The sequence below is a fragment of the Fictibacillus sp. EA-CB0309 genome (assembly GCF_055814265.1).
Map to the genome: position 1 here is coordinate 1,737,167 of NZ_CP169271.1, position 115,343 is coordinate 1,852,509.

Consider the following 115,343-nt stretch of genomic DNA (forward strand, 5'->3'; position numbering starts at 1 on the left):
TAATAGAAAATCGAAACCTCATAGAGGTCTCGGTTTTTTCTTTTTGGTAAAGAAAGTAAAAAAAATAGAAGTCAAGATATTAATTTTTTTACTAAAAAGGAGGATTTTGCGAAAATCACGAGTTTTAAAGCTTTATGTAACTTCCAATTAATACAAATCTTATATTAAGCCAAATTTTTAATGAAATCATAAAAAATAGTGTTCAATCATCAAATTTCTGAATTATACTCATGATTTCAAGTTTGACAATTTTTTTCTTTGACATGTGGTTTACGTATATATAGTATAAGGGTAGAACTTATACATACAAGATATAGATTTTCATCGTGTGTATTTTGAAAAAGGAGGAGAAATATGGACATAGTTGCAACTGTTAAAAAGGGTATTGATATTGACGCTCTCAACAGTGATATAGCTCAATTTCCACAAGTGCACCCCGTAACTTCTACCATGAAAACGACTCATAAAGGTGTTTCGCGATTGGTGATGCTTGATCGATACAGTTTTAAAGACACAGAAAAGAAAACACTCAAACCGGGTGATTTTGTTGTTTTAACCGTAAAAGAGGATCCAAAGTTTCCGGCAAGAGGGCTAGGATTCATCCAATCGGTCAACTGGGATGACAAAAATGCCGTCGTACTCGTTGAAGATGAATTTAAAGCGGTGCTAGAAAAGCCGGAAGAAGCCGAAACAGGATTGATTACACGTTCACTTGATGTGATGGACAAGCCGTTAGAAGTTTACTACGAGCAGATCGCACTAAGAAATGCGACAGGCTTAGCATCTGTAGAAACGACTGAAGAGAAGCGCCAAGAATTATTCCAAAAGTTTTATAAAGAACTTTCAGAAATGAATTTTGTTCCTGCAGGACGCGTTTTATATGGTGCTGGTGCAGAAACAGATGTAACGTATTTCAACTGTTACGTTATGCCGTATGTAAAAGATTCTCGTGAAGGCATATCAGATCACCGTAAGCAAGTGATGGAAATCATGAGCAGAGGCGGCGGTGTTGGAACGAACGGTTCTACACTTCGCCCGAAGAATGCTTTAGCAAGAGGCGTAAATGGAAAATCATCAGGCTCTGTATCATGGCTGGATGATATCGCGAAGTTGACGCATTTGGTTGAGCAAGGTGGAAGTCGTAGAGGGGCCCAAATGATCATGCTGGCGGACTGGCATCCTGACATCATTGATTTCATTATTTCTAAAATGCAGAATCCTCGTATTTTGCGTTACTTGATTGAAAATACGAACGACGAGAAGATAAAGCAAGTCGCTCAAGATAAATTGAAGTTCACACCGCTGACACCAGCTCAGAAAGCGATGTATGAAGGCATTCTTCGCTATAAAGACATTCCGGGAACAGGCGGATTTGATTCTGATGTTTTACGCGATGCTGAGACGATGCTTCGCGACGGAGGAACATACAGCGTTCATAATTCTGAGTTCTTAACAGGTGCGAATATCTCAGTTACGATTACAAAAGAATTCATGGAAGCCGTAGAAAATGACACTGAGTATCTATTACGTTTTCCGAGTGTCGAGGCCTACACGCCTGAAGAAATGGAAGCATACAACAACGAGTGGCATGAGGTTGGAGATGTTCGTGTTTGGGAAGAGAAAGGTTATGGTATTCGCGTATACAAACGAATCCAAGCGCGTGAACTTTGGAACTTGATCAACATTTGCGCAACATACTCAGCTGAGCCAGGAATTTTCTTTATTGATAACGCCAATGACATGACAAACGCTACAGCATATGGACAAAAGGTTGTAGCAACAAACCCATGTGGAGAACAACCACTTGCACCATACAGTGTCTGCAACCTTGCAGCAGTAAACCTTGGCAACATGGCTGACAAAGAAAATAAAACAGTCGATTTTGAAAAACTGAAACAAACCGTTGAAGTTGGCGTACGCATGCAAGACAACGTTATTGATGCGACACCATACTTCTTAGAGCCAAATCGCGTTCAAGCATTAGGTGAGCGTCGTGTAGGACTTGGAGTAATGGGACTTCATGACCTACTGATCTATTGTGAGACAGTATATGGATCAGAAGAAGGAAACAAGCTTGTTGACCAAATCTTTGAGACAATTGCTGTTACGGCTTACCGTACTTCCATCGAGCTTGCAAAAGAAAAGGGTAGCTTCCCGTTCTTAGAAGGTGAATCAGAAACGGAAACTGCTACATTAAGAAATAGATTTATTGAAACGGGCTACATGAAAAAGCTTCCTCAAGATGTTCGTGAAGACATCTTACAATATGGGATTAGAAACTCTCACTTGTTAACAGTGGCTCCTACGGGTAAACAACTTGCCCCCAGTGTTTGCAAAAACGCTGCGTAAACTTGGCTATATGCGGGAAACTCTGAGTATCCTTTTGTACCAGTACCTTGCCAGTACGAAAGTTGGTAAAAATCAAAAGGTGCAGACAATCCGCAGGGAAGTCGTGGCTGACCCCTCAACGACTACATGCCGAGCACCAGAAACTTCATGCTTTTACACCTTGGAACAAAAATAAAAAGGTGATAGCATATGGAGAAAAATTGTTTGAATTGTGATCAACATATAAAGGTTAAACCCAGTCAATTTGATAGGAAAAAATACTGTTCACGAAAATGCAAAGGTGAATACCAAACAAAGAATCCAATAAATCAACATTTGTTAAAAAGAAGAAATGTTGAATGTGACTTTTGCAAAAAATCATTGCTTCGCAAACCGTCTATTATATTTACAACTAATTTTTGTAATCACACTTGTAAGGCTAACTATCAGAGGTTAAACAAGATTAAATTTAGCCATTTAATAAAAAGAGTGAAATTACAATGTAGAGAATGTAAAAAAGAATTTTTTCTTACACCTTACAGGGCCAAAACAGCAAAATATTGTAGTAATAATTGCTCATACAAAGCTATATCTCGAAATGCAAAAAAAACTTTACTAGAAAACGTAAAGTTAGTTGTACACTTTGTTCAAAACACTTTTATAAAAAGCAAAGTGTTATCAAAAACAATAATTTTTGTAGTGAACAATGTATGGGTATTTATTATTCTGAGTCTGGAATCTTTTCTGGACCTAATAGTGGAACCTGGCAGGGTGGAGATATTAATTATTACGGTCCTAATTGGAGAAAAAAAGACGGGAAGCTAGAAAACGTGATAAGTATACTTGTCAAGACTGTGGGACTACTGAAAAAGAACTTGGTCATGAACTTTCTGTACACCATATAATCCCCTTTCGAGAGTTCAAGGGGGATTGGAAAGAAGCAAATAGACTTTCGAATCTAATGAGTCTTTGTGAACACCCTTGCCACAGAAAGAAACATTCAAACAATTAACTGGTTGATGATATAGTCTGATCCTTATGGCGACATAGGGAGTGGGTACTAATAATCCCACCCTCTGATTGAAATCAGAGAGTAACAAAAATGAGTACAGGAACCATGGTTGGAGTCTCCACAGGATTAGAGCCTTACTTCTCATTCTCATACTTCCGAAGCGGTCGTTTAGGGAAATTTATTGAAGTAAAAGCTGATATCGTAAAAGAATATTTAGACAGCAATCCAGAAGCGAACGAAAACGAGCTTCCTGAATGGTTTGTTGCCGCGATGGAGCTTGCTCCAGAAGCGCATGCCGATACACAATGCGTTATCCAGCGCTGGGTAGACAGCTCGATCTCTAAAACGGTTAACGCGCCAAAAGGATATACGGTTGACCAGGTTCAAAAAGTTTACGAGCGTCTTTATAAAGGTGGAGCGAAGGGCGGAACGGTTTACGTTGATGGAAGCCGTGACTCACAAGTTCTTACACTTAAAGCTGAAGAAACGTTTGAACAGACTGAGATCGATCTTGGTATGGAAGAAGAAAAAGCAAAGTCGTTATTTTAGATACAATTACGGACCTTCGTTCTACGGATGTAACAATCGGGAACGAAGTAGGAAATACTTGTCCAGTTTGCCGAAAAGGAAAAGTAAAAGAAATCGGCGGCTGCAATACATGTACAAACTGTAATGCACAATTAAAATGTGGACTATAAGTTAAGCGGGGAAGGAACTGGAAATGTTCCTTCCTTTTTCTTTTTCACCAAATAGCACATACTAACTCCATCATTTGTGAAAAAAATTGTGGGGTGTTTTGTTATGGCAGGTGCCAATAAACCTTTTATGCCGCAGTTGATCTATTTTGAACCGCGTGCACTTGAATATCCGTTAGGAAAAGAATTGTTCGATCGATTCAGCAAGTTGGAAGTTGAGATTAGAGAAACGACTTCACATAATCAAATACGTGATCTGCCAGGAGATAACGATTTTCAAAAATACAGAACGGCTAAATCAACGCTTGTGGTCGGAATCAGAAAGACCTTGAAGTTTGATTCGTCTAAGCCGTCTGCTGAATACGCTATTCCTCTTGCAACGGGATGCATGGGTCATTGTCACTATTGTTACTTACAGACGACACTTGGCAGCAAGCCGTATTTAAGGACCTATGTAAATACGGATGAAATTTTTGCTCAAGCTGAAAAGTATATGCAAGAGCGAGCACCGGAAGTTACCAGGTTTGAGGCATCGTGTACATCTGATATCGTTGGGATCGATCACCTTACACATAACTTAAAAAGAGCGATTGAATTTTTGGTGCAACAGATTTAGGCAGACTTCGTTTCACAACAAAGTATCATCACGTTGATCATTTACTGGATGCCAAACATCAAGGAAGAACCCGTTTTCGTTTTAGTGTGAATTCTCAATATGTGATCAAAAATTTTGAACTCGGAACAAGTCCGTTGGAAGAGCGTATTAATGCGGCTATACGAGTTGCGGAAGCTGGGTACCCGTTAGGATTTATCGTAGCTCCCCTATATCTTCATAAAGATTGGGAAGAAGGATATAAAGAACTTTTTGACATATTAGAAGCGAAAATTCCGAAACATTTAACAAACGACCTAACGTTTGAACTCATTCAACACCGTTTTACGAAACCAGCAAAAAAGTTATTGAAAAAACTATCCAAAATCTAAGCTTGAAATGAACGAAGAAGAGCGTAAATATAAATGGGGACGTTATGGAATCGGTAAATATGTGTATCAAGATGATCAAGCGACAAGATTACGGGAAACGGTTGAAAATTACATTCATACAATGTTTCCAACAGCAAAGATCGAGTATTTTACGTGATGGAGTGATTAGGGCCTTCCCTTGTCACGCTTACCATTCTATAGTATCCTTTTTATAGAGACCAAGCTGGTTTAGTATATAGGGAGGGAACATTTTGCCGCCAACCCCAAGTATGGAAGACTATATAGAACGCATTTACGCCCTTATCGAAGAGAAAGGCTATGCCAGGGTATCAGATCTTGCTGAGAACCTAGAAGTGCATCCCTCTTCTGTAACCAAAATGATTCAGAAACTCGACAAAGGCAAGTATGTCGTTTATGAAAAATACAGAGGATTCGTTTTAACGCCGAATGGCAAAAAGCTCGGTAAACGTTTAGTTTACAGACATGAATTACTTGAAGAATTTTTGAAGGTTATTGGGGTAGACCAAGAAAACATCTATCAAGATGTTGAGGGAATCGAGCATCACTTAAGCTGGAACGCTATAGATCGAATTGGAGATCTCGTGCAGTTCTTTGAAGAAGATGAGAACCGATTGAAGCTATTAAGGGAAGTACAAGCGAAGAATGAAGAACAAGAACAATCATAAATTTATGGTTGTTTTTTTATTTTGGGTGAATGGTCTTATCAATGCTGTAGGTGCAAGTGGACAGTATTTTGTGAGAAGTGGACAGTAAAATCTAAAAAGTGGACAGTAAATTTAATCTTCATCATGAAGGACTTTTTAAATAAAAAAGCTTGTGACAAAAGACTTTATTTTTCTTGAATCGGTTATAAAGGACATCTTCTGCTGATTAGGATAGTAGTGGAGGAGATGTTTATGCGGATTGATGGTGTTTTTTCTGGAGGAGGCATCAAGGCACTTTCTTTGATCGGAGCTGTTGAAGCAGCTGAAAATCGAGGGCTTACTTTTGAGAGGGTAGCAGGAACGAGTGCAGGTGCGTTGATGGCAGCTTTAATTAAGGCTGGCTATTCGGCAGGAGAAATGAAAGAAATAATTGATAAATTGGACTTTCGAAAATTTCTTGATACGAGTAAAACGATTGTGCCAATTCCCTTTATGAACTGGATAAAGTTATATTGGAAACTAGGATTGTTTAAAGGAGATTACTTGGAAAACTGGGTGGCGTCACTGTTAGCTGCAAGGGGGATCGTGACTTTTGCAGATATCCCTTATGGCAGCTTGAAGATTATTGCTTCTGATATTACAAGAGGCAGGTTGATTGTCTTGCCAGACGATTTAGAAGAATATGGGTTGCTGCCTGAACGATTTCCGATTGCGCGTGCAGTAAGAATGAGCTGTAGTCTACCATATTTTTTTACCCGATCAAGTTATTTAATCGTGTCGGACAGAAAAGCTATATTGTTGATGGAGGGGTATTGAGCAACTTTCCGATGTGGCTGTACCAAAGGAAAGATCGTGTTCCGATCCGCCCGGTATTAGGGTTTCAGTTAAGTTCATATATTAATGATCACATTCCAACACATAATGTAAAGAATGCTGTACAACTGTTTAAAGCATTATTCGAAACGATGATGCAAGCACATGATAACCGCTATATTGACTCGCACGATGCGAGAGATATTATATTTATGCCGGTTAAACATGTTTCGGTAATTGATTTTCAACTCTCGTCCGAAGCGAAAAATGAATTATATACATTTGGTCATGATCGAGCAGAGCACTTTTTGCAAAATTGGATTGCAGGGAAGAGGCATCCGCATCCAGCATATAACCCAGCATACAAAAATCGAGCCTAATCCTAAAAGGAGGCTCGATTTTTTTTCTTGTTCTTTTTACCTTCGATCACGGTTAAATGATGTTCACGTGTTCTCTTTTTCTGAGCGGAACTTTTTGCAGTCTTTTTGTTTGGAAACAGCGGAGATGCTTTCGGCGGTTTTTGATTGGAGCCATACCGCTTTTGCGACTGTTTGACTGCTTTTCTATATTTGCCGTTTACACCCGATGAGGTTCTCCGAAAGATAAAGTAAAACACGGCGACCACTGCTGCTCCGATCAGAATGGTTGTAAACAAATCGCGAGGTGAAGTGACTAGTTGATAAAGAATACCGACAATAGCCAGTGATATAACAAACCAAATGATAGGATGCAATTTTCTGTTATTCTGTTGCAACAGGTTCACCTCCTTATGATTTAAACGATTTGACTAGCGTTTTTTTCACTTTCATAGGATGCGTCACGACGTAACATTTCATTAAAAGAAAGTATGGAAACTTCTATTTGTTTTTCATCAGGTTCTTTTGTTGTTAATAGTTGAAGCCATAGTCCCGGGTATCCAAGGTAACGGAGAACGGGAACGTCTCTTAATTTATTCGTTAACTGTAATACTTCAAAAGATACCCCTAAAACGACAGGAATAAGCGCAAGTCTGCATAAAATTCTTAGCCAAAGCGGATCAGATGGGAAGAAATAATAGATAAACATTCCCACGATGACTGTAAATAAGATAAAACTGCTGCCGCATCGGTAATGAAGTCTAGAGTGGCGTTTCACGTTCTCGATCGTTAGTTCATCACCAGCTTCGAAAGTATTGATGACTTTGTGTTCTGCACCATGATACATAAATACCCGTTTAATCGCTGGTGTTAACGAAACGAAATAAATGTAGCTTAATAAAAAGATAAACTTGAACAATCCTTCTAGAAGATTTTGACCTAAGTGCCCTGGTACGACAAAGCGAAATGCTTCTGCTAAAAATACAGGTACGAGTGTGAACACAAACTTTCCAAATAGAAAAGATAATACACCGATAATGGCTAAAGAAAAGAAAAAGCAAACTTAGATGGTTTTTCTTCTTCTGCTTGTTCTTCTTCTCCAGGCTCTACTCCAAACCGTTCAGCTGAAAAGTTTAAATGCTGAGTGCCGTTCATGCTCGCTTCGATAATCGCTATAAATCCTCGTAAAAAAGGAATCTTCTTTAATTTAGATAAAATAGGAGAAGGTTTCTTTTTTAGTTCAAAATACTCGATGGAATCATCATTTCTCCGTATTGCCGTAACGTATGTGTGTTTACCGGCAAACATAACCCCTTCAAGTACGGCTTGACCGCCGTAAGCGGGCTTTTTCTCTTTTGTCATGTTGAACCCCCAGCCTAAAGTTTTGTAGGTACTTTCTATTCTACAGTAAAGCCGGATAATCCTCCACAAGGGATGATTGTATTTTTCCCATTTTATACATGTTTTACACGGATTATGATTGATCAATGTCTATAAGTTTGGGCAGTGGTTTTGTGGACATACTAGAAATGTTGGAGGTGATCGTATATGAGCGATTCAAAATTAGAACAAGATAAACAAGAGTCTCAATCCTCGTTCATGAGCAGAGTGATAGGGGTTGGTTTTTTTGGAGGTCTAATATGGGCTTCATTTGGTTTTATTGCATACTACTTTAATTTTTCAAAAGTAGGTCCTGCTCTCGTTTTAGCACCATGGGCACTCGGAAAATGGAAGTCTCTGTGGCTCGGGCAACTGATCAGTATCCTAATCGTCGCTTTACTATCCATTCTTGTAGCGATCGCGTATCGTTATGCCTTTGCTAAGATTAAGTCGATGTGGGCGGGAATTTTATTTGGAGTGGCGTTGTGGGCGATTGTGTTCTATTTGCTTCACCCTATATTTCCTGGTTTAGAGCCTATGAATACGATTGGTAAAAACACGATTACAACGACGCTTTGTATTTATATTTTATATGGGGTTTTTGTAGGGTACTCCATATCCTTTGAATACAGTGAACGTTATGGCCAGGCACATGGGAATAAGGAATCAACACAAAGTTCGTAACTATTCAAATGTTTAGCTGCTATGATAGAATGTTTTATGAACATTCTATTTTTTTATGCAAAGGCTAGGTGTTTCCGATGGACAACAGAAATTTTCTTATCATTAATGGACCGAATTTAAACAGATTGGGAAAACGGGAGCCTGGCATATATGGTGCAAAAACATTGGACGATCTAGAAAACGAACTAGAAGCGTTATCTGCAAAACTTCTAATGGCAGTTTCCTTTAAACAAAGCAATAGTGAAGGGGATATCATTGATTTAATTCACAGTGCTGCAGGACAATTCCAGGGTATCGTCTTAAACGCAGGGGCTTATACTCATTATAGTTATGCGATTAGAGACGCAATCGCCAGTGTGGATGTCCCTGTAATAGAAGTCCATTTGTCAAATGTTCATGCTCGGGAGGAATTTCGACGTGAATCTGTTATTGCCCCAGTTACGATCGGACAGATTTCAGGATTTGGTTTTGATAGTTATAAATTAGCGCTTCATGCTTTTAACAATCAATTAAAGGGGGATACAATATGAGACGTGTAGAAAAAGCGAGAGAGTTATTTGAAACGTTTGATATTGATGCATTGCTAGTTACTTCTTCTTCAAATCGCTTCTATTTAAGTGGATTTAAAGGTAGTTCAGGTGTGCTTTTGATTACAAAGGAAGAGGCTATATTGGTTACGGACTTCCGCTATAAGACACAGGCAGCTGAACAGGCAGAGGGTTACCGAGTTGTCATGCATACCGCACCGATTCCAGAAGAAGTGGCAAAGTTAACGAAAGAACTTTCCATTCAGAAACTTGGTTTTGAACAAGATCATGTTACATATTCTTCTTACCGTACATATGAGAAACAATTAGAATCACATGAGACCGGACTAGTACCTGTAACGGGGCTGGTGGAAAAGTTGCGCTTGATAAAGGATGAATCAGAGATTAAGATAGTAAAGGATGCTGCACACATTGCCGATGCCGCTTTTTCACATATCATAGAGTATATTCGTCCAGGCCTTACGGAACGTGAAGTTTCAAATGAGTTAGAGTTCTTTATGAGAAAAAATGGAGCAACTTCTTCATCATTTGATATTATTGTGGCTTCAGGCTATCGTTCAGCCCTTCCACACGGTGTTGCTTCAGATAAAAAGATTGAGACTGGTGAATTAGTAACCTTGGATTTTGGTGCATACTACAAAGGTTATTGTTCTGATATTACTCGTACGGTTGCGATCGGTAATGTTTCAGATGAGCTTAAAGAGATCTATCAAGTTGTCTATGAAGCCCAGATGCTAGGAATGAAAGGCATCAAGCCGGGAATGACGGGCAAGGAAGCAGATGCGTTAACACGGGATTATATAGCTTCAAAAGGATTTGGAGACTATTTTGGACATTCAACAGGCCATGGAATAGGCTTAGATGTTCATGAAGGACCTGCTTTATCCATGAAGTCTGATACAATTCTTGAGCCGGGGATGCTTGTTACTGTAGAACCTGGAATTTATGTTTCAGGCATAGGTGGAGTTCGTATTGAAGACGATACACTTATCACGAAAGACGGTAACGAATTACTTACTCATTCAACAAAAACTCTTTTAACGATTAGTTAAACGATTCAGGAGGATAAAAACATGATTTCAGTAAACGATTTTAAAACAGGATTAACGATTGAAGTAGATGGAGGAATTTGGCAAGTTCTTGAATTCCAACATGTTAAACCAGGAAAAGGAGCGGCATTCGTTCGCTCTAAACTTCGTAACCTTCGTACTGGCGGTATCCAGGAAAAAACATTCCGTGGCGGAGAGAAAGTTGCAAAAGCTCATATCGAAAACCGTAAAATGCAATATCTATATGCATCAGGAGATACGCATACGTTTATGGATAACGAATCTTATGAGCAAATTGAACTTCAAGCTTCTCAAATTGAATATGAGCTAAAGTACTTGCTTGAGAACATGACTGTTCACATCATGACGTATCAAGGTGAAACGATTGGTGTTGAACTTCCGAACACAGTAGAATTAGTAGTCGCTGAGACTGAGCCTGGAATCAAAGGTGATACAGCTTCTGGTGGAACAAAGCCTGCTACACTTGAAACAGGATTGATCGTACAAGTTCCTTTCTTTGTTAACCAAGGAGACAAGCTTATCATCGATACAAGAAATGCTGCTTACGTATCACGTGCATAGTTAAATAGTTAGAAAAGCCTCATCCTGATTCTTTTATTGGGAGGAGGCTTTTTTAAACTCTGTTATTATTGGAAGTGGTTGAATTCCACTCCATGCTGCTCGGTTTCTACGGTACGGGGCGTGTGGTGAGTAACAGTTCTATGCAGTTCTTACGTTACTACTCTATAGTTAGCGTTTTTATCAATTTTAGGGTACGTGTTCTTTTATTTGTTACACGTTCGCTCAAACTGGGCGGTGTTTCGCTCCAAACAACTCCCATTTCGCCCCGTGGATCCCTATTTTCACTCCAACTAGCCATAGTTTCGCTCAGTGCGTTCCACTTTTCGCTCCGACAGTTGAAAATACTCCCTCTAGGCACTTTCTAACATAAAAAAAGAATGATTTTCATTCATTTAAAAGATCAACTCATTTTAAATAATGATTGCTTCTATTTCTGCGTAATTTTATATCATTCTCTCTACCAAATTATAATTGTGTGCGCTAAAAATGAAATTTACTAGATCTAATATAATCAAAATCTGGTAAAATCGCCTAGCATTTGAATTTTCAGCTCCTACCTGATTAATCAAGGTGTAATAAAGCTTAATTTACTTTCCTCTCTAAAACATCTCCCTTAAACTCACTTCATTTTTCTCAACAGTTCTACTAAACCTCCCTTTATTGGCATAAAGCGTAGGGATAAGCCATACGTTTATAGTACTAGCCTTTTAAAGGAGAACGGGTTATGGAAACCATTTTTAGACTTTTTCCGGATGAAATTCAGCATACATTAAGAAATATGCCAGCATCTGTCCTTCAATCAGTTGAGGAAATTAGAGTTAGGATCGGGCAGCCGTTAGAAATTTTATGTTCGGGTAAGCCAATCTATCCGTCAGAAAAACCGATTTCTGCAGAAGAATCCCAAGTATTGCTCAATCGTTTAAGTCAGCATTCTTTATATGCGCTAGAAGAAGAGCTGAAGCGGGGTTATATTACGATTTCTGGAGGTCATCGTGTAGGACTAGCAGGTAAAGTGATCACTGAACATGGTTTTGTTAAAGCTATCAAAGATATCAGTTCATTTAATGTAAGGATTGCGAGGGAAAAAATAGGAATCGCAGAACCGCTGCTTCCCTACCTATTTCAGGAAAATTGGCTGAATACATTGCTGATCGGTCCTCCGCAAACCGGGAAAACCACCCTTTTAAGAGATATTGCAAGGCTAGTCAGTTGTGGCGTAAACCAAAAAAAATTCCGTCTTTTAAAGTGGGAATCGTTGATGAGCGTTCTGAAATAGCGGGTTCTATTAAAGGAATTCCCCAACATTCCCTTGGAAAAAGAGTGGATGTACTGGATGCCTGCCCAAAAGCGGAAGGTATGATGATGCTTATACGTTCAATGAGTCCGCAAGTTTTAATCGTGGATGAAATCGGGAGAAAAGAAGACGGTGAGGCTATTCTGGAGGCTATGCATGCAGGTGTACAGATGATTTTCACTGCGCATGGAAGCAGTTTGGAAGATGCGCTCAAAAGGCCTGTAATGAAACCATTATCCGGTCTTTCATTGTTTCAAAGATATGTCATTTTAAGCAGGGATAAAGGTCCAGGTACAATACAACGGATTTATAACAGGGATTTCAAAGAGATCTATCGGTCGTCAGGTGGTGCAGCATGATGAGTTGGCTTGGTGCGATCGCTATTCTTTCTGCAACGACGATATTTGGATTTGAATGGGCAAAACGTGTAAGAGAAAGACCTAAGAAATTAAGAGAACTAAAAGTCACGCTTCAAGCACTAGAGGCAGAGATCATGTACGGATCAACACCTCTTCATGAAGCGTTTCAGCATATAGGAAAACCATTAAAAGAGCCATTATCTTCGTTTTTTCTTACTATTTCTGATTTATTGGTCGAAGGGGAACTCTCCGTTCAAGAAGCATGGGACAGCCAACTGGCTGTATTAGCAAAGGAAACGTCTTTTAAGGTTGGAGAAATAGAAGTGCTTCGCCAGTTTGGATCAACGCTTGGCAGACATGACAAAGAGCATCAGCAAAAACAGATACAGTTAACACTTGCCCACCTTAATCGTGAGGAAAAAGAAGCAAGGGACATACAAGAACGCTATGAAAAAATGTGCAAAAGTCTTGGGGTGTTAATGGGACTTTTAATCGTTATTCTCTTAATGTAACAGGAGGTCTCACATATGGGATTGGATGTAAATGCAGTGTTTCAGATTGCAGGACTAGGAATAATTGTCGCGATGCTTCATACCGTTTTAAAAATGATTGGAAAAGAGGATTACGCGCACTGGGTAACGTTATTAGGATTTGTTGTTGCCCTTTTTATGGTCATCACACTTTTAGATGACTTGTTTCAAAAGGTAAAAGGAGTCTTTTTGTTTCAGAATTAAGGAGGGGGCCAGATTGGAAATTATCCAAATTGTTGGTTTTGGGCTGGTCGCTGCTTTCTTAGCCTTAGTCCTTAAAGAACAAAAAGCGAATTTCGCCTTTTTGGTTACACTCATGGTCGGAGCAGGAATTTTTTGTTTCTGATCGATAAAATTGGACAAATATTAACCATGCTCCAGCGACTTGCAATTAATGCAAACGTGAATATGGTTTATGTAGAAACGTTATTAAAGATTATTGGAATCGCTTATATTGCAGAATTTGGAGCACAGATTACACGGGATGCAGGTCAGGGAGCCATTGCTTCTAAGATTGAACTTGGAGGTAAGATCCTGATCCTTGTGATGGCTATACCTATATTGACGGTTATTATTGAAACCGTGCTGACGCTTATTCCCAAATAAGAAAGCAGGTTGTAAAGATGCAGACAAAGTTGATGCGGACAAGTCTAACTATGCTAGTATTCTTCTCTTATATGCTATTTGGCTACTCAGAATCTGCATCTGCGAGCTCAATCACTTCGAAAATGGTAGAACAACAAGTCTCATCCATGCAGCTTGATGAAATTAAACAATATTGGGATAGTATCTCTAGTGAATATGGTGGTTTTTTGCCAGAAAGTCAAAAAGGAACGTTTCTTGAATTTGTAAAAGGAGAGAAGGATTTCTCCCTAAAAGGGTATATGTTGGGCCTTTTGAAATTTATGTTTCATGAGCTTGCCGTTCACGGAAAGCTGTTAGGAACTTTAATATTGTTAACCGTATTCAGTATGCTCCTGCAATCTATCCAGAATGCTTTTGATCGTTCAGCCATATCAAAAGTAGCATATGGCATCATCTACATGGTTTTGATCATTTTAGCATTAAATAGTTTTCACGTTGCGATCTCTTACGCAACAGAAGCGATTGATAATATGCTCAGCTTTATGATTGCACTCATTCCACTTCTTCTTGCGTTAATGGCAACAGTAGGAAGCATCGCTTCAGTGGCGTTCTTTCATCCAGTCATATTATTTTTAGTAAACACAAGCGGACTATTGATTAAAAACTTCGTGTTGCCTCTGATTTTTTTATCAGCCTTATTAAGTATCGTTTCCACCATGTCCGAACATCACAAAGTGACGCAACTCGCAAAATTGTTAAGAAATATCAGCATGGGTGCTCTGGCCTTTTTTTCACAGTCTTTCTCGGTGTGATGAGTGTTCAAGGAGCCACTGCAGCTGTAGCTGATGGAATTACGATTAAGACAGCAAAATTTATTACAGGCAATTTTATTCCGGTCGTAGGACGCATGTTTACAGATGCAACTGACACAGTTATGAGTGCATCTATTTTACTTAAAAATTCTGTTGGTATTATTGGAGCTCTTTTATTACTTTTATTAGCCATCTTCCCAGCAATTAAAGTACTTATTCTCGCATTTATATACAGTATGGCAGCAGCGCTACTACAGCCGTTAGGGGCGGCCCAATCGTAGAATCGTTAGGTATCATCGGTAAAAGTGTCATGTTCATTTTTGCGGCGCTTATGACTGTCTCTATCATGTTTTTTCTTGCAATCACAATTATTATTGCAGCCGGTAATGTCACACTGATGGTTCGATAGGAGGTGGAATCGTGGCCTTTTTAACGGAGTGGATCACAAACATTATTATTCTTGTCTTATTAGCGGGAGTCATTGAACTTTTATTGCCCGGTAACCAGTTTCAAAGCTATATCAAGATGGTCGTAGGGTTACTTATACTTCTTGCTATGCTTTCACCTTTATTTAAACTTATAAACTCTGATCTAGATCAAGTGTTTCTGGCTATGGATCTGCCAGCCGCTGCAAAGGAAAATGAAATAAAAAATTCAATAGAAGAGAATAAAAGTGAAATACAATCCGCACAACGTGCATATATATTAGAGCAAATGGCTGTCCCAATGAAAAAACAAGTTCAGGAGGAGCTGAAAAAGACGTATGAATTAGAAATTGTCGATCTTCAAATCCAAACGGAAATGGGTACGGAGCCGTTAAAGCCTGAAGATATTACTGGTGCAAAAGTGGTACTGGCCAAACATCATGAACAAGCAGGGATTTCAGAAGTTTCAGAAGTGGATGTTAGAATCGCTGATCCACAAAAAAAGAAGCCCATGAATACCATGTTCCTAATGAAATTGTGCATTTCTTGGCCAGCCAGTGGCAGCTAGATTCACAGCAAGTTGAGGTGCAATTGGAAGGGGAGAGGAGTTATCCCAATGAAACATTCATTTTGGGAACAGATGAAAAAACGGCTGCAGCTTAGTGATAAAGCAGGGAATAAACAAAAGTACTTACTTGCATTACTTCTATTGGGAATTTCTCTTATGTTTATTAGCAAAATGATAGACTCCCCTGCTCAAAAAAGCGCATTAAATGGAATAGGCATGGAGACAGAACAAAAATCTCAAGCAGTTTTTAAACAAGCCAAGGAAGTTACAGATAAGAATATTAAGACGTATGAAGATCGTTATTCCAACGAGCTAAAAGATTTATTAGAACAGATGCAAGGTGTAGGAAAAGTATCCGTCTGGGTTGAGCTTTCCACAACAGAGAAAAAAGAGTTTGTTACAGATGACAGCACCCAAAGTCAAACAACATCAGAAAATGATAAAAATGGCGGCACAAGAACGATAGAAGATCAAAAGATAGATGAAAAAGTCGTTATCATTTCAAACGATGGTAGAGAAGAGCCGATTATCGTGACAACAGAAAAGCCTAAGATAAAAGGAGTGGCTGTTTTAGCACAAGGTGCCGAGAGCATTCAGACAAAGGCAATGATTATCGAGCTTGTTAAGAAAATCTTTGATATTGGAAGTGACCAGATTTTTGTAGGACCAAAAAATCCTGAGGGGGAATAAACAAATGTTATTGAAAAAACAAACGGTTTGGCTTTTAACGATGCTTAGTTTAATTATTGTATTATCGGTCTATTATATTACAGCTCCGGGTGGAACAGATGACTTAGCCTATCTTGAAGCAGGCAAGAAATCAGGTAAAGATGCGACCGTTTCAGGAGTAGCGAATGATGATCTGTTTACAGCACTTCGTTTAGAGCGAGATGAAGTTCGCGATGAGATGAGTGCAGATTATGTAGCGGTTGCAGGTTCAGAGGATGCATCAGCAGAAGTTCAAGCGGATGCTTGGGCAAAAATGACAGAGCTTCAGTCACTCACGATGCAAGAATCAACAGTAGAGACATTGATCAAGTCGATGGGCTTTGATGATGCACTTGTTAGCACGATGAACAATCAGATCAAAGTAATTGTAAAAGCTGATAAATTATCCAAAAAGAAGTTGTAGAGATTATGAACGTAGCTAATGAACACCTGGGCAGCAGCAAGACTGTAGCCGTTGAATACCACGCATCTAAATAAAAACTCTGCTGTAGCAAGTTTTGTTTCTTGATGAGCTGAGATATGAGAGCTGGCTCCCTGTGCTGTGGGAGTCAGCTTCTTTGATTTTTCCGATGAATGTGAGAACGCTGTATTGTTCATTCGTATTATGGATTTAAATAAAGAAAAAAGGGTAGAGTTTTTTATTTTTACAGAGTTTCATGATATATTTTATAGAAACTTAAAAGTTTAACTGGTTTGCACTTGTATGTGACAGGTAATGATAGAATAACAGAGAATACATGTCGTAAACGCTTACAATATAGCTAAGATTCGTGTACTATTAACTTGTACTTGATTCTAATGTATCCATGAAATGAGAAATATGGTATATTACATGTGTTAAGACCTAGTCACAATAGAAGGTACTAACTAAAAATCTAAACTGGATAGGATTGTTAAAAGGAGTAGAGATCTGATGCTAAAAATACAAGAAATCCGTGAACTGATTAAGCTAATTGACAAATCAAGCATTAACGAATTTAAATACGAAAACGACGGATCTAAAATCGTCCTAAAAAAGAACGATGGAACAGCAGTTTCTTATCATGCAGAGGAAGTGCAGTCTCAGCCTGTAGTAACTAAAGCACCGCCAGTAAGAGAACAAGTTCCAGCGGCAGAACCAGTAAAAGAGAACACTGAAGTAAAGCAAGAAACAAAGCCGGCAGAAGATGATGCTAACTTACATAAAGTAGTTTCACCTATGGTTGGAACGTTTTATGCTGCGTCTTCCCCAGATGAAGAAGCTTTTGTTAAACCGGGAGATCAAGTTTCAAAAGACAGCATCGTTTGTATTATCGAAGCGATGAAACTATTTAACGAAATCGAATCAGAAGTGAATGGTGAGATTGTTAAAGTATTAGTTGAAAACGGACAATTAGTAGAATACGGACAACCTCTGTTCCTTGTGAAAGCAGAATAGGAGGTTATGTCTATGATTAAAAAGCTATTAGTAGCAAACCGTGGTGAAATTGCAGTACGGATTATTCGAGCGTGCAAAGAACTTGGTGTTGAAACAGTAGCCGTTTATTCAGAAGCTGATAAAGATGCCTTGCACGTCCGTTTGGCAGATGAGGCTTATTGTATCGGACCGACTGCTTCAAAAGACAGTTACTTAAACTTCACAAACATTATGAGCGTTGCGACACTAACTGGTTCAGAGGCCATTCATCCTGGGTATGGATTCTTGGCTGAGAATGCTGATTTTGCAGAACTATGCAGGGAATGCAATGTTACATTTGTAGGTCCGAGTGCTGAAGCGATCAACAAAATGGGTATTAAAGATGTTGCCAGAGCAACGATGGCAGACGCAGGAGTTCCTATCGTACCGGGTTCTGACGGGATTATCAGGGACAAGGAAGAAGCCATTGAACTCAGTAATAAAATTGGGTATCCTGTAATTATTAAAGCAACAGCAGGCGGTGGGGGTAAAGGGATCCGCGTAGCAAAGAATGAAACGGAGCTTTTAAAAGGCATTGCGATTACTCAGCAAGAAGCGGCAACTGCTTTTGGCAACCCGGGTGTTTATATTGAAAAGTACATTGAAGACTTTAGGCATGTAGAAATACAGGTGCTTGCAGATAACTATGGAAATGTTATTCACTTAGGAGAAAGAGATTGCAGCATCCAAAGACGTCTTCAAAAGCTTCTTGAGGAGACGCCTTCTCCAGCTATTTCTCCGTCGAAACGCCAAGAGATGGGAGACGCTGCTGTAAAAGCGGCTGAAGCTGTCCAATACTCTGGCGCAGGTACGGTTGAATTCATTTTTGACCACAATACGGGTGAGTTCTATTTCATGGAGATGAACACACGCATCCAAGTAGAGCATCCTGTAACAGAGATGGTTACTGGTATTGATCTCATAAAAGAGCAGATTAAAGTGGCTTCTGGTGAAAAATTAAGATACAAACAGGAAGACATTGAATTTAATGGCTGGTCGATCGAGTGCAGAATTAATGCAGAGAATCCTGAAAAGAACTTTATGCCATCTGCTGGAAAGATTGAAATGTATCTACCTCCAGGCGGCCTAGGCGTTCGAATCGATTCTGCTGTATATCCTGGCTATACAATCCCGCCATTTTACGATTCTATGATCGCGAAAGTAATCACATATGGAAATACGAGACAAGAAGCGATAGACCGTATGAAACGTGCATTAAGTGAATTTGTCATTGAAGGAGTTCATACGACCATTCCGTTCCACCTGCGTCTGTTAAACCATGAGACTTTTGTGAATGGTGACTTTAATACAAAGTTTTTAGAAAATCATGATTTAACTTCAAAAAGCGAATAAGTGCGGAGGTGTTTAAAAGATGAATGAACTATCATTTGAAATGGAAAGTTACTCATCAGAACTAGGGAAAGTTGAGATCTCACCTGAAGTCATCGAAGTAATCGCAAGTATTGCTGCTTCAGACGTTGAAGGTGTAGCATCCATGAGAGGAAGCTTTGCAAGCGGAGTTGTAGAACGCCTTGGAAAGAAAACACACGGCAAAGGTGTAAAAGTTGAACTTTCTGAAACAGGTATTTCAATTGATGTTTACGTATCCATGAAATACGGCGTTGCTATTCCAGACGTTGCTCAAAAAATTCAAGACTACATCAGACAAGCTCTTTTAGATATGACAGCTCTAGAAGCAACGGATATTAATGTATTCGTAGTCGGTGTGCAATTCGATTCAAAAGAAAAACAGAATGAAGCACCAGAAGTAGATTATTAAAAAGATCAAAGGGTGAGGTGAGTAACCTTCCCTTTGATCTTTTTTCTTGTTGTTTATTAAGAGTAGTTAAGGCAAGGGTATAAGGGGTGCAGAAAAAAATCGAGTGATGTCGACTCGCCGGTATATAGGCAAATCTCGCCGGATTATAGTTTAAACTCGCCGGATTAAGTCATAAATTTCTAGAATTATCTCGTGAATTTACTGAATTAACAGCAAATATACCCCACCTCGTATAGAGTGAAAGCAATTTGGAGAGTAAGAAATCCATATCCTGTAGAGACCCTACAAAAGATAAAAAGGTAAAATACTTTTTCATTTATCATGTAAACCTTGATAGATAGTAAAAAAACTGAATGTTCGGAAGGGTTTGTAAGTCCATTGTTCGGATTGTAACCACTCCTCACAATATGGTATTATGCTAGATAGAAATTGTTCGCAAATAGAAAGGAAGTCGGATTATGAAACGCAGACTTGCCAGAGAAAAAGCATTTCAATCGCTTTTTCAAATTGAAGTAAGTGACACATCAGCTAATGAAGCTATGGAGCATGTTTTAGAAGGAGAGCCATCTGATGAATTTTTAACAAAAATGGTTCATGGTACGGTAGAAAATAAAGAGGAGATCGAGCGTTTTCTGACGCCGTATCTTGAAAAATGGAGTTTTTCAAGACTGGCAAATGTGGAGCGAGTTGTTCTGCAAATGGCAGCGTACGAATGGCTCTATATGGAAGAAGTCCCTAAGAACGTAACGTTGAACGAAGCGATTGAAACGGCTAAAATCTTTGGCGGTGAAGAAGCAGGACGTTTCGTAAACGGTGTCCTAGGAAAAATAATCAAAGACATTAACAATAAATAAATAATTAACAACAACTTTTGAGGGGATTTAGAATGGCTGTGTTAGATGGAAAACAAATTGCGAGAGAGATTAGAGAACAACTTGCAAAAGAGATCCAAGACCTAAAACAAGAAGGAACTGTTCCTGGTTTAGCTGTTATTCTAGTAGGCGATCACCCAGCGTCTCGTTCATATGTTCTTGCAAAAGAAAGAACGTGTAAAGAGCTCGGAATGCACTCTGTATTATCTGAACTTCCTGAATCTATTTCTGAAGAAGAATTATTGGAATACATTCAAACGTTTAACAATGATGAACAAATTGATGGGATCCTTGTACAACTCCCCTGCCTTCACATATTAGTGAATCAAAAGTAATAGAAACAATCCTGCCTGAAAAAGACGTGGACGGTTTTCATCCAATTAACATTGGTCGAATGCATGCCGGTGACGAACACGCTTTTATTCCTTGTACACCACTAGGTATTTTAGAGATGGTAAAACAGACAGGTGAAGAAATTTCTGGTAAGCATGTTGTCGTTGTAGGGAGAAGCAACCTTGTTGGAAAACCTGCTGGGCAACTGTTTTTACAAGAAAATGCGACTGTAACGTTCTGTCATTCGAGAACAAAAAATCTAACAGAACAAACCTTGCAAGCCGATATTCTAATAGCAGCAGTAGGAAAACCGAACCTTATTACAGAAGATATGGTTAAACCTGGTGCAGTTGTTATTGATGTGGGTGTAAACCGTATGGAAAACGGCAAATTGTGTGGAGATGTAGACTTTCAAGCAATCAAACCAAAAGCAAAACATATCACTCCAGTTCCTGGTGGAGTAGGTCCAATGACGATCACGATGCTGATGAATAACACGGTGCTTGCTTCAAAATGGAGAAAGAAGCTAAAGGAAGTTCTTTAATGCAAAACAACAATCGGTATGTCCCAATATCGGCTGTAACCCGGTATATTAAGCGATTATTTGAAAATGACGGCAATTTGCAGGATGTTTGGGTAAAAGGTGAATTATCTAATGTGAAGCTGCATAGCAGAGGACATTTGTATTTCACCCTGAAAGATGCAAACAGCAGAGTTTCAGCGGTTATGTTTGCAGGGAATAACAGATACTTGAATTTCAAACCTGAGGAAGGTATGAATGTTTTGATTCAAGGATCTTTCTCTGTGTATGAACCACAAGGGCAATATCAGCTCTATGTGAAAACGATGCAGCAAGACGGAGTTGGCAACTTGTTTCAAGCTTATGAGAACCTAAAGTATAAGCTAGAACAAGAAGGGCTTTTTGATTCATCACAAAAAAGCCGCTGCCAAAGTTTCCAACAGAGATCGGTGTGATCACTTCTCCGACAGGGGCTGCTGTCAGAGATATCGTCACAACAATCAAACGCCGTTTTCCTTTAGCGGCTATCACTTTATATCCTGTTCTTGTCCAAGGGCCTGGTGCAGCACCAGCCATTGTCCGTGCGATAGAACAAGCAAACGATGTAAGTAAGGCAGATGTGCTGATCGTCGGACGCGGCGGGGGATCGATCGAAGAATTATGGGCGTTTAACGAAGAGATCGTTGCTCGAGCAATCTTTTCTTCAGAGTTGCCTGTCATTTCCGCGGTAGGGCATGAAACAGATTTTACAATATCTGATTTTGTTGCAGATCTAAGAGCACCGACACCAACAGCAGCAGCCGAGATGGCCGTACCTCACCTAGATGAACTGGGTGATAGGCTCTTCCAAAGAAGTGTAAGGCTTAAGAGAGTTATGAATGAATATTTGGCAGGGCATCAACAGCATTTGTCCCGCCTGCAAAAATCGTATGCATTCAAATATCCTACTCAACTAGTAAAACAAAAAGAGCAGGAACTTGATAGAAACTTGGATAAATTAAAAAGAACTGTTGAAAGTTTTGTAGGTCAGCACCAGAACCAGCTGACACAAATGAAGCGTCAACTATCATTGTTTTCACCTGCAGGACAGCTTAACAAAGCGAACGAACGAGTTGTTTCTTTACATAAATTATTGGTAAAAGAAACTAACCGCCATGTAAGGCAGCACCAAAAGGAATTCTCTAATAAGATTTCAAGGCTATCTTCTCTAAATCCACTTGCCATTATGGAGAGGGATATAGCTTAACGTATAAACAAGGAAAGAAAGAACTCGTTAAATCTGTTAAACAAGTAAAAGCAGGAGATGCGTTAACGATAAAGTTAAAAGATGGACAGGTTGATTGTCACATCACGGGAACGGAGGCGTCTTTAACGAATGAGTGAAAAAGCGGGCAAACTTACATTTGAAGAAGCGATGGTACAGCTTGAAGAAATCGTAGAAAAGCTTGAGCAGGGTGATGTACCGTTAGAGGAAAGCATTGATTTGTATCAACAAGGCATGAAGCTTTCAAAGTTATGTCATACAAAACTAAAAAATGTTGAGAAGAAAATGGATACAATCATGCATGAAGATGGAAGAGAAGAACCTTTTGTGATTCAGGAGGAAGATCATTGATAGCGTTCGAACAATATCTTCGTGATAAAAGAAATTGGTTGAGGATCAGATGGTTGTATACTTGAATCAGCTTAAAGCTCCTGCAACGCTAAAGAATTCGATGTTGTATTCCATTTCAGCTGGCGGCAAGAGAATCAGACCTATTCTTGCACTAGCTGTCATGGAATCCTTTGAAAAGGACCCTCTGCAAATTTTAGATGCTGTATGCTCTATAGAATTTGTACACACGTATTCATTGATACACGATGATCTCCCGTCGATGGACAATGATGATTACAGAAGAGGAAAACTCACTAGCCATAAAGTGTTTGGAGAAGCTCAAGCGATTCTAGCGGGAGATGCTCTTTTAACGGAAAGCTTCACCCTAATTACAAACAACCTATTACTGACTCCTGAACAAAAAGTTAAGATGATCGCAGTTCTTTCAAAGGCTGCTGGAGCAACCGGAATGGTTGGAGGTCAAGTCGAGGACCTTGAGGGAGAAGACAGAGATCTTACTTTACATGAGTTGGAAAGCATCCATGAAAAAAAGACGGGGAAAATGCTAGAGTGTTCCGTGTTATTTGGCGGGATTGCTGCTGATGCTTCAGAAGATGACCTTTTGCACTTGCAAAGTTATGCACGCCATATTGGAATCGCATTTCAAATTCAGGATGACATCCTTGATGTAACCGGAAATCAAGATGATTTAGGAAAACCCGTCGGAAGTGATGAAGCCAATTTAAAAACGACATATCCTAAAATACTAGGTCTGGATGGAGCAAAGAAAGAAATGGAAAATCATATACATATTTCTTTGGAACATTTAGACAGAATCAACGGAAATACAGGCATATTAGCGTCCATTGCTGACTACATTATAAAAGAAACCACTAATAGATTGTTGAGCAATTGGAAGTATGATATGATATTATTTGCTTTGGAGTGGTGCAGTATTCTAGTCAGCCCCCGTTCCTGAAGGCGGGCCTAAAAATCCGCCAAAGGGCACATCGATGAAGTTCCTTGTATTGGCTTGAGGCGCCCAGCCTTGGGTCAACGCTGGGAGTTAAGGTTGAAGGGCGATCCACAATGGCATGTGGGCGATGACCCTTCTTCCGCGGAGGCCCCATATTTGCGGTTTGTGTTCAAAAGACCTTACTGCGAAATGGGGTTTGAACCTGCTTTGCCGCTTTTCTTGATTTCAGGAAAAGAGAAGGCGAGCAGCGTAGCCTGCCTTGAGTGGAGCTTGAGGGGATTATGGTGTGAAAAGCCTGTATCGGTTGGCCGCTGATTTTGAGCTTTATACCATATGAAATCTTCTCTGCAAAAGAGGCTAGGGAATGTGCGCGAGGCTGTTGAGGAAAACTCCTAGACTGTTCTAAATTTGACACCTTTTAGGGATTATAGTGCGGACTAAGTGGTAATCTAGTCTAACGTTTGGTGACAGCGTTAAGAAGAGAGTAAAGGGAAACCGCGAATATGGCGACATTTCGTACTCTTCTGGGAAAACCTACTGGACCTAAGCCGCAGTCTTTACTTAATAAGGTGACCACTCCCTTATTACATAAAGTGACCAAAAAAGAAGGAGTTATGCATGAAGCATTCCTTTTCTAAAACACTCAAATGGAGTACAAGCATTGCCGTTATCACTCTTGTGTTAGCGGCTATTTTTACAGTTGTGTCCTCCTTTTTATTAAACGGAGTTTCTTGGGCTATTGGTATGGGAATCGTCTTTTTAATCGTTCTAACAGGCGTATTCTTTGATATTGTAGGTGTTGCTTCAACAGCTGCGAAAGAAGTTCCATTTCATGCGATGGCATCAGAGAGGGTTCCTGGTGCAAGACATGCTATAATCATTACAAGAAACGCGGATCGTGTAGCGAATTTTTGTAATGATGTAATAGGGGACATTTCCGGTATTGTGAGCGGAACAGCATCTGCTGCAGTAGTAGTGGAACTTACACTCTCTATGGGGAATAATTCTGGATCAAACTCAGAGTATTTGATCTCGATCATCTTCACGAGTGTAGTAGCTGCTCTTACTGTCGGAGGCAAAGCCCTTGGAAAATCATACGCGATCAACCACTCAACCTTTATTATTTTTCAGGTTGGGCGTTTATTATATTTTTTAGAGGAAAAATTAAGAATTAAACTGCTATCGCCTGCTAAAAGAGAGAAGAAAAGGCGTTAATGGAAAGAGAGGCATATTCCATGAACCTGGAAGATATTCAAGATCCTCATTTTTTGAAAACTTATGAGACCGAACAATTAAATGAATTAGCTGGTGAGATCCGTTCTTTTCTAATTGAAAAACTTTCAGTTAGAGGAGGCCATTTAGGCCCTAATTTAGGTGTAGTAGAACTGACGCTTGCTATGCATAAAGTGTTCGATAGCCCAAAGGATAAATTTATTTGGGATGTAGGCCACCAGGCATATGTTCATAAAATCCTTACAGGAAGAGCTTCTCAGTTCGATACACTTCGTCAATACAAAGGATTATGCGGATTTCCAAAAGGATTGAAAGTGAGCATGATGTTTGGGAAACAGGTCATAGCTCTACGTCACTTTCAGCTGCAATGGGAATGGCAATAGCACGTGACTTGAAAAAACGGATGATAAAGTGATTGCTGTCATTGGCGATGGTGCTCTAACAGGCGGAATGGCCTTAGAAGCGCTAAATCATATCGGTCACGAAAAGAAAGATCTAATTGTTATCCTAAACGATAACGAGATGTCTATCGCACCAAATGTAGGAGCTCTTCATAACGTTCTTGGACGCATGAGAACAGCTAGAAAATACAATAAAGCAAAAGATGAGTTAGAGTCACTTATACGCAAAATCCCAGCATTTGGCGGGAAGTTAGCTGCGACGGCAGAACGTGTAAAAGACAGCTTGAAGTATTTATTAGTGTCTGGCATGTTTTTTGAAGAACTAGGATATACCTACTTAGGCCCTGTTGACGGTCATGATGTGGAAGATTTAATTGAAAATCTAAGCTACGCTAAAAAGACAAAAGGTCCTGTCATCGTTCATGTCCTTACGAAAAAGGTAAAGGCTACGAACCCGCAGAAACTGATAAAAAAGACAGCTGGCACGGTGTAGGCCCGTATAAGATTGAATCAGGCGAACAAATTAAACCACAGCAACAAGGGCCATCATACAGCGGTGTTGTGAGCAAGACGTTGGAGAAATTATCACATAAAGATGAAAGAATCGCAGTGATAACTCCTGCAATGACGATTGGATCGAAGCTTGTGGATTATGGAAAAGCTTTTCCTGATCGCTTGTTCGATGTTGGAATTGCCGAACAGCATGCAACAACGATGGCAGCAGGACTATCGACACAAAACATGAAGCCGGTGCTTTCCATTTATTCTACATTCTTACAGCGAGGCTACGACCAAGTGGTACATGACGTTGCCAGACAGAACCTGAATGTGGTATTTACGATTGACCGATCTGGTTTGGTTGGTGCAGACGGTGAAACACACCAAGGTGTGTTTGATATCGCCTTCTTGCGTCATATCCCGAACATGGTGTTAATGATGGGTAAGGATGAAAACGAGCTGCAACATATGGTACACTCTGCTCTTCAATATGATGACGGTCCTATTGCGATCAGGTTTCCAAGAGGAAACGGTTCCGGTGTTCCGATGGATGAAGAGTTTGAAAGTATCCCAATTGGATCTTGGGAAGTTCTAAAAGAAGGAGACGATGTTGCGATTCTCACTTTTGGAACAACGATTCCTATGGCACTTGAAGCTTGGGAAATACTCGCAAAATCCGGAGTATCTGCCCGAGTTATTAACGCGCGCTTTATTAAACCTTTAGATTCAAAAATGCTCAATGAGCTTTACGCACAAAACATGCCAATACTTACATTAGAAGAGGCTGTCCTTCAAGGCGGATTTGGAAGTGCTGTTTTAGAACATGCAGCGGATAACCATGCGAATGTAATCGTGGATCGAATGGGGATACCTGATTGTTTTATTGAGCATGGAAGTGTTACAAAGCTTTTAGAAGAAATCGGAATTACAACACCTGATCTAGTCAACCGTGTTAAAGCGCTTGTTAAGAGAAAGGCAGAAAAGGGTCTTCTTACATGAAAAAAGAACGTGTAGATGTTTTGCTTGTCAACCGGGGGCTTTGTGAAACAAGAGAAAAAGCAAAAAGATCTGTTATGGCAGGGCTTGTATATTCAGGAACGAACCGGATGGATAAGCCTGGAGAAAAAATTGAACAGGATGCCCCTTTACAAGTTAAAGGTGATGTAATCCCATATGTCGGAAGAGGCGGTCTGAAGCTCGAAAAAGCACTTAACGTTTTTTCTTTTGACGTGAAAGATAAAATTGGGATGGATATTGGAGCATCTACAGGCGGTTTTACAGATTGCGCTCTTCAAAACGGCGCATCCTATATATATGCAATCGATGTAGGCTATAATCAGCTGGCTTGGAAGCTTAGAAATGATCCTAGGGTAGCTGTAATGGAAAGAACAAACTTTCGTTATGTGACCCCTGACCAGCTAAAACAGGGCGTCCCGGATTTTGCAACGATCGACGTTTCGTTTATCTCATTGCGTATCATACTTCCTGTTCTGGCTCAGTTGATGCCTGAGGGCGAATTAATCGCATTAATTAAGCCTCAGTTTGAAGCGGGCCGAGAAGAAGTGGGTAAGAAGGGAATCGTTAGAGATTCGAAAGTTCATGCAAGAGTGATCGAAGAGATCATTGATTTTGCTCGTAAAACAGGCATAAATCCAGTGGGATTATCATTTTCACCTATAACTGGGGGAGATGGAAACATTGAATTTTTGATGCATGGAAAAGTGAATAACGAGGATTCCTTAACAATCACTTCTGAAAAAATAAATGAGGTTGTTAAGGAAGCTCATGACACATTAAAGAAAGAGCGGGAATAAATTCTCCGCTCTTTTATTATTTTCATTCATGAAAAATTTACATCTTATGCACAATAGTATAAGATAAAGTCAGAATGTGACAGTGTAAATTGAGGTGGAATTGCGAGTGAATAAAGGACAACGACATATTAAAATACGTGAAATGATTAGCAATTATGATATTGAAACACAAGATGACTTAGTTGAACTGTTAAAAAATGCAAACTTTAATGTGACACAAGCAACGGTTTCTCGTGATATTAAAGAATTGCATCTTGTCAAAGTTCCTATGAATGACGGACGCTACAAATACAGTCTTCCGGCTGATCAGAGGTTCAATCCTCTTCAAAAGTTAAAAAGAACACTTACAGACAGCTTTATTAGCATTGATTATGCAGACCATTTAATTATTATGAAGACCCTGCCTGGTAACGCAAATGCAATTGGAGCGTTAATCGACAAGTTAGATTGGGAAGATTTAATGGGAACGATCTGTGGGGATGATACCATCCTGATCATTTGTCGTTCAAAAGATGTTAGTGCAGATGTATCGCAGCGCTTTTTAGATATGCTGTAATTTTTAAAATAAGGTGTGATGTAGTTGCTAGCAGAATTAAGTATCCGTAATTTTGCTATAATTGATTCCTTAACTGTCTCTTTTAAAAAAGGATTAACTGTGTTAACTGGTGAAACAGGGGCAGGTAAGTCAATCATTATTGATGCGATCGGCCTGTTAATCGGCGGGAGAGGCTCTACTGAGTTTGTTCGTTACGGTACTCATAAAGCCGAGATCGAAGGATTGTTTCATATTCATCCTGGACATCGCGTTTACGAAAAATGCGAAGAAGTCGGAATTTCGATTTCAGAAGAAGATGAAATGGTTGTTCTAAAAAGAGATATTACGGAAAACGGCAAAAGCATTTGCAGAGTAAACGGAAAGCTTGTTACACTCTCTGTTCTTAAAGAGATCGGACAGGCTTTAGTAGACATTCATGGACAGCATGAGACCCAATATTTGATGCAGCCTGACAAACATCTCTTTTTACTCGATAGCTTTGGTGATAAGGGTTTCAAGAAAGAAATCATTACTTATGAAGCAGCGTTTAAAGAGTATAAAGAAATCGGCAAACAGCTTTCTGAACTATCCAGAAACGAACAAGAAATCGCTCAGCGAATTGATTTATTGGAATATCAATTCGAAGAGATATCTGGTGCCAATTTAATTCCAGATGAGGATATTAAACTTGAAGAAGAAAAGAATATGTTATCGAACTTCGAGAAAATTCACGGGTCTCTTCAAGATGCCTATCACAATTTATACGGAGAAGGAAAAGCGCTTGAGTTGATTTCAAGTGCCCTGGCTGATTTTTCTCAAGTAGCAGCACTAGATGAGTCGTTAAAAGCTGATGAAGAACAATTTGGCAGCAGTTTTTATGTTTTAGAAGAGCTCACATATAAAATTCGGGATATGTTTGATTCATTAGAATATAACCCCGAAAGACTCAACAGTATAGAATCACGGCTTGATGAAATAAGTAAACTTAAACGTAAGTACGGAACTTCAGTTAAAGAAATAATTAGTTATGGGGAAAAAATCAAAAAAGAGCTTGAACTGATTCAAAATAAAGATAACCACATAGAAGTATTAAAAAAGAAACAAGACCATATTATTTCAAAACTTGAGACCTCTGGTAAAAAGCTTACTAAGAAACGAACAGAAACTGCAAAAATTTTGAAAAACGCTATACAGCAGCAGCTAAAAGAGCTGTATATGGAAAAAACAAAGTTTGAGGTGGTTATGGGCCGAATAGAAGAAAGCCAGTTCTTAAAAACGGGAATGGATTCTGTGGAGTTTTATATATCTCCGAATCCTGGTGAGCCGCTTAAACCGCTATCTAAAGTTGCTTCAGGCGGGGAATTATCCAGGATCATATTAGCTTTAAAGACTATTTTCTCTGAAAACCAGGGAATCACTGCCATTATTTTTGATGAAGTAGATACAGGTGTTTCAGGGCGAGTCGCACAAGCCATAGCTGAAAAAATCTACCGTGTTTCTGTAGGTTCACAAGTACTTTGTATAAGCCATCTTCCACAAGTTGCTGCGATGTCTGATACACATCTACACATCTCAAAAGATACCTTGCAAGGAAGAACAGTTACAAAGGTTCTTACATTAAAAACGGATGAAAAAGTAAATGAAATAGGCAGAATGATCTCTGGGGTTGAGATTACAGATCTCACAAAACAACACGCTAAAGAATTACTGGAGCTTGCAGAGTCCATTAAAAAGTCATCATAAACTTTATTCATGAAAAAGCTATCCATTTAAGGAATAGCTTTTTCTTTTTTCTCGGTTATAAACTCATGGTCCATAGGCTAAATTAAAGGTACAGCCATGGTGAGGGTGTGAGCTAGGAGCGAGGAGAGTGTAAGATGTATAAGGATTTACTTCGGCGAATGATCGGCGTTATTCTCCTTGGAAGTTTAGTGGGAATCGGTTTTTTGTCTCCTGTGCGTGAATATGTATCAATGCCTAAATCGATTACCTTTTTTGAAGGACAACATGCATTACAATCCCTTCCTGCGGGGACAACCATTCAACAGGAAGAAACAAATATTTATACAACTGCAATGGAAAGCCAAAGAATCGTTTCGATTCAAGCCAAAACAAACGGTGATAGCATGGCAACTCTTGAAGCAGCAAGTTTTCCCATAAAGAAGATGAATGTAAAAGTTTTGTCTGATTTAAAGGTTGTACCAGGCGGACAATCCATAGGTGTGAAACTAAATACACTAGGGGTCCTAATAGTTGGGCATCATCTTGTTAATACGACTGCAGGAAAACAATCTCCCGGTGAAATTGCCGATATTCAGGTAGGAGATATTATTACCAAAATTAACGGAAAAAATATTAAGAAGATGGGTGATGTCAGCCCATTCGTTAAACAATCTGGGGAGTCTCGAAATCCGTTAGATGTAACGATAATAAGAGACGGCAAAACACTTCATAAAACACTTAATCCTCTGCAGGACAAAAACGATCAGTCTTATCGAATTGGACTATATATTCGTGATTCAGCAGCAGGGGTTGGAACGTTGACTTTCTATGATCCGGCATCATTTAAGTATGGTGCGTTAGGTCATGTTATTTCTGATATGGATACGAAGAAGCCGATTAAGGTTAATAACGGTGAAATTCTAGGATCGACCGTAACCTCTATTGAAAAAGGTTCAAACGGACATCCTGGAGAAAAATTAGCACGTTTCTCGAATGACCAAAGGATTTTGGGAAATATATCCAAAAACAGTCCTTTTGGGATATTTGGCAAATTAAATGACAAATTATCAAACGGTGATTGGAACAAGCCATTGCCAATTGCTCTTTCTGATCAAGTAAAAGAAGGTCCTGCTAAAATCCTAACTGTAGTGGATGGATCGAAAGTACGGGAATTTAACGTAGATGTTGTAAGTTCTGTTCCGCAAAAGTTCCCTGCTACAAAAGGTATGGTTATTAAGATCACGGATCCTGAGCTGTTAAAAATAACTGGGGGAATCGTTCAGGGGATGAGCGGAAGCCCTATTATTCAAAATGGCAGAATCATCGGTGCCGTTACACATGTTTTTGTAAATGATCCAACATCAGGTTATGGCGTTCATATTGAATGGATGCTTGATGAAGCAGGGATCAATATCTATAAAGAAACAAAACAGGCGAGTTAATTCACTTGCCTGTTTTTTTGGGATTTTTTTATAAGGTGTTTTTACATTGTTGCTTTTGAATTTGGTCGATTTCCGTTCCAGGTTGCTCGCTTTCCGCGGGGCAGGCGGTGAGCCACATTCGAACGTTTCACTCTTAAGTGTCTCACCTGACCGCTTGTCCCGCAGGAGTCTCGCACCTTGCACTTCAATCAACTTGCAAATGAAGAGAAAAACCTTAAAGCAAATCCTTATGAATATAGCTTTAAAAAAGGGAAACAACACCTGAAGAGGAAATATTAATTGCTCCAACAGAAACGGTATAAGCGAAAACAGACTTTTTTTATAATTTAGACAATCGCAAGAAAATTTTGTATAATGAATGGTGTAAAGAAAATTCGACAAAAGAATATGATTACATACCAATAACTGTCGAAATTCAAAGTAAATTGAAGAAAATGGCTTTATCTGCTACTAAAACAAAATAATTTTAAAAAATTTAAAACAAAATAAAGGGATTTAACATTTATTGTTGAAATTGTACATTGGGAAAAACAAGAAATTGTTGGATGGGGAGGAAATAATGGTGCAAAAAATTAAAGTTTGTCTAGCTGATGATAATCGTGAGTTAATTAGTCTTTTGAGGGAATATCTTTCAAGTCAAGATGATATGGAGGTAATTGGGGTTGCATATAACGGTCAAGAATGTTTGTCCGTTTTAGAAAATAAGAATCCTGATGTATTAGTTCTTGATATAATTATGCCGCATCTAGACGGATTAGCTGTACTTGAAAAGATCAGATCAAGTGATGATCTGCCTCAACCGAATGTTATCATGTTAACGGCATTTGGCCAGGAAGATGTAACGAAGAAGGCAGTAGACTTAGGAGCGTCATACTTTATCTTGAAACCATTTGATATGGACAATCTGGCTAGTCAAATCCGTCAAATCTGCGGATCTGAGAAATCAACTGTTCAACGCGCATCCAGCAACATTCGAAACAATTTCCAATCAACGATCAACAAACCGCGCAACCTTGATGCAAGCATTACAAGCATTATTCATGAAATTGGCGTTCCTGCTCATATTAAAGGGTATATGTACTTAAGAGAAGCAATTTCAATGGTATACAACGATATTGAACTGTTAGGATCCATTACAAAAGTTCTTTATCCGGATATCGCAAAGAAATTTAATACAACATCAAGCCGTGTTGAACGTGCCATCCGCCATGCGATCGAAGTTGCATGGAGCCGTGGAAATATCGACAGCATCTCATCCCTATTCGGCTATACGGTTTCTATGTCAAAAGCGAAGCCAACGAATTCAGAATTCATCGCAATGGTCGCTGATAAGCTAAGAATTGAACATAAGGTAATGGCATAAATACTTACCCACTCATTCTGTAATTAATGAAAGCCAATAAACATGATTTTAAGCCAATAAATTTTTTAACGGAAGTCCAATGAATTTTTATAATTCGTTGGGCTTTTTGCGTTTGAAAAGAGGAGTGAAATTATGAAGCTGTCTGAAACTGAATGGTACTTAAACGACTTTTTAATTTTCTGCCAAAGCAAAAATTTATCGAAAAAAACTCTTTCATCATATGAACAAACATTAAAACTTTTTCTATTGTGGCTGAAGAATGAGCAAGAATTGGAAGAGATCAATCGTGTTAAAACAGGACATATTAGACAATACATTGCTTATGTGCAGGAACGTGGCAAATACACCGTAGTTAATCGAAAAGAATCAATCAACATAAATCACCCACACAACAGAAAAGATTTCAGTAAGACCGTTAGCAACGTCACAATCAACAATTATATTCGGAATATTAAAGTATTCTTCAATTGGCTGCATGACGAAGGAGAAATTAGAAAGAATCCAGTTGATGGGATAACAGCAATAAAAACGGAGCGAAAACAGAAAAGTGGGATTACGAAGCAAGAATTTCAAAAGTTGTTAGACGCTTTCGATTACACCAAATATCATGGTTACCGAAATAAAGTTCTCGTTATGTTGCTTCAAGACACAGGGACAAGAATAGGTGAAACCTTAGCTATTGAGAATGATGATATTGATTTTAAACATCGTATGATATTGATGAAACATACAAAAGCCAGACAAGAACGTTATGTGTATTTCTCACAGCAACTGGCTCGTGAATTAAAACATTACATTCAGTTTAAAGACAGGTATACGGATTCATTGTTACTATTCCCAACGACACGTGGCACACAAATGTCCGTACCATCATTTGAGAAGCAATTGAAACAAACTGGAGATAGGGCTGGTGTTTCAGTACACCCGCATCAGTTGAGAAACAATTTTGCACGACAATATTTATTGAATGGTGGCGATATATTTACGCTTTCAAAAATATTGGGACATTCTTCAGTTCAAGTAACGGAACAAGCGTACATGGATTTAACTCGTGAAGAGATCGCAAGGAAGTATCATGAACATTCGCCATTAGCGAAGTGGAGAGTCAGATAAAATAAAAAACGAACAGGTCATAGGGCGGCAACCCTGCTGTTCGTTTAACACACACAACCCAAAAGGATTGGTATGTTTATTTTAGCATGTTTTCCTTTTGGCGACAAAAGAGGAGAGTTATACATGGATATTAAAACTGAAATCAATCACCTTCAGAAACAAATGCTATCACGTCTACAGGTTAAAAAAGGTTCGACTATGTTTATCATTATCGAGGCGATTTCTCGTCAAGCTGTGAAATCTGGTGCATTTAGGGTATCACAGAAAAATTCTACACTTGCAACAAAAGCAGGAGTGAACCCTTCCACCATTTCTAGAGCGTTGAGAAAATTAAAAGATAAATGTAGCGATATTATTTCTATCTATCAGAATCGCAACTGTAAGGAAAATTTTGCGGCTCTTGTTTTTGAATTTTCACCTCAAGAAATTGACCTACTTAGTAATAAGGAGGTAGAACGTCAAACGGAAACGTCAAACGGTGAACAAACGGAGCCAGTCAATACTGACAACGACAGTACACAGGTGGCTGAAGTTCCTTCTAATTTATCTTCTAAGATTTATAATTTGGTATTCATTAAAAATACAAGTAAAGATAAAGAAACTAATATGATTGTTAAACAAGATGTTGACCATTCGGAAACAATTTATGAAGAATATATTAATGCAAAAAAACAAGGAATCAACAAAACGCTGTTTAAAAAAATCCTAGCTCAAGTAGAACATAAAAAAGGAATCAGTAATTTTAAAGCGTATTTGCGTGGAACAATTAAAAATGTGATGGAACATATTGAAAGTAAAAAGAACACTAGCAGCGTTTATGATTTTTATAATTATTTGGAGTCAGAAGATGAAGGTATTACATACAGCTTAAGGAATAAATTCGTCACATTTGATTGGTTGAATAATTGAATATTAACATTCAACGTCAGTATTCCGTCAGCTTTGCGTTTAGTTCGTGTTGGGTAGGCAATACTCGTGGAACAAAAGAAAACACCAGCCATGATTGACTGGTGAGTGGAGAATGTTATTGATTCAATTCATCCTCTGAAATTTGTTTTGATGAACAGTTCTTTAAAAGATTTTGAAATTCATCTATTATTGTTATATCTCTCGGTTTTGAATAATCGAGGTTAAAATCTATTCTGTCTGACTCGTCTTCATAAATGCGGATTGTGAAGTAAAAACGATTTTCAGCGCTTTCAAATTCTACTAACATTTCATCTTTAAGGACAAATGGATCGAAGTTTATTTGGCTGTATTCATCTAGCTTGCGGATAATGCCCAAATTATTTTCTCCATAAATTTCTTTTTGAAATGAATACTCATTACTTATAAGATTTTCTATACCTTTAACCATAATATCTTGAACGTGCATTGTATCAAAAAGATATCTGAAAGCTTTCAAATCGTGTAAAACTGTGTCTATTTTTTTATCAACAGAATTTAAAAATGTAATGCCATTTTTTTCATGGTTGCGTCAATTTCATCATCATTGAGTAAAATTTCAAGTTCCTCATTGTAATGTTCTTGCCACAATGTTTTCCAATCTGTTGAGTTTGTTGCAGTTGTCATAATCAATTCCACCTTTTTTTGAATTTTACTATTAGCAATCGGTGGCTTATGTAATTGGTTTTTTGTAATGCCTTATGTCGGCTAATTCAATATAGCAAGATGATTTAAAGTTGTCTAGTTAAAACACGAATTATAATAATGTTAAAACGTGTTAATGTTCGTTTTTTATGAACGTTAAATAGAGACGGTATATGTAACTCACAGCAATTTGCCGCATGTGGTATTTTACGGTTATATGGGGTTTAAAGGTCAAGTACACTAAATAAAAAAACGCAATTTACCACCGGCAAATGCGTTAAGAATTTTTTAATATTTTTATTTCTTTTTCTTCGTATCAATCACAATCAATTTTGGTCGCTGTTTCTTTTTAACTTTAGCAAGGATTTCTTCACGTTTCATGAGTTGAGAAAACAATTGGTTGAGATCACTCACTTTATCACCTCCAAGTCTAACTTTTGACATTTAATAAATAACTCCTTTTTTAATATTGGAAAATGATATAATTACATAAAAAGGAAATGGGTGTTCGAATGAATAATCAACTTGATGATTTTGAATTGTTGCTTAAATTTGTAGAACCTCAATTTACAGAAAATCTGCTCAAAGGAGAAATTTATTTTTCAAGAAATCGTCATTTTATAAATTTGGAAGAGCAACAAATTGACGTAGGCATTGGTGATAAGCGAGAAGGCGTGTGGAGTAAAGTTTTAAATCCTCAAACCGAAGAAATGTACATTACCATGGAAAACGGAGAAGAGATCAAACTGGATTTTGAAAAAGGAGTTTTCCGACAAACATACGATGATTTGAAAGATTATCCAATTTGCTGTTTTGTTGTGCTTTCGTTTAAAAATGGAGATTTATTAACTTTAGAGAACGAAAATAAAATAATCATAGAACCTCAACTTGCACAGAAATTATCAGAACAATTTGCTGGAAGGAATATGATTTTATTTACAGAACCATCAGAATTCATTAAACGGATAGATGACGTTCTTAAAAAGAAAAAGTTAAATTTCATACGTGATTATGTTAAATATTATGATGATGAATTAGATGCACATCCATTGCCACGTGAAGATTTTCATAAGAAGCCCTATAAATCTCTTTTGTATAAAAGGAAATTCTTTGATTTTCAAAGAGAATATCGAATTGTTATAAGGGAAAAGTCTGATAAAGATTTATCAATTAATGTAGGCAATATCAAAGACATAACAATTGATTTAGGAACAATTCAACAAGGGCGATTAGAAATAAATCTTAAATATACGGAAAATGAAAAAGCTACAAAATAAAAGGGAAGTGGTCACTCATGCGTAAATTAATCAAATTGTTCGTAGCTGTAGCGTTGCTCTGGGGTATAATCTTTTTTACTGCATGGGTTACATTGTTCCCTTATGAAAAGGATAAAGCTGAAGAAGCTGATCGAATCAAAGAGTTACGAGAAATGAGAGCGCCATTAATTGAAGAATTAAGTAAAAAGTAAATTGCGGGGAGGGAAACATATGGACAAATTTGTAATGATATTGCCTCTTGTCGGTGTACTTGTTGGTGGACTTATAACCTTTTTTATACAACGGAGCATGGTTAAGAGACAGCAAAATTGGGACAGGGAAAAGCTTAAAATTGATAATTATTATAAAGGTGAGTCTGAGAAATTCAAAGCGTATAACAAATTATTGCAAAATGATAGCATATACCGCATACATGATTTTGACAGGCATAAAGGTGGAATGCTGAATCAAAAAGTATATAACGAATATGCCAAACCAATTATATTTGATATTTATCATTTATTAGATGAAGAAGTAGCCAAAGAAGTAAATAACATCGAAGAAATTTATACAAAACAGCTACATGAAGAAGAAGCAAACTCAAGTGACAGAAAAAATCTTAGCGACAGCTACTTGAAAATAATAGATACAATTCAACAAAAATTTCAAGAGTATCGTGAATCAAGAAAAAATATAGTATAATAAAAATAACCACAACCGTTTTCGGCTGTGGTTATTTTTATTATAAGCAACTTTCTATGTAATTTAACATGTGTAAGATTGAGTCACCAAATGGTTCATTATTAAGTAGCAATTGACCGTTTTTATAATCAAGAGTATGATCGCTACCACATTCTTCAGAAATACTGTCAATTTCAATTACGCCTTCATTGAAGTAAAGTCGGTGTTCAGTTTCGTACATATTGTATTCTGGGTCGGTTGCCCATGAAAATATCAAATCAATTAGTTCTAAGAATTTTTGAGCTTTAGTTAAATCGGTGATAATTCCTTCTTCGATTTCTTCCAGCAATGATGATTTGTTATAAATCATGCTTTCAACAGCGACATGTAAAGATTCATCTTTAAGAATTGATTCGTCAAAATCTGCTTCCAGTAAATTCTTAACAACTTCTTCCATTGTGTTTGGTAATGCTTGAGTTTTCATAATAATAATCCTCCAAATTGTTTTTGTTTTTGATTACACCTGAATTGTATTGTGTTCAAATGAAATGTCAGGTAAATAGGAGAAAAAAGTTTAATAATCTTTTTTCTTCATTAAATAGGCAAAATAAAAGACGCTCCATTAATCGGAACGTCTGCTAATTTTAATTGGCTTTCCACTCAAACTCGCAAGATCATGAATCATGCCTTTCGTTTTTTATTTTTTGTAAACTCTTCAAGTTGTTTCCTTTGCTTTTCGACATCTACAGTTTTTCTCCTGTTTTCCTAATTGTATTGCCAATAATCGTTTCATCATAACTGTTACCCGTTAGCTTTGCTAAGTCCTTCCTGAGTTCTGGTGTATCAATGAACGCAAAACATTGATACTTCTTATTTGCTCTGTTTCTTGTCGTGTACTCAAGGTCGTGGCCGGCTTTAATAAGGTCTACAGCGAGTGTTTTTTTGTAAATCATTTTAATACCCATTAAACGTACTCCAAGCACTGTTCAATCTTCTGTACAGAATTATAATCAAACCATTTTAAAGTTTTAAGTAGTTCTTCAGCATTTTGCATCTTGATTTCAAATGCCATCGTTTCAGTCTCTTCCAACATATTAAAATCCTCAACAAAACTGTTAATCACTCGGTACTTACAAAAAGGACCTTCCTCATTTTTGGAGATACATTCCTTCAACATTTCAATAGCAGCAGGTATTAGCTCTCGTTCCATTTGTTAAATCCTCCTTTAAATCCCTATTTATTCAAGTGTACAACGTGCGAATTTTGCCGGCAAATTTGTTCAAAAAATTTTTCGGAACTGCTTTACACTCCTGAAAAGAACAATACAATAGCGGAGTTAATAACAAAAAATGTCCGACAATGTCCTTACTTTTATTGTTGGTATGTATATACGTTATATAAGCGATTTTTAGGAGGATATAAAATGAAAACTAAACAAAGACGTTCAGAAAAGTTGTCTGCAAGAATTACGAAAGAAATAATGCTGGCATTGGAAAAATATGCAGAAATTCAAGATATAACAGTTTCACGTGCAGCAGAAAAGTTAATTAAAAAAGGTCTTGTAAGTGGAAAACAAAATGATTGAGACAAAAAAGCAATATATCACAAACCTCATTGAAGAAAGCGGAAAAACAAAAGCTGACTTATTTAATGAGAAATACAACTCAATCATTGCTGGCGGTGTAGGAACGGGGAAGTCAACATTTGTTTGTCGTTCGTTATCAAAACTATTGGAATGTGACCCAGGTGAAATCCTGCTAGCAGCTCCATTGACTTCTATCGTTAATCAATTGGTTGCCAAAGGAGAAGTAGTTAAGAAGAGTCAAAATGAACTATTGAGAACGGGTTTTTTTACATTAGACAATGTTTCCGTTTGTACATATCATGCTCTAAAGAATGCGATTCTTGGTCGTGAAAATGCTAAAATTCCACAACAAATTAAGTACATAGTATTTGATGAAGCACACCAAATGATTACTGCGGAAAGTTATGCAAAACATGGATCGTTCTTTTTGAAATGGATAGAAGATAACAATATTCAAGCATTGTTTTTAACAGCAACTCCAAAGGCACTATTAACATATAAACATAGTAAGAAGCCTTTTAAGGAAGTTCTCGGTGTGAAATCAAATGTAAAAGTAGGAAACATTTATTTTACAACTGAAACCGATTTGTTAAGTCACGTTAAGTTCTTTTCACGAGGCGACAACAAAATTTTCATTGCTGTCCAAACGGTAACAGATGCCTTGAAGTTGGAAAAAGAATTGAATGAGCGATTACCTGGTTCTGCATATGCGATTTTCAGTCGTTATCATGACAAGGCAAATGATGAAATGATTGAAACAGCGGACAAAGTAATTAAAACCGAGCAATTCCCAGAAGATGTTCGTTTTTTGATTGTCAATGGAGCTTATACTGAAGGAATGGAATTACAGACAAAATGTGATTATGCAATCATAAAACAGCCTTCTGTAGATAGCATTGTTCAAGCTGTCGGGCGCTTACGTCAAGGTGTGAATGATGTTGTAGTTGTACTATCGCAAAGTAAGTTTTTTGCTCAAGATAAGCTTTTATTCGATGAGTTTGAGAAATTCTTAACAGCATATCGAGCAGAAAATAGTGAAGTTGTGAAACGTGAAATGTTGTTGGGAATGTATCATGAACAAAATGAAAAATATGGGAAGCATGAGTTCGTAGAAGTTCATAAAGTGATCAATTACGTAGCTGACTATCAAATTAATATGCCGTTATATCATAACTTGGAAATTAAGTTGAATGACGCATATAAATTATATTGTGTAGATGGCGAAATATCTTCAGAACAATTTGAATCACTTGAAACCACTTTCAGACCATATTTTCCTGACACAAAATTTTATATTATGAATGATAAAGGTTTTGTATGTAAGGAAGAACAGTTCAATCAAGACCTTATGGAATTTGTAAATGACATTGTCGGAAGAACAATATATGCGAATCCTCATGAAAATGGAATTGATGTTTCATCAGTATGTCGTAAGATCATGCAGCTTCGTGAAAAATACAATTTGAATTTTGAGAAGCCAGTGACTAAACTGAAACAATTAAATACCATCTTGAAACCATATGGTTTTAATGTAGGTAATCGTAGTTCGGAAAGAAACAAAGAAGGCATTGTTATCAAGAAGTATAAGATGATTTATTGTACCACTTCGTAAATGAAGTGGTATTTTCTTATTCATTAACATAGCATGTGGTACATCATGAAAGATTGTACCACTTCCTAAAAAATTGCTAATTCTTATAGTAATCACAGTATGTGGTACAAATCAGCCGAAGGCAAAACAATGATAATACGAAGCGCTAGCGGAGTAGTTGATGAAAAAGCGCTTTTTGCTTTTTCGTCAACAAGGTCTGGTGGGACTATGCCCACCTAGTATAAATAAAATAAAAATATTAAATTAACGTTAGTACAATTTGAGTACTAACGTTAATCTAAAGATCAAAAACTATCTACTCATTTTTTTCCTGGTCAAAGAGGAAAGGACCAGTTCCTGGGAAATACAAAAAATATTAAATCCCAGCAGTTAGAAATTGGAAATAGGGTATATACACATTTAAAAACTGTTAAAAATGTATTAAAAACATAAAAAAACACATATTTTCTATTCGTTTTTTGAGTGTTTTTACTTCGAAATCCGTAGATTATTGATGTGGAAATTCAAAGAAACTCAAGCATGGTGCGGAATTATTGGACTATGTTTTGTTTAATATGCGGCATTTTTGAAAAATCTCAGTTATGGGGAAAAATATTTTTTGTATTTCCCACCCCTCAGTCCTCTTGTTCCCTACCTATTTTTCCATTTGACCTAGAGGGGGCTATTTGTTGAAAAATTTTAGTTAAGGAAAATGAATTTTCCAGAGAAGACCACCCTCAGTCCTTTTGTTACCCTCCAGGAAAAAAACCACCTATCATTTTGACATGATTAAGTGGTCTGTATTATTATCCTTCTATTTAAATGAAAAACACACTAAAACCATATATGTTTGTAAAAATATAGTATAATTGACATACGAAATCTAATAGAAACGGTGATAACTATGGGGAGTAACTTTTCATTTTTCCGTGGGAAATGGGACGTGTTAGCAAACCTAGGCGAAACTGCAGAAAATAATGTATATCAAGATCCACATACAACCTTAATGAAACTGCGTCTTTTTGGTGAGACCATAACTAAAATCATATTAGCTTCTGAAAATATTAAAGAAACTTATGATACAAGACAAGTTGATAGAATTAATACTTTACGTCGTGAAGGATTAGTTGAGCCTGAGTTAATTGATATTTTTGAAGCTCTTCGTCAGAAAGGTAATTTAGCATCTCATGAAGCATATGGAAAAACTGAAGAAGCAAAAGCTCTCATTAAATTAACTTTTCGTCTATCAACTTGGTTTATGGAAGTTTACGGAGATTGGGACTTTGAAGCATCTGAGTACATAGAGCCTAATGAGGACACGAAAGTTGATGTTGAAAAACTTCAACAGGAATATGAAGATAAAGTAAAGGAACTTGAAGAGGAATTAGAGTTAGCTCGCCAAAAGGCAGAAGCTGAAAAAGATGAAGTTAAGATCGAACGGAAGAAAATTTCTAAAAACTTCATGCGTAGACAACAGTTATCTGAAGCTGAAACAAGAGCAATAATTGATCAAAAACTTCGTACTGCAGGTTGGGAAGCAGACACAAATAATTTAAACCAACAAACCAAAAGGACAACTCCTGAAAAAAACAGAAACATGGCAATTGCAGAATGGAAAGTAAATGGTGGCAGAGTGGACTATGCACTTTTCGTAGGTCTTCAATTAGTGGGAATTATTGAGGCTAAAGCGCAAAGAAAGAACATTCCTGGTATCCTAGAGAGTCAAACCAAAACGTATGCAAAGAATATCATTCAGCATGGAAAAGAAGAGATCACTCCTACAACAGGTAATTATAAAGTTCCTTTCTTATATGCAACAAACGGTAGGCCATACCTCAAACAATTACAAGAAGAGTCAGGTATATGGTTTTGGGACTCTCGTAAACCATTAGAACATGCTCGCCCATTAGAAGGATGGCATTCTCCTGCTGATTTACAACTTCTTCTGAGTCAAGATGATGCAGATGCGAACAAACGGCTTGAAGAAGAGGACATTAAAAAGTTCGGTCTACGACAATATCAACAAAAAGCAGTTCTTTCTGCTGAAGCAGCCTTAAAAGAAGGACAAAGAAAAATGTTGGTTGCTATGGCAACAGGAACAGGTAAAACTCGGACTGCTATTGCACTAATGTATCGTTTAATTAAGACAAAGAAGTGTCGGCGTATATTGTTTCTAGTTGATCGAAACTCTTTAGGCAAGCAAACTGAAGATGCCCTTAAAGATACCAAAATTGAAGGATACTCATTCTCGGATATCTATGATGTGAAAACACTTGAAGATATGACACCAGATGTTGAAACAAAAGTACAGATTGCTACTGTACAAGGAATGGTTCGGAGACTATTTTACAGTGATAGTGAAAAAATGCCTAGTATAGGTCAGTATGACTTTATCATTGTTGATGAAGCACACAGAGGTTATACAAGCGATAGAGAAATGTCTGAAGAGGAGTTAACCTTTCAAGATCAAAATGATTATATAAGTCAGTATAGACGAGTTATTGATTACTTCGATGCAGCTTGTTTAGGACTTACAGCAACGCCAGCACTTCATACAACTGAAATTTTTGGAATGCCAATCTACAAATATTCTTATAGTGAAGCTGTTTTAGATGGTTTTCTTGTTGACCATGAACCACCTTACTTATTTAAGACTGAATTATCCCAAGCGGGTATTAGTTTTGATAAAGATGAAGAGGTTGAGGTATTTGATGTTGACAGTGGAGAAATCCAATTAGAAAAGATGGAAGATACCGTAAAATTTGAGGTCGAACAGTTTAATAAAAAAGTGATAACAGAACCCTTTAATAGAGCGGTATTGGACAAACTTACAGACTATATTGATCCATCCAGTAAAGAAAAAACTCTTATATTTGCAGCTACTGACCAACATGCTGATTTAATTGTTCGATTACTTAAAGAAGCATTTAAAGAACGTGGTGACGAGGTAGAAGATGATGCCATTGTTAAGATTACTGGTTACATCTATAAACCTATAGAAATGATTAAAAGATTCAAAAACGAACGTCTACCCAATATAGTTGTGACTGTGGATTTATTAACTACAGGTATTGATGTACCAGCAATTACAAACTTAGTTTTCTTAAGACGTATACAATCACGTATCTTATATGATCAAATGTTAGGACGTGCTACCCGTTTATGTCCTGAAATTGGGAAGACTCATTTTAATATTTATGACGCTGTTGGTATTTATGATAAGTTGCAAAGCTATACAGAAATGAAACCTGTAGTTAAACAACAAAACCATACTATTGGTCAACTTCATGAATCCCTTTCGAATGCTACTTCAGAAGAAGAAGAAGCTTATTACCGAGAGCAATTAGTAGCAAAACTTCAACGTAGAAAACAAAAGTTCAATGAAGAAGGAATACAAAAATTTGAAGAGTTATCTAATGGCAAAAAATTAGATGATTGGGTGAAAGAAGTGCAGTCATATAATTCTCAAAAAGCGAAAAATGACTCACTCTTATTTGAGTTTGTAGAAACATTTCGTCCAAAAGGTGAAAAGCGCTTTATTTCTAATAAAGAAGATGAAGTAACAGATGTGGTTCGAGGTTATGGCGAAGGGAATAGTCGACCTGAAGATTATTTAGATGGATTTGTGAAATTCATTAAGGAAAACATGAATGAAATTCCTGCTCTTCAACTTGTGTGTACTCGACCTAAAGATTTAACAAGACAAGATCTTCGTGAACTTATTACAATATTAGAAACTAAAGGATTCAAGCAGTCTCATTTACAGACTGCATGGAAGCAAACAAGAAATCAGGATATAGCAGCAAACATAATAAGTTTTATCCGACAAGCGGCATTAGGTGAAGCGCTTGTGGATCACGACACTCGCATAAAAAACGCAATGCAACAAGTATACTCATTAAATGATTGGACTCCTAGACAGAAAAAATGGTTAGAGCGAATTGAAAAACAGTTAATTCAAGTACCTGTATTAGCACCCACACCTCAAGATGCGTTTTCAGATGAACCGTTCGTAAGTCGAGGCGGATACAAAATGTTAAAGCGAGAATTTGGTGATTACATTGATAAAGTAGTTACTACTATAAATGATAATTTATATATTAGTTAAAATTGTGCCTCTTTAAAGGGGCACTTTTACGTTATAATAGTTAGGTTGTTTTGTAGTAGTAAGTACTATAATTTGAAGCATATATATGGAGGAAAAACAATGAACAACCAAGATATCGTTCAGAAACTATGGAATTTATGTAATGTATTATGGGACGATGGAATTACATACCAAGAATATGTAACAGAATTGACGTATTTGTTATTTTTAAAAATGATGAAAGAGCAAGAAACCGAAGATGTTCTACCAGAGGAATATAGATGGGATAATTTATTAGAACGAGAAGGAATTGAATTAAAAAAATTCTATCAGCGTTTGTTACTTGAATTAGGTAATAGTGATAATGAAAAGTTGAGTCAAATATATAAAGACTCCTCTACAAGTATAGATGAACCTAAAAATCTGGAAAAAATAATAAAATCACTTAATGCCCTTGATTGGTATAATGCCAAAGAAGAAGGTTTAGGAAATCTTTATGAAGGATTATTAGAAAAAACGCAAGTGAAACTAAATCAGGTGCAGGTCAATATTTTACTCCTCGTGTATTAATTGACCTTATTGTACAACTTGTAGATCCAAAAGTAGGAGAAAGGTGTAATGATCCAGCAGCTGGAACCTTTGGATTTATGATCGCAGCTGACCAATATTTAAAAAGTAAGACAGATGATTATTTTGATTTAGACCCTAAAGAAGTAGAGTTTCAAAAGAAGGAAGCATTTACAGGAATGGAACTTGTACATGGTACTCACCGTTTAGCATTAATGAATGCCTTGCTTCACAACATGGAAGGTCGCTTAGAGCATGGTGATTCTTTATCTAGTAACGGTAAGTGGATGAAAAATTTTGATGTTATATTAACAAATCCTCCGTTCGGTACAAAAAAGGTGGAGAACGTGTATCACGTGATGACTTAACATTTCAAACTTCAAATAAACAGTTAAATTTCTTGCAGTTAATTTATAACGCATTAAAAGACGATGGAAATGCTAGGGCAGCTGTTGTTTTACCTGATAATGTACTTTTTGAAAGTGGAGTAGGTGCTCAAATACGTCGTGATTTAATGAACAAATGTAACCTACACACAATCCTACGTCTACCCACAGGAATCTTTTACGCTCCAGGTGTAAAAACAAATGTATTGTTCTTTACAAGAGGTAAAACAGATCAAGATAATACAAAAGATGTTTGGGTTTATGATCTTCGTACAAACATGGATTCATTTGGTAAGCGAAATCAACTAACGATGGCACATTTTGAGAACTTTATGAAAGCGTACGTTGCAGAAGATCGTTCCAAGATTGAAGATGAAAGATGGAACAAGTTTAAACGAGAAAACATTGCAAAGAAAAATGACAGTCTAGATATAGGTTTAATTGCTGACGAAGCGTTAACTTCATATGACAACTTACCTGATCCTATTGATTCAGTTGAAGATGCGATGTCTAAGCTTCAACAGGCTATGGAGTTGTTAAAAGAAGTTGTTGAGGAGCTTCGAGAAGTGGAAAAAGACAAGGTGATTAATAAATGAGTAAAATAAAAAAATAACTTAGTTGTTGAATTGAAAGACGAAGAATTGTTTGCAGGAAAAAGCAACCTTTTCGTTTACCGAGCAATTGGACATGGACAACCGTGGATGTATTAGGAGATGTCGTGACCGGTTCAACTCCCAGTAAGAGTAACAAAGAATATTATGGTCATGAATTCCCTTTATTTAAACCAACAGACTTAAATCAAGGATATTATGTGGTAGATGCAGTAGATAATTTATCTGAGGAGGGCTTCCGTAAAATTCGAAAGATACCAGAGAAGAGTATTATGGTTACATGTATTGGAGCTACAATTGGTAAAACGGGATTTTCAAGAAGACAGGTTGCTGGGACCAATCAACAAATCAATACTATTGTTCCGAATAATAATTTGGTAGTACCTGAATTTATCTACTTTGGTGTGATTTCACCCTTTTTTCAAAATAGTATTAAAGAGAACTCTTCTTCGACTACTCTACCAATAATTAACAAGAGTAGGTTCGGAAAATTAGTGTTTCCTCTTCCGCCTTTATCTGAACAAAAACGTATCGCTGAAATAGTAGAGAGGCTGCTAAATAAAATTTATGAAGCGAAACAGTTAATAGAAGAAGCGGAAGACACATTTGAGCTTCGCCGTTCGGCTATATTAAATAAAGCATTTCGTGGAGAGTTAGGTACAAATGATCCAGATGAAATACTACTTAATGCACCAAAAAAATTCAAAATATAGAAAAGGGAGAAAATCTTTTCAAAGTTCCTGAAAACTGGATGTGGGTAAAGGCAGAAACTATAGCGAAGTGGGGATCAGGAGGAACTCCATCTCGAAAAAAACAGGAGTATTATCAAGGAAATATACCTTGGTTAAAAACAGGTGAGTTAAGAGATAAGATTATTTACGATTCAGAAGAGAAAATTACAGAAGATGCATTAAAGAATTCAAGTGCAAAACTTTTTCCAAAAGGTTCAGTTGCTATTGCCATGTATGGAGCTACAATTGGGAGAACAGGGATTTTGGGTATAGATGCAGCAACTAACCAAGCATGTGCAATCGGAGTGCCTTCCGAACTAACCAATACTGAGTTCATGTTTTACTATTTCTTTTCACAAAGGCAAAGGTTAATTGATAAAGGCAAAGGAGGAGCACAACCGAATATTTCACAGACAATTATTAAGGCATTCCCTTTTCCGTTACCTCCTTTAGAAGAACAAAAGAGAATAGTTAAGAGAATAAAAAATGTTCTAAATAAGCTAGATATTGAAAAGGAAATTACGGAGTCATTATACATGCAATTAGAAATTATTAAACAATCTATTCTTTCTAAAGCATTTCGAGGTGAACTTGGCACAAATAATCCAACTGAAGAAAGTGCAATCGAACTACTAAAAAAATTCTTCAACAACAAGTAAAATAAGGATTTCACCAAGTAACCTTACAAATTATAGATAAACAATATAATAATACTATCCTTAAATTGAATAAGTTTTTATTGTATCTATGGTGTGCTTCCGAAAATGGATTGCACACTATTTTTTTATCTGCGAAACCTTACATATCAAATTTAATCAATACAATAGTCTCATGATACACAACAAAAACAAAACAATTTGGAGGAACTTTAATTATGAAAAAATTAACACTTGCAGGAATCGAATTTATCAAGGTTGGCACAGGAAGAAAAAAGAAATGTATTTTAACCAAAACAATAACAACTTAATTGTCTTTCGACCGTATGACGGATTAACTCCTAATGATGTACTTAATCAAATGATGGACGATCCATGGGATTACATTGATATGGTTTTAAATGAAGATGAAGACATTGTTGTTGTAATGTCTGCAATTGAAGGAACTACTGCTGATTTTGTAATTTTTTATGATGTTGAAAACGTACAGGAATTAGCATACAAGAAATATAACGAAGTTATAAAAACATTGGACGATATATTTGAAAATGCTAAAAGCAAGTCACACAAACATTGGAAGCATGTAGAAGTTGCTGAAGGTGAAGTTCACCCAGTACACACAAGTCAGCAAGGATATATTGCTGAGATGACTACGATTGAATACAATTCGGGGAACCTTGAGGCTGATGAAAACGGTTATGTTGTTGCTCATATTAACGGAGATGTTCAAGACAATAGAGCAGAAAACCTTCAATGGGTGAAAGTTTGCTAAATGAATCACTTCGACCACGAGTTTTAGGAGCTTGTGGTCATTTTTTTGATTTTTCACGTTACATTTGATTTCACCTAACAAAATTAGTATAGAAATACAGAAAAACTCTAAAGGAATATTTGTATTAATATGGAATATTTAGTCGAGGAGGAATGAAAAATGAAATATTGTGTCCTGTACACCATTAATGATTATGGAGTTAGAGAATATTACATAAAAGGCAAGTCAGTACAACATATTGAAGATAGGATAAAAGCTTATTCTGATGGTTTCCTGTCAACTAATAAATGGACATTAGTAACATCTAACATAGAAAATGGGTTCTTAAGAGAAATTAATTTATCAGAGTTCCCAGATAAAACGAAGAAAGACTTCGGTATAATTAATGAAAATAGTAGTTTTTCATCTTTTGAAATAAGTTCTGCTGACCCAGAGGATTTTAAGTAATTATTAGTAATTGGAGTTCAAATGTATTTTGGAATTAGGCTTTAAATACAGAGGATGAAATTGTTAAATTACAACAAGGCTGTGATCACTATCGTAAAGTAATTTTGCTTTTCTTTTAAGTTCATTTGTAATGGATAAATACCAGGTCTTTTTTGAGCTATTCCACTTTTTCAGTAATAAGAAATTGTCCCAAGTGAGTTCGTATATTGCTTTTAAAGACAAATTCTTATTCAAAATTACTATTATTACGTAATCGAATTTTTTCTCTTGCGGTAAGTCCAAACTAATATCATTCAACCCATTAAATACACTAGTAGTCTTGGTTGTAGTGGCCTTTATACTGTAGCGTTCTTTGTCAATGTTAACTGCATCTATACTTTTTGCTCCGATTTTAACAGGATCTAAATTTGGTAATACAGAGTTTTCATTAAAGAAATTTACCGCCAACCGTTCACCCCATTCCCCAACAAGATTGTTTGTTCTAATCAGTTTTCTTTCCCTGAGCTCATCAAGTAGAAATCCATACACCTCAATAAGACTAAAATCATCCATCTCCTGTAAAAGTTTTTTCATTAAATCACACCTTTCTAAAAGATTAATAATATTATTTCTACATTAGATAGGAAATGCCTGTTCGGATATTAAATATTTGCATTACACTTTAAGATCATTTCAATACAATAGCAGCAAAAAGTAGTAGGAGTGATTGAATGGAAAAAAGTTTTATGTTTATACTCATTCAATTAATGATGAAGTGTTTTACGTTGGGAAGGGCTCCGAGAGAAGGGCTTACTATTTTGCACAAAGAAGTGAGAAGTGGAAAGACTTTGTTGGCAATAACATTGGATCAGTAAAAGTAGATAAAATTAAGTTTTTTGAGTATGAAGATGAAGCATATGAATACGAAGAAGATTTAATTTCGTATTTGAAAAGCATTGGTCTATGCCAAGCAAATACTAGTATCGGTAAAATACACGCCTCAGAGTCAAAGCAGAAGCAGAGTGATAACTTAAGAGGAGAAAATGCTCCTTGGTATGGGAAAAAGCTATCACAAACCCATAGACAAAAATTAAGTATCTCGAGAACAGGGGTAAGAAATCATAGATATGGAAAATTCGGAGCAGATCACAGTTGTTCTAAACCGATTGTCGCCATTTTTCCAAACGGTACACGAATAATAGCACCTTCTAGAACCGAATTAGCAAAATTATTAAAATCGGAATTTGATATGGGTTTAACCACTATAAAAAAGTGTATCTCTACAGGTGAACCATTTAAAGCGTACTACAAACGACACGAAAAACTGGATGGTTTAAGAATAAAATATGTAGGAACATGAATGTAGGTTTAACTTTATCTTATTCTTGTAAGCAATTTCACCTTATTATATAATGAAAACAGTTTAATAAATTATTAAACGCAAACCAATAAACAACGGACTTTCGCTAAAAATTGAAGGTTATTAAATCGTTATTTATAGGGGTTTATTTATACAAAATGAGAAAAATGTGCCAATCACTTCAGAGTTCATCGCAATGGTCGCTGATAAATTAAGAATTGAACATAAGGCTATGGCATAAGTACTTATCAACAGGGTTCTGGGTTTTAAAGAAGTGACACACTTTATCTATAAACTCCTACCCTAACGAAAGCAACAGATATTTCCTATTGTTGCACCTTCACTTAATCGTGAAGGTGTTTTTGTTTTCAACCAATTTTAATAAATACAACATAAAAATAACCAGCTTCCTTATAGGGATCTGGTCATTTTTTTCTATATTTCAGTTGTACTTTATTTCTTTTGCGATCTCTGTAAAAGATGAACCCTCCTACAAAAGCTAATCCCAAAATAAAACTAAACAACCCTGCGATAAATTGTAGCCATAAAACAGGGAATGGCGTTTGTAATACCCCAAATAAAGTGTCTCTCATCCATTTTATGCCCATTACGGCCATAATTCCAGGGATTAAAACAATAACCAATGCTGCATATCTGCTCATGAAGATCCCCACTCCTTTACATCTATTATTGTACATAAACTTCAAATTCTTGTCGATGTCATTTAAGTTTGCAAACCCTTTCATGCTAAGGTATGATAAATATGTGAAAAAAATTGCACGCAGTACAGTTCGACGGAAATGGAGGGATAATTGTTGCAAAGGGTAGTCTTAGTGACCGAGCAGGAAGAAGGACTTCAGATAATAAGTCAAATACAACAATCTGAAGTGTTTGAACTTGTAGGTATTCTGCAAGATCAGCTGCATCCGATGTCATCCCTATTTGAGAATGTCCCGGTTTTTACATATTCATCTGCACCAGAAGTAAGTGTAGATTTTATTATTTATTCTCATTCATGTAAGGAAAGTGCAAATCTTCTATATAAGGACAAGTTTCCAGCCGCTGGGCAATTACCTGTCACTCAATTTCAAGTTTTGCTTTCACTTATAAACGATAAAAAACTAGCAGTAAAAGATTTAGGTCATCTGCAGCAGCTCAGGAGTATTTTAGATAATACGCATGATGGCATGATCGTAATAGATCAACATTTAATGATAACGATCTTTAATAAAAGTGCTGAAAAAATGACAGGATTGTCTAAGGAAGATGCTGTAGGAAAGTCGATTCTTGAAGTGATGCCTAACAGCCAACTGCCGAGGGTAATGGATTCAGGGATAGAAGAAGTAAACCAGGAGCAAATATTAGCAAACGGAACAAAAATTTTCACGACAAGAACACCCCTCATGAATCATGAAGGACGTAAACTTGGAGCATTTGCCGTATTTAAAGATATCACTGAAATTGTAGATCTTGCAGAGGAAGTAACGAATCTGAAAAGTATACAAAGTATGTTAAAATCCATCATTCAATCTTCAGAAGAAGCCATATCAGTTGTTGATGAAGAGGGAAAAGGGATTATGATCAATCCTGCGTATACAAAGCTTACAGGTTATACGGCTGAACAAGTGATTGGTAAGCCTGCTACAACTGATATCTCTGAAGGTGAAAGTATTCATATGCAAGTCCTTAAAACAAGGAAGCCGGTTAGAGGCGCTCGTTTGCGGGTGGGACCAAATAGGAAAGATGTCATTGTGAATGTAGCTCCAGTCATTGTTGACGGTCTTCTAAAGGGCAGTGTTGGCGTCATCCATGATGTTTCTGAAATAAAGGGGCTTACTGAAGAGCTGAACAGGGCTAGACAAATTATTCGGACGCTGGAAGCAAAATATTCATTTGAAGATATTATTGGGAAATCAGAAGAAATGAATTTCGCAATGGATCAAGCAAAATTGGCAGCTTCAACTCCCGCCACTGTATTGCTTCGAGGAGAATCAGGTACGGGAAAAGAACTTTTTGCTCATGCGATACATAATGCGAGCAGCAGAAAATTTAACAAGTTTGTTCGTGTGAATTGTGCAGCACTTTCAGAATCTCTGTTGGAAAGTGAGCTTTTTGGTTATGAAGAAGGAGCATTTTCTGGTGCGCTAAGAGGCGGAAAAAGAGGACTGTTTGAGGAAGCAAACGGCGGAAGTATCTTTTTAGATGAAGTCGGTGAGTTGTCTCAAAACACTCAAGCTAAACTATTGCGTGTTCTGCAAGAAAATGAAATCAGGCGTGTGGGTGGCACTAAAACGATTCCGATCAATGTTCGGGTAATTGCTGCTACGAATGTTAATCTCGAAAAAATGATTGCCGACGGTACATTCAGACAGGATTTGTACTATAGGCTGAATAGAATGCCAATCTATATTCCACCGCTCAGGGCGAGAAACAATGATATTATACTGCTTGCTAATCATCTTCTGCAGAAGTTGAATCAAGATTACGGAAGAAACATTGATTTTATAAGCAAAGATGCAGAGGAATTCTTACTAGCGTATCATTGGCCGGGAAATGTTAGGGAGCTTGAGAACGTGTTAGGCAGGGCCATTATCCATATGAGTCATACGGATTCTCAGATCAACAGGAGCCACATCTCCCTATTGTCTCTTGAGCAGAAGAGGGCGAAATCAGAATCTACTGTTGATAATTACGTTTCTGGAGAAGAAACTAAAATCCTCGCTCAACAAATCGATGAGTTTGAAAAAAACATTTTAACAGAAGCTATAGAGAGATTTAATGGCAACAAGACAAAAACTGCCAAGGCACTAGGTATCTCATTGCGTAATTTTTATTATAAATTAGAAAAATATGGTCTTGATGAAAAACTACGCAAATAATTTCATGCAATTAATTGCGTATTGCGTGCAAAAAATGCATACATTTTGCTGATAAACCATCAAAATATCTAAAAAAAGTTGGCATGAAAATTGCATTAATTAATCCATGGTAAACAAGGGGGGATAGCATGCGTTTGCAAAACTTGGTGAGCCAAGCCAAAAAACAGCAAGTGAAACCAGTCATCGCAGTGGCAGAAGCTGGCGATCAAGAGGTTTTGGAAAGCGTACTAAAAGCATATAAAGAGGGCTTAGCCCATTTTATTTTGTTTGGAAACGGTGAAAAAATATCTGACTGGCTAGAAAGAAATGCAGATGAATCTCTAAATGGAATAAAAGTTGTTCCAACAGACACAGCCTCCGCTGCCTTAAAAGCAGTAAGAGCTGTTCATGATGGGGATGCAGATATTCTCATGAAGGGACTTGTTTCAACCTCTGCGCTCTTGAAAGCTGTTCTGAATAAAGAGATTGGCCTTCGAACGGGTAAGGTTTTATCCCATGTAGCAGCATTTGAAGTTGAAGGATTTGAAAAACTGATCTTCATTACGGACGCTGCTATGAACATAGAACCGGACCTTAATCAAAAAGCGCAAATCCTGCAAAATGCGATTGATTTTGCTGCACAAACGGGTGTTGAAGTACCAAAGGCAGCTGTACTCGCAGCAGTGGAAAATGTTAATCCAGCGATGCAAGCGACACTGGACGCAGCAAGCCTCACCGTTATGAGCCTTAGGGAGCAAATAAAGGGTGGGATTGTTGAAGGACCGTTAGCGCTTGATAATGCAATTTCTAAGGAAGCTGCAGCACATAAAGGAATTACAGGCAAAGTTGCAGGAGATGCAGACATACTTTTAGTTCCAACTATCGAAACTGGAAATGTACTCTATAAATCCCTGATCTATTTTGCTCGGGCAAAAGTTGGAGCTGTCATTTGCGGTGCAAAAGCGCCGATTGTTCTTACTTCCAGAGCAGATTCTGCTGAAAGTAAATATTATTCCATTGCCTTAGCTGTAAAATCTGTCATCACTGATAATAAACTTTAGGAGGAAAACAAAATGGAAATTTTCAAATATATGGAAACTTACGATTATGAACAAATGGTGATCTGCCAAGATAAACAATCAGGATTAAAAGCAATCATCTGTATTCACGATACAACACTAGGACCTGCACTAGGCGGAACAAGAATGTGGACGTATGAAACAGAAGATGCAGCAATTGAAGATGCTCTAAGACTTGCAAGAGGAATGACCTATAAGAACGCAGCTGCTGGATTAAATCTTGGCGGAGGTAAAACAGTTATTATCGGTGATCCGAAAAAGACAAGAACGAAGAGATGTTCCGTGCGTTCGGACGTTATATCCAAGGATTAAACGGACGCTACATTACAGCTGAAGACGTAGGTACAACAGTTGAAGACATGGATCTTATCTACCAAGAAACTCCATTCGTAACGGGTGTATCTCCAGCGTTTGGTTCAAGTGGCAACCCATCTCCTGTAACAGCATACGGTGTATACCGCGGTATGAAAGCAGCAGCTATGGAAGCGTTTGGAACAGATTCATTAGAAGGAAAAGTGATTGCTGTTCAAGGTGTTGGTCATGTAGCTTACACACTTTGTAAACACCTTCACGAAGAAGGAGCATCACTGATCGTTACCGATATTAACAAAGAAGCTGTTCAGCGTGCAGTTGAAGATTTTGGAGCGAAAGCAGTAGAGATTGACGAAATTTACAGTGTGGATTGTGACATCTTTGCTCCATGTGCTCTAGGTGCGATTATTAACGACGACACGATTTCTAAAATTAAAGCGAAAGTTGTAGCAGGGGCTGCAAATAACCAGCTAAAAGAAACACGTCATGGAGATGCTCTTCACGAAATGGGAATTGTTTATGCTCCCGACTATGTAATTAACGCTGGTGGGGTAATTAACGTGGCTGATGAGCTTAACGGATATAACCGTGACCGTGCGATGAAGAAAGTTGAAACAATCTATGACAACATCGCTAGTGTTATTGAAATTTCAAAACGAGATAACATTCCAACATACCTTGCAGCAGATCGCCTTGCTGAAGAGCGTATTGAGCGCATGAGAATGTCTAGAAGTCAGTTCTTATTAAATGAAAGACACATCCTGTCTAACCGTACTCGCTAAGAGTTCATATCAATGGAGGTTTGAAACGTGCATCAAAAAGAATTTCGCATACTAGTGATTAATCCGGGCTCAACCTCTACCAAGATTGGTATTTTCGACAACGAAAGGCCTGTATTTGAAAAAACAATACGTCATGAAACAGAAACCATCCATCAGTTTGAGTCTGTTATTGATCAATATTCATTTAGAAAAGAAACCATTTTAGAAGCACTGGACTATGAAGGAATAAATATTTCTAAGCTGAGCTGTGTAGTCGGCCGTGGCGGTTTATTAAGACCGATCGAAGGTGGCACTTACAGTGTTAACGAACCGATGCTTAAGGATTTAAAAACAGGGTACTCAGGTGAACATGCCTCTAACTTAGGAGGTATTCTTGCTTATGAGATTGCTGAAGGACTAAACATTCCTTCATTCATCGTGGACCCAGTTGTTGTGGATGAAATGGATGAGATTGCTCGCATTTCAGGTGTTCCTGAAATAGAAAGAAAAAGTATATTTCATGCACTAAACCAAAAGGCAGTTGCAAGACGCGTTGCCAAGATGCTAAATAAATCTTATGAATCTCTCCGCCTCATTGTTGTCCACATGGGCGGAGGTATCACTGTAGGTATCCATAAGGATGGACGAGTGATCGACGTAAACAATGGGCTTCATGGTGAAGGTCCATTTTCACCAGAGCGCGCTGGTACCGTTCCGATTGGAGACCTAGTCTCTCTATGCTTCTCTGGCGAATATTACGCAGATGAAGTAATGAAAAACTTGTCGGTCAGGGCGGACTTGTTGCTTATTTAGGAACAAACGATGCGAGAACGGTAGAAGAAAAAATTGAGAACGGTGATAAACAAGCAGCGCTCATTTATGATGCAATGGCTTATCAAGTTGCAAAAGAGATCGGTTCTGCCAGTACCGTTTTACATGGACAAGTAGATGCAATCATTCTTACGGGTGGTCTTGCTTTTGGCAAGGAATTTGTTAAGAAGATAACGGATCGAGTTGAATGGATCTCTGACTGTATTATTCAGCCAGGGGAGAATGAGCTTCAAGCGTTAGCAGAAGGTGGCCTTCGTGTATTAAGAGAAGAAGAAAAAGCAAAGGTTTACCCTGGAGGAAAGACTCCGGCTGGAGTGCCACTGGATTAACTAACAGCAAAAGGAGATATGAGCGATGTCAAAAGACTTTGATTTGGTCATATTGGGCGGAGGAACGGGCGGCTATGTTGCCGCCATCCGTGCTGCTCAATTAGGAAAAACAGTAGCAGTTGTTGAAAAAGGAAAACTTGGAGGCACTTGCTTACATAGAGGGTGTATACCTAGCAAAGCTTTGCTTAGAAGTGCTGAAGTTTATAAAACGGCTAAAAAAGCTGCTGACTTTGGTGTAGAGATCGAAGGATTAGGTTTGAACTTTTCTAAAATGCAGGAACGCAAACAATCCATTGTAAATCAGCTGCACATGGGCGTGCAAAGTTTGATGAAAAAAGGCAAGATTGAAGTATACGAAGGCACTGGCCGAATTCTCGGACCATCGATTTTTTCTCCGATGCCTGGTACGATTTCCGTTGAGTTTAATGATGGAACGGAGAACGAAATTTTAATCCCACAAAATGTAATCGTTGCCACTGGTTCAAGACCTCGTTCACTGCCTGGTCTAGAGATTGACGGTAATTATGTTATGTCAAGTGATGAGGCGCTTGAAATGGAAACATTGCCAGCATCCATCATCATTGTAGGCGGCGGTGTTATCGGAATTGAGTGGGCATCGATGCTAAATGATCTTGGAGTCGAAGTTACAGTATTAGAGTATGCTGACCGCATTGTTCCTACTGAAGACGAAGAGATCTCGAAAGAAGCGGCACGTGTTTTAAAGAAAAAGGAATCAAACTGGTAACGAGCGCAAAAGTACTTCCTGAAACTTTAGAAAAAGGTGAAGGGGTAATGATCTCCGCTGAACATAAAGGAGAAACAAAACAATTCAGTGCTGAAAAGATGCTTGTTTCTGTTGGACGTATGGCGAACACAGAAGGTATCGGAATCGAAAACACAATCATTAAAGTTGAAAACGGATACATTCAAACGAACGAATATTTCCAGACAGCAGAAAGTCATATCTATGCAATTGGTGACGTTATTGGAGGACTTCAGCTTGCACATGTTGCTTCACACGAAGGTATTACAGCTGTAGAGCATCTTTGCAACCTTAAACCTGAACCGATCAACTACGACAACATATCAAAGTGTATCTACTCTAGTCCAGAAATGGCAAGTGTAGGCCTTACTGAAAAACAAGCAAAAGACCAAGGATTTAACGTTAAAGTAGGAAAGTTTCCCTTTAAAGCGATTGGGAAAGCCCTTGTTTATGGTGAGAGTGATGGGTTTGTTAAAATCGTTGCCAACAGCGACAATGATGACCTTCTAGGGGTTCATATGATTGGTCCTCACGTAACAGATATGATCTCAGAAGCAGGATTAGCAAAAGTTTTGGATGCAACACCATGGGAGATCGCACACACGATTCATCCGCATCCATCTCTCTCTGAAGTATATGGTGAAGCAGCATTAGCTGTTGAAGGAAAAGCGATTCATTTCTAAGGAGGTAAAACAAATGGCAGAAACACGTCATGAACAATTAGGTTTAACAAATGAAGATGTTATCCATATGTTTAAAACAATGCTTTTAGCTAGAAAAACCGATGAGCGTATGTGGCTTTTAAACCGTGCAGGTAAAATTCCTTTTGTTATCTCATGTCAAGGCCAGGAAGCTGCACAAGTTGGTGCAGCGATGGCGTTAGATAATGAAAAAGACTTTGTCTTGCCATACTACCGTGATATGGGTGTTGTACTCCAATTCGGTATGACAGCAAAAGATTTAATGCTTTCCGGATTCGCAAAAGCTGAAGATCCAAACAGTGGAGGCCGTCAGATGCCAGGGCACTTTGGTTCTAAAAAGCTTCGCATCGTAACAGGCTCTTCGCCGGTTACAACTCAAGTACCACATGCTGTAGGTATCGCACTTGGAGGCAGAATGGAAGGAAAAGACCTTGTTACGTTTACCACGTTTGGTGAAGGTTCTTCAAACCAGGGAGATTTCCATGAGGGTGCTAACTTTGCATCTGTTCATAAGCTGCCTGTTATCTTTATGTGTGAAAACAATAAGTATGCGATCTCAGTTCCAATTTCTAAGCAATTAGCGTGTGTAAATGTTTCTGACCGTGCAATCGGGTATGGTATGCCTGGTGTAACGGTTGATGGAAATGATCCTCTAGCTGTTTATGAAGCAGTTAAAGAAGCGGCTGACCGCGGAAGACGAGGTGAAGGACCGACATTGGTTGAAACAGTAGCTTATCGTTTGACGCCTCACTCTTCTGATGATGATGATCGTGCATACAGAACGCGTGAAGAGGTTCAAGAAGCTAAGGCAAAAGATCCGATCCATACGTTTGCAGCTTACTTAAAGGAAAATGGTATTTTAACTGAGGAACTAGAAAAACAGATCACTGACGAAATTCAAAAAGAAGTGGACGAAGCGACAGAATATGCAGAGAACGCAAAATACGCTGATCCTGAGAGCGCACTTCTTCATGTATACGCAGAGTAAAGGGGAAAACGAGATGCCGGTAATTTCTTATATTGATGCTGTAACACAAGCGATTCGCGAAGAGATGCAGCGTGATAAACGAGTTTTTGTTGTGGGAGAAGATGTTGGTGTTCGCGGAGGTGTTTTCCGTGCAACGACTGGATTGATCGAAGAATTCGGTGAACAGCGAGTGATTGATGCACCACTTGCAGAATCTGCGATCGCAGGAGTAGGAATCGGAGCAGCCATGTACGGTATGCGTCCAATTGCAGAAATGCAGTTTGCTGATTTTATCATGCCAGCTGTAAACCAGATTGTTTCAGAAGCAGCAAAAATTCGATATCGTTCAAACAACGATTGGTCATGTCCGATTACGATTCGTGCTCCTTATGGTGGCGGTGTTCACGGAGCACTCTATCACTCTCAATCTGTTGAAGCTCTTTTTGCGAATGTACCAGGTTTGAAGATTGTTATGCCTTCAACGCCTTATGATGTTAAAGGCCTTTTAAAGGCAGCGATTCGTGATGAAGATCCTGTACTTTTCTTTGAACATAAGCGTGCTTACCGTTTGATCAAAGGAGAAGTACCTGAAGAAGAGTATGTATTACCAATCGGAAAAGCCGATGTGAAGCGCGAAGGTGACGACATTACCGTTATTACATACGGACTTTGTGTACACTTTGCTCTTCAAGCTGCTGAGAAGTTAGAAAAAGACGGAATCTCAGCTCATATTCTTGATCTTCGTACGGTATACCCATTGGATAAAGAAGCGATTATTGAAGCAGCTTCCAAAACAGGTAAAGTGCTTCTCGTTACGGAGGACAACAAAGAAGGAAGCATCATGAGTGAAGTTTCAGCGATCATTGCTGAAAACTGCTTGTTTGAATTAGATGCACCTGTTCAACGCCTAGCAGGTCCGGATGTACCTGCGATGCCATATGCACCAACAATGGAAAAGCACTTTATGGTGAATCCTGACAAAGTAGAAAAAGCCATGAGAGATCTTGCGGCATTTTAACAATAGGAGGGGACTTTAATGGCTACAGAAAAAATTACAATGCCTCAGTTAGGGGAAAGTGTAACTGAGGGTACAATCAGTAAATGGTTGGTACAGCCTGGAGATACGGTTAAAAAATACGATCCATTAGCTGAAGTTATGACCGATAAAGTAAACGCAGAAGTTCCATCATCTTTTAGCGGAACAATCAAAGAATTAGTTGCTGGTGAAGGCGATACACTTTCTGTTGGTGAGCTGATCTGTTATATCGATACAGAAGGAGAAGGCGGGGGAAGTGCACCTGCCGCTTCATCTTCAAAAGAAGAGAAACCTGGAGAAACAGCTTCAACACCTTCAGCATCTTCGAGTTCGAATGCTGTTAAGCCTGCTGCAAACGTCGATCGAGGGGCGAGAGGACGTTTTTCACCTGCAGTGGTACGTATGGCATCTGAACATGGCATTGATCTAGACCAAGTAGAGGGATCAGGACAAAACGGAAGAATCACTCGCAAAGATCTCCAAAAGATTATTGATTCCGGTCAGATTCCTACAAAAGGTAACAAACCAGCTACAGTAGATGTTTCAGCAGCACCTGTTTCATCTGATTCTCAAGTCACGGCTCAACCTCAGCCACAACAATCTGCGCCAGCATTAAAGCCGGTGGCTATTGACACAATGCCTGGTGATATTGAAATTCCGGTATCGGGTATTCGCAAAGCGATTGCTCAAAACATGGTCCGTTCAAAGCACGAAGCACCTCATGCTTGGACAATGGTAGAAGTGGATGTAACAAACTTAGTAGAATATCGTAATTCTGTAAAAGGTGATTTTAAAACAAAAGAAGGGTACAACCTTACGTTCTTGCCTTTCTTTATCAAGGCTGTTGTAGAATCACTAAAAGAATTCCCACAGATCAACTCCATGTGGGCAGGAGATAAGATTATTCAGAAAAAGGACATCAACATCTCAATTGCTGTTGCAACTGATGATGCACTATATGTTCCAGTCATCAAACATGCAGACGAAAAGTCTATCAAAGGAATCGCACGTGATGTGAAAGAACTAGCTGATAAAGTAAGAACCAATAAATTAGCTGGTGATGATATGAAAGGCGGAACGTTCACCGTAAATAACACAGGTTCTTTCGGATCTGTAATGTCTACGCCGATCATCAACTATCCGCAAGCTGCTATCCTTTCTGTAGAATCGATCGTTAAGCGCCCGGTTGTTATGAACAATGGCATGATTGCTGTACGAGATATGGTTAACCTTTGTCTTTCTCTTGATCATCGAGTTCTTGATGGTCTCGTATGCGGTCGCTTCTTAGCTGCAGTAAAAGCACGTTTAGAGAGCATGACAAAAGAAAACACATCAATTTATTAAAAAATGTGTTTTTCAGGTTTATACGGGTTTTATTGCGGGTAGAGATAACTATCAACACCTCCAAACCCCATAACCCCCTAAGAAAAATGCCGTATATGTTACGGCATTTTTCTTTTTTATATGTCCACAATTGAGTACAATAAGAAAGAAAGGAGCTGAATATAAATGAACTTTCAATTTAATCTTTTTAATGATGTAGTAGAAACGGCTCGTAAAGAAATGGTAGAGGCTGGCTATACGCAGCTTTTCAAACCAGAAGATGTTGAAGAAGCTTTTCGTAAAGAAGGTACAACACTTGTCATGATTAATTCCGTATGTGGCTGTGCTGGAGGAATCGCACGCCCCTCGGCTTCATATTCGGTAAAACAAGACGTTCGCCCGGACCATCTTGTTACGGTATTTGCTGGACAAGATAAAGAAGCAACAGAGACAGCGCGTTCTTATTTCACAGGCTACCCGCCATCTTCTCCTTCTTTTGCCTTATTAAAAGACGGTGAGATTCAAATGATGGTCGAGCGTCATGAGATTGAAGGCCATGAACCGATGGAAGTTGTAAATAAGCTAAGAAGTGCCTTTGAAACTTATTGTAAATAGGAAGAAAGATGTTAAGCTGGCTCGAATTTGAGCCAGCTTACTTTATAGATCATAAAATGAAGGTGAAGCCTGAGATTTATGAGCGATTACAAGGACTTATGAGCGATCGTGGAGTTTTATGAGCGGTTGCCGAGATTTATGAGCGATCTCGGAGCTTTATGAGCGATCGCAGAAGTTTATGTTCGCCCGCGAAGTTTTACGCTTGCTCACGGTCTTTCGCTTGTCGCTAATTTATCTATTTACTATACTACTCGCAATATTCGTAGCCCAAGCATGCGAGGAATGAAATAATATTTTTTCTGCTTCCTCAATCTCCATCCACATAAGTTCATGATCTTCTTCAACAGGCTTTTTAACATATTCCCCAAAACTTCCTGTATAAAAATACCCCTTATTCATTATGTGTTCTCCATGACTGCTTTTAAAATATTGCCGTGCTTCACCGACAAATTGACTTACATTAAATGAATAACCAGTTTCCTCTATACATTCTCTTTTTAAACAAGCGATATGTTCTTCTCCAATTTTTAACCCTCCACCCGGTAAGAAGCCCTTGCCGTTCTGAATGATGATAGCTGCCTTCTCTTCTTCATCTAGGCCAACTGCATAGACTGCCTCTCGCTCGCGGTAAACCACGCCATGTATTTTCTCGCCAAATTCCATTTTATTAGCTCCTTATATTTGAATAAAAATACATTCAGAATTATTAAAATACTTAAAATAGCCATTTTGTGTGTTAATATTCATTTTAACGAATAAATATAACATTTTGTACAGGGGGATCTACAAATGAAACGTAATCTTTTGAGCATTTATTTTATCATAGTACTGGCAATGTTAGCTGGATGTGGCGCAGTTGAGGAAAAGAGTTCTTCAAATACGGGCAGCGAGTCATCAGAAAAAACATTAGTGATGGCAACTTCTGCTGATTATCCGCCATATGAGTTTGTAGAAACAGCAAAAGGCGGAGAAATTGTAGGTTTTGATATCGATGTTGCCAATCATATTGCAAAAAAATTAGGATACAAGATTGAGATTAAGGATATGGACTTTAACGGTTTAATTCCGGCATTAGACAGTGGGAAGGCTGACTTTGTTATTGCTGGTATGACACCAAACGAAGAGCGAAAGAAAACAGTAGATTTTTCAGATGAATATTATGCAGCTCAGCAATTAATCGTTACAAAAGATAAATCAATTCAAACCGTTGATGATCTTGAAGGTAAGACACTAGGAGTTCAATTAGCATCCATTCAAGAGAAAGAAGCGGATAAACTTTTAAAGGATCATAAATTTGAAGTGGTTCAGCGAAACAAAGTTACTGAGTTGGTTCAAGAGATGAAATCAAACCGTGTAGATGCAGCAATCATTGAAGATGCTGTAGCTTATGAGTTTTTAAAGAAGAACAAAGAACTATCATCATTTGCACTGCCAGAAACGGATTCGGCAGGATCAGCCATAGCGTTTCCAAAGGAAAGTGAATTAACAGAGAAGTTCAATAAAGAGTTAAAGAAGATGAAAGAAGATGGCACATTAGATAAGCTCGTTGAAAAATGGTTCGGTGTGAAAAAACAGTAAAGAAAGAGAGTGGTAGGCATGAACTTGGATTTTGCCCAGCTCGTGCCTTCTATTCCGTACATTCTATACGGAATATGGGTTACGTTGCAGTTCGTGGCAGTATCATTAGTATTTGGATTTTTGTGGGGAACAGTACTTTCCCTTTTTAAAATAGGGAAAATCACGATCTTAAGATGGTTTGCAGATGCATACACCTCAGTGTTCAGAGGTACGCCTTTAATTCTACAGATGCTGATCATTTATTATGCGATTCCGCAGCTGACAGGCGTGGATATTGGCGCATTTGCCGCAGGGGTTCTTACATTTGGACTTAATTCTGCTGCTTATGTTTCAGAAATTATACGTGCAGGCATTAATGCTGTTGATAAAGGTCAAAAAGAAGCAGCGATGGCGTTGGGGTCCCTTACCGCACGATGATGTTAAAGATCATACTGCCTCAAGCTTTTAAGAATATTTTGCCGGCACTTATGAACGAGTTCATCACATTGACGAAAGAATCGGCTATTGTTTCTGTTATCGGAGCGCTTGATATTATGAGACGAGCGCAGATTGTCGGTGCAAGCAATTATCGCTTTTTTGAACCACTATTATTAGCTGGTTTAATCTATTATCTGCTAGTTATGCTATTGACGCTCGCAGGACGTGTAATGGAGAGGAGGCTCGCAAAAAGTGATTGATGTTCAAGGTTTAAGAAAAAGTTTTGGAAGTAATGAAGTTTTAAAAGGGATTTCAACAACGATAAATAAAGGGAAGTTATAGCCGTAATCGGGCCGTCCGGTTCAGGAAATCCACGTTTCTCCGTTGTATAAATCTGCTTGAAACTCATAGTGAAGGCTCTATTAAGTTACAAGGTAAAGACATAAAATCTATGGAGCTCCATCTTCGTAAAAAGGTAGGAATGGTGTTTCAGCACTTCAACCTTTTTCCGCATCTAACCGTGCTAGAGAATGTCACATTTGCTCCTCAACAAGTCTTGAAGGTTTCAAAAAGTGAAGCTGAAAAAGCTGCTTTAGATTTGCTTAGCACAGTAGGTCTTAGTGACAAAGCAAACAGCTATCCATCTAACCTCTCTGGCGGGCAAAAGCAGCGTGTTGCTATCGCAAGAGCGCTTGCTATGAAGCCAGAAGTAATGCTATTTGACGAACCAACTTCAGCGCTAGATCCAGAGATGGTAAAAGAAGTACTTCAAGTTATGAAGAATTTAGTGAAGCTTGGAATGACGATGGTCATCGTTACGCATGAGATGGGGTTTGCAAAAGAAGTAGCAGATCGAGTGCTGTTCATGGACGATGGAAAGCTGGTGGAGGACGAAGAACCAGTCGTGTTCTTTGATAGTCCTAAAACGGAGAGAGCTAAAGCTTTTTTAGAAAAAGTACTATAAGGATTGACAAGGACTTCTTTGATGGAGTCCTTTTTTATTTGAAAAAGCAATCCCATGTAAAGTATGGCATAATGGGATAAAATGTTGAAAGAAATCGAAAGAAGGCTTACTATTCTATGAAATTTACGATTGGTTACCGAACGTTAAAAACCGCTATAGGCGCTGGACTTGCGATTGCGATCGCAGAGTGGCTAAAGCTCGACTTTTTACGTCTGCCGGTATCTTAACCATCCTCTGTATTAAGATTACGAAGAAACGATCGGTCATCAGTTCTTGGGAACGATTTGCGGCGTGTTTGCTTGGTATAGTCTTTGCAGCCCTCATCTTTTCGCTAGTGGGCTATCATTTTTACGCTTTAACCATTTTGTTAATCTTGTTCATTCCAACACTCGTATCACTTAATCTAAAAGAAGGAATTATTACGTCTTCTGTTATCATTCTTCATTTATATACCCTTCAAAAGATCTCATGGGATATTGTACTTAACGAATTTAGTATTATTGTGATTGGAATAGGAATGGGACTTATCATGAACCTGTATATGCCATCAATGGAAAAGACGCTATTAAATATGCAAAAAGAACTTGAGAAAAGATATAAAGTTATTTTTCATGAATTTCATCTCTATCTTGCTCATGATAGACACGAGTGGGATGGGAAAGAGATCACGGAATGTGCTGAAATTATCTCAAACGCAAAAAGTCTCGCTTTTCGTGACGTTGAAAATCATTTTCTTCGTTATGAAAATCAATATTATCATTACTTTAAAATGAGAGAAAAACAGTTTGAAATCATACAGCGGATGCTTCCAATTATATCTTCAATTAATAAAACCTATGTTCAATGCGAAAGATTAGGGAGTTCTTTGAACGGTTGGGGGCAGCTGTTCATCCTGGGAATACTGCAGTACTGTTTCTAGATGAACTAGAAAAAATGAGGCAAGATTTCAGGGAGATGCATCTTCCAAAAGACCGGGAAGAATTTGAGACTCGCTCTAAGCTGTACCAGCTGCTTCAGGATATAGAAGATTATTTAGTGATTAAAAGTAAGTTTAAAAAATAAGCTGTTTTCGTATTCATTTGTTGCTTTTGAAGGTAGTTGATTTCCGTTTCAGGTGCTTCGCTTTCCGCGGGGCAGGCGGTGAGCCACATTCGTAAGTTTCACGTATAAGTGTCTCACCTGCCCGCCTGTCCCGCAGGAGTCTCGCACCTTCCACTGCAATCAACTGTCATAGAAGAAAATAAAAATAAACATTTGAAAGCAACAATTTTTTAGAAAAGAGCCAAAAAATAAAACGAATGTAGCTCATGAGTCACCCTTTATTTACAAATACTAAGCAAAAAATGACAGGGTGATGAAGAATGGTAAAACTAAGTATTGCATTTATCTTGTTATTTTCACCAATATGGCCATTAGGGAACGCTAAAGCACTTGGTGACCCTTACGTGATTGTTAATAAAACGTCAAACCGGCTCGCTTTAGTTGAAGAAGGAAAAGTAATAGAGGTTTATAAAGTGGCAACAGGGAAGTCGAAAGAGCTAACACCAGAAGGAGAATTTACAATTACCGTAAAAGCAGTAGATCCCTACTACCGCAAAAAAGACATACCCGGAGGCGACAAGACCAATCCGCTCGGATCGAGATGGATTGGCTTTGATGCCCAAAATACAGATGGACGGACTTTCGGCATTCATGGGAATAACAATCCATCAGCCATTGGAAGGTTTGTAACAGCTGGCTGCATAAGGATGTATGAAAAAGACGTGCAAGAACTTTATAGCAAATTAAAGATAGGAACAAAAATTAAAGTGATTCACTCCCAAAAAAGCTTTGAGGCCCTAATTAAATAAGCAACGTAAAACCCCCAGCCTTCTTTCTGACTGGGGGTTTTTATGCTTTAGTAAGATGTTTTTATAAAAAGAAAGCGACCCCTGTTAAAAGACTGCTTACCACTAGTGAGATAATCATAATATATACCACGGTTTTCATCATTTTTTGAGACACATTCATTACCTCCCATAACTTTTCCATCTTAATTGTAACGTGTTTAAGTCACAGAAACAAGAATTGTACAAACGTCTTTCTGCATTTTTCGTCGAAAATTTGCGCATTCAAGCAGGAAAAAGCGCTTACAAAACGAAAGATGTTATGTTGAGAATATTTTTCTTTGTTAACAGGAGGCCTCTAATGGATAAACAACAGCGATTAAAAGACTGGCAAGAAAAAACAGAGCAATCAATGAATAGATTTCCAGAGCGAAAAGAAAGATTTCATACCTCGTCTGATATAGAGATTGAAAGACTATATGGTGCAGAAGAAGATCATTATCCGATGGATTCACTGGGACTGCCGGGTGAGTATCCATTTACACGAGGATCTCAATCAACCATGTATCGATCCAAATTCTGGACGATGAGACAATACGCAGGATTTGGTTCTGCTGAAGAGACGAATAAGCGTTTTCGCTATTTGCTAGATCAAGGCCAAACGGGTCTATCTGTTGCATTCGATCTTCCCACTCAGATCGGATATGACTCTGATCATGGGATGGCTCGCGGTGAAGTAGGTAAAGTCGGAGTGGCTATAGATTCGATTGAAGACATGGAGGCACTTTTAAAAGATATTCCACTTGATAAAGTGAGTACATCTATGACGATTAACGCACCTGCTTCCGTCCTGCTTGCTATGTATATTGCTGTTGCTGAAAAGCAAGGAGTGGGACCTGATAAACTTTCAGGCACGATACAAAATGATATTTTAAAAGAGTACATCGCACGTGGTACATACATTTTTCCTCCAAAGCCATCCATGCGTTTAATAACGGATATCTTTGGCTATTGTCAGGAGCATGTGCCGAAATGGAACACGATCAGCATCTCTGGCTACCATATTCGAGAAGCGGGTTCTAACGCAGCACAGGAGCTTGCTTTCACGATCGCTAACGGACTGGCATATGTGGATGCAGCGATAGATGCCGGATTAAACATTGATGACTTCGCACCGCGCTTAGCGTTTTTCTTTAATGCTCATAATCAATTCTTTGAAGAGGTAGCGAAATTTAGAGCGGCAAGAAGAATGTGGGCAAAACTTATGAAAGAACAGTACGGCGCAAAAAATCCGAAATCATGGCAGCTTCGTTTTCATACGCAGACTGGAGGATCAACTCTAACTGCACAGCAGCCAGATAATAATATTGTACGGGTTACGACTCAGGCTCTATCTGCGGTCCTAGGAGGAACGCAAAGTCTTCACACCAACTCAAGAGATGAAGCACTAGCACTTCCAACAGAAGATTCTGCTAGAATTGCACTTCGTACGCAGCAGATTCTCGCCCACGAAACGGGTGTGGCTGATACGGTAGATCCTCTTGCTGGGTCTTATTATGTAGAACATTTAACTGATGAATTGGAACTGAAAGCAAACGAATATATTGAAAAGATTAAACAGATGGGTGGAGCTGTTTCTGCGGTTGAACAAGGCTATATGCAGCGTGAAATTCACCACACGTCTTATGAAACACAAAAAAAGATCGAAAATGGCCAGGAAATCATTGTGGGAATGAATAAGTTTACGATTGAGAACGAACCACAGCCAGAACTATTAAGAGTAGATCCAACGCTAGGTGAAAAACAGAAAGAAAAGTTGCAAGCCTTAAAAGCTAAAAGAGACCAAAACCGAGTGAGCGCTCAGTTGGAAACATTGCGTTCTGCCGCAAAAGGAAAAGACAACTTAATGCCGATCATTGTTGAGTGTGTGAAATCATACTGTACGATCGGTGAGATATGCGGTGTCCTTCGAGAAGAATTTGGAGAGTATACAGGCGTCTAAGACGAAAGAGGAGTGGAGAGAGATGACGAAAACAATACGTGTTTTAATAGCCAAACCAGGACTGGATGGTCATGACCGAGGGGCTCTAGTCGTTTCACAAGCCCTAAGAGATTATGGTATGGAAGTAATTTATACAGGTTTAAGACAAACACCTGAACAGATTGCAGCAGCTGCTCTTCAAGAAGACGTGGATGCGATCGGTTTGTCTTGCCTTTCAGGAGCTCATAATGAGCTATTTCCAGAAGTGATGCGTCTTCTTCATGAAAAAGGGGCAGACGATATCATCGTAGTCGGAGGTGGAGTGATACCTTGGGAAGACATCCCGTTCCTAGAATCAAAAGGCATTCAAAAAGTTTTTACACCGGGTACCCCAACGATCGAGACAGCTAAATTTATCGAGCAAGCCGTTTTTGAGCGCGATGGTATATCTAAAAAAGCAGCAGCGGTTGCACCAGAGCGTGTTGACCATATCGGGATTGCTGTTTCATCACTAGACGAAGCTCTTCCTTTTTATGTGAATGTTCTCGGCCTAACTCTTGAAGCTATAGAAGAAGTACCTTCTCAAAAAGTAAAAGTGGCTTTTATTAAGATTGGAGAAACAAGGCTAGAGTTACTAGAAGCTTTGTCTCCTGATAGTCCAGTTGCTCAATTTATTGAAAAGCGTGGACAGGGGGTACATCACGTTGCGTTAGGCGTGACAAACATTCAAGAACGTATTAATGAAATGAAAGCAAATGGAGTCAAGATGATTCATGATGCTGCCGTTCCTGAAGCTGGCGGTGCCTCAGTAGCTTTTATGCACCCTTCTTCCACCCATAAAGTGTTGTTTGAGCTTTGTGAAAAGAAGAAAAGTAAGGAGGAAGCATAATAAATGGACATCTATGACAAAATTAATGAGCTTTATGAAAAGAAGACAGAGATCGAGCTAGGCGGTGGAGATGACCGAATTGATAAACAGCATGAGAGAGGGAAACTGACCGCAAGAGAGCGAATCGATCTTTTATTAGATGAAGGAACATTTGTAGAACTTAATCCTTTTATGGAGCACCGCTCTCATGACTTTGGTCTTTCCGGAATGAAGGCACCTGGAGAAGGTGTTGTTACGGGATTTGGCAAGATACATGGTCGACCTGTGTACTTGTTTGCGCAAGATTTTACGGTATTCGGCGGTGCACTAGGCGAGATGCATGCTAAAAAGATTGCTGCTGTTATGGACCTTGCCGCTAAAAACGGTACACCTTTTATTGGTCTGAACGATTCAGGAGGAGCGCGTATTCAGGAAGGTGTTATGTCGTTGGATGGCTATGGACACATCTTTTACAGAAACAGCATCTATTCCGGTGTGATTCCTCAAATATCCGTTATAATGGGGCCGTGTGCAGGTGGAGCGGTCTATTCACCAGCGATTACTGATTTTGTTTTCATGGTGGAAAAGACGAGCCAAATGTTTATAACGGGACCAAAAGTGATCGAAACCGTCACGGGTGAGAAAATTTCATCGGAAGATCTCGGTGGCGCAGAAGTTCATGCATCGCGAAGTGGAAATGCACATTTCACAGCGCCTACTGAATCTGAAGTTTTAGAAGAAGTTAGAAGGTTAATCTCATACCTTCCGCAGAATAATAAAGAGAAGACACCCGTTTTGCCATGGGGAGATGAAGAAGACGACCGTCCTGAACTTACTGAAATCATTCCATTTGATTCAACAAGACCTTATGATGTCAGAACGGTCATAAATGAAGTTGTAGATAAAGATTCTTTTATGGAAGTGCATGCACAATTTGCAAGAAATATAGTTGTAGGTTTTGCAAGAATAAAGGGTGAAGTGATAGGATTAGTATGTAATCAGCCAAAAGTCATGGCTGGAGGACTCGATATTGATTCTTCGGATAAAGCATCCCGTTTTATCCGTCTATGTGATTCATTTAATATCCCGATCATTACATTTGAAGATGTGACTGGATTCTTCCCTGGGGTCAAACAAGAACACGGTGGAATTATCCGTCATGGAGCAAAAATTCTTTATGCCTATTCGGAAGCGACTGTTCCCAAAATAACAATTATTCTTCGAAAAGCCTATGGCGGTGCTTATGTAGCGCTCAACAGTAAATCGATTGGTGCAGATTTAGTGTTTGCATGGCCGAACGCAGAAATTGCTGTGATGGGGCCTCAAGGGGCTGCTAATATTATCTTTGCAAAAGAGATTGAACGAAGCGAAGATCCTGAAGCGACAAGAGCTGCTAAAATAGAGGAGTACCGCACGAAGTTTGCTAATCCGTACATCGCTGCTGCAAATGGCATGGTCGATGATGTGATAGATCCACGAGAAACAAGAATCAAGTGTATTCAAGCGCTTGACATGCTGCGCAACAAGAGTGAAGACAGACCTTATAAAAAGCATGGAAATATACCACTATAAGAAGCGAGGGAATACATAATGGTAAATGCAGACCGCTTGTTGAACGAATTTTTAGAGCTCGTTCAGATCGATTCTGAAACAAGACACGAAAAGGAAATCTCAATCGTACTCAAAAAGAAGTTTGAAGAACTTGGTCTAGAAGTGTATGAAGACGATGCGGAGTCAAAAACAGACCACGCCGCAGGAAACTTAATCTGCACATTAAAAGGAAACAAAGAGGGAGTAGACACGATCTATTTCACTTCTCATATGGATACAGTCACTCCTGGTAACGGGGTTAAACCATCCATTAAAGATGGTTATGTAGTAACAGATGGTACAACGATTCTTGGAGCAGATGACAAAGCAGGACTAGCAGCTATGTTTGAGGCGATTAAAGTCCTAAAAGAACAAAACATTTCTCATGGTGATATCCAGTTTATTATTACAGTCGGAGAAGAATCTGGATTAGTAGGCGCAAAAGCAATGGATGCGTCTAAAATCACAGCAAAATACGGCTTCGCGTTAGACAGTGACGGTCCGGTTGGAGATATTATCGTAGCTGCTCCTACACAAGCAAAAGTACGAGCAAAGATCTATGGTAAATCTGCACACGCAGGTGTAGCTCCTGAAAAAGGTGTTTCAGCCATTACAATCGCAGCTAAAGCAATCGCTCGTATGCCACTTGGCAGAATTGATGAAGAAACAACTGCAAACATCGGACATTTCCATGGTGGAGGAACGGGAGAGCAGACCAATATCGTGTGTGACACAGTTTTTGTATTGGCTGAAGCTCGCTCATTAATCAATGAAAAAATGGAAGTGCAAACAGCTAAGATGAAAGAAGCATACGAATCAGCAGCTGCTGAAATGGGCGGCCGTGCTGAGGTTGAAATCGAAGTGATGTACCCTGGATTTAAGTTTGGTGAGGGCGATCACGTAGTTGAAGTTGCAAAAAAAGCTGCAGAAAAGATCGGACGCCCACACAGACTGCTTCATAGCGGTGGCGGAAGTGATGCGAATATTATAGCAGGTCATGGCATTCCAACCGTTAACTTAGCAGTTGGTTATGAAGAAATTCATACAACAAATGAAAGAATGCCAATTGAAGAGCTGACGAAAACGGCAGAAATGGTATTAGCAGTAATTAATATAGCTGCTGGTGAATAAGATAAATGACGAAACTTGGCGAATTTCCGCCAAGTTTTTTCACTTATATAGGTCATGTTGCCTGTTTTTGTTCGTCCTTAAAATAAATTGTCGTTTAAAAGTTGACAGTCACTTTATGGTTTATGTAAGATATTTTTATCATGTAAAAGAAAATATTGGTAATTTAAGAAATCTTATTTCGGGGGAGGAAATGGGATGAGTCAATTATCGGATATGCATATGATGGTAAATTATATGCGTGGTGTGTATAAAGTTCTAGAAGAAGATTGGCAGAAATCAGCAAAAGCGATTGGATTAACACAGGCAGAACAGCATATTTTATGGATTGTATCTCTCGAAGAAGATATTACGATCTCTAAGATCGCATATTATGGATTGTGGGATGTATCAACTGTTATGCAGGTTATAAAGCGGTTAAAAGACAAAGGTCTTGTTAGATTAGAGAAAAAGAACGATGACCGGCGTATATCCTATGTGTATTTAACAGAAGAAGGATTGGAAAAGCATAAAGAATCAACAAGTTTCAACTGCCAAATATACGGATTCCTTCAAAAATGGCTGGAAGACGGAAGCAAGCGAGAGTTTTATCGCGAGCTTATTCAATTACATAAAGATTTAAATAAACATTTTCATGGCGAAGAATTTGTGGATTGGGTAGAAGATACTGGCAAGCGGCTTCATGAGACAAGGTAGAAAGATACCTTGTCTTTTTTTTCTTTTGTTCTTTTCTAAAAGATTGTTGCTTTCAATTCTTCTATGACAGTTGAATGGAGTGTAAGGTGGGAGACTCCTCGAAAATGAAAAAGCACATTTTCTTCGTGCGATGCGTCGTTGCCGGAGCCTTCCTTGTCCTGCGGGACAGGCGGGCAGGTGAGACACTTAAAAGTGAAACGTACGAATGTGGCTCACCGCCTGCCCCGCGGAAAGCGAGCACCTGAAACGGAAATCAACCACTTCCAAGAACAACAAAGTTTGCGCAAACAGCCTTTTCTTTTGTTTTTAAAGCTTGTTCGCTAACATATACTAATAAATATAGTTTTTTTAAAAAGGAGTGTTCATGTGTATCAGTCTCCTGTGTCTAAAAGAAGAATCATCTTTCATGTTGACATGAACAGCTTCTATGCTTCTGTAGAAATGGCCGAGAACCCTGATCTTCGTGGAAAGCCCGTTGCTGTAGCAGGAAATGTGGAAGAGCGTAAAGGCATCATAGTGACTTGCAGCTATGAAGCAAGGGAAAAAGGAGTAAGAACCACGATGCCACTTTGGCAAGCGAGAAAGCTTTGTCCAAATCTTGTCGTAGTTCCGCCAGACTTTGAAACTTATAAAATATATTCATCACGCATGTTTCAGCTTTTACAAGAATATACAGAATGGGTGGAGCCTGTTTCCATAGATGAAGGGTATATGGATGTGACAGATTGCGTGCGTCCCCTTGAAATGGCAAAAGAAATTCAGACAAGACTGCTGAACGAGCTGAACTTACCGTGTTCCATAGGTATTGGACCAAATAAATTTTTAGCAAAGACAGCCTCAGATATGAAAAAACCACTCGGTATCACCGTTCTTCGAAAGAGAGATCTTGCTGAAAAGTTATGGCCGCTGCAAGTAGGTGAGATGCACGGAATCGGAAAGAAAACAGAAGAAAAGTTGAATAAATACGGTATCATTACGGTTAAAGATTTAGCAGAGGCTATTGATTATGAACTAAAGCACCGATTTGGAATCAACGGTATTAAAATGAAAGAAAGAGCTAATGGCATCGACCCCCGTCCTGTAGACCCTAGTTCTGCAAGTGATTATCGATCCATCGGGAGTTCTACAACATTAAGTGAAGATCTAATCTCTGTAACAGAAGCAGAGGCCGTTTTTAAAAGATTAGCGGATAAAGTAACAACCCGGTTAAAAACGAAGGGCTATGTAGCTTTAACACTTGCCATCACCATTCGATACAGCGACAGAACTACAATCACCAGAAGTAAGATGCTCCCGAATGCTACCCAGCATTCAGTTGATATACAAAAAACAGCTCTAGATCTCTTTCGTCGTCACTGGAATCATGATCCAGTCCGTCTTCTTGGAATCACTGCTACAGAAGTGGTCGAAAAGGAACATGCGACCTATCAGCTTGATCTATTCTCTGTAGAGAAGAACGAAAAAGATGCTTTGCTTCATGATGTATTATCATCCATCGAAAGGAAACATGGTGAAGGGATCATTAGAAGGGGAAATAAGTAGCAGGAGCTGAGGATATCATGATCTCAAAAAATAGTGTGATCAGAACAGTTGTATTAATTGCTGTTTGTCTTGGGCTATTCATTATGTTTGCATATGTTTATAAGCAGTCCAGAATAGAATTGTTTGATGTCTGGGCGATGAAGAACGTTTCTGACATTCACCAGCCTGTTTTAATTGATATGTTTATATTTTTCACAAACATAGCCTCAAGGCCTTATCAATATGCGATTTTTATCTTCTTTACTGTAATCTGGCTCCTCGGAGAAAGAAAATGGATAGAGCCATTTGTTTTAGCTGTTTGCCTTTTTGGTATTCGTTATGAAAATCAATGGTTTAAGGATTGGTTTGAGAGAGACAGACCTATGTATGATCGTGTTATTGAAATAACGGGGTATAGCTTCCCAAGCGGTCACGCTATGATCTCCATCGCTTTTTTGGATTACTTTCTTATCTGTTAGTTCAAAACTATGCTTTTTTGCGCTCTTATAGAAAATATATTTATATTCTTACCGCACTTTTTATTGGATTAGTGGGCTTTAGCAGGGTTTATCTAGGTGTCCATTATCCAACAGATGTCCTCGGTGGCTTTGCTGCTGGCGGAACATGGCTCCTTTTATGTGTTTTGCTTTATAAGTTGCTGATTGGACTTGTTAAGCGAAGGGAGCATTGATAGGGTGAGGAAGTTCTGTTCTATCGTTCTATCACCTAAATCACCTAATATAAAGCAAAAAACTGGCTCTATCAGAAGAGCCAGTTTTGTATCTGCGCGTTACCAACCGCGCTCATATTGTTTTGGACTTTGAAGGTCTATTCCAAGGTCTTGTGCTGCTGATCGTGGCCAATACGGATCTTTGAGGAATTCTCGTCCGATAAAAATGAGATCAGCACGGTTGTTTTGCAGAATTTCTTCTGCCTGACTGCCTGTCGTAATCAAACCTACAGCTGCTGAAGCGATTTCTGCTTCATTTTTAATTTTGTCCGCAAAAGGAACTTGATAGCCAGGGAATGTATTGATTTTCGCAGGGACAACAGCTCCTGAACTGCAGTCAACAAGATCAACACCATCTTCTTTCATCCACTTCGCATACGTTACAAAATCTTCTGGAGTATTTCCTTCAGGGTGATAATCATTCGCTGAAATCCGAACAAATAATGGGCCATCCCACTCTAGTCTCATTGCTCTGATGATCTCTTGTAAGAAGCGGTAGCGGTTTTCCTGGCTGCCTCCATAAGAATCACTTCTTTTATTAGATAGAGGTGAAAGGAATTCATTAATTAGGTAGCCATGTGCCCCGTGGATCTCGAGCACATCGAAGCCCGCTGTCTTCGCTCTTTTTGCAGCAGCTCTAAATTGATTCACCGTTTCCTCAATCTGTTGCAGAGTCATTTCTTCGGGTGTTTTCATTTTATCTGAAAACGCTATGGCAGATGGGGCGATGATTGGTCCGTCAATCATTGCCTTGCGTCCAGCATGAGCAATCTGAATAGCGGCTTTCGAAACATTGTCATGAATAGACTTAACGAGATGAGACAAGCCTTCCACATGGCTGTCATCCCAGATCCCTAAGTCTTCTGGGCTGATTCTTCCCTGAGGACTTACCGAAGCTGCCTCTGTCATGATCAATCCTGTTTGGCCGACTGCTCTTGATGTGTAATGAGTAATATGCCATGGGGTTACTATTCCATCTTGATCGTAACAAGAATACATACACATAGGTGACATAACGATACGGTTTTTTAGCGTAACGTTACGAATCGTTAGCGGTTGAAACAATAACGGTTGAATAATAAACAACTCCTTTTTCCATTAGGCGCACTTAATGTTCACTCGCCCTTTACGTTCATTGTAAATCGTACTACCACCATTTTTGAAGAAATCTGCTCTTCGTCTTTGGTGATGTACCGTTTAACAATTGTTTTGCAATGATGGGATAGTCGGTGATAATGGCTTGGGTGCCCCAATCAAAAAAATAGTTCATCCACTTTTGACTGTTAACTGTGTAAGGACGTACCGGTATATTATTCCGTTTAAAGCCTTCCATGATGTATGGATGAAGTGATTTGTAGTTTGGATGAGCACTTTGTGAACAGACCGCTTTTACATATTCCCATGGTTCATATAAGCCAGAAGAATAGAGGGGAGCCGTCTCGATATATGCGTTCATCTTTCTGATCTTGACTAAACTGTAATGATTAAACGATGAGATAACCGTGCGTTCTTCCATTCCATAATGATGCAATAGCTGCAACACCTTTTCTTCTAGACCGTTATATTCAATAATATTATTTTTTAATTCAATATTTAGCAGCATTGGAAGAGGAGCGATCCATTCTAAAAATAGTTGTAGGGAGGGACATGCTCACCACTAAATGATTTTGAAAACCAGCTTCCTGCATCTGCCTTTATTAGTTCTTCATATGTATAATCAATGACATGACCTTTTTTATTTGTGGTCCGATCCAATTTTTCGTCATGAATGATAACGGGAATACCGTCTTTGGAAAGCTGTACATCTAGTTCGATACCGTCTGCTTCATCTTCATATGCCTTTTTGAATGCAGCCATTGTGTTCTCTGGACAATCTTTACTAGAACCTCTATGAGCAAAAATATAAGTCATGATATACAGCACCCTTCTAGAGAAAATTTAAGATTATAGACAGTATAGGTGATAATGAAACGGATTGGAAATGAAAGAAACCCTTCCTATAATGAGGAAGGGTAAGTTATTTTCTGCGTTTGGAACGCTTCTTCTTTTCTTCTGCTTTATGTTCTTCGACACTAGCCCCTTTTTCTGTAAGCCAATGGATAAAAACAAGCTCTTTTTCTGTAAGAGATCGCTTTGTGAACTTTTCAAACTGAACGCGCAATTCAAGGTATCTTTGGGAAATTTCTACTTCTGCCACATAAATCCCTCCCTAAATCTAGCTCTCTATAGTAAATGATAAAGACCAGGGTAAGGGCTTGTCAATTTTTTCTAATCGTCAATTTTCGCAGAACTATCTAGAGAAATGGAGCAAAATAATAAAAAGGAGTTGATTACTTATGAAAATCTCCATCAAATTATGTTCCTTACTGCTGGCAAGTTTTCTCTTATTTATCTCTGTTCCAACTGCGGTTACAGCTGCATATCCCGGTATGCAAGAGCCCGCTTATGCAAAATGGGGCAGGCTTGCTGTTTTTGAAACAGGTAAGCGCTACCCCGATTACGATATTGTAGATTATTTATACGTTGGTCGAACTATAGCTCAAAATGGAGATAATGTTGAAAGGTTTAAGCTGTGGATCAGAAAAGGCGCTTCCGAAAAAGGTGTCGTCGTTACGATAACATTAACCCCAAATCGCGTATTTAAGAGTATTTCGTTTCAAGAGACAGCCCGATAGAGCATCATTTCATCTTTCCTAATTCTTCTGATCGTTTTACAGCTTTTTTGATACAAGCTAAAAAAGCATCTTGAACGTGATATTGATCAAGCTTGCCAATCCCTGCCTCAGTCGTGCCGCCAGGACTAGTGACTTTTCTTCTAAGCTCGATTGGGGATTCTTTTGTTTGTTTAAGCATAAGCGATGCACCTAGCAAGGTTTGAGAAATAAGTGTTTTCGCTTCTTCCTGAGAAAGGTTTAATTCTTCAGCCGCTTTTTGCATAGCTTCAGCAATATAATAAATGTAGGCAGGACCGCTTCCTGAAAGACCTGTCACGATATGAAGTTTTTCCTCAGGTACGAGCGTAACCGTCCCGATTGTTTCAAACAGTTCAAGAGATTTTTCAATATGTGCTTGTGTGGCGTATATACCAGCTGAAAGTGCGGTTGCTGAATATCCAATCGATGCTGATGTATTTGGCATGGCTCTGATTACAGGGTTCTCTTGATTTGTCCATTCTGTAAGGGTTTCTGAACTGATGCCGGCCATTACAGAAATGATCAGCTGATGCTTTTGAACAAACGGCTTGATGCTCTCGACCGCACTGTACGCATCTTTTGGCTTTACCGCAAGAATGATGATATCTGCATTCATTACTGCTTCTTCTATCGTTGAGGCGGGTATCACACCATACTTATCTTCAAGTTCTTTAACTCGTTTCGTGTTGTTGCGGTTTTTTATCGTAATTAAATCTGCTCGCCATTTTTTTGTTTTGATTAATCCTTCCATGATGGCCTCAGCCATTGCACCAGCACCAATAAAAGCCATTTTCTCTTTTCCCACGATCGATCCCTCCTCAATTTTTGAGTATAAAAAAACTCCCAGTCCTAAAGTTAAAGGACGGATGGGAGTGATCCGTGGTACCACCTTTGTTGGCATTATTGCTTGCCCGCTCAAAGTGTCTTTATCGCAGAACTGCGCCAGATTTCTCCAGACTGCTCCAGGGCAGGTTCGGCAATTCCTTTCCGGTGAAATCTTGCAGCCTATGGATTTCACTCTCTATTAACGGGGGAGGTTGCTTACTAATCCCTATCAACGCATTTATTTATTGGCCATAATTGGCATTTCTTTTATATTTTAAAAAACATTATGCTATGATTTCTATATGTATGTCAACTAGTTATTTTATTTGGAGGAAAAGATGACAAAAAAGCAACCATTATCCCGATCACTCTGCCTACACCTTTTGATGTAGGGCCTGTCAATTGTGTCCTCCTAAAAGGTGATGCAGTCACACTTATTGATTCCGGTGCAAAAACAGAAGAAAGCAGAGAAATTCTTATTTCTTCTCTGAAGGAACACGGACTCACTTTTAAAGATTTAGATCAATATATTTGTACACACTACCACCCGGATCATGCTGGACTGTCAAAAGAGATTCAAGAATTTGGTGTGCCGGCACTCATGCTCAAAGAATCCGTTCCTTATGTTAGCGTGGATCGTGAATTTACGGATTGGGCAGAATCGTTCTATACAAATCTTTATGATTCTTTTGGAGTGCCAGATTCATTAGGCAGAATCGAATTGTTAAAGCTGCGTAAATATCGAACGTTTTCAAGTCCATTCGTTCCTGATACTACTCCAGCACCAGGGGATGCTGTTTCTGGTCATGAAGGATTTGTCTTTTTAAAGACGCCTGGTCATGCGCCCGATCATCTGTCGCTTTATAGTGAAGGTGAGGGTATCTTGATCGGCGGGGACGTTCTTTTGCCGCATATTTCATCCAATGCTCTCTTAGAACCGCCTGCAAAACGTGGAACCGAGCGTCCCAAAACGCTCCTTCAATACCGTGAGACTCTTCAGCATCTTTCAACGTTACATTTAGAAATGGTTTATCCTGGTCATGGCGAACCTTTTGCGAACGCTCACGATTTAATCAGCAAAAGACTTCACGATCATAATGAGCGGGCAAACGCTCTTGAACATTTGTTAAGTGATGAGCCTTTAACCGTATTTGAGCTGTGTGCACGTCTTTTTCCTAAATTATATGAAAAGCAGCTAGCGTTGGTTGTCTCGGAAGTTGTAGGCCATCTTGACCTTCTTGAATCTGAAGGAAGAGTATCAAAAGATGAAGAGAAAGCAACTTTTTATTATCGCAGAACAGGAGTTGTAAGATGAGTACACTGAACGGAAAAGTAGTTTTGATCACAGGAGCATCTGGAGGACTAGGTGCCCACCTTGCTATGGATGTTGCAAAAAAGGGGCTATCCCCATCCTGACTGCTAGAAGAGAAGATCAGCTAAAAGTAGTGCAGGAAACGATCTTAAAAGAAACCAATGTAACTGCACCATACTACATCCTAGATGTTTCAAACCAAGAAAGTGTGGATGTGGTGTTCTCACAAATTTTAAAGGAACATTCACACATACATATTTTAGTGAACAACGCTGGTTTAGGCATCTTCGAAGAGTTTGCCCAGTCACCTTGGAAGAATATCGAGGGTATGTTTTCGACGAACGTTCTAGGTTTAATGGCGTGTACGAGAGCACTTCTGCCTCATATGCTCCAAAGAGGAAGCGGACATATTGTAAATATCGCTTCACAAGCTGGCAAGATCTCAACACCGAAATCAAGCGTGTATGCAGCCACTAAACATGCTGTACTAGGTTTCTCTAACGGGTTACGCCTTGAAGTTGCTCACAAGGGAATTGACGTGACAACCATCAATCCAGGACCAATCGCAACAAACTTCTTTACGCTTGCGGACCAGTCAGGAAACTATGTAAAGAATGTACAAAAACTGATGCTCCAGCCTTCCCATGTTTCAGAAAAAATCGTAAAAGCGATGGAACGTCCTGTACGTGAGATTAACCTGCCATGGTGGATGAATATAGGGAGCACGATGTATCAAGTGATGCCAAAATTGATTGAAACATTAGGCGGAAAATCGTTTCGTCAAAAATAAGTGACTATAATTATATTATGTTAACTAAAATATAAAGCAGGTTCTGTTCCTATAATTAACAGGATCTGCTTTTACTTCGTTGTAAAATATTCATAAACAACGTCTTGAATAATCGCATAAACAGCCTCTTCTTGATCCTCTTCGCTCATCTGCCCCAGGATTTTCTCCTCAAGCTCATTCCACTCATCCTCAGTTAATATGCAATCTTCTTCTTCCCATAAGTAATCTTTCAACGTCTTTACGATCATTTTTCTTAACAAAGAGCTGTCCATTTTTTCACCTGGCTTTCCTTATAAATCCTAGACTTTTGAGCCGAAAACGTCAATCTGCAAAATTTGCTGAAAAAATTACCATTGTTATAAGAACATACATTCGGTTAAAATGGGTATACATATAAGGAACAGATGTTCGTAAATGATAAAGGGGTTGTGACAAATGAACTATGATGAAATGCCGAAGCGTACCATTTTGTGCATGGACATGAAGAGTTTTTATGCAAGCTGCGCAGCTGTACGCTTAGGGTTAAATCCGCTGACGTGTCATTTGGCAGTAGTAGGGGATACAGAGCGGCAAGGCAGTGTCGTGCTTGCTGCTTCTCCGCGATTAAAAGCTGATTTTGGTATCCGGACAGGGAGCAGGCTGTTTGAAATTCCGAAAAATAAAAACATTATCATTGTAAACGCACAGATGGCTTTTTCCTTGAAAGATCGATGGAGATCACAAAACTGCTGCACCGTTATGTTCCGCCTGAGTCCATACACACATACAGCGTAGATGAAAGTTTTCTTCAAGCCGATGGAACAGAAAAATTATGGGGAAGCGCACAAGAACTCGCAGAAAGAATCCGCCGCGACATCTGGCGAGAGTTCGGATTACCGTGTGCAATCGGAATCGGTCCAAATATGCTTCTGTCAAAGCTTTGTCTAGACCTCGAGGCAAAGAAAAAAGGCGTAGCCGAATGGGGATACGAAGATGTAGAAACGAAGCTATGGCCTCTAGCTCCTTTAAGTCAGATGTGGGGTATCGGATCGCGGGTGGAACGTACGCTGAACAGAATGGGGATTGTAAAAGTAGGTGATCTGGCACACTATCCGCTGGAGCTTTTAGAGAAAAAGTTCGGGGTGATGGGAAATCAGCTCTACTATCATGCATGGGGAGTGGATCTGTCCGAGATCGGAGCTCCTATTCTTCAAGGACAGATCAGTTATGGAAAGAGCCAGATCTTACTGCGAGATTACACAGATTTAAACGAGATTAAACATGTCATTTTAGAGATGTGTGAAGAGGTGGCAAGACGTGCTAGACGGGCAAGAAAAGCAGGAAGGACCATCAGCTTTGGATTAGGATACAGCAAAGATGAAGGAGGAGGAGGCTTCCACCGTTCCAAATCAATCGATCAGCCAACTAATATTACGATGGAGCTCTATGAAGTTTGTCTGGATTTGCTTCGGACTTTTTATCAGGGAGAGACGGTACGTAAGATTTCAATCGCCCTTTCCAACGTCTCTGAAGATGCAGAAACACAGCTTACTTTATTTTCTTTAGATCATCCACAAAAAAGAAAAATTGGCTATGTGATGGACGATATTCGGCAAAAATACGGCTCCAACTCTCTTTTGCGAGCTGTTTCCTATACAAAAGGAGGAACAGCTTTATACAGAAGCCGGCTTTTAGGCGGGCATAAGGCATAAGGAGGAGGGCGAACAGTGATTCGTGACAGAGGCACCATTAAGTGGACGGCGATGATGCTGCCGGAACACGTGAAAATGTTAAGAGATCATCAGGACGGTCTAGATTACGGGCGAAAACCTGAACTAGATGAACAAAAGTACGAAGAATTTAATGAGACGATCTGTGTCGCCATGGAGGAAAATCAAACATTAAAGTTTACGTATTTTGAAAATGGGAGAAGTGCTGAGCTTAAGGGACAGGTTCATTACGTGGATGAATTCAAGAAGGAGTTAAGGGTGATGGATAAGGCGGACAAGATGCATATCCTAAGAGTGACGGAAATTATGGATATTGATTATGCATAAAAAAACTGGTCCCGAATACAGGACCAGTTTTTTTCTCTTTTTTTACAAGTCTCTTAACAGCCTTTTATTATTATCCGAAAATCTGAGTTAAGTAGATCATGATCAAGAGCCCGGCGATAAATGATAATGTAGCAGAGCGGGCGTGACCATCGCCATGGCTTTCTGGAATGAGCTCTTTGTATACGATAAAAAGCATAGCACCAGCTGCGAAAGAAAGGCCATAAGGTACAAGATTCTCTACATAGGAAGTGAGAATATAACCGAGCATAGCCGTAACGATTTCAACAGCTCCTGTTAACGTCGCAATAAAGAAAGCTTTTATTCTGTTCATTTTTTGATGAATTAAGAAAAGTGCTACAAGTAAGCCTTCTGGTGCATTTTGAAGACCAATCGCAAATGCAATTAATCCGCCAAGTCCTGTATTATCACTCGCATAACTAACACCGACAGAAAGTCCTTCAGGTAAATTGTGCAGTGTAATCGCAGCAATCACGAGAATAGCTTTTGAATCAATGCCCTTAAAAATTTTAGAGTGATCAAGATCCACATGCGGAATGAATCGCTCCAAAAGCAAAAGTGTTAAGGTACCAAGCGTGATGCCAATTGTTAGCACAGTTAAGTTTGATAATTCTAAAGCTTGGGAATCAAGCTGAAAGTCGATGCAGCGACCATGATGCCTGCTGTAAGGGCAAGCAAAATGTCACGGAATCGGTGTGTCACCTGTGACCAGAAGAGAACAGGCAAAGCACCAAATCCGGTTGCTAATGCAGATAAAACACTTCCTATTAAAGCAGCTTCCATTCTGTACCCACCTTAGTCAAATATCCATTTTTATAAAAATAGTCATATACCCCTTTTAGTATACCGCCAATTCATTTTTAATAGAAGTAAGCGCAATTTTAACTAGCGCATTTAACGGATTAATAAGAAGGTGACAACTTGAAAGTCATTATAATTGACCCCGGCCATGGAGGTAATGATCCAGGTGCCGTGAATAAAGATAATTTTGAAAAAGTATACAATCTGGCCATCGCAAAGAAAGTTCAATCCTATCTACAAAACAACTATGAAGTAAACGTAATTATGACACGAAGTAGTGATACGACAGTATCGCTAGAAGAAAGAACAGATTTAGCAAACAGCAAAAATGCAGATCTTTATGTGTCCATACACCAGAATAGCGGTGGTGGAGAAGGCTTCGAGAGTTATGTGCATCCAAGCGCAGGAGCAGAAACGAAAAGAATACAAAATGCAATTCATGTCCCGACTGCAGCGGTTATGAATAAATATGGTGCTCGTGATAGAGGGCAAAAACAGGCTAATTTTCATGTACTCCGAGAAACTAAAATGCCTGCGATTTTATTGGAAGTCCTATTTTTAGATAATGAGAAAAATTTAGCTGTATTAAAAAGAGAAGATTTTCAAAATGAAGTGTCTGCAGCCATTGCAACTGGAATCGCACAAGGGCTTTCACTTCCAAAGAAACAGTCAAATCCAACACAAATTTTTACCGTCATAGCGGGTGCGTTTGAACAAAAACAGAATGCGAATGACCGGATTTCATTCCTGTCGAAACAAAAGATTACAGCCTTTATCGACGAAATAAAAGCTGGTAATAAAACATATTACAGAGTACAAGCTGGTGCTTTTCAAGACAGAGGAAACGCTGAAAATTTTGTTAAGAAGATACGTTCCCTTGGCGTAGCCGATGCATATGTGATCGAGAAAAATGAAAATGAAACCGTGCCGGATCCAAAACCGCCTAAACCTGAGCCTCCGAAACCACAACCAGAACCGCCTAAAGGACTGACGATACTAGGACCGACGTTGTTGTCTGCAGCTGAAATGGAGAGATTTGTTCAAAGTGTTAATCCTAATGCACCATCATTAGCAGCTTTATATGTGCAGATTGGACAAGTGTATGGAATTAGAGGAGATGTTGCATATGCTCAAGCTGTTCATGAGACGGGGTATTTTCGATTTCAAGGCGATGTAAAAGCCTCTCAAAATAACTTTGCTGGAATCGGAGCGACAGGTAAGAACGAGTCTGCTGTGTTTAAAACACCGCAAGAAGGCGTTTTGGCCCATATACAGCACTTGTTTGCTTATAGTTCCACACAGCCGTTACCAAAGCAATATCCTCTTGTGGATCCTAGATTTCAATTCGTTCAAAGAGGAAGTGCCGTAACATGGACACAGTTAAATGGAAAATGGGCTGTTCCGGGAACAACATACAGTACTATGATACTTGAAATATACAAAAAAATGCTAAATGAAACGAAGACACCTCTTCAAATGAGAATCAATTCAATAAATACAAGACTGAATGAACTATAAAAAAGCCGGGGGATCCCGGCTTTTTTATTTCCGTTCAGGTTGCCGCAATTCGCTCAACTCATGAACTCTTTATACAAAAACGATACAAAAACACTTTTTGAAAACGCAAGGTTAAGGAAGAATTAGCCAAAAGGGAGTGAGTTGTTATAAAATGATAACTAATAATTTGTAATTCTATGAATTACAGCTTGCAAAAAGTCCAGAAGAAAGTATCCTTTCTTTTAGTTGAGTACTGGGCGGATCACAAATAATTTCAACAGAATCGTCTGGATAGATCGATAGTGCAATAATGCCCAAAAAACTCTTTCCATCAGCGGTACGATCCCCTTTTTTAGATAGATGGATTCTGTAAAGCTGCCTGTTAGCTCAACAAGTTTTGCGGCGCGCTCTGCATAAATAGGCGCAGTTGCTTTAACAATCACAATAGATAACCTCCTTTGCCAATCACACTATGTATGGATATGTGCAGAAGAAGGAAAAATGCTTACTAAATGAAATATTTACATGGAGGGTCTATGAAATTAACAAAAAAATGGCTATACATTGCTTTGTTTGCTGCGGCAGTGATCGTATTCATTCTCTGGCTGCAAAAAAATTATAAGGGATTCAGTCCTGAAGAATTAAGAAATTGGATCATGCAGTGGGGATGGATTGCTCCATTTATCTTCGTTGTCCTTTATTCAGTGAGGCCTTTTGTGTTATTTCCGTCTTCCATTTTTGCTATAACAAGCGGCCTATCATTCGGTTTTTATTGGGGATGTCTTTATACATATCTAGGATCGCTTGGAGGGGGACTCCTAACTTATTACGCGATCAACCGTCTGGGCCGATTTAAGAAAAGTAAACAATGGAAAAATGAAAAATATGAAAAAGTACGCAGCAAGATAGAAAGAGAAGGGATTCGGTATGTCCTATTATTGAGATTGCTGCCGGTTTTGAATTTTGACCTTGTCAGCTATTTAACATCCCTGACAAAGGTTAAGTTTAAAGACTACGCGATTGCAACAGCAATTGGAATCATTCCAGGTACAATCGCTTATACGTATTTAGGGACATCAATGACCTCGGGAAGCAAGGAAGTAGTGTGGATCGGAACAACCCTGCTGTTTGTCATTGTAGGTTTACCTCTGATCTTCAAAAAGAAAATGAAGGCGAAAGTAGGATTATAGCGATTGAGATACAGTTTCTTGCGGTGAGATAAGGCTCATGGCAGACTCAGCATCAGCCCCTTCAACGATATAAAGAAACGAATCTCCTTCTTTCAGTGTTAGGAAGAATGAAACTAGCTGAGATAATCCAGAGGCGTGGACAGTAATTCCGTCTTTGCATAAAAAAAGCTGGCTGTTAATTTTTTAGCAGATTGCATAATTTCAATCGCTTTATTAACCGTATATTTTGCTGTAACTTTTACTTTTCTTGAGCAGATTTGTTTCATAATCTCTCAGCCTCCTGCATTTGATATTGCTGATATATTTCCCATTAGTAAGTGAGGTAAAACAGGGTCTTTAGTCCCGATGTGCAATTTTAAGAGAAAAACAAGGTATTTTGGCTTAAAAGAGGTGTTCTCTGCATCTTAATATGTAAGTTCTAAAAGTCTCGTATTCATGAGAAGCTTTACGATAACTACTTCAACCACTCCCAAGAGCAAAAAGGTTATAAAAACAGCAAAAAAAGAGTACCGCTGCCTCGAGAAGAGGTGAGCAGTACTCTTTTCATTGTTTATGAAGTGATCTTTGCTTTTTCACGTTTTGCCTGTCTTCTAAAGAATAATTCATAAAGGACAGGTACGATGATCAATGTTAACAAAGTAGAAGTAGTTAGTCCTCCGATTACAACAATCGCTAAACCTTTGGAAATCAGCGTTCCAGAGGAAGTTGTCAATGCAAGCGGGATTAGTGCTGCAATGGTAGCAAATGCTGTCATTAATATCGGTCGTAAGCGGGTTTTACCTGCTTCTAAAAGTGCCTCACGTACAGGCATCCCTTTAATTTCACGGTTCTGGCCGATACGGTCTACCAATACGATGGCATTCGTTGTAACAATACCAATCAGCATGAGTATTCCGATCATGGCACTTACAGAAAGTGGTTCATTGATCAGATATAATCCTCCGATCGCTCCCACAGGAACGAACAAGAGAGAAGAAAGGATAATAAACGGTATACGAGCACGGCCAAAGGTAATCAGCATCGTTAAGTAAACGAGACCGATGGCAACAAGCATTGCAAGACCTAGATCTTTAAACGTATCCATCGTTTCTTCGCTTCCGCCGCCGCCTTCAGTTGATACAGAAGCAGGAAGATCTACATTATCTTCAACGCCATTAATAACGTCTTGTGTAACCTTTTGAACATTGTCTCCTTTAACTTGTGCAGAGACTTGAGCATAAATCTTACCATCTAGTTTCTGGATGCCTGTTACTGTTTCTTTTTCAGAAACATCAGCAACGTCTGAAATTTTTACAGGTCCAGATGTACCGAATACAGTAAGATCCTTAATCTCATCTAGAGATTTTACAGATTCGTCATACTCAACTTTTACATTCTTTTGGTCTCCATCTAACGTAAGTTCACCGACTTCAACAGGTTTTGTTACATCAGAAACTGCTCCTAAAACGGCAAAGCCTGACACACCTTTTTCAGCTGCTTTTTCTGTATCGATCGAAACAGCCCATTGCTTTTGCGTATCTTTAAAGTTGTTCGATACATATTTGATCGAATCGAGAGTCTTCATGTAATCTTCAACTTGGCTTGCAGCTCTTTGTAAATCTTCTAGATTGTTTGAGTATAAATCAATGTTTACTTCGTTATTAGATGGTGGTCCGCCGCTCGAAACTTCCTGCAAGCTGATAACGGTTCCTTCTGCTTTTTCATCGGTAATGGCTTTTATATCTTTTTCAAGTTCTTTTAATTCTGTTTCAACGTTTGCTTCTTTTTTAAGGTTTACAAAATAGTTAGCAACGTTCTGACGTTTGAGACCGGTTTGGAAATCACGTGACCCAATACCCGCTGTAACATCTTTAATCGTGTCTCTTTGAGCCAGGTAATCTTCAACTTCAAGAGAGATCTCATTTGTTTTTGTTACATTTGTACTTGCAGGCAATTCAACGTTAACGGTTAAAGTTTTCTGCTCTTCATTCGGAAGGAATACCATTCCCAATTTTGTTGCCAGGAAGAATGATCCTCCTAAGAGAATAAAGGAAGTGAAGAGAACAAGAATTTTATGGTTAAGAGAAGCTTTAATTAATTTCTCATAGCCGCGCTGCAACGGACCATCATTTTTCTCTGGTTTAACTTTTTTAAATGCATATTTTGCTAAGATGGGTACAATTGTAACAGCAACGATGAGTGATGCTAACAGCGCAAACACAACGGTTAAAGCAAACGGCAAGAAGAACTCACCCGTTACTCCGCCAACTAGCCCGAGCGGCAAGAATACAACAACGGTTGTAATCGTCGAAGATACAATTGCTTTTAAAATCTCGCGTGTAGAGTCGATGATCAGCTCATCGCGGTCATAGTCTCCGTCCGTTTTTCTGATCCTTCTGAAGATATTCTCAATAACAACGATACTATCATCCACAACACGCCCAACTGCAACAGCCATTCCGCCAAGAGTCATAATATTTAAGGTAATATCAAGACGGTCTAAGAAGATAGCTGAAACGAGCAAGGAAAGCGGGATAGAGATAATCGCGATAATGGTTGCTCTAAAGTTTCTAAGGAAAATCAGAACGGCTAAGGAGGCGAATAATGCACCAAATAAACCTTCTTTAACCAGTGTGTTTACGGAATCTTTGATGCCTTCCGCCTGGCCGAATCCAATCGCATAGTTTAACTTATCATCATATTTCTTTTTGTTAAGAACTTCGATCACTTTTTCAGCGACTTCAACCGTGTTTGCATCTTGTTTTTTCGTTACGGCCATAGAAAGGGAAGCTTTTTGGTTATATCTTGTGATCTCACTTACATCATCAGTTTCTTTTACTTCGGCAATATCACCAAGCTTTAAGCTAGACGGTGCTTGAGGAGCTTGTGTTTGTGCAGGAGCTCCTTGACCGCCAGGTGCTCCACCACCAGCGCCACCTGGTGCACCAGGACCTTGTGCATTTCCAGCTCCTCCAGGAGATTGGGCGGGTGCGCCTTGGCTGCTGGAGATTGAAATTTCTTTTAGTTCAGCAACTGTATCTACAGCCTCTTCAACACGAACAGGAACCGTAATCGAATCGTCAGTTACTGTACCTGCCGGGAATGAAATATCACGGCTGTTGATCGCCTCTTTCACTGAGTTTAAGGTTATTCCAGCTTCTTTTGCTTTCTCTTTGTCTAATGTAATCGAAACGAATGTTTCTTTTACACCACCTACCGAAACGTTGTTAACGCCTTGGATCTTTTTAAGTTCTGGAACCAATTCATCGTTTACAAACGCTTGAATGTTTTCTCCTTCTTTTTCAGGGAATAAAGAAATATTGTAAATAGGTATGGTTCCAAATGAAAAACGGCTTACTTCAGGTTCAACGTCATCTGGAAGATTTGTTTCTGAAATGATGGATTTTACTTGATCTTCTACATCATCCATATTGGCTGTAAAAGGAAAGTCCATACTAATGATAGAAACACTTTCAAGTGAAGAGCTTTTTACTGATTTTACATCTTCTACCTGCTTTAATTGAGTTTCAAGTTTGTCTGTTACTTGCTGGTTCACATCTTCAGGAGATGCTCCTGGATAGACAGTTTGAACCGTCAATTGTGGAAACTCAACATTTGGAAGCAGATCCACTTTTAAGTTCGTGAACGAGAATACCCCTCCAACAATGAGCAAAAATGAAAAAATAAATATCGCTACTGGGTTTTTTAGACTGAATTTTGTTAACCAGTTCATTGATCCCTCTCCTACGTATGTTTTTATATGTGTATTTTCACATATGTTTATCTATAATATAATGTGTGTATAAGATTTATATCAAGTAATAAGAATAAATAATTTGTGAAAAATATGTTACAATGCAAAACAGTACAGTATGAAAGAAGGGTAACAAATGGCGTTAAGGTATGCGCTGTTAGGTTTATTGGCAAAAAATGAAGCAACAGGATATGAGCTGACACAGCAATTTAAAGAAACGGTTATTCATTTTTGGACAGCCCATCACACTCAGATCTATCGTGAACTAGTTAAAATGGAAGAAGAAGGTTTAACTCAATCTAAGACCGTACAGCAGAGTGATTATCCAGATAAAAAAATATATACGATCACCGATAAAGGGTTTGAACAGCTTCTTGAATGGATGCTGAACAAGCCTGTAAATGTCCCAAAGCTAAAAGACGATCTGTTATTAAGAGTATCCATGTTTCACTTTATTCCTACAGAAAAAGCAATTGATTTTTTAGAGAAGAGTAAAGAACACCATCAGATGGGCCTAATGATGACGAAAAAATGGCAAGAAGAGAACTTTCCAAAAGGAACGTATGGAGAAAATGAACTTGGCGAGTATTTAACGAGTGAATTCGGCATTCGATATATGGAAAGCTGGTTATCATGGTGTAACTGGGCGATTAAAGTTTTGAAAAAGAAAGGTGAGTCATAAAATAGCATGAAAATCGTATTTACAGATGCAGCATTAACTCGATTGGAAAAAAGGTACAGGGAAAAGAAGGGTACTTAAAACTCAAACATGATACAGAAGGGTGCGGATGTGTTGTGAGTGGGGTAGCGGCCCTTTGGCTGGTTGATCAAACAGAGGAGAACGACACGAAAATCGAGACGAACGGTCCGGATTTATATATGGAATTTAATACAGCAGTTTTCTTCGATGAGAAAATGACGATTGATGCTCCAGCTGGTAATCACTTCGCGTTAAAAAGCCCTGCAGAAATTTTAAATCCTTCCATGAAATATTACGATAAAACGAAACAAAACACGGGTATGTAAGCCCGTGTTTTTTTTAATGCTGAGAAACATTTCTTACTAAGTTAAATTGTTTGCTTGATACTGGCTTTGATAGAAGTGGAGATATATAGGCTGCAGCTTCGAGCAGTTTATCAAGGTGAATACCTGTTGAAATACCCATTTGAGATAGCATATAGACGACATCTTCAGAAGCGACGTTTCCAGAAGCACCTGGTGCAAACGGACAACCGCCGAGCCCTCCGGCAGATGTATCAAAACGGTCGATCCCGGCTTGCAGACTGGCAAAAATATTGGCAAGTGCCATTCCCCGCGTATCGTGGAAATGAGCGGTAAGAAGCGTCGTTGCACGCAGATGATGCTTCAATAACGTAAATAGTTCATAGCACTCCGATGGATTAGCCATCCCGATCGTGTCAGCTACACTGAGTTCATCTACACCCATTTCTTCAAATTCGAGACAAACTTTTAATACATCCTGTTCATCGATTTTTCCTTCAAAAGGACAATAAAAACTTGTAGAGATACAAGCTCTGACGAAATACGCTTTGCGTTTCAAATCATCAATAAGAGGTCTTAATTCATTCATGCTTTCTTCGGTCGTTTTGTTGATATTTTTTTGTTGAATGTGTCACTTACACCAACGAATACAGCAATATGTTTCACGCCTGATTCAGTGGCTAAATCGATTCCTTTTTTGTTAGGAGCTAGCACAAAGTTTCTTAGATCATCTAAGCAGTTTTCAATAACAAAAGAGGCATCTTGCATTTGAGGCACCCATTTTGGTGAAACAAATGAGGTGAGCTCCATTTCTTGAAATCCCGCATTCTTCAATAATGAAATAAATTCAATCTTATCTTTTACTGGGATCAGATTCTTTTCGTTTTGAAGCCCATCCCGCGGTCCAACTTCGATAAGTGTGACTCGTTCAGGTAAGTCCACTAATGTAAAACCCCTTTCTGGAAAGCGTTTTCCTTCCTTTATTTTAACTAAAGAAAATCGTCTGTTGCAACACATTTCAAATGTTATGGTATGATAAAAAGGAATTTTCAGAAATTTTCAAGCGTTTAATAAGGAGGAGACTAGGAATGGTTTCAAGAGAGAGAGATGCTGTAATTGTAAGCGCTGTCAGGACGCCGATCGGAAGTTTTATGGGAAGTTTTAAAACGGTATCGGCGACAGAATTAGGTGCTATCGCTATTAAAGACGCGTTAAAAAAAGCGGGGATTCCGCAAGATTCCGTAGATGAAGTTATTATGGGGAATGTACTCCAAGCAGGACTTGGACAAAATCCTGCACGACAAGCTGCGATTAAAGCTGGGTTGCCGAATGAGGTATCTAGCATGACGATCAATAAAGTATGCGGTTCCGGCTTAAAAGCCATTCATTTAGCTTGCCAGGCGATCTGGCTGAACGAAGCAGATACCATTGTTTGCGGCGGTATGGAAAACATGAGCCAAGCTCCTTATCTATTGAACGGGGCGAGAGATGGTCTGCGTATGGGGAACGCTCCAATGGTAGATTCCATGATCCAAGATGGACTATGGTGTGCGTTTGGTGATTATCATATGGGCATTACTGCAGAAAATTTATGTGAAACCCATTCACTGTCTCGTGAAGAGCTAGACGAATTTGCTGCAGAAAGCCAAAGAAAATGTGCACAAGCTCAGGAACAAGGGAAATTTGATGATGAGATCACACCGGTGGAGATTCCTCAGCGCAAGGGAGATCCGGTGATTATAGATAAAGATGAATATCCAAAACCAAGTTCTACTGCTGAGAAGTTAGGCAAGTTAAGACCAGCTTTCAAAAAAGATGGCATGGTAACAGCGGGTAATGCTTCTGGAATTAATGACGGTGCGGCGGCACTTGTTGTGATGAGCAGAAAGAAGGCAGAAGAATTAGGTCTAAAACCGCTTGCTGTCGTTAAAGCGAATGCAAGCGCGGGTGTTGCTCCTGAAGTTATGGGAATCGGCCCGGTAGAAGCTGTGAAGAAAGTCTTGAAGAAAACAGAATTGAGTATGAAAGATTTCGATCTTGTAGAAGCAAATGAAGCATTTGCGAGTCAATCTCTAGCTGTCGGCAAAGATTTGGAGTTTGATAAAGAAAAGCTGAATGTAAACGGGGGAGCGATCGCACTAGGGCATCCGATCGGAGCAAGCGGTGCAAGAATTGTAGTAACTTTGCTTCATGAGATGAAACGCAGAAATTCTAAAAGAGGTCTCGCAACACTCTGCATAGGCGGCGGACAAGGTGTAGCATCGGTCTTTGAAAACGAAGAAAAATAATTAGCCGCATACAAGATTATAAGAACGCTAAACATGAAAAGGAGAGAGAAAAATGAAACCAATAGTGAACTCAGCACTTGAAGCTGTAGCAGATATAAAAGATGGTTCTACACTTTTAGTAGGAGGATTTGGATTAGTTGGAATTCCTGAAAATTTAATCCTCGCTCTAGTTGAAAAAGGAACAAAAGACCTTACAGTGATCTCAAACAATTGTGGAGTAGATGATTGGGGTCTAGGTCTTTTGTTAAAAAATAAACAGATCAAAAAGATGGTAGGTTCTTATGTTGGTGAAAACAAAGAGTTTGAAAGACAAGTTTTATCGGGGGAAATCGAAGTAGACTTGATTCCACAAGGAACACTCGCAGAAAGAATCAGAGCGGGCGGAGCAGGAATCCCAGCATTCTACACACCGGCAGGAGTAGGAACACCGATTGCAGAGGGGAAAGAAACACGTACATTTAACGGTAAAGAATATTTGCTCGAAGAAGGGATCGTAGCGGACTTCAGTTTAATCCGAGCGGCTAAAGGAGATAAAGCTGGTAATCTGATCTACAACAAAACAGCGCGCAACTTCAATCCGATGATTGCAGCAGCCGGAAAAGTAACGATTGCTGAAGTGGAAGAGCTTGTTGAGATCGGTGAACTGCACCCTGATTACATACATACACCAGGTGTATATGTACAGAAAATGATCATTGGAACACAAGAAAAACGCATCGAGCGTCTAACAGTAAAACAAGGATAAGAGGAGGGAAACCATAATGAACATTAGAGAAAGAATTGCCAAAAGAGCAGAGAAAGAAATCGAATCAGGATTCTATGTAAACTTAGGGATCGGAATGCCTACGATGGTGGCCAATTTCATATCAGATAATAAAGAGGTTGTCCTGCAATCTGAGAACGGACTGTTAGGAATTGGACCTTATCCTCTTGAAAGTGAAGTGGATCCTGATCTAATTAATGCGGGGAAAGAAACGGTAACTGCCATTAAGGGCGCTTCTTATTTTGACAGTTCTGAGTCCTTCGCGATGATTCGCGGCGGACATATTGATATCGCAATCCTTGGTGGAATGGAAGTTTCAGAGAATGGAGATCTTGCTAATTGGATGATTCCAGGAAAGATGATAAAAGGGATGGGCGGTGCGATGGATTTAGTGCACGGTGCGAAAAAGATCATTGTCATCATGGAGCATGTGAACAAAGCAGGTGAAAGTAAAATTTTAAAACAATGTCAGCTTCCATTAACGGGTAAAGGTGTCGTGGAACGAATCATTACGGACCGTGCCGTAATGGACGTTTCAGATAAAGGTCTTGTCCTTAAAGAAGTAGCTGAAGGATACTCAGTGGATGATGTCTTGAACTCAACTGAAGCAAAGCTTACTGTCGCAGAGGATGTAAAACTAAACGCATATTGATAAAGAGGAGGGTGTTCTATGTTTGGAGCAATGACCCGCGCCTCTAATAAATTGATGCAGCGGTTTTTACCTGATCCTTTTATATTTGTCATCTTATTAACAGGAGTAGTCTTTTTACTTGGGCTGATCGTTACCGGTCAGTCCCCTGTAAAAATGGTGTCGTTCTGGGGAGATGGCTTTTGGAAACTACTTGAGTTTTCGATGCAGATGGTCCTTATATTAGTAACAGGGTATGTGCTAGCGAGTTCACCGTTTTTTAAGAAAATACTAAGAAAACTCGCATCATACGCTAAAACACCAGGTCAAGCCATCATCAGTGTTACGTTGGTGGCACTTTTAGCAAGCTGGATTAACTGGGGATTCGGTTTAGTTATTGGGGCTATTTTTTCCAAAGAACTAGCTCGTCAAGTGAAAAATACAGATTATCGTTTGTTAATCGCAAGTGCTTATAGCGGATTCGTTGTTTGGCACGGCGGTTTATCAGGCTCGATCCCTTTAACGATTGCTACCCCAGGACACTTTATGGAGAAAACGATGGGAGTCATCTCAACGAATGAAACGTTGTTTGCCCTTTTAATCTATTTATTATAGGTGCTCTTTTTATTGTATTACCTTTAACAAACCGTCTTATGATGAATAAAGATCAAGCTTACCAAATTGATGCGTCCCTTCTTGAAGACGGAGTTGAAGCAGCCACTCTATCAGAAGCGGATACGCCAGCAGAAAAGCTTGAAAACAGTATGTGGCTGTCCATGATTATTGGAATTCTTGGCCTTGCATATATGGTCTACTTTTTTGCAGCAAACGGCTTTAACTTAAACATCAATTTTGTTAATTTTATTTTCTTGTTCTTAGGCATTTTACTTCATAAAACACCTAGGAACTATATTAATTCTGTCGCAGAAGCTGTAAAAGGGGCTAGCGGCATCATCATACAGTTTCCATTCTATGCGGGGATTATGGGGATGATGGTCGGTTCAGGGTTAGTAACGGAGATGTCTGAATGGTTTGTAGCCATATCAAATGAGACTACCCTTCCATTGTTTACGTTTTTGAGTGCGGGGATCGTCAACATATTCGTTCCATCTGGCGGCGGGCAATGGGCTGTACAGGCTCATGTGGTTTTGGATGCTGCTAAAGCACTTGATGTATCACAAGCGAAAACAGCAATGGCTGTTGCATGGGAGACGCGTGGACCAACCTGATTCAGCCTTTTTGGGCGCTGCCTGCATTAGCGATCGCAGGACTTAAAGCAAAAGATATTATGGGATTCTGTTTAATTGTTCTTATTGTAAGTGGGATTATCATCTGTGCTGGTTTTTTAATTTTTAAAATGTGAGGTGCTAAAACATGGGGATCTATGTAATAGATGGTGCTAGAACACCGTTTGGTTCGTTCGGAAAATCTTTAATAGATGTAAATCCAACACATCTGGGTGAAATAACGGCTCTTGAGGCAATTAAACGAGCTAACATCACTAGTGCAGACATTACAGATGTGGTTTACGGAAACGTGATTCATTCTAGTAAAAATGCAGCCTATGTCGCACGCCATACCGCTTTAAAAGCAGGCGTCCCATCAGATGTTCCAGCAATGCTCGTTAACCGTTTATGCGGATCCGGATTGCAAGCAGTCGTTTCGGCGATGCAGAATCTGCGTGATCAGGAAGAAGGAATAGCGCTTTCTGGAGGCATAGAAAATATGTCGCAGTCCCCTCACGTTTCCTTTCATCACAGATTTCATAATCAAAAGTTTGGCGCGATCTCATTTGATGATATGCTTCTTCAAACCTTAAGCGATGAGTATATTGGATGTGGAATGGGAATAACTGCTGAAAATCTAGCAGATCAATATAACATTACGAGAGAAGAACAAGATGAGTATGCGAGTTTAAGCCATCGTAAAGCAGCAGAAGCAAGAGAAAAGGGCAGATTTCAAGAAGAAATCGTCCCTGTTACATTGAAAAGCGGCGCACTTTTTACAGAAGATGAAGGGATAAAGCCAGAGACTTCCGTATCTCTGCTAGGTCAATTAAGACCTTCTTTTCAAAAAAGATGGAACGGTTACAGCAGGGAACTCATCGTCTATTAACGATGGTGCAGTGTCTTTGATCCTTGCTCATGAAAAATCAGTAAAAGAAAAAAGCTTAAAACCGCTCGTTGAAATTGTCTCATGGTCAGTAACAGGAGTAGATCCATCCATTATGGGGATCGGACCTGTTCCAGCGATTAAGAAGCTGCTTCAGAATGCAAACCTTTCTATCGATGAAATCGGTTTATTTGAGATCAATGAAGCATTTAGTTCTCAGTACTTAGCTGTTGAAAAAGAGCTTAAACTGGATCGTGAACGAACGAATGTGAACGGCGGTGCCATTGCACTCGGCCATCCTGTAGGTGCAAGCGGTGCAAGACTATTGTTGACTCTCGCTTATGAAATGAGACACCGCAACGAAAAATACGGAGTAGCAAGCCTTTGTATTGGCGGAGGTCAAGGAATCGCGATGCTTTTAAAATCTGTATAAAAAAGACTGTTTTCGTATTCATTGTTGGTATTGAAAGTAGTTGATTTCCGTTCCAGGTGCTCGCTTTCCGCGGGGCAGGCGGTGAGCCACATTTGTACGTTTCACTCTTAAGTTTCTCACCTGCCCGCTTCAAGAATGCATCCTTGCTCCTGCGTCTACAAGCAAATGCTACCGCAGTTAGTTTCCTCGTCGCATGCCTTGCGAGATGCTTCTCATGTGGTAGGCACACACCTTGCACTCCAATCAACTTGTCAAAGCAGTGAATGAACAAAAGATTAAGAAGCAACAATCCTTTATAAAACAGCCAAAAAGAAAGTCCCATTCAGCACAAGCTGAATGGGACTTTTTTGTCTTTTATGCACGATGTGTTTCATAGATTTCTGCAGGGAAGAGTGTGTTTAATGAAGCAATCTCTTCATTAGTGAGAGCTGAACGATCGAAAGTCTTGATGTTTTCTAAAAGCTGTTCGACTGAGCTTGCTCCAGCCGCTGCGGTTGCGACAACAGGTTGACTAAGTACATACTGAAGGGCTGCATGTGTCATGTTTTTATCTTGCAAGAATTTTTTTGCTTTTTTTACTTTTTGCTGAATATCAGATCCACTATAATTTAAATAATGGTCCTCGGGATTCTTATGAAACACTTTTTCACTTAGCCACCCTTTAGCAACAGGACCTCTTGCGATTACACTTATATTTTTTCCTTTAAATACGAAAAAAGTTCTTCAGGACGTCGATCCAATAAACTATACTGCATCATAACACTTTGGATATTAGAGTGCTCAGCATAATACTTAATCGTGTTCGGACGTATTGATGATATCCCGTAATAACGAACGTGTCCTTCAGAAACTAGCTCTTCAAAAGCTTCGATCGTTTCATCCATAGGGTCATCAATTGTTCCTCCATGCAACTGATAAAGATCAATATAATCGGTTTGCAGACGTTTAAGACTGTCTTTGAAAGCGGACTTAATGTGTTTTTTTGAAGGATTCCAGTTCCAGCCGTCTTTAGACTGATTCCATTCATTTCCGCCTTTTGTTGCAAGAATGATATCTTGTCTTATATCCTTTAAAGTCTTGCCGACAAACTCTTCATTCCAGCCAAAACCATATAAATCCGCCGTGTCAAAATAGTTAATTCCTTGCTCAAGCGCCGTTTTAAGAATTTTTTCGTTTTCACTGCCTAGTTCAGGAGCGAGTGACATACAGCCCAATCCAAGTTCACTTACATACAGATCAGATGAACCTAATTGTCTTTTATTCATTATTGCTCTCCTCCATTTCATTTCTTTTCGATATGTACCTAGAATTAACGTATCATATTGACCTTTGAAAAGGAAAAAGTCCGCACTTGAAACCAGACAAAAAACCGATGCGAAAGAATAGCTTCGCACCGGTTTAATTCATACTTGATCCAAGCTTTATTTTTTGGAGAGGTAGCATCGATCCAATCTTGAACAAGCTCATGCTGTTTCATATAGTTTCGTAACATGTATTGAATCTGCCACGCTTTACCCACTAACGTAATACCTTTTGGCTGAAGGTAGATCTTCACCCGCATTACCTCCTTCATATCCTAGTAAATGCAGTATTCCAAAGTATGATAGACTTTATGTAGAAAAGAAGATAAATAGACCATCGGAGTGTGAATAATGGAAAACTTATATGAGAAGACGTTAAGTAAAGAACAAATTTATAGCGGGAAGATTATTGATCTATATGTAGAAGAAGTTGAGCTTCCAAACAAAAAGAAAGGGAAAAGAGAAATTGTAAAACACCCTGGTGCTGTGGCTGTGCTTGCTGTTACAAATGAGGGGAAGATGCTGATGGTCGAACAGTTCCGTAAGCCTCTTGAAAAGACAATTATCGAGATACCGGCTGGAAAACTAGAAAAAGGGGAAGATCCATTAGAATGCGCAAAACGAGAATTGATGGAAGAGACCGGCTATAGCTGTGAGTCCATGGAATCGATCGGTTCGTTCTACACATCCCCAGGATTTGCAGATGAATTAATTCATCTGTATTTTACAGACACACTTGTAAAACAAGGGGCACAAATGACAGATGAAGATGAGTTTTTAAATGTTCTTGAGATCAGCGTTGATGAAGCAAAAGCAATGGTTAAAGACGAAAAAATTCATGATGCAAAAACAGCTTACAGTGTTATGTATATGGAGTTAGCGCGTGCACTCAAAAAGTAACTTATTGCCTTTTTTTGCTGATATGCACATTCATATCGGCGCATCGAGAACAGGAAAGCCAATTAAAATTACAGGTTCACGCTCATTAACGCTTTCAAGCATTTTATATGAAGCAAAGAATATAAAGGGTATGAATATAGTAGGAATCATTGACTGTCATGCACCAGAAATACTAGGAGAGTTAAAGCAGTTAAGAAACGAGGGTATGCTTAAGAAGTTGAATGGCGGGGGATTGGATATTGGTGGACTAACGCTCATACCCGGCGCTGAAATTGAAATTAAAGATGAAAATTGCCAGGGACCAATTCATGTTCTCGTTTACATGCCTAGCATTGAGGCGATGGAACACCTAAGTCACTGGCTATCTTCGAGAATGAAAAATATTAACCTAAGCTCACAGCGAATGTACGGAAGTGCAATAGAACTGCAGCAATTTGTGAAGTCATTAGGAGGATTGTTCATTCCTGCTCATATATTTACTCCTTTTAAAAGTTTGTATGGAAAAGGAGTAAAGACGTCTCTAAAGGAAGTGTTTGATCCGGACTTGATTGATGCGGTTGAATTGGGGTTAAGTTCGAACACGGAGATGGCGTCTACATTAGATGAGCTTTCAACTTATACGTTTTTAACCAACTCAGACGCTCATTCATTAGAAAAGATAGCACGTGAATATCAGATGCTTTCTTTACAGGAAGCAACGTTTGATGAATTTAAATGTGCGCTGCATGAAAAAGAAGGCAGAGAAATTATCGCAAATTACGGTCTGAATCCGTATCTTGGAAAATACTATAATTCTGTTTGTGAAAATTGCTTGCAAGTTTTTCAACCAAACAATAAAGCTTGCAGTGAGTGTGGAAGTACTAGGTTTGTAAAAGGAGTAAACGACAGAATAAACGAACTTCAAGGAAAAGAGACTCAACAAAGAAACCGGCCGCCATATATCCACCAGATTCCGCTAGAATTTATTCCAGGTCTTGGTCCAAAGACATTGACTAAACTGCGTGATGCATTTGGAACAGACATGGATATTATTCACGCTGCTTCAAGAGAACAATTGCTGGAGATTGTTAAACCTGTAATAGCCGATCACATTCTTTCTGCCCGTAGCGGCGAGCTGTCAATCCAGATCGGTGGTGGCGGCACCTATGGAAAAATTATCTGAATGTCATCCTATTAATTCATAAAAAATGAGACATACCTTCCCCGCCGATTCATAGAATAGAATTAAGAGTTTCGGTGGAGGAGGCCATACATAATGGAGAGTTTGCGCTATTATATGCATCGTCACCTGGAAGAAAATAAAACGTTGTATGCGTTTGTTGGAGTTTTATTTTTAATGGGTGTTATTTTCGGAGCAATTATCGTTAATTCATTGAGTTTAAATCAGAAACAAGACCTCTATACGTATTTATCTCGTTTTTTTGTTCAAGCTGCTGAAGGCGGCTTCACTAGTAAATCGGATATGTTTTTTCAAAGTTTCGGCCACTATTTAAAATATATGGGTCTCATGTGGGTTCTCGGGTTATCTGTTATTGGACTGCCTGTCATTTTAGTTATGTTGTTCTTAAAAGGAGTAGTCATCGGATTTACGGTAGGGTTTTTAGTTAACCAGATGGGCTGGTACGGCTTTATGTTATCTTTTGTTTCTGTTCTGCCTCAAAATGTACTTTTAATCCCTGCATTTATTATCGTGACAGTAGCTGCTGTTGCTTTTTCCATTAAGATGATCCGCCAGCTAGCTTTTAAGAGACATCATATGCCTTTTTTGCCACAACTCATGAGATATACGCTATTAGTAGCGGGAGTTGGAATACTGGTGCTTTTTGCCTCCACAATGGAAGCTTTTTTTACACCAGCATTAATGGAACAAGTGATCAAATGGTCCATTCAATAATTAATAATAAATGTTTATTAATAATAAGTTTAAATCGTAATTTAAAATGACTTTAAATTGACAACTTTTTTCTCCATGCTTATAATTGTCTTGTGTATACATAAGGAGGAAAAGGGTATGGAAAGCAGAATCGACCGTATCAAAAAACAGCTGCATTCACAAAGTTATAAGCTGACTCCACAGCGTGAGGCGACCGTGAGAGTCCTCCTCGAAAACGAAGAAGATCACTTAAGTGCGGAAGATGTATATCTGCTCGTTAAAGAAAAGGCGCCTGAAATTGGTTTGGCGACCGTTTACCGTACTCTGGAACTCTTAACCGAACTTAAAGTAGTAGATAAAATTAACTTTGGTGATGGGGTATCCCGTTACGATCTAAGAACAGAAGGTGCCGATCACTTTCATCATCACCTTGTTTGTATCGAGTGTGGAGCAGTGGATGAAATACAAGAAGACCTTCTTGGCGATGTGGAAAAAGTTGTTGAAGAAGGATGGAATTTTAAAATTAAAGATCATAGGCTGACATTTCATGGGATTTGTCATAGATGTCATCCAAAGAGTGAAGGAAGCGAAGAATAGCGCTTCCTTTTTGTTGTTTAGGAAATTATAAATTTTTAGACGTGTGGACGGTTATTCGTGGACGGTTATTCGTAAGGTTTTGTGCAACGGAATCTTTTTAGAAGTATCTCTTTTTCCTTTAGGAAGTAAAAAGGAATGGTTAATATTTGAATAAGAGTGATTTAAAGTATCTTCCGGGCTGCAATAAAATCGTTTTGCATCCCCGTTATTTCTTCATCTTCTTCATTGACAAGTTGATTGGAGTGGAAGATGCGAAACTCCTGCGGGACAGGCGGGCAGGTGAGACACTTAAGAGTGAAACGTACAAATGTGGCTCACCGCCTGCCCCGCGGAAAGCGAGCATCTGGAACGGAAATCAACTTCTTTCAATAACAACAAGATTTATCTAAAACAGACTTTATTTCAAATGCATTTACAAAATATAAAGCAAAGAATATTTACAAAATCTTGAGAATCGGGTAACGTATGATTTGTAGATTTAACTTTTATGTATAATCAGGGAACATATGGGCATAACCTGTACTATATGAGGACAGGGGTGGACATGATGATTTCCTGGATGAAAATCGTTTGGAATACAACAAAGGTGTTCTTTGCTTTTTCGATTTGCACGCTTGTTTTTTATTTCGGTTTGCTCTGGATCAACCAGGAATACGAAAACTACCATAGATATGACGAACCTAAAGGAAAAGCGGTTAAAGTCTTTAATTTGAGTTCTGACAAGGATTCGAACGTTGTTAAAAGGCTTTTCTATTTTTACCAAACGGGTGAGTAAGGAGGGGTAATGTGAACGGTCATGTTCAGGATTTTCTTCAATATATTATTGTAGAACGAGCCCTCTCAAAAAACACAATTGATTCTTATAAAAGAGATCTGACTCAGTATGTACGTTACTTAGAAAAAGTGGAATCTATTGAAACCATTCATAAGGTTGACCGTAATCATATTATGGGATATCTTTTATTTTTAAAGGAAAATGGTAAGGCTTCCACGACGCTTGCTCGTAATATAGCGTCTATTCGATCGTTTCACCAGTTTCTTTTAAGAGAGAAGGTATCACACCAAGATCCTTCTGTACATATTGAAACACCAAAAACAGAAAGAAAGCTGCCGAAAGTTTTATCGACTCAAGAAGTCGAAGCGCTGCTGGATACACCTGCTTCGAACGACCCTTTCTCACAGCGGGACAAAGCCATGCTAGAGTTACTATACGCAACTGGTATCCGTGTTTCAGAACTCGTACAGCTTTATATAGGTGATGTGCATCTCGATATGGGTTTCATCCGCTGTATAGGTAAAGGGAATAAAGAACGAATCATTCCGCTTGGAAAGATGGCTCAGGCAGCGATTGAACGATATTTACATAATGGACGTTCAATCATGTTAAAGGGTAAGAAAACAGAAGCTCTATTTTTGAATCACCATGGTAATCGTTTATCTCGTCAGGGATTTTGGAAAATACTAAAACTGCTTGCAAGAAAAGCTCATATTGAGAAGGAACTAACACCGCATACGCTTCGCCACTCCTTCGCCACACATCTTTTAGAAAATGGAGCAGACTTGCGTGCTGTACAAGAAATGTTAGGACATGCTGACATTTCAACAACACAAATATATACACATGTCACGAAAACAAGATTAAAAGATGTTTACTCCGCCTTCCATCCGAGGGCGTGAGCTTTCTTTTAAAATGAGATGTCAGACTTCTGACATCATCAAGGTTTTGTTTGTTGTTTCTACTAAAAGGAAATAGTAAATAAAGTGCATGTATGAACTTCAGGAGGAAAAATGAAACAATCACGCTTTAAAAGAACTTTTTAATCGTAATGGATTCTGTAGGGATCGGTGAAGCACCTGACGCTGAAAAGTTTGGAGATAAAGGCGCTCACACTTTAGGGCATATCGCAGAAAAAATGAACGGGTTAAGTGTTCCAAACTTGGAAAAGCTCGGACTCGGAAATATTGATTCAACGATGAAAGGGATACAGCAAGCAGAGAATCCTCTTGCTCATTATGCAAAACTTCCTGAACTCTCAAACGGTAAAGACACGATGACAGGTCATTGGGAGATCATGGGTCTTCATATAAAAGAACCTTTTCAAACGTTCCCTGACGGTTTTCCAGATGAACTGATCGATATGCTTACTGAAAAGTGGGGCAGAGAAATACTAGGGAATAAAGCAGCTTCAGGCACCGAGATTATTTCAGAGCTTGGCGAAGAGCATGTTAAAACAGGTAAATTAATTGTATATACGTCTGCAGACTCTGTATTGCAAATCGCTGCTCACGAAGATGTTGTGCCGCTAGAAGAATTGTACAAGATTTGCGAAACAGCTAGAGAAATGACACGTGAAGGCAAGTACATGTTAGGCCGAATCATAGCCCGTCCGTTTAAAGGGGAGCCGGGATCTTTTGAAAGGACGTCTAATCGTCATGATTATGCGCTTAAGCCTTTTGGAAGAACGGTTATGAATGAGTTAGAAGATAAGGGTTATGACAGCATCGCTCTAGGAAAGATTTCCGATATCTTTGATGGTGAAGGCGTAACGAAGGCCATTCGTACGAAATCAAACATGGACGGAATGGACAAGCTTGTTGAGTCTATGGATGAAGATTTTACTGGACTTAACTTCTTAAACCTTGTCGATTTTGACGCGCTGTTTGGGCATAGAAGAGATCCAAAGGGCTATGGAGAAGCATTGGAAGAATTTGATGCTCGATTGCCTGAAGTTTTAGAGAAATTAAAGGAAGATGACTTGCTGATCATCACTGCCGACCATGGTAATGATCCTGTACATCATGGAACAGATCATACACGTGAATATGTACCATTGATGGTTTATCACAAAGGCATAAAAAATGGGAAGCAGCTTAATGTTAGCAATACGTTTGCTGATATTGGGGCAACGATCGCTGAAGTCTACAAAGTGAAGAAACCAGAAATCGGTCAAAGTTTTTTAAATCAGCTTTAAGTTAAGGGGGAAAATAAAATGTCAAATCAATTGCAGACATCTGCTGAATTCATTCAATCAAAACTTACATCTACTCCAAAAATAGGCTTGATCCTAGGTTCTGGACTTGGAATCCTTGCTGAGGAAATTGAAAATCCAGTTATTATTCCATATTCGGAAATTCCTGAATTTCCTGTATCAACAGTAGAAGGACATGCAGGTCAGCTTGTTATTGGTGAGCTTGCAGGTAAACAAGTTGTTGCGATGCAAGGCCGTTTTCATTATTACGAAGGATACTCAATGGAAAAAATAACATTCCCGGTTCGTGTGATGAAACTGATCGGAGTAGAAACCATCGTGGTAACAAATGCAGCTGGTGGTGTTAACAAGGACTTTGAAGCGGGAGATCTGATGCTGATCACAGATCATATCAATAATTTTGGTAACAATCCATTAATTGGTTCTAATGATAGTTCTTTTGGAGTACGTTTTCCAGATATGAGTGAAGCATATACTGCATCACTTCAAGATGTGGCTCGCAGTGTTGCAAAAGAATTAAACATCTCATTAAAAGAAGGCGTATATGTAGGAAACACAGGACCTTCCTATGAAACACCTGCAGAAGTGAGAATGCTTCGTGTTCTAGGTGCAGATGCTGTAGGTATGTCTACGGTTCCAGAAGTAATCATCGCACGTCATGCGGGCATGAAAGTGCTTGGAATCTCATGTATCTCAAATATGGCTGCAGGTATTTTAGATCAGCCTTTAACACACGATGAAGTTATGGAAACAACAGAAATGGTAAAAGCTAATTTTCTTTCTTTAGTAAAAGGAATCGTAAAAGAAATCTAAGGGTATTAATAGTGCCAGTGTTACTTCAGTTACTAATGGTACAAAATCGAAGTTTATCCAGTTAGTTAAACAAATTGTTTTAGATGTATCGATATAAGAAAGTGGTGTAATTGACATGAGAATGGTTGATTTAATTCAAAAAAGCGTGACGGTAAAGAACTAACAAAAGCTGAAATAGCTTATATTATTCAAAACTATACAAATGGCGAGATCCCAGACTATCAGATGTCTGCGTTTGCCATGGCTGTTTACTTTAAAGACATGACAACTGAGGAACGTGCTAATTTTACAATGGCGATGGTTGAATCAGGTGACCAAATTGATCTTTCTGCAATAGAAGGTATAAAAGTCGATAAACATTCAACAGGCGGTGTGGGTGATACAACAACTCTTGTATTAGCTCCATTAGTTGCTGCTCTCGGTGTACCTGTAGCTAAAATGTCAGGAAGAGGACTTGGGCATACTGGCGGAACAATCGACAAATTGGAGGCAGTGCCTGGCTTCCACGTTGAAATTGACAACCAGCAGTTTATCGATTTAGTAAATAAAAATAAGCTCGCTGTTATTGGCCAGAGCGGAAACCTGACACCAGCGGACAAAAAACTTTATGGTCTTCGTGATGTTACGGCAACAGTTAATTCGATCCCACTCATTGCAAGCTCGATCATGAGTAAGAAAATTGCAGCTGGCGCAGATGCGATCGTACTTGATGTCAAAACAGGTGCTGGAGCATTCATGAAAACACCAGAAGAAGCAGAAGAGCTTGCGAACGCAATGGTGAAAATCGGGAATGCTGTTGGGCGAAACACAATGGCTGTCATTTCTGATATGAGTCAGCCGCTGGGTCTTGCGATCGGAAATGCGCTTGAGATCAAGGAAGCAATCGATACACTTAACGGGAACGGCCCTAAAGACCTTGAAGAATTATGCTTAACACTAGGTTCTCACATGGTGTATCTCGCGAAAAAAGCAGATTCCCTTGAACAAGCCCGTGAGATGCTGAAAGAAGCGATTACATCTGGTAAAGCTCTTGAAACGTTAAAGGTGTTTTTAAAAGCACAAGGCGGAGATGAGTCTGTTGTCGATCATCCTGAAAATCTTCCTCAAGCAGCTCATACGTTTGAACTGGCTGCAGAAGAAGATGGATATGTTTCTGAGATCATTGCGGATGAGATCGGTACAGCGGCAATGATTTTAGGTGCAGGACGAGCAACAAAAGAATCCGAGATCGATCTAGCTGTTGGTCTTATGCTTAACAAAAAAGTTGGGGATTCCGTGGCAAAAGGAGATTCTCTCGTGACAATCTACAGTAACACAGAAAATGTAGAAGATGTTAAAAAGAGAATTCGTGATGCTTATACGATCTCAAAGAATGCTGTGGAAGCACCACCGCTTGTATATAAAGAAATTAAAAAATAATTGTAGAATATTAAGGTGACGCAAGAGGAAACTTTTGGGTCATCTTTTTAGTTGGCTATTTTTGCAATTTTTTTTGGTCGTAGTTGATTTCCGCTCCAGATAACTTCGCTTTCAGTGAGGTGCGCGGTGAGTAATCATTTAGATAAGAGTCAAAATGAGCTGATTCAAAAGTTTAAACTTTTGAATCAGCTTTTTTATAGACTTTTCGCCAATGTTTCCTCTTCCTATTTTGTAAGCTGTCTGAAACTTTAAAGTGTATTTAGTCAAGCTTGTATTTTAGATGGAAGATCCGGTATAAAGTGAAAAATTATGGAAAAAATAAAGCTATATGAATGGAGGGAACTGTATGAAAGGCGTTATTTCAGGTCTACTTAGTATTTGTTTGCTAGCTTCTTTTTCCATCCCAAAAGCGGAGGCTGCGGAAAAAGAAAAGATGAAGCTTGCTGAACAAAGCCACTCGGCAATTTTAATGGAACAAGATAGTGGCAGTGTTCTGTTTGAAAAGAATAGCCATGAAAAGCTGCCACCAGCAAGTATGACTAAAATCATGACGATGATACTTATCATGGAAGCGATCGATAAAGGGAAAATCAGCTGGAACGATAAGATTCGTGTTTCGGATTATGCAGCAAGTATGGGAGGGTCACAAATATTCCTTGAGCCTGGTGAAGAGATGCGGGTAGAAGATATGGTCAAAGGAATTGCAATCGGCAGTGCCAATGATGCATCTGTTGCAATGGCCGAACATATCGCTGGATCAGCAGAGTCTTTTGTTAACATGATGAACGATAAAGCAAAAGAGCTCGGTTTAAATGATACGTTCTTTAAGAATCCAACCGGACTTCCTGCAGCTGGACATTACACGTCTGCGCACGATATGGCACTCATGGGTAAGGAGCTTCTCAAACATGAAGAAGTTACAAAGTTCACTGGACTTTATGAAGATTACTTAAGAGAAGAATCAGAAAAGAAGTTTTGGCTCGTTAACACGAACAGACTCGTTAAGTTTTATCCAGGAGTAGACGGTTTGAAAACCGGATTTACGAATGAAGCCAAATATTGCTTAACAGCAACGGCAAACAAGAACGGAATGCGGGTAATCGCTGTCGTTATGGGTGCGCCTTCTCCAAAAGATAGAAATGCCCAAGTCACGTCGATGCTCGATTATGCCTTTACCCAGTTTTCCACTAAGAAGCTATACGACAGACATGAAATAGTAAAAGAAGTAAAAGTTCAAAAAGCAGAGAAATCAAAACTGCCTGTTGTTACTTCAGAAAACATCTCCCTTTTATTAAAAAAGGGTGAAACAGCGAAAAAAGTAAAAACAGAAGTAAATGTAGATAAAAATTTGAAATTGCCTGTGAAAAAAGGACAGCAGATCGGTTCTTTAAAAATATATAGCGGGGATAAATTGATCACGGAAAGTCCAGTTTTAGCTTCAGAGACAGTGAAAAAAGCATCATGGTGGAAACTTTTCAAACGAACAGCAGGACAAATGTCAAAATCCTCCTGATTATGATGTATTCTTGACAGTTATAGGCGAATTCCCACTAGTTTTGTCAGGAGTGAAGGAATTCGTCTATTTTTATAGAAACTTCACGTTATCCAAAAAGAAGGAGAGGATAGCGTGGGATTAGCTGTCAATCTGGAACTTAAACACACCGTATTATGTATCCGCTTAGACGGAGAACTTGATCACCATACAGCAGACATGCTTCGGTCACAAGTTGAAGAATATTTGAGAAAACATACGGTAAATCATATTGTATTAAATTTAGAAGGTTTAAGTTTCATGGATAGTTCAGGCTTAGGTGTAATACTCGGACGTTATAAACAGATCAAGAGTCAAAATGGAGAGATGGTAGTATGTGCCATATCGCCAGCGGTAAAAAGACTTTTTGAAATGTCGGGACTATTTAAGATTATTAGGCTTGAAGAAGATGAAGAGCTTGCCCTTCAGGCTTTGGGGGTGGCTTAAAATGAGAAATGAAATGAAAATTCAATTTTCAGCGTTAAGTCAAAATGAATCTTTTGCTCGTGTTACAGTAGCGGCGTTTATCGCTCAAATTGATCCAACGGTCGACGAACTGACTGAGATCAAGACAGTCGTGTCAGAGGCTGTAACGAACGCGATTATTCACGGATATGAAAACAAGGCAACAGGTATGGTCTATATTGAAGCAGCCATTGAAGAGGACACGATTCATCTAACAATTCGTGATGAGGGAATGGGAATACGTGACCTTGATCAGGCGAGGCAACCGCTCTATACATCAAAACCAGAACTCGAGCGCTCAGGTATGGGCTTTACGATCATGGAAAACTTTATGGACAGTGTAGAAGTCATCTCAGAACCGTCATACGGCACTACGATTCACTTGACAAAATACTTAACCAAAAATAAAGCAATGTGTAATTAAGGGAGTATGTCTATGGATGTCGAGGTGAAAGGCAGCAAAAGTGAACCGTTTCTAAAGGATGAAGAGATTAAGTTATTGATCAAACAGAGTCAGGAAGGAGATCAGTCAGCCCGCGATACGATTGTAGAAAAGAACATGAGGCTGGTCTGGTCTGTGGTTCAACGCTTTTTAAACAGAGGTTATGAAGCTGATGACCTCTTTCAAATCGGCAGTATCGGATTATTAAAATCAGTAGATAAATTTGATCTTTCCTATGATGTAAGGTTCTCAACATATGCAGTACCGATGATCATCGGCGAGATTCAGCGTTTCATACGAGATGATGGAACAGTGAAAGTAAGCCGCTCTTTAAAAGAGACTGGGAATAAAGTAAGAAAAGCAAAAGACGAGTTATCAAAATCACTTGGGCGAACTCCTACCATATCAGAAGTTGCTGAACATCTTGATGTTGCAGTGGAAGATGTGATCATGGCACAGGATGCTGTAAGAGCGCCACAATCTATCCATGAAACCGTTTATGAAAATGATGGTGACCCCATCACTTTACTCGATCAAATATCAGACCATTCGGAAAACAAGTGGTTTGATAAGATCGCTCTAAAAGATATCATGGATAAGCTAGATGAGAGAGAACGTCTAATCGTATATTTGAGATATTTTAAAGATCAAACGCAATCCGAAGTTGCGGATCGTCTTGCGATTTCTCAAGTACAAGTGTCAAGACTCGAAAAGAAAATACTGTTGTTTATGAAAAACCAGATGGAGACTTAAACGTCCTATCTGGTTTTTTGTTTTTTTAAAAATCCTCGTAAGATAGTTGATTTCCGCTCCAGGTTGCACGCTTTCCATGGGGCGAACGGTGAGCCTCCTGCCGCTTTGCGCCATTAGGAGTCTCCACCTGCACGCTCGTCCCATAGGAGTCGGCAACCTTCCGCTCCAATCAACTTGCATGAGAAGTACAAAAAGAGAAAATCTAAAAGAAATCGCTTAGCCTTTTCTTCAAATGTTCTTTAAATGTTCTTTTAAGTTATTCTAAATCAGTAATAACTTTCAAATTTAAGTTCAACAGCATTTAGAACTATCTAAAAGCATCATTGATTAGGGAGATTGGAGTGTAAGGTGCGAGACTCCTGCGGGACAGGTGGGCAGGTGAGACACTTAAGAGTGAAACGTACGAATGTGGCTCACCGCCTGCCCCGCGGAAAGCGAAGCACCTGAAACGGAAATCAACCACTTTCTACTACACCAAAGAATAAGCATATCTTTTTTTGTGGTATTTTTTGGATGGTGTTCAATGTGAGGCATGATAAGAATTACCGTATCGCATACTAAACACAAATGCGCTTAAGAAAGAGGTGAAGTGAAATTGGATAAAACGGTATACCTGCGTATGCGTCAGCGTGTACAGGTCCTTTTGCATCAGAAAGTAACAATTGGTGAGGTTGCACAGATTGTTGCATCTGATGAGTTAGAAAGAGACATCAAGGGATATATTATCCATGAAGTAACCCCTGAAGATAAGCATTTGATTGTTATAGATGTCATGCGTGTAATCGGAACAATACAAAAGAAAAAGCCTGGTTTAGATGTTCAGACTATCGGCCCTGCACAATCGATTCTAGAAATTCAGATGAAGCAAAAAAAGTTAGCACCAGTTTATTTTGTACTCGTATGGCTTTTGCTTTTTACAGGCTCTGCGCTTGCAATCATGAATTTTCATGAAGATGTCAGCATGCAGCTTGTTCATCAAAAAATCTATTTTATGATAACAGGGCACTATAAAGAACAGCCTTTATTGCTTCAGATTCCTTATTCATTTGGTCTCGGACTCGGAATGATCTTGTTCTTTAACCATTTGTTCCGTAAAAGGCTTAATGAAGAACCAAGTCCCTTAGAAGTTGAGATGTTCAACTATCAACAAGACCTTGATCAGTATGTAATCGTACATGAAAACAAAGAAACCGAGAAAAAGATCAATGGGAATTAAAGTCTTACTGGTTGCTTTTATTGGATTCGGCGGAGGAATAACAGTTGGTTCTGGTCTCGTTGCACTGATAACGGTTTTAGGGATCGTACCTAGGCTTATGCAACTTTCAAAAACGTACCGGTACATCAGAGGTTATGAATTAAGCATTATATTAGGAGCGGTAATTGGGGGTGGATGAACTTAAGAAACGCTTCAATTTCGTTTCCAGCATTTTTCCTCGTTCCAATTGGTCTATTAGCAGGAATCTTTGTAGGGATGCTTGCAGCCGCATTGACTGAAGTCTTGAACGTACTACCGATTCTTGCAAAAAGAGTAGGGTTCGGTGAGAAGATCATCATCATATTAATGGCGATTGTATTAGGGAAAATTTCAGGGTCCTTGTTTCATTGGATGTACTACATTAATCATTAAGGATGTGAATGCTTTATGGCAACAAAAGAAGAACAGCAGGCATACGCAAAAAAATTAAGCCGATTCAGCCAAAACCGCCTTATGTGTTGAACTGTTTCAAAGCCTTTTTGGTAGGAGGAATTATTTGTACAATCGGTCAAGCGATACAAATGTTTTACATGACCTATTTTAATTTTTCACAAGAAACTGCGGGTAACCCGACCGTTGCAACGCTCATTTTAATTGCGGCGCTTTTAACAGGGCTAGGTGTTTATGATAAGATCGGTCAGTTTGCTGGAGCTGGTTCTGTAGTACCAGTTACTGGTTTTGCGAACGCTGTAACGAGTGCTGCACTAGAACATAAGAGTGAGGGTCTTGTACTTGGAGTGGCTACAAATCTGTTTAAACTTGCTGGAGCTGTTATTGTTTTCGGGGCTGTATCTGCCTATGTTTTTGGCATGATCCGCTATATCTTTCAGCACTTGACATAAGGAGTGAGGGCATGAATTTATTAGGAAGACAAACGTGGAAATTTGCGAATAATGTGTATTTGAACGCAGCAGGAACAGCCGTTGGTCCGATGGAAAGTGAAGGTCCATTAGGCAGTTACTTTGATAAAACATATAACAACTTGCATTGCGGGCAAAAAAACTGGGAGCTTGCTGAAAGGCAGCTGATGGAAGACGCGATCAATGCTTGTTTACAAAAAGTAAAGATGAAGCCTGAAGATATTAATTTTTTGTTAGCAGGTGATCTGCTGAATCAAATTGTTTCGTCCAACTATACAGCACGTGGAAACGGCATCCCCTTTTTAGGCGTATTTGGAGCTTGTTCAACTTCTATGGAGTCCTTAGCGTTAGGAGCAGCATTGGTAGATGGCGGTTACGCTAACCGAGTTGTGGCAGCAGTTAGTTCGCACAACGCTACAGCCGAAAGACAGTTTAGATACCCGACTGAATATGGCGGACAAAAACCAGATACGGCGACGTTTACCGTTACAGGTGCAGGTGCAGCGCTTGTCAGTAAAGAGGTCTCGGATATTAAAATCACATCAGCAACAGTTGGAAAAGTAGTCGACTTAGGAATAAAAGACCCTTTTGATATGGGTTCTGCGATGGCTCCTGCAGCAGCTGATACAATCGCTGCTCATTTTAAAGAAATGAATGTTGAACCAAATGAGTATGACTTAATCGCGACAGGAGATCTTTCAGGAGTAGGAGCGCCGATCGTAAAAATGCTGTTAAAGGAACAGGGTTATGATGTTTCTGATAACCATCGTGATTGCGGGCTGATGATCTATCGCTCGGGTCAGCAGGTGTTTGCTGGAGGAAGCGGTTGTGCATGCTCTGCAGTTGTCACGTATGGATACATTCTAGATGAGATCCGAAAAGGGAATTTAAAGAAAGTACTTATGGTAGCGACAGGTGCACTTTTAAATCCTGTTATGGTTCAACAAAAAGAAAGTATTCCAACGGTTGCTCACGGCGTTGTTCTAGAGCGGGCGGAAGGAGGACAATAAGATGGAGTTTTTCTGGGCATTTGTAATAGGTGGAGCCATTTGCGTCGTCGGTCAATTGATGATGGATGTTTTGAAATTAACACCAGCGCATGTTACCACTTCGTTTGTAGTGATCGGAGCAGGTCTTGATGCTTTCGGAATCTATGATAATTTAATCAAGTTTGCAGGAGCAGGTGCTACCGTCCCCATCACAAGTTTTGGTCACTCACTGCTTCATGGTGCGATGGCAGCAGCTGACGAACACGGGTTTATCGGAATAGCGATGGGTATTTTTGAGTTAACATCTGCAGGTATCTCTTCAGCCATTTTGTTTGGTTTTTTAGTAGCAGTCATCTTTGAACCAAAGGGGTGATCTTATGGTAAAAAAACGGGTCATTTTCATAACTGATGGAGATCTGTACGCATTGCGGGTTGTCGAACATGCTGCTAAACAAGTTGGCGGCAGATGTATTTCGCAATCATGGGGAAATCCATCCAAAAAGAGCGGTGAAGAACTTGTAGAAATGATCCGTACAACACCTAATGATCCTGTACTTGTGATGTTCGATGATTGTGGTTTTAAGGGAGAGGGACCAGGAGAACATGCTATGAGATACATTCATCAGCAAAAAGACATAGATGTTATTGGTGCGGTAGCGGTCGCTTCAAAGACGCATTTTGCAGAGTGGACGAAAGTACATTGTTCGATGGATAGATATGGTGAACTCACAGAGTTTGGCATTGACAAAAGCGGACTGCCTGACTTAGAAACAGGAAGAATTAACGGCGATACGGTGTATATTCTTGATGAACTGAATCTTCCTTTTGTGGTTGGAATCGGGGACATCGGCAAAATGTCAGGTTTCGATGCTGTTGAAAAAGGGGCTCCGATTACGGTTAAGGCTATAAAACTCATTTTAGAAAGGAGCGACTCAAGTGGCAAACGACGCAAAAAATAAGACTCCAATCAGCAAAAACATTCATGATACAGAAAAATTTCTAAAAGAACGTCTAGGCATCGGGGTAAGTTTCGATGTTGGCGTCAGGAAAATTTTTGTTCTTAAAAAAGAATTACAACTATATTATTGTACCGGTCTTTGTGACAGTGAGTTCATCATAATGATCTACCGTGAACTCATGGATATGGATCACGGTCATAGATCGCCAAGCAAAGTGAAAGACCTTGTACATAATCATCTAGCTCACCAGCAAGTGGAGCTTACAAAGTCATTAGATGAAGCCGTAGACCGGATGCTTTCAGGACTCATCGTTATCTTTGTTGACGGTGAGGAAGAAGCATTTGTTGTTGACGTTAGGAGTTACCCAGGAAGGTCTCCCGAAGAACCGGATATCGAGAAAGTTGTAAGGGGTGCCCGAGACGGGTATACGGAGAACATTATCATCAACACCGCCCTTACGAGACGACGTATTCGAGATGAGCGTTTAAGACATGAAATTATGCAAGTTGGGGAACGGTCAAAAACGGATGTATGTCTTTCTTATATACAGGATGTTGCAGATCCAGGGCTCGTAGATCTGATAAGAAAAGAACTCAGCTCTATAGAGATTGATGGCATACCGATGGCGGATAAAACGATTGAAGAATTTATTGTTAAACAAGGCTGGAATCCGTTTCCCTTAGTCCGGTATACAGAGCGACCAGACGTTGCAGCTCAGCATTTGATGGAAGGTCATGTATTGATCATCACAGATACATCACCGAGTGTTATCATTACTCCCACAACACTCTTTCATCATGTGCAGCATGCAGAAGAATTCAGACAGACTCCATTTATCGGTGCTTTTTTAAGGTGGACGCGTTTTACTGGTAT

102 protein-coding genes and 30 pseudogenes (1 of these 132 cut by a window edge) are annotated in these 115,343 nt (G+C 39.0%); 107 read left to right on the forward strand and 25 right to left on the reverse strand.

What is annotated here, in order from left to right; translation table 11 throughout:
* Positions 1 to 354: 354 nt before the first annotated feature.
* From ACEWFH_RS09650 to ACEWFH_RS09675, 6 genes and pseudogenes are all read left to right on the forward strand, one after another.
* Positions 355 to 2,310 (forward strand): annotated as a pseudogene (locus ACEWFH_RS09650) (vitamin B12-dependent ribonucleotide reductase); the annotation flags it as partial.
* An 817-nt stretch (positions 2,311 to 3,127) separates the two neighbouring features.
* Positions 3,128 to 3,340, forward strand: a complete 213-nt coding sequence (locus ACEWFH_RS09655; RefSeq protein ID WP_473726998.1) for an HNH endonuclease — start codon at positions 3,128 to 3,130, stop codon at positions 3,338 to 3,340.
* 93 nt (positions 3,341 to 3,433) lie between these two features.
* A pseudogene (locus ACEWFH_RS09660) lies at positions 3,434 to 4,038 on the forward strand (vitamin B12-dependent ribonucleotide reductase); the annotation flags it as partial.
* 103 nt (positions 4,039 to 4,141) lie between these two features.
* Positions 4,142 to 5,176, forward strand: a pseudogene (gene splB, locus ACEWFH_RS09665) (spore photoproduct lyase).
* A 112-nt stretch (positions 5,177 to 5,288) separates the two neighbouring features.
* Complete coding sequence (gene mntR / locus ACEWFH_RS09670) at positions 5,289 to 5,705, forward strand: transcriptional regulator MntR (RefSeq protein WP_473727265.1); 417 nt, start codon at positions 5,289 to 5,291, stop codon at positions 5,703 to 5,705.
* Positions 5,706 to 5,936: 231 nt separating this feature from the next.
* Positions 5,937 to 6,877, forward strand: a pseudogene (locus tag ACEWFH_RS09675) (patatin-like phospholipase family protein).
* A gap of 2 nt (positions 6,878 to 6,879) precedes the next feature.
* Here ACEWFH_RS09675 and ACEWFH_RS09680 read toward each other — a convergent pair.
* Together ACEWFH_RS09680 and ACEWFH_RS09685 are read right to left on the reverse strand one after the other, a co-directional pair.
* Positions 6,880 to 7,251, reverse strand: a complete 372-nt coding sequence (locus ACEWFH_RS09680) for an SA1362 family protein (RefSeq protein WP_473726999.1) — start codon at positions 7,249 to 7,251, stop codon at positions 6,880 to 6,882.
* A 20-nt stretch (positions 7,252 to 7,271) separates the two neighbouring features.
* Positions 7,272 to 8,215: pseudogene (locus ACEWFH_RS09685) on the reverse strand (DUF1385 domain-containing protein).
* Positions 8,216 to 8,401: 186 nt separating this feature from the next.
* Here ACEWFH_RS09685 and ACEWFH_RS09690 point away from each other — a divergent pair.
* From ACEWFH_RS09690 to spoIVB, 26 genes and pseudogenes are all read left to right on the forward strand, one after another.
* Complete coding sequence (locus tag ACEWFH_RS09690; protein WP_473727000.1) at positions 8,402 to 8,917, forward strand: YqhR family membrane protein; 516 nt, start codon at positions 8,402 to 8,404, stop codon at positions 8,915 to 8,917.
* A gap of 77 nt (positions 8,918 to 8,994) precedes the next feature.
* The gene (aroQ, locus tag ACEWFH_RS09695) at positions 8,995 to 9,447 is read left to right on the forward strand and encodes a type II 3-dehydroquinate dehydratase (protein ID WP_473727001.1); all 453 of its coding nucleotides are present in this window, start codon (positions 8,995 to 8,997) and stop codon (positions 9,445 to 9,447) included.
* Complete coding sequence (locus ACEWFH_RS09700; protein WP_473727002.1) at positions 9,444 to 10,517, forward strand: M24 family metallopeptidase; 1,074 nt, start codon at positions 9,444 to 9,446, stop codon at positions 10,515 to 10,517. The genes aroQ and ACEWFH_RS09700 overlap by 4 nt, the downstream gene beginning before the upstream one ends.
* A 21-nt stretch (positions 10,518 to 10,538) precedes the next feature.
* Positions 10,539 to 11,096 carry an elongation factor P gene (gene efp / locus ACEWFH_RS09705; RefSeq protein ID WP_198767749.1) on the forward strand — a complete coding sequence of 186 codons (558 nt, stop codon included), beginning with the start codon at positions 10,539 to 10,541 and terminating at the stop codon, positions 11,094 to 11,096.
* A 724-nt stretch (positions 11,097 to 11,820) separates the two neighbouring features.
* Positions 11,821 to 12,749 (forward strand): annotated as a pseudogene (gene spoIIIAA / locus ACEWFH_RS09710) (stage III sporulation protein AA).
* Positions 12,746 to 13,261, forward strand: a complete 516-nt coding sequence (gene spoIIIAB, locus ACEWFH_RS09715; protein WP_473727003.1) for a stage III sporulation protein SpoIIIAB — start codon at positions 12,746 to 12,748, stop codon at positions 13,259 to 13,261. The pseudogene spoIIIAA and the gene spoIIIAB overlap by 4 nt, the downstream one beginning before the upstream one ends.
* Before the next feature lie 15 nt (positions 13,262 to 13,276).
* On the forward strand, positions 13,277 to 13,483 hold the full coding sequence (spoIIIAC, locus tag ACEWFH_RS09720; protein WP_066290831.1) for a stage III sporulation protein AC: 207 nt from the start codon (positions 13,277 to 13,279) through the stop codon (positions 13,481 to 13,483).
* A gap of 13 nt (positions 13,484 to 13,496) precedes the next feature.
* Positions 13,497 to 13,885: pseudogene (gene spoIIIAD, locus ACEWFH_RS09725) on the forward strand (stage III sporulation protein AD).
* A 17-nt stretch (positions 13,886 to 13,902) separates the two neighbouring features.
* A pseudogene (gene spoIIIAE, locus ACEWFH_RS09730) lies at positions 13,903 to 15,085 on the forward strand (stage III sporulation protein AE).
* Between the two features lie 11 nt (positions 15,086 to 15,096).
* Entirely contained in the window at positions 15,097 to 15,669 is a 573-nt protein-coding gene (gene spoIIIAF, locus ACEWFH_RS09735; RefSeq protein WP_473727004.1) for a stage III sporulation protein AF, read from the forward strand.
* 48 nt (positions 15,670 to 15,717) lie between these two features.
* Positions 15,718 to 16,359 (forward strand): stage III sporulation protein AG, encoded by a 642-nt coding sequence (gene spoIIIAG / locus ACEWFH_RS09740; RefSeq protein WP_473727005.1) that lies wholly within the window; start codon positions 15,718 to 15,720, stop codon positions 16,357 to 16,359.
* A gap of 4 nt (positions 16,360 to 16,363) precedes the next feature.
* Positions 16,364 to 16,801 (forward strand): SpoIIIAH-like family protein, encoded by a 438-nt coding sequence (locus tag ACEWFH_RS09745; protein WP_473727006.1) that lies wholly within the window; start codon positions 16,364 to 16,366, stop codon positions 16,799 to 16,801.
* Between the two features lie 510 nt (positions 16,802 to 17,311).
* On the forward strand, positions 17,312 to 17,815 hold the full coding sequence (gene accB, locus ACEWFH_RS09750; protein ID WP_473727007.1) for an acetyl-CoA carboxylase biotin carboxyl carrier protein: 504 nt from the start codon (positions 17,312 to 17,314) through the stop codon (positions 17,813 to 17,815).
* A 12-nt stretch (positions 17,816 to 17,827) separates the two neighbouring features.
* Entirely contained in the window at positions 17,828 to 19,186 is a 1,359-nt protein-coding gene (gene accC, locus ACEWFH_RS09755) for an acetyl-CoA carboxylase biotin carboxylase subunit (protein WP_473727008.1), read from the forward strand.
* Between the two features lie 19 nt (positions 19,187 to 19,205).
* Positions 19,206 to 19,613 (forward strand): Asp23/Gls24 family envelope stress response protein, encoded by a 408-nt coding sequence (locus tag ACEWFH_RS09760; protein ID WP_066242213.1) that lies wholly within the window; start codon positions 19,206 to 19,208, stop codon positions 19,611 to 19,613.
* A gap of 458 nt (positions 19,614 to 20,071) precedes the next feature.
* Positions 20,072 to 20,467 (forward strand): transcription antitermination factor NusB, encoded by a 396-nt coding sequence (gene nusB / locus ACEWFH_RS09765; protein ID WP_473727009.1) that lies wholly within the window; start codon positions 20,072 to 20,074, stop codon positions 20,465 to 20,467.
* 32 nt (positions 20,468 to 20,499) lie between these two features.
* Positions 20,500 to 21,362 (forward strand): annotated as a pseudogene (folD, locus tag ACEWFH_RS09770) (bifunctional methylenetetrahydrofolate dehydrogenase/methenyltetrahydrofolate cyclohydrolase FolD).
* A pseudogene (gene xseA, locus ACEWFH_RS09775) lies at positions 21,362 to 22,721 on the forward strand (exodeoxyribonuclease VII large subunit). The pseudogenes folD and xseA overlap by 1 nt, the downstream one beginning before the upstream one ends.
* The gene (locus ACEWFH_RS09780; RefSeq protein ID WP_473727010.1) at positions 22,714 to 22,953 is read left to right on the forward strand and encodes an exodeoxyribonuclease VII small subunit; all 240 of its coding nucleotides are present in this window, start codon (positions 22,714 to 22,716) and stop codon (positions 22,951 to 22,953) included. Before xseA ends, ACEWFH_RS09780 begins: the two are co-directional and overlap by 8 nt.
* A 61-nt stretch (positions 22,954 to 23,014) precedes the next feature.
* Positions 23,015 to 23,911 carry a polyprenyl synthetase family protein gene (locus ACEWFH_RS09785; protein ID WP_473727011.1) on the forward strand — a complete coding sequence of 299 codons (897 nt, stop codon included), beginning with the start codon at positions 23,015 to 23,017 and terminating at the stop codon, positions 23,909 to 23,911.
* 615 nt (positions 23,912 to 24,526) lie between these two features.
* Complete coding sequence (locus ACEWFH_RS09790) at positions 24,527 to 25,123, forward strand: hypothetical protein (RefSeq protein ID WP_473727012.1); 597 nt, start codon at positions 24,527 to 24,529, stop codon at positions 25,121 to 25,123.
* A gap of 20 nt (positions 25,124 to 25,143) precedes the next feature.
* Positions 25,144 to 27,039 (forward strand): annotated as a pseudogene (dxs, locus tag ACEWFH_RS09795) (1-deoxy-D-xylulose-5-phosphate synthase).
* Positions 27,036 to 27,854, forward strand: coding sequence for a TlyA family RNA methyltransferase (locus tag ACEWFH_RS09800; RefSeq protein WP_473727013.1), 819 nt, complete (start codon positions 27,036 to 27,038; stop codon positions 27,852 to 27,854). Before dxs ends, ACEWFH_RS09800 begins: the two are co-directional and overlap by 4 nt.
* Positions 27,855 to 27,960: 106 nt before the next feature.
* Positions 27,961 to 28,410 (forward strand): transcriptional regulator AhrC/ArgR, encoded by a 450-nt coding sequence (ahrC, locus tag ACEWFH_RS09805; protein WP_473727014.1) that lies wholly within the window; start codon positions 27,961 to 27,963, stop codon positions 28,408 to 28,410.
* A gap of 24 nt (positions 28,411 to 28,434) precedes the next feature.
* Positions 28,435 to 30,132 carry a DNA repair protein RecN gene (gene recN, locus ACEWFH_RS09810; RefSeq protein WP_473727015.1) on the forward strand — a complete coding sequence of 566 codons (1,698 nt, stop codon included), beginning with the start codon at positions 28,435 to 28,437 and terminating at the stop codon, positions 30,130 to 30,132.
* Positions 30,133 to 30,266: 134 nt separating this feature from the next.
* Positions 30,267 to 31,553 carry a SpoIVB peptidase gene (gene spoIVB, locus ACEWFH_RS09815; RefSeq protein WP_473727016.1) on the forward strand — a complete coding sequence of 429 codons (1,287 nt, stop codon included), beginning with the start codon at positions 30,267 to 30,269 and terminating at the stop codon, positions 31,551 to 31,553.
* Positions 31,554 to 31,594: 41 nt separating this feature from the next.
* Here the strand turns inward: spoIVB and ACEWFH_RS09820 are convergent, their stop codons facing one another.
* Positions 31,595 to 31,729: a hypothetical protein gene (locus tag ACEWFH_RS09820; protein WP_473727017.1), complete on the reverse strand. Its 135-nt coding sequence runs from the start codon at positions 31,727 to 31,729 to the stop codon at positions 31,595 to 31,597.
* 386 nt (positions 31,730 to 32,115) lie between these two features.
* On the opposite strand from ACEWFH_RS09820, the gene spo0A reads away from it, so the two are divergent.
* The 3 genes from spo0A (at position 32,116) to ACEWFH_RS09835 (ending at position 34,938) form a co-directional block, all read left to right on the forward strand.
* A complete protein-coding gene (spo0A, locus tag ACEWFH_RS09825; protein WP_473727266.1) occupies positions 32,116 to 32,916 on the forward strand; it encodes a sporulation transcription factor Spo0A in 801 nt (266 codons plus the stop codon).
* Positions 32,917 to 33,048: 132 nt separating this feature from the next.
* Positions 33,049 to 34,029: a tyrosine-type recombinase/integrase gene (locus ACEWFH_RS09830; RefSeq protein ID WP_473727018.1), complete on the forward strand. Its 981-nt coding sequence runs from the start codon at positions 33,049 to 33,051 to the stop codon at positions 34,027 to 34,029.
* 123 nt (positions 34,030 to 34,152) lie between these two features.
* The gene (locus ACEWFH_RS09835) at positions 34,153 to 34,938 is read left to right on the forward strand and encodes a hypothetical protein (RefSeq protein WP_473727019.1); all 786 of its coding nucleotides are present in this window, start codon (positions 34,153 to 34,155) and stop codon (positions 34,936 to 34,938) included.
* 115 nt (positions 34,939 to 35,053) lie between these two features.
* On the opposite strand, the gene ACEWFH_RS09840 is transcribed toward ACEWFH_RS09835, so the two are convergent.
* From ACEWFH_RS09840 to ACEWFH_RS09850, 3 genes are all read right to left on the reverse strand, one after another.
* Complete coding sequence (locus ACEWFH_RS09840; RefSeq protein WP_473727020.1) at positions 35,054 to 35,314, reverse strand: hypothetical protein; 261 nt, start codon at positions 35,312 to 35,314, stop codon at positions 35,054 to 35,056.
* Between the two features lie 158 nt (positions 35,315 to 35,472).
* A complete protein-coding gene (locus ACEWFH_RS09845) occupies positions 35,473 to 35,601 on the reverse strand; it encodes a hypothetical protein (RefSeq protein ID WP_473727021.1) in 129 nt (42 codons plus the stop codon).
* Positions 35,602 to 35,916: 315 nt separating this feature from the next.
* A complete protein-coding gene (locus ACEWFH_RS09850; RefSeq protein ID WP_473727022.1) occupies positions 35,917 to 36,063 on the reverse strand; it encodes a hypothetical protein in 147 nt (48 codons plus the stop codon).
* 68 nt (positions 36,064 to 36,131) lie between these two features.
* On the opposite strand from ACEWFH_RS09850, the gene ACEWFH_RS09855 reads away from it, so the two are divergent.
* Genes ACEWFH_RS09855 through ACEWFH_RS09865 form a run of 3 tightly spaced genes read left to right on the forward strand, consistent with a single transcriptional unit; the run spans position 36,132 to position 37,577 of the window.
* A complete protein-coding gene (locus ACEWFH_RS09855; protein WP_473727023.1) occupies positions 36,132 to 36,896 on the forward strand; it encodes a hypothetical protein in 765 nt (254 codons plus the stop codon).
* Between the two features lie 17 nt (positions 36,897 to 36,913).
* Complete coding sequence (locus ACEWFH_RS09860) at positions 36,914 to 37,087, forward strand: hypothetical protein (protein WP_473727024.1); 174 nt, start codon at positions 36,914 to 36,916, stop codon at positions 37,085 to 37,087.
* Positions 37,088 to 37,106: 19 nt separating this feature from the next.
* Positions 37,107 to 37,577, forward strand: a complete 471-nt coding sequence (locus ACEWFH_RS09865) for a hypothetical protein (RefSeq protein ID WP_473727025.1) — start codon at positions 37,107 to 37,109, stop codon at positions 37,575 to 37,577.
* A gap of 40 nt (positions 37,578 to 37,617) precedes the next feature.
* On the opposite strand, the gene ACEWFH_RS09870 is transcribed toward ACEWFH_RS09865, so the two are convergent.
* The 3 genes from ACEWFH_RS09870 to ACEWFH_RS09880 form a co-directional block, all read right to left on the reverse strand.
* Positions 37,618 to 38,040, reverse strand: coding sequence for a hypothetical protein (locus ACEWFH_RS09870; RefSeq protein ID WP_473727026.1), 423 nt, complete (start codon positions 38,038 to 38,040; stop codon positions 37,618 to 37,620).
* Positions 38,041 to 38,299: 259 nt separating this feature from the next.
* Positions 38,300 to 38,521: a hypothetical protein gene (locus ACEWFH_RS09875; RefSeq protein ID WP_473727027.1), complete on the reverse strand. Its 222-nt coding sequence runs from the start codon at positions 38,519 to 38,521 to the stop codon at positions 38,300 to 38,302.
* Positions 38,521 to 38,766, reverse strand: a complete 246-nt coding sequence (locus ACEWFH_RS09880) for a hypothetical protein (RefSeq protein WP_473727028.1) — start codon at positions 38,764 to 38,766, stop codon at positions 38,521 to 38,523. The genes ACEWFH_RS09875 and ACEWFH_RS09880 overlap by 1 nt, the downstream gene beginning before the upstream one ends.
* 213 nt (positions 38,767 to 38,979) lie before the next feature.
* On the opposite strand from ACEWFH_RS09880, the gene ACEWFH_RS09885 reads away from it, so the two are divergent.
* The 8 genes and pseudogenes from ACEWFH_RS09885 to ACEWFH_RS09920 all read left to right on the forward strand — a co-directional run bounded on the left by ACEWFH_RS09885 (position 38,980) and on the right by ACEWFH_RS09920 (position 48,989).
* Positions 38,980 to 39,141: a hypothetical protein gene (locus ACEWFH_RS09885; protein ID WP_473727029.1), complete on the forward strand. Its 162-nt coding sequence runs from the start codon at positions 38,980 to 38,982 to the stop codon at positions 39,139 to 39,141.
* Positions 39,134 to 40,753 (forward strand): DEAD/DEAH box helicase, encoded by a 1,620-nt coding sequence (locus ACEWFH_RS09890; protein WP_473727030.1) that lies wholly within the window; start codon positions 39,134 to 39,136, stop codon positions 40,751 to 40,753. The genes ACEWFH_RS09885 and ACEWFH_RS09890 overlap by 8 nt, the downstream gene beginning before the upstream one ends.
* A gap of 883 nt (positions 40,754 to 41,636) precedes the next feature.
* Positions 41,637 to 44,840 carry a type I restriction-modification system endonuclease gene (gene hsdR, locus ACEWFH_RS09895; RefSeq protein WP_473727031.1) on the forward strand — a complete coding sequence of 1,068 codons (3,204 nt, stop codon included), beginning with the start codon at positions 41,637 to 41,639 and terminating at the stop codon, positions 44,838 to 44,840.
* A 99-nt stretch (positions 44,841 to 44,939) separates the two neighbouring features.
* Positions 44,940 to 46,368 (forward strand): annotated as a pseudogene (locus ACEWFH_RS09900) (class I SAM-dependent DNA methyltransferase).
* A gap of 101 nt (positions 46,369 to 46,469) precedes the next feature.
* Entirely contained in the window at positions 46,470 to 47,096 is a 627-nt protein-coding gene (locus ACEWFH_RS09905; protein WP_473727032.1) for a restriction endonuclease subunit S, read from the forward strand.
* 38 nt (positions 47,097 to 47,134) lie between these two features.
* On the forward strand, positions 47,135 to 47,773 hold the full coding sequence (locus tag ACEWFH_RS09910; protein ID WP_473727033.1) for a restriction endonuclease subunit S: 639 nt from the start codon (positions 47,135 to 47,137) through the stop codon (positions 47,771 to 47,773).
* Positions 47,774 to 48,050: 277 nt separating this feature from the next.
* Positions 48,051 to 48,542 (forward strand): HNH endonuclease, encoded by a 492-nt coding sequence (locus ACEWFH_RS09915; RefSeq protein WP_473727034.1) that lies wholly within the window; start codon positions 48,051 to 48,053, stop codon positions 48,540 to 48,542.
* Positions 48,543 to 48,701: 159 nt separating this feature from the next.
* Positions 48,702 to 48,989, forward strand: a complete 288-nt coding sequence (locus tag ACEWFH_RS09920; protein WP_473727035.1) for a hypothetical protein — start codon at positions 48,702 to 48,704, stop codon at positions 48,987 to 48,989.
* 63 nt (positions 48,990 to 49,052) lie between these two features.
* On the opposite strand, the gene ACEWFH_RS09925 is transcribed toward ACEWFH_RS09920, so the two are convergent.
* A complete protein-coding gene (locus tag ACEWFH_RS09925) occupies positions 49,053 to 49,562 on the reverse strand; it encodes a hypothetical protein (RefSeq protein WP_473727036.1) in 510 nt (169 codons plus the stop codon).
* A 133-nt stretch (positions 49,563 to 49,695) separates the two neighbouring features.
* On the opposite strand from ACEWFH_RS09925, the gene ACEWFH_RS09930 reads away from it, so the two are divergent.
* Together ACEWFH_RS09930 and ACEWFH_RS09935 are read left to right on the forward strand one after the other, a co-directional pair.
* Positions 49,696 to 50,328, forward strand: coding sequence for an NUMOD3 domain-containing DNA-binding protein (locus tag ACEWFH_RS09930; RefSeq protein WP_473727037.1), 633 nt, complete (start codon positions 49,696 to 49,698; stop codon positions 50,326 to 50,328).
* Between the two features lie 142 nt (positions 50,329 to 50,470).
* Positions 50,471 to 50,569, forward strand: a pseudogene (locus ACEWFH_RS09935) (sporulation transcription factor Spo0A); the annotation flags it as partial.
* A 184-nt stretch (positions 50,570 to 50,753) separates the two neighbouring features.
* Here ACEWFH_RS09935 and ACEWFH_RS09940 read toward each other — a convergent pair.
* Positions 50,754 to 50,990: a DUF2627 domain-containing protein gene (locus ACEWFH_RS09940; RefSeq protein ID WP_473727038.1), complete on the reverse strand. Its 237-nt coding sequence runs from the start codon at positions 50,988 to 50,990 to the stop codon at positions 50,754 to 50,756.
* A gap of 153 nt (positions 50,991 to 51,143) precedes the next feature.
* On the opposite strand from ACEWFH_RS09940, the gene ACEWFH_RS09945 reads away from it, so the two are divergent.
* The 9 genes and pseudogenes from ACEWFH_RS09945 (at position 51,144) to ACEWFH_RS09985 (ending at position 61,903) form a co-directional block, all read left to right on the forward strand.
* Positions 51,144 to 53,207, forward strand: coding sequence for a sigma-54 interaction domain-containing protein (locus ACEWFH_RS09945; RefSeq protein ID WP_473727039.1), 2,064 nt, complete (start codon positions 51,144 to 51,146; stop codon positions 53,205 to 53,207).
* 128 nt (positions 53,208 to 53,335) lie between these two features.
* Complete coding sequence (yqiS, locus tag ACEWFH_RS09950; protein ID WP_473727040.1) at positions 53,336 to 54,247, forward strand: phosphate butyryltransferase; 912 nt, start codon at positions 53,336 to 53,338, stop codon at positions 54,245 to 54,247.
* 12 nt (positions 54,248 to 54,259) lie between these two features.
* A pseudogene (gene bcd / locus ACEWFH_RS09955) lies at positions 54,260 to 55,359 on the forward strand (branched-chain amino acid dehydrogenase).
* Positions 55,360 to 55,386: 27 nt separating this feature from the next.
* Positions 55,387 to 56,498 (forward strand): annotated as a pseudogene (buk, locus tag ACEWFH_RS09960) (butyrate kinase).
* Between the two features lie 25 nt (positions 56,499 to 56,523).
* Positions 56,524 to 57,944 (forward strand): annotated as a pseudogene (lpdA, locus tag ACEWFH_RS09965) (dihydrolipoyl dehydrogenase).
* A 13-nt stretch (positions 57,945 to 57,957) separates the two neighbouring features.
* Positions 57,958 to 58,950: a thiamine pyrophosphate-dependent dehydrogenase E1 component subunit alpha gene (locus tag ACEWFH_RS09970; RefSeq protein ID WP_473727041.1), complete on the forward strand. Its 993-nt coding sequence runs from the start codon at positions 57,958 to 57,960 to the stop codon at positions 58,948 to 58,950.
* Positions 58,951 to 58,963: 13 nt separating this feature from the next.
* Complete coding sequence (locus tag ACEWFH_RS09975) at positions 58,964 to 59,947, forward strand: alpha-ketoacid dehydrogenase subunit beta (protein ID WP_066242168.1); 984 nt, start codon at positions 58,964 to 58,966, stop codon at positions 59,945 to 59,947.
* Between the two features lie 18 nt (positions 59,948 to 59,965).
* A complete protein-coding gene (locus ACEWFH_RS09980) occupies positions 59,966 to 61,309 on the forward strand; it encodes a dihydrolipoamide acetyltransferase family protein (RefSeq protein WP_473727042.1) in 1,344 nt (447 codons plus the stop codon).
* A 165-nt stretch (positions 61,310 to 61,474) separates the two neighbouring features.
* Entirely contained in the window at positions 61,475 to 61,903 is a 429-nt protein-coding gene (locus ACEWFH_RS09985; protein WP_066242164.1) for a BrxA/BrxB family bacilliredoxin, read from the forward strand.
* Between the two features lie 231 nt (positions 61,904 to 62,134).
* Here the strand turns inward: ACEWFH_RS09985 and ACEWFH_RS09990 are convergent, their stop codons facing one another.
* On the reverse strand, positions 62,135 to 62,566 hold the full coding sequence (locus ACEWFH_RS09990; protein ID WP_473727043.1) for an NUDIX domain-containing protein: 432 nt from the start codon (positions 62,564 to 62,566) through the stop codon (positions 62,135 to 62,137).
* A 126-nt stretch (positions 62,567 to 62,692) separates the two neighbouring features.
* Between ACEWFH_RS09990 and ACEWFH_RS09995 the strand changes: the two genes are divergently transcribed.
* From ACEWFH_RS09995 to ACEWFH_RS10015, 5 genes and pseudogenes are all read left to right on the forward strand, one after another.
* A complete protein-coding gene (locus ACEWFH_RS09995; RefSeq protein ID WP_473727044.1) occupies positions 62,693 to 63,481 on the forward strand; it encodes a transporter substrate-binding domain-containing protein in 789 nt (262 codons plus the stop codon).
* An 18-nt stretch (positions 63,482 to 63,499) separates the two neighbouring features.
* Positions 63,500 to 64,158, forward strand: a pseudogene (locus tag ACEWFH_RS10000) (amino acid ABC transporter permease).
* A pseudogene (locus ACEWFH_RS10005) lies at positions 64,151 to 64,862 on the forward strand (amino acid ABC transporter ATP-binding protein). Before ACEWFH_RS10000 ends, ACEWFH_RS10005 begins: the two co-directional pseudogenes overlap by 8 nt.
* Positions 64,863 to 64,978: 116 nt before the next feature.
* Positions 64,979 to 65,924: pseudogene (locus ACEWFH_RS10010) on the forward strand (aromatic acid exporter family protein).
* Between the two features lie 299 nt (positions 65,925 to 66,223).
* Positions 66,224 to 66,712 (forward strand): L,D-transpeptidase, encoded by a 489-nt coding sequence (locus tag ACEWFH_RS10015; RefSeq protein ID WP_473727045.1) that lies wholly within the window; start codon positions 66,224 to 66,226, stop codon positions 66,710 to 66,712.
* Positions 66,713 to 66,773: 61 nt separating this feature from the next.
* Here ACEWFH_RS10015 and prli42 read toward each other — a convergent pair whose 3' ends face one another.
* Entirely contained in the window at positions 66,774 to 66,893 is a 120-nt protein-coding gene (gene prli42 / locus ACEWFH_RS10020) for a stressosome-associated protein Prli42 (RefSeq protein ID WP_473727046.1), read from the reverse strand.
* 156 nt (positions 66,894 to 67,049) lie between these two features.
* On the opposite strand from prli42, the gene ACEWFH_RS10025 reads away from it, so the two are divergent.
* From ACEWFH_RS10025 to ACEWFH_RS10065, 9 genes are all read left to right on the forward strand, one after another.
* Positions 67,050 to 68,690 carry an acyl-CoA mutase large subunit family protein gene (locus ACEWFH_RS10025; protein ID WP_473727047.1) on the forward strand — a complete coding sequence of 547 codons (1,641 nt, stop codon included), beginning with the start codon at positions 67,050 to 67,052 and terminating at the stop codon, positions 68,688 to 68,690.
* 22 nt (positions 68,691 to 68,712) lie between these two features.
* Entirely contained in the window at positions 68,713 to 69,558 is an 846-nt protein-coding gene (gene mce / locus ACEWFH_RS10030; RefSeq protein ID WP_473727048.1) for a methylmalonyl-CoA epimerase, read from the forward strand.
* A gap of 3 nt (positions 69,559 to 69,561) precedes the next feature.
* Positions 69,562 to 71,109 (forward strand): acyl-CoA carboxylase subunit beta, encoded by a 1,548-nt coding sequence (locus tag ACEWFH_RS10035; protein ID WP_473727049.1) that lies wholly within the window; start codon positions 69,562 to 69,564, stop codon positions 71,107 to 71,109.
* Positions 71,110 to 71,127: 18 nt separating this feature from the next.
* A complete protein-coding gene (locus tag ACEWFH_RS10040) occupies positions 71,128 to 72,258 on the forward strand; it encodes a M20/M25/M40 family metallo-hydrolase (protein ID WP_473727050.1) in 1,131 nt (376 codons plus the stop codon).
* Between the two features lie 195 nt (positions 72,259 to 72,453).
* Positions 72,454 to 72,951 (forward strand): MarR family transcriptional regulator, encoded by a 498-nt coding sequence (locus ACEWFH_RS10045; RefSeq protein ID WP_473727051.1) that lies wholly within the window; start codon positions 72,454 to 72,456, stop codon positions 72,949 to 72,951.
* Positions 72,952 to 73,104: 153 nt separating this feature from the next.
* A complete protein-coding gene (locus ACEWFH_RS10050; RefSeq protein ID WP_473727052.1) occupies positions 73,105 to 73,275 on the forward strand; it encodes a hypothetical protein in 171 nt (56 codons plus the stop codon).
* Positions 73,276 to 73,317: 42 nt separating this feature from the next.
* The gene (locus ACEWFH_RS10055) at positions 73,318 to 74,493 is read left to right on the forward strand and encodes a DNA polymerase IV (protein WP_473727053.1); all 1,176 of its coding nucleotides are present in this window, start codon (positions 73,318 to 73,320) and stop codon (positions 74,491 to 74,493) included.
* A 17-nt stretch (positions 74,494 to 74,510) separates the two neighbouring features.
* Positions 74,511 to 74,951, forward strand: a complete 441-nt coding sequence (locus tag ACEWFH_RS10060) for a phosphatase PAP2 family protein (RefSeq protein ID WP_473727054.1) — start codon at positions 74,511 to 74,513, stop codon at positions 74,949 to 74,951.
* A 17-nt stretch (positions 74,952 to 74,968) separates the two neighbouring features.
* Positions 74,969 to 75,163: a phosphatase PAP2 family protein gene (locus ACEWFH_RS10065; RefSeq protein WP_473727055.1), complete on the forward strand. Its 195-nt coding sequence runs from the start codon at positions 74,969 to 74,971 to the stop codon at positions 75,161 to 75,163.
* A 99-nt stretch (positions 75,164 to 75,262) separates the two neighbouring features.
* Here the strand turns inward: ACEWFH_RS10065 and namA are convergent, their stop codons facing one another.
* The 3 genes and pseudogenes from namA to ACEWFH_RS10080 form a co-directional block, all read right to left on the reverse strand.
* Positions 75,263 to 76,279: an NADPH dehydrogenase NamA gene (namA, locus tag ACEWFH_RS10070; protein ID WP_473727267.1), complete on the reverse strand. Its 1,017-nt coding sequence runs from the start codon at positions 76,277 to 76,279 to the stop codon at positions 75,263 to 75,265.
* A gap of 70 nt (positions 76,280 to 76,349) precedes the next feature.
* Positions 76,350 to 77,113, reverse strand: a pseudogene (locus ACEWFH_RS10075) (glycerophosphodiester phosphodiesterase).
* Positions 77,114 to 77,219: 106 nt separating this feature from the next.
* Entirely contained in the window at positions 77,220 to 77,399 is a 180-nt protein-coding gene (locus tag ACEWFH_RS10080) for a hypothetical protein (RefSeq protein ID WP_066242118.1), read from the reverse strand.
* Positions 77,400 to 77,538: 139 nt separating this feature from the next.
* Here ACEWFH_RS10080 and ACEWFH_RS10085 point away from each other — a divergent pair, with 139 nt between their 5' ends.
* Positions 77,539 to 77,877, forward strand: coding sequence for a DUF3889 domain-containing protein (locus tag ACEWFH_RS10085; RefSeq protein ID WP_473727056.1), 339 nt, complete (start codon positions 77,539 to 77,541; stop codon positions 77,875 to 77,877).
* Between the two features lie 4 nt (positions 77,878 to 77,881).
* Here ACEWFH_RS10085 and proC read toward each other — a convergent pair whose 3' ends face one another.
* Positions 77,882 to 78,703 (reverse strand): pyrroline-5-carboxylate reductase, encoded by an 822-nt coding sequence (gene proC, locus ACEWFH_RS10090; protein WP_473727268.1) that lies wholly within the window; start codon positions 78,701 to 78,703, stop codon positions 77,882 to 77,884.
* Positions 78,704 to 79,090: 387 nt separating this feature from the next.
* Here proC and ACEWFH_RS10095 point away from each other — a divergent pair, with 387 nt between their 5' ends.
* The gene (locus ACEWFH_RS10095) at positions 79,091 to 80,035 is read left to right on the forward strand and encodes an MBL fold metallo-hydrolase (protein WP_473727269.1); all 945 of its coding nucleotides are present in this window, start codon (positions 79,091 to 79,093) and stop codon (positions 80,033 to 80,035) included.
* Positions 80,032 to 80,822, forward strand: a pseudogene (locus ACEWFH_RS10100) (SDR family NAD(P)-dependent oxidoreductase). Before ACEWFH_RS10095 ends, ACEWFH_RS10100 begins: the two are co-directional and overlap by 4 nt.
* Positions 80,823 to 80,893: 71 nt before the next feature.
* Here the strand turns inward: ACEWFH_RS10100 and ACEWFH_RS10105 are convergent.
* Positions 80,894 to 81,094, reverse strand: coding sequence for a YqzH family protein (locus ACEWFH_RS10105; RefSeq protein WP_473727057.1), 201 nt, complete (start codon positions 81,092 to 81,094; stop codon positions 80,894 to 80,896).
* A 163-nt stretch (positions 81,095 to 81,257) separates the two neighbouring features.
* Between ACEWFH_RS10105 and ACEWFH_RS10110 the strand changes: the two are divergent.
* Together ACEWFH_RS10110 and ACEWFH_RS10115 are read left to right on the forward strand one after the other, a co-directional pair.
* Positions 81,258 to 82,513 (forward strand): annotated as a pseudogene (locus tag ACEWFH_RS10110) (Y-family DNA polymerase).
* A gap of 15 nt (positions 82,514 to 82,528) precedes the next feature.
* The gene (locus ACEWFH_RS10115; RefSeq protein ID WP_473727058.1) at positions 82,529 to 82,858 is read left to right on the forward strand and encodes a YolD-like family protein; all 330 of its coding nucleotides are present in this window, start codon (positions 82,529 to 82,531) and stop codon (positions 82,856 to 82,858) included.
* Positions 82,859 to 82,928: 70 nt separating this feature from the next.
* Here ACEWFH_RS10115 and ACEWFH_RS10120 read toward each other — a convergent pair.
* Positions 82,929 to 83,659, reverse strand: a pseudogene (locus ACEWFH_RS10120) (ZIP family metal transporter).
* 138 nt (positions 83,660 to 83,797) lie between these two features.
* Between ACEWFH_RS10120 and ACEWFH_RS10125 the strand changes: the two are divergent.
* Positions 83,798 to 85,195, forward strand: coding sequence for an N-acetylmuramoyl-L-alanine amidase (locus ACEWFH_RS10125; protein WP_473727059.1), 1,398 nt, complete (start codon positions 83,798 to 83,800; stop codon positions 85,193 to 85,195).
* Between the two features lie 174 nt (positions 85,196 to 85,369).
* Here the strand turns inward: ACEWFH_RS10125 and ACEWFH_RS10130 are convergent, their stop codons facing one another.
* A complete protein-coding gene (locus ACEWFH_RS10130) occupies positions 85,370 to 85,492 on the reverse strand; it encodes a hypothetical protein (protein ID WP_473727060.1) in 123 nt (40 codons plus the stop codon).
* Positions 85,493 to 85,710: 218 nt separating this feature from the next.
* Between ACEWFH_RS10130 and ACEWFH_RS10135 the strand changes: the two genes are divergently transcribed.
* Positions 85,711 to 86,364 (forward strand): TVP38/TMEM64 family protein, encoded by a 654-nt coding sequence (locus ACEWFH_RS10135; RefSeq protein WP_473727061.1) that lies wholly within the window; start codon positions 85,711 to 85,713, stop codon positions 86,362 to 86,364.
* A 113-nt stretch (positions 86,365 to 86,477) separates the two neighbouring features.
* Here ACEWFH_RS10135 and ACEWFH_RS10140 read toward each other — a convergent pair whose 3' ends face one another.
* Together ACEWFH_RS10140 and ACEWFH_RS10145 are read right to left on the reverse strand one after the other, a co-directional pair.
* A complete protein-coding gene (locus tag ACEWFH_RS10140) occupies positions 86,478 to 86,630 on the reverse strand; it encodes a hypothetical protein (RefSeq protein ID WP_473727062.1) in 153 nt (50 codons plus the stop codon).
* Between the two features lie 284 nt (positions 86,631 to 86,914).
* Complete coding sequence (locus tag ACEWFH_RS10145) at positions 86,915 to 90,076, reverse strand: efflux RND transporter permease subunit (protein WP_473727063.1); 3,162 nt, start codon at positions 90,074 to 90,076, stop codon at positions 86,915 to 86,917.
* 157 nt (positions 90,077 to 90,233) lie between these two features.
* Here ACEWFH_RS10145 and ACEWFH_RS10150 point away from each other — a divergent pair, with 157 nt between their 5' ends.
* Both ACEWFH_RS10150 and ACEWFH_RS10155 read left to right on the forward strand, forming a co-directional pair.
* Entirely contained in the window at positions 90,234 to 90,779 is a 546-nt protein-coding gene (locus tag ACEWFH_RS10150; RefSeq protein ID WP_473727064.1) for a PadR family transcriptional regulator, read from the forward strand.
* Positions 90,780 to 90,820: 41 nt separating this feature from the next.
* Complete coding sequence (locus ACEWFH_RS10155) at positions 90,821 to 91,123, forward strand: iron-sulfur cluster biosynthesis family protein (protein WP_473727270.1); 303 nt, start codon at positions 90,821 to 90,823, stop codon at positions 91,121 to 91,123.
* Positions 91,124 to 91,136: 13 nt separating this feature from the next.
* On the opposite strand, the pseudogene ACEWFH_RS10160 reads toward ACEWFH_RS10155, so the two are convergent.
* Positions 91,137 to 92,041: pseudogene (locus tag ACEWFH_RS10160) on the reverse strand (hydroxymethylglutaryl-CoA lyase).
* 146 nt (positions 92,042 to 92,187) lie between these two features.
* Between ACEWFH_RS10160 and ACEWFH_RS10165 the strand changes: the two are divergent.
* The 6 genes and pseudogenes from ACEWFH_RS10165 to ACEWFH_RS10190 all read left to right on the forward strand — a co-directional run bounded on the left by ACEWFH_RS10165 (position 92,188) and on the right by ACEWFH_RS10190 (position 97,323).
* On the forward strand, positions 92,188 to 93,387 hold the full coding sequence (locus ACEWFH_RS10165; protein ID WP_473727065.1) for an acetyl-CoA C-acetyltransferase: 1,200 nt from the start codon (positions 92,188 to 92,190) through the stop codon (positions 93,385 to 93,387).
* A 52-nt stretch (positions 93,388 to 93,439) separates the two neighbouring features.
* Complete coding sequence (locus ACEWFH_RS10170; RefSeq protein WP_473727066.1) at positions 93,440 to 94,132, forward strand: CoA transferase subunit A; 693 nt, start codon at positions 93,440 to 93,442, stop codon at positions 94,130 to 94,132.
* Positions 94,133 to 94,148: 16 nt separating this feature from the next.
* Complete coding sequence (locus ACEWFH_RS10175; protein ID WP_473727067.1) at positions 94,149 to 94,802, forward strand: CoA transferase subunit B; 654 nt, start codon at positions 94,149 to 94,151, stop codon at positions 94,800 to 94,802.
* 18 nt (positions 94,803 to 94,820) lie between these two features.
* A pseudogene (locus ACEWFH_RS10180) lies at positions 94,821 to 96,141 on the forward strand (short-chain fatty acid transporter).
* An 11-nt stretch (positions 96,142 to 96,152) separates the two neighbouring features.
* Positions 96,153 to 96,785: pseudogene (locus tag ACEWFH_RS10185) on the forward strand (thiolase family protein); the annotation flags it as partial.
* A gap of 124 nt (positions 96,786 to 96,909) precedes the next feature.
* Positions 96,910 to 97,323 (forward strand): hypothetical protein, encoded by a 414-nt coding sequence (locus tag ACEWFH_RS10190; RefSeq protein WP_473727068.1) that lies wholly within the window; start codon positions 96,910 to 96,912, stop codon positions 97,321 to 97,323.
* 354 nt (positions 97,324 to 97,677) lie between these two features.
* Here ACEWFH_RS10190 and ACEWFH_RS10195 read toward each other — a convergent pair.
* Positions 97,678 to 98,588, reverse strand: a pseudogene (locus ACEWFH_RS10195) (aldo/keto reductase).
* 158 nt (positions 98,589 to 98,746) lie between these two features.
* Positions 98,747 to 98,878 (reverse strand): annotated as a pseudogene (gene mciZ, locus ACEWFH_RS10200) (Z-ring formation inhibitor MciZ); the annotation flags it as partial.
* A gap of 97 nt (positions 98,879 to 98,975) precedes the next feature.
* Between mciZ and ACEWFH_RS10205 the strand changes: the two are divergent.
* The 21 genes and pseudogenes from ACEWFH_RS10205 to ACEWFH_RS10305 form a co-directional block, all read left to right on the forward strand.
* Positions 98,976 to 99,524, forward strand: a complete 549-nt coding sequence (locus ACEWFH_RS10205) for an NUDIX hydrolase (RefSeq protein ID WP_473727069.1) — start codon at positions 98,976 to 98,978, stop codon at positions 99,522 to 99,524.
* Between the two features lie 22 nt (positions 99,525 to 99,546).
* On the forward strand, positions 99,547 to 100,686 hold the full coding sequence (locus tag ACEWFH_RS10210) for an endonuclease Q family protein (protein ID WP_473727271.1): 1,140 nt from the start codon (positions 99,547 to 99,549) through the stop codon (positions 100,684 to 100,686).
* A gap of 93 nt (positions 100,687 to 100,779) precedes the next feature.
* Complete coding sequence (gene spoIIM, locus ACEWFH_RS10215) at positions 100,780 to 101,418, forward strand: stage II sporulation protein M (RefSeq protein ID WP_473727070.1); 639 nt, start codon at positions 100,780 to 100,782, stop codon at positions 101,416 to 101,418.
* A gap of 117 nt (positions 101,419 to 101,535) precedes the next feature.
* Entirely contained in the window at positions 101,536 to 101,994 is a 459-nt protein-coding gene (fur, locus tag ACEWFH_RS10220) for a ferric iron uptake transcriptional regulator (RefSeq protein WP_473727071.1), read from the forward strand.
* A gap of 249 nt (positions 101,995 to 102,243) precedes the next feature.
* Positions 102,244 to 102,366 (forward strand): hypothetical protein, encoded by a 123-nt coding sequence (locus tag ACEWFH_RS10225; protein ID WP_473727072.1) that lies wholly within the window; start codon positions 102,244 to 102,246, stop codon positions 102,364 to 102,366.
* A 172-nt stretch (positions 102,367 to 102,538) separates the two neighbouring features.
* Positions 102,539 to 102,769 (forward strand): YqzK family protein, encoded by a 231-nt coding sequence (locus tag ACEWFH_RS10230; RefSeq protein ID WP_473727073.1) that lies wholly within the window; start codon positions 102,539 to 102,541, stop codon positions 102,767 to 102,769.
* An 11-nt stretch (positions 102,770 to 102,780) separates the two neighbouring features.
* Positions 102,781 to 103,671: a site-specific tyrosine recombinase XerD gene (gene xerD / locus ACEWFH_RS10235; RefSeq protein ID WP_473727074.1), complete on the forward strand. Its 891-nt coding sequence runs from the start codon at positions 102,781 to 102,783 to the stop codon at positions 103,669 to 103,671.
* 149 nt (positions 103,672 to 103,820) lie between these two features.
* Positions 103,821 to 104,966, forward strand: coding sequence for a phosphopentomutase (deoB, locus tag ACEWFH_RS10240; protein ID WP_473727075.1), 1,146 nt, complete (start codon positions 103,821 to 103,823; stop codon positions 104,964 to 104,966).
* Positions 104,967 to 104,984: 18 nt separating this feature from the next.
* Positions 104,985 to 105,797, forward strand: coding sequence for a purine-nucleoside phosphorylase (locus ACEWFH_RS10245; protein ID WP_473727076.1), 813 nt, complete (start codon positions 104,985 to 104,987; stop codon positions 105,795 to 105,797).
* A gap of 115 nt (positions 105,798 to 105,912) precedes the next feature.
* Positions 105,913 to 107,216, forward strand: a pseudogene (locus ACEWFH_RS10250) (pyrimidine-nucleoside phosphorylase).
* A gap of 346 nt (positions 107,217 to 107,562) precedes the next feature.
* Complete coding sequence (locus tag ACEWFH_RS10255) at positions 107,563 to 108,729, forward strand: D-alanyl-D-alanine carboxypeptidase family protein (protein WP_473727077.1); 1,167 nt, start codon at positions 107,563 to 107,565, stop codon at positions 108,727 to 108,729.
* 114 nt (positions 108,730 to 108,843) lie between these two features.
* A complete protein-coding gene (gene spoIIAA, locus ACEWFH_RS10260) occupies positions 108,844 to 109,194 on the forward strand; it encodes an anti-sigma F factor antagonist (RefSeq protein WP_066242024.1) in 351 nt (116 codons plus the stop codon).
* Between the two features lies 1 nt (position 109,195).
* Positions 109,196 to 109,636, forward strand: a complete 441-nt coding sequence (spoIIAB, locus tag ACEWFH_RS10265; protein WP_198767686.1) for an anti-sigma F factor — start codon at positions 109,196 to 109,198, stop codon at positions 109,634 to 109,636.
* Between the two features lie 12 nt (positions 109,637 to 109,648).
* The gene (gene sigF / locus ACEWFH_RS10270) at positions 109,649 to 110,407 is read left to right on the forward strand and encodes an RNA polymerase sporulation sigma factor SigF (protein WP_066242019.1); all 759 of its coding nucleotides are present in this window, start codon (positions 109,649 to 109,651) and stop codon (positions 110,405 to 110,407) included.
* 595 nt (positions 110,408 to 111,002) lie between these two features.
* A complete protein-coding gene (locus ACEWFH_RS10275) occupies positions 111,003 to 111,623 on the forward strand; it encodes a stage V sporulation protein AA (protein WP_473727078.1) in 621 nt (206 codons plus the stop codon).
* Positions 111,613 to 112,034, forward strand: a pseudogene (locus ACEWFH_RS10280) (stage V sporulation protein AB). Before ACEWFH_RS10275 ends, ACEWFH_RS10280 begins: the two are co-directional and overlap by 11 nt.
* An 8-nt stretch (positions 112,035 to 112,042) precedes the next feature.
* Positions 112,043 to 112,504, forward strand: a complete 462-nt coding sequence (gene spoVAC / locus ACEWFH_RS10285) for a stage V sporulation protein AC (RefSeq protein WP_473727079.1) — start codon at positions 112,043 to 112,045, stop codon at positions 112,502 to 112,504.
* An 11-nt stretch (positions 112,505 to 112,515) separates the two neighbouring features.
* Positions 112,516 to 113,532 (forward strand): stage V sporulation protein AD, encoded by a 1,017-nt coding sequence (spoVAD, locus tag ACEWFH_RS10290; protein ID WP_289495251.1) that lies wholly within the window; start codon positions 112,516 to 112,518, stop codon positions 113,530 to 113,532.
* 1 nt (position 113,533) lies between these two features.
* Entirely contained in the window at positions 113,534 to 113,884 is a 351-nt protein-coding gene (gene spoVAE / locus ACEWFH_RS10295) for a stage V sporulation protein AE (RefSeq protein WP_289495252.1), read from the forward strand.
* A gap of 4 nt (positions 113,885 to 113,888) precedes the next feature.
* Positions 113,889 to 114,470 (forward strand): stage V sporulation protein SpoVABEA, encoded by a 582-nt coding sequence (gene spoVAEA / locus ACEWFH_RS10300; protein ID WP_473727080.1) that lies wholly within the window; start codon positions 113,889 to 113,891, stop codon positions 114,468 to 114,470.
* On the forward strand, positions 114,448 to 115,343 hold the 5' portion of the coding sequence (locus tag ACEWFH_RS10305) for a spore germination protein (protein WP_473727081.1). 583 nt of this gene lie beyond the right edge of the window; the window shows 896 of its 1,479 coding nt (coding positions 1–896); the start codon lies at positions 114,448 to 114,450; the stop codon falls past the right edge of the window. The genes spoVAEA and ACEWFH_RS10305 overlap by 23 nt, the downstream gene beginning before the upstream one ends.

Excerpts from the sequence above, each read along its gene's own strand:
- mntR (WP_473727265.1), top strand. The coding sequence starts at position 5,289 with ATGGAAGACTATATAGAACGCATTTACGCCCTTATCGAAGAGAAAGGC.
- ACEWFH_RS09690 (WP_473727000.1), top strand. The coding sequence starts at position 8,402 with ATGAGCGATTCAAAATTAGAACAAGATAAACAAGAGTCTCAATCCTCG.
- aroQ (WP_473727001.1), top strand. The coding sequence starts at position 8,995 with ATGGACAACAGAAATTTTCTTATCATTAATGGACCGAATTTAAACAGA.
- ACEWFH_RS09700 (WP_473727002.1), top strand. The coding sequence starts at position 9,444 with ATGAGACGTGTAGAAAAAGCGAGAGAGTTATTTGAAACGTTTGATATT.
- efp (WP_198767749.1), top strand. The coding sequence starts at position 10,539 with ATGATTTCAGTAAACGATTTTAAAACAGGATTAACGATTGAAGTAGAT.
- spoIIIAB (WP_473727003.1), top strand. The coding sequence starts at position 12,746 with ATGATGAGTTGGCTTGGTGCGATCGCTATTCTTTCTGCAACGACGATA.
- spoIIIAC (WP_066290831.1), top strand. The coding sequence starts at position 13,277 with ATGGGATTGGATGTAAATGCAGTGTTTCAGATTGCAGGACTAGGAATA.
- spoIIIAG (WP_473727005.1), top strand. The coding sequence starts at position 15,718 with ATGAAACATTCATTTTGGGAACAGATGAAAAAACGGCTGCAGCTTAGT.
- ACEWFH_RS09745 (WP_473727006.1), top strand. The coding sequence starts at position 16,364 with ATGTTATTGAAAAAACAAACGGTTTGGCTTTTAACGATGCTTAGTTTA.
- accB (WP_473727007.1), top strand. The coding sequence starts at position 17,312 with ATGCTAAAAATACAAGAAATCCGTGAACTGATTAAGCTAATTGACAAA.
- accC (WP_473727008.1), top strand. The coding sequence starts at position 17,828 with ATGATTAAAAAGCTATTAGTAGCAAACCGTGGTGAAATTGCAGTACGG.
- ACEWFH_RS09760 (WP_066242213.1), top strand. The coding sequence starts at position 19,206 with ATGAATGAACTATCATTTGAAATGGAAAGTTACTCATCAGAACTAGGG.
- nusB (WP_473727009.1), top strand. The coding sequence starts at position 20,072 with ATGAAACGCAGACTTGCCAGAGAAAAAGCATTTCAATCGCTTTTTCAA.
- ACEWFH_RS09780 (WP_473727010.1), top strand. The coding sequence starts at position 22,714 with ATGAGTGAAAAAGCGGGCAAACTTACATTTGAAGAAGCGATGGTACAG.
- ACEWFH_RS09790 (WP_473727012.1), top strand. The coding sequence starts at position 24,527 with ATGAAGCATTCCTTTTCTAAAACACTCAAATGGAGTACAAGCATTGCC.
- ACEWFH_RS09800 (WP_473727013.1), top strand. The coding sequence starts at position 27,036 with ATGAAAAAAGAACGTGTAGATGTTTTGCTTGTCAACCGGGGGCTTTGT.
- spoIVB (WP_473727016.1), top strand. The coding sequence starts at position 30,267 with ATGTATAAGGATTTACTTCGGCGAATGATCGGCGTTATTCTCCTTGGA.
- ACEWFH_RS09830 (WP_473727018.1), top strand. The coding sequence starts at position 33,049 with ATGAAGCTGTCTGAAACTGAATGGTACTTAAACGACTTTTTAATTTTC.
- ACEWFH_RS09835 (WP_473727019.1), top strand. The coding sequence starts at position 34,153 with ATGGATATTAAAACTGAAATCAATCACCTTCAGAAACAAATGCTATCA.
- ACEWFH_RS09845 (WP_473727021.1), bottom strand. The coding sequence starts at position 35,601 with ATGACAACTGCAACAAACTCAACAGATTGGAAAACATTGTGGCAAGAA.
- ACEWFH_RS09850 (WP_473727022.1), bottom strand. The coding sequence starts at position 36,063 with ATGTCAAAAGTTAGACTTGGAGGTGATAAAGTGAGTGATCTCAACCAA.
- ACEWFH_RS09855 (WP_473727023.1), top strand. The coding sequence starts at position 36,132 with ATGAATAATCAACTTGATGATTTTGAATTGTTGCTTAAATTTGTAGAA.
- ACEWFH_RS09860 (WP_473727024.1), top strand. The coding sequence starts at position 36,914 with ATGCGTAAATTAATCAAATTGTTCGTAGCTGTAGCGTTGCTCTGGGGT.
- ACEWFH_RS09865 (WP_473727025.1), top strand. The coding sequence starts at position 37,107 with ATGGACAAATTTGTAATGATATTGCCTCTTGTCGGTGTACTTGTTGGT.
- ACEWFH_RS09870 (WP_473727026.1), bottom strand. The coding sequence starts at position 38,040 with ATGAAAACTCAAGCATTACCAAACACAATGGAAGAAGTTGTTAAGAAT.
- ACEWFH_RS09875 (WP_473727027.1), bottom strand. The coding sequence starts at position 38,521 with ATGGGTATTAAAATGATTTACAAAAAAACACTCGCTGTAGACCTTATT.
- ACEWFH_RS09880 (WP_473727028.1), bottom strand. The coding sequence starts at position 38,766 with ATGGAACGAGAGCTAATACCTGCTGCTATTGAAATGTTGAAGGAATGT.
- ACEWFH_RS09885 (WP_473727029.1), top strand. The coding sequence starts at position 38,980 with ATGAAAACTAAACAAAGACGTTCAGAAAAGTTGTCTGCAAGAATTACG.
- ACEWFH_RS09890 (WP_473727030.1), top strand. The coding sequence starts at position 39,134 with ATGATTGAGACAAAAAAGCAATATATCACAAACCTCATTGAAGAAAGC.
- hsdR (WP_473727031.1), top strand. The coding sequence starts at position 41,637 with ATGGGGAGTAACTTTTCATTTTTCCGTGGGAAATGGGACGTGTTAGCA.
- ACEWFH_RS09910 (WP_473727033.1), top strand. The coding sequence starts at position 47,135 with ATGTGGGTAAAGGCAGAAACTATAGCGAAGTGGGGATCAGGAGGAACT.
- ACEWFH_RS09915 (WP_473727034.1), top strand. The coding sequence starts at position 48,051 with ATGTATTTTAACCAAAACAATAACAACTTAATTGTCTTTCGACCGTAT.
- ACEWFH_RS09920 (WP_473727035.1), top strand. The coding sequence starts at position 48,702 with ATGAAATATTGTGTCCTGTACACCATTAATGATTATGGAGTTAGAGAA.
- ACEWFH_RS09925 (WP_473727036.1), bottom strand. The coding sequence starts at position 49,562 with ATGAAAAAACTTTTACAGGAGATGGATGATTTTAGTCTTATTGAGGTG.
- ACEWFH_RS09940 (WP_473727038.1), bottom strand. The coding sequence starts at position 50,990 with ATGAGCAGATATGCAGCATTGGTTATTGTTTTAATCCCTGGAATTATG.
- yqiS (WP_473727040.1), top strand. The coding sequence starts at position 53,336 with ATGCGTTTGCAAAACTTGGTGAGCCAAGCCAAAAAACAGCAAGTGAAA.
- ACEWFH_RS09970 (WP_473727041.1), top strand. The coding sequence starts at position 57,958 with ATGGCAGAAACACGTCATGAACAATTAGGTTTAACAAATGAAGATGTT.
- ACEWFH_RS09975 (WP_066242168.1), top strand. The coding sequence starts at position 58,964 with ATGCCGGTAATTTCTTATATTGATGCTGTAACACAAGCGATTCGCGAA.
- ACEWFH_RS09980 (WP_473727042.1), top strand. The coding sequence starts at position 59,966 with ATGGCTACAGAAAAAATTACAATGCCTCAGTTAGGGGAAAGTGTAACT.
- ACEWFH_RS09985 (WP_066242164.1), top strand. The coding sequence starts at position 61,475 with ATGAACTTTCAATTTAATCTTTTTAATGATGTAGTAGAAACGGCTCGT.
- ACEWFH_RS09990 (WP_473727043.1), bottom strand. The coding sequence starts at position 62,566 with ATGGAATTTGGCGAGAAAATACATGGCGTGGTTTACCGCGAGCGAGAG.
- ACEWFH_RS09995 (WP_473727044.1), top strand. The coding sequence starts at position 62,693 with ATGAAACGTAATCTTTTGAGCATTTATTTTATCATAGTACTGGCAATG.
- ACEWFH_RS10015 (WP_473727045.1), top strand. The coding sequence starts at position 66,224 with ATGGTAAAACTAAGTATTGCATTTATCTTGTTATTTTCACCAATATGG.
- prli42 (WP_473727046.1), bottom strand. The coding sequence starts at position 66,893 with ATGGAAAAGTTATGGGAGGTAATGAATGTGTCTCAAAAAATGATGAAA.
- ACEWFH_RS10025 (WP_473727047.1), top strand. The coding sequence starts at position 67,050 with ATGGATAAACAACAGCGATTAAAAGACTGGCAAGAAAAAACAGAGCAA.
- mce (WP_473727048.1), top strand. The coding sequence starts at position 68,713 with ATGACGAAAACAATACGTGTTTTAATAGCCAAACCAGGACTGGATGGT.
- ACEWFH_RS10035 (WP_473727049.1), top strand. The coding sequence starts at position 69,562 with ATGGACATCTATGACAAAATTAATGAGCTTTATGAAAAGAAGACAGAG.
- ACEWFH_RS10040 (WP_473727050.1), top strand. The coding sequence starts at position 71,128 with ATGGTAAATGCAGACCGCTTGTTGAACGAATTTTTAGAGCTCGTTCAG.
- ACEWFH_RS10045 (WP_473727051.1), top strand. The coding sequence starts at position 72,454 with ATGAGTCAATTATCGGATATGCATATGATGGTAAATTATATGCGTGGT.
- ACEWFH_RS10060 (WP_473727054.1), top strand. The coding sequence starts at position 74,511 with ATGATCTCAAAAAATAGTGTGATCAGAACAGTTGTATTAATTGCTGTT.
- ACEWFH_RS10085 (WP_473727056.1), top strand. The coding sequence starts at position 77,539 with ATGAAAATCTCCATCAAATTATGTTCCTTACTGCTGGCAAGTTTTCTC.
- ACEWFH_RS10105 (WP_473727057.1), bottom strand. The coding sequence starts at position 81,094 with ATGGACAGCTCTTTGTTAAGAAAAATGATCGTAAAGACGTTGAAAGAT.
- ACEWFH_RS10135 (WP_473727061.1), top strand. The coding sequence starts at position 85,711 with ATGAAATTAACAAAAAAATGGCTATACATTGCTTTGTTTGCTGCGGCA.
- ACEWFH_RS10140 (WP_473727062.1), bottom strand. The coding sequence starts at position 86,630 with ATGAAACAAATCTGCTCAAGAAAAGTAAAAGTTACAGCAAAATATACG.
- ACEWFH_RS10145 (WP_473727063.1), bottom strand. The coding sequence starts at position 90,076 with ATGAACTGGTTAACAAAATTCAGTCTAAAAAACCCAGTAGCGATATTT.
- ACEWFH_RS10150 (WP_473727064.1), top strand. The coding sequence starts at position 90,234 with ATGGCGTTAAGGTATGCGCTGTTAGGTTTATTGGCAAAAAATGAAGCA.
- ACEWFH_RS10165 (WP_473727065.1), top strand. The coding sequence starts at position 92,188 with ATGGTTTCAAGAGAGAGAGATGCTGTAATTGTAAGCGCTGTCAGGACG.
- ACEWFH_RS10170 (WP_473727066.1), top strand. The coding sequence starts at position 93,440 with ATGAAACCAATAGTGAACTCAGCACTTGAAGCTGTAGCAGATATAAAA.
- ACEWFH_RS10175 (WP_473727067.1), top strand. The coding sequence starts at position 94,149 with ATGAACATTAGAGAAAGAATTGCCAAAAGAGCAGAGAAAGAAATCGAA.
- ACEWFH_RS10205 (WP_473727069.1), top strand. The coding sequence starts at position 98,976 with ATGGAAAACTTATATGAGAAGACGTTAAGTAAAGAACAAATTTATAGC.
- ACEWFH_RS10210 (WP_473727271.1), top strand. The coding sequence starts at position 99,547 with ATGCACATTCATATCGGCGCATCGAGAACAGGAAAGCCAATTAAAATT.
- spoIIM (WP_473727070.1), top strand. The coding sequence starts at position 100,780 with ATGGAGAGTTTGCGCTATTATATGCATCGTCACCTGGAAGAAAATAAA.
- fur (WP_473727071.1), top strand. The coding sequence starts at position 101,536 with ATGGAAAGCAGAATCGACCGTATCAAAAAACAGCTGCATTCACAAAGT.
- ACEWFH_RS10225 (WP_473727072.1), top strand. The coding sequence starts at position 102,244 with ATGCGAAACTCCTGCGGGACAGGCGGGCAGGTGAGACACTTAAGAGTG.
- ACEWFH_RS10230 (WP_473727073.1), top strand. The coding sequence starts at position 102,539 with ATGATGATTTCCTGGATGAAAATCGTTTGGAATACAACAAAGGTGTTC.
- deoB (WP_473727075.1), top strand. The coding sequence starts at position 103,821 with ATGGATTCTGTAGGGATCGGTGAAGCACCTGACGCTGAAAAGTTTGGA.
- ACEWFH_RS10245 (WP_473727076.1), top strand. The coding sequence starts at position 104,985 with ATGTCAAATCAATTGCAGACATCTGCTGAATTCATTCAATCAAAACTT.
- ACEWFH_RS10255 (WP_473727077.1), top strand. The coding sequence starts at position 107,563 with ATGAAAGGCGTTATTTCAGGTCTACTTAGTATTTGTTTGCTAGCTTCT.
- spoIIAB (WP_198767686.1), top strand. The coding sequence starts at position 109,196 with ATGAGAAATGAAATGAAAATTCAATTTTCAGCGTTAAGTCAAAATGAA.
- sigF (WP_066242019.1), top strand. The coding sequence starts at position 109,649 with ATGGATGTCGAGGTGAAAGGCAGCAAAAGTGAACCGTTTCTAAAGGAT.
- spoVAC (WP_473727079.1), top strand. The coding sequence starts at position 112,043 with ATGCTTTATGGCAACAAAAGAAGAACAGCAGGCATACGCAAAAAAATT.
- spoVAD (WP_289495251.1), top strand. The coding sequence starts at position 112,516 with ATGAATTTATTAGGAAGACAAACGTGGAAATTTGCGAATAATGTGTAT.
- spoVAE (WP_289495252.1), top strand. The coding sequence starts at position 113,534 with ATGGAGTTTTTCTGGGCATTTGTAATAGGTGGAGCCATTTGCGTCGTC.
- spoVAEA (WP_473727080.1), top strand. The coding sequence starts at position 113,889 with ATGGTAAAAAAACGGGTCATTTTCATAACTGATGGAGATCTGTACGCA.